The organism is Nonomuraea sp. NPDC049421 (assembly GCF_040677005.1).
In the GTDB taxonomy this organism is placed as follows: Bacteria; Actinomycetota; Actinomycetes; order Streptosporangiales; family Streptosporangiaceae; genus Nonomuraea; species Nonomuraea salmonea.
This window is the reverse complement of record NZ_JBFAQA010000044.1, coordinates 1-82,527: the sequence shown is the minus strand read 5'-3', so window position 1 is coordinate 82,527 and position 82,527 is coordinate 1. Positions and strand designations below refer to the sequence as shown.

81 protein-coding genes, 4 tRNA genes, 1 pseudogene and 1 riboswitch are annotated in these 82,527 nt (G+C 70.1%); of the genes and pseudogenes, 49 read left to right on the top strand and 37 right to left on the bottom strand.

Translation table 11 applies throughout. The features are described 5' to 3' along the window. Nucleotides 1-555: 555 nt before the first annotated feature. Nucleotides 556-2,646: a S9 family peptidase gene (locus AB0K18_RS46290; RefSeq protein ID WP_364928304.1), complete on the top strand. Its 2,091-nt coding sequence runs from the start codon at nt 556-558 to the stop codon at nt 2,644-2,646. Continuing rightward, on the top strand, nt 2,643-3,629 hold the full coding sequence (gene mgrA / locus AB0K18_RS46285) for an L-glyceraldehyde 3-phosphate reductase (protein WP_364928301.1): 987 nt from the start codon (nt 2,643-2,645) through the stop codon (nt 3,627-3,629). The genes AB0K18_RS46290 and mgrA overlap by 4 nt, the downstream gene beginning before the upstream one ends. A gap of 8 nt (nt 3,630-3,637) precedes the next feature. Here the strand turns inward: mgrA and AB0K18_RS46280 are convergent, their stop codons facing one another. Beyond that, complete coding sequence (locus tag AB0K18_RS46280) at nt 3,638-6,013, bottom strand: lysylphosphatidylglycerol synthase transmembrane domain-containing protein (protein ID WP_364928298.1); 2,376 nt, start codon at nt 6,011-6,013, stop codon at nt 3,638-3,640. A gap of 218 nt (nt 6,014-6,231) precedes the next feature. Between AB0K18_RS46280 and AB0K18_RS46275 the strand changes: the two genes are divergently transcribed. Then, nucleotides 6,232-8,238 carry a molybdopterin-dependent oxidoreductase gene (locus tag AB0K18_RS46275; RefSeq protein WP_364928295.1) on the top strand — a complete coding sequence of 669 codons (2,007 nt, stop codon included), beginning with the start codon at nt 6,232-6,234 and terminating at the stop codon, nt 8,236-8,238. Here AB0K18_RS46275 and AB0K18_RS46270 read toward each other — a convergent pair. After that, nucleotides 8,225-8,695 carry a GNAT family N-acetyltransferase gene (locus AB0K18_RS46270; protein ID WP_364928310.1) on the bottom strand — a complete coding sequence of 157 codons (471 nt, stop codon included), beginning with the start codon at nt 8,693-8,695 and terminating at the stop codon, nt 8,225-8,227. The genes AB0K18_RS46275 and AB0K18_RS46270 overlap by 14 nt on opposite strands. A gap of 42 nt (nt 8,696-8,737) precedes the next feature. Then, nucleotides 8,738-9,154 (bottom strand): annotated as a pseudogene (locus tag AB0K18_RS46265) (GNAT family N-acetyltransferase); the annotation flags it as partial. A gap of 76 nt (nt 9,155-9,230) precedes the next feature. On the opposite strand from AB0K18_RS46265, the gene AB0K18_RS46260 reads away from it, so the two are divergent. Then, the gene (locus AB0K18_RS46260) at nt 9,231-9,680 is read left to right on the top strand and encodes a hypothetical protein (protein ID WP_364928293.1); all 450 of its coding nucleotides are present in this window, start codon (nt 9,231-9,233) and stop codon (nt 9,678-9,680) included. A 9-nt stretch (nt 9,681-9,689) separates the two neighbouring features. On the opposite strand, the gene AB0K18_RS46255 is transcribed toward AB0K18_RS46260, so the two are convergent. The 3 genes from AB0K18_RS46255 to AB0K18_RS46245 all read right to left on the bottom strand — a co-directional run bounded on the left by AB0K18_RS46255 (nt 9,690) and on the right by AB0K18_RS46245 (nt 11,342). Continuing rightward, nucleotides 9,690-10,079, bottom strand: coding sequence for a VOC family protein (locus tag AB0K18_RS46255; RefSeq protein ID WP_345391335.1), 390 nt, complete (start codon nt 10,077-10,079; stop codon nt 9,690-9,692). Between the two features lie 31 nt (nt 10,080-10,110). Then, on the bottom strand, nt 10,111-10,425 hold the full coding sequence (locus AB0K18_RS46250; RefSeq protein ID WP_364928288.1) for a multidrug efflux SMR transporter: 315 nt from the start codon (nt 10,423-10,425) through the stop codon (nt 10,111-10,113). A 34-nt stretch (nt 10,426-10,459) separates the two neighbouring features. Next, a riboswitch (guanidine-III (ykkC-III) riboswitch) is annotated at nt 10,460-10,522 on the bottom strand. A 22-nt stretch (nt 10,523-10,544) separates the two neighbouring features. Then, on the bottom strand, nt 10,545-11,342 hold the full coding sequence (locus tag AB0K18_RS46245; RefSeq protein WP_364928285.1) for a methyltransferase domain-containing protein: 798 nt from the start codon (nt 11,340-11,342) through the stop codon (nt 10,545-10,547). Between the two features lie 102 nt (nt 11,343-11,444). Here AB0K18_RS46245 and AB0K18_RS46240 point away from each other — a divergent pair, with 102 nt between their 5' ends. From AB0K18_RS46240 to AB0K18_RS46230, 3 genes are all read left to right on the top strand, one after another. Beyond that, entirely contained in the window at nt 11,445-13,250 is a 1,806-nt protein-coding gene (locus tag AB0K18_RS46240; protein WP_364928283.1) for an acyl-CoA dehydrogenase, read from the top strand. Nucleotides 13,251-13,323: 73 nt separating this feature from the next. Then, nucleotides 13,324-14,250, top strand: coding sequence for an MBL fold metallo-hydrolase (locus AB0K18_RS46235; protein WP_364928281.1), 927 nt, complete (start codon nt 13,324-13,326; stop codon nt 14,248-14,250). Between the two features lie 58 nt (nt 14,251-14,308). Then, entirely contained in the window at nt 14,309-14,533 is a 225-nt protein-coding gene (locus AB0K18_RS46230; protein ID WP_355412054.1) for a hypothetical protein, read from the top strand. Nucleotides 14,534-14,536: 3 nt separating this feature from the next. Here AB0K18_RS46230 and AB0K18_RS46225 read toward each other — a convergent pair whose 3' ends face one another. From AB0K18_RS46225 to pdhA, 4 genes are all read right to left on the bottom strand, one after another. After that, nucleotides 14,537-14,830, bottom strand: a complete 294-nt coding sequence (locus tag AB0K18_RS46225) for a Dabb family protein (RefSeq protein WP_364928278.1) — start codon at nt 14,828-14,830, stop codon at nt 14,537-14,539. A 125-nt stretch (nt 14,831-14,955) separates the two neighbouring features. Continuing rightward, entirely contained in the window at nt 14,956-16,524 is a 1,569-nt protein-coding gene (locus AB0K18_RS46220; RefSeq protein ID WP_364928275.1) for a dihydrolipoamide acetyltransferase family protein, read from the bottom strand. An 11-nt stretch (nt 16,525-16,535) separates the two neighbouring features. Further along, nucleotides 16,536-17,516, bottom strand: a complete 981-nt coding sequence (locus AB0K18_RS46215; protein WP_364928272.1) for an alpha-ketoacid dehydrogenase subunit beta — start codon at nt 17,514-17,516, stop codon at nt 16,536-16,538. A 42-nt stretch (nt 17,517-17,558) separates the two neighbouring features. Continuing rightward, complete coding sequence (gene pdhA / locus AB0K18_RS46210) at nt 17,559-18,650, bottom strand: pyruvate dehydrogenase (acetyl-transferring) E1 component subunit alpha (protein ID WP_345391359.1); 1,092 nt, start codon at nt 18,648-18,650, stop codon at nt 17,559-17,561. A gap of 225 nt (nt 18,651-18,875) precedes the next feature. Between pdhA and purS the strand changes: the two genes are divergently transcribed. The 4 genes from purS to purL all read left to right on the top strand — a co-directional run bounded on the left by purS (nt 18,876) and on the right by purL (nt 22,867). After that, nucleotides 18,876-19,121, top strand: coding sequence for a phosphoribosylformylglycinamidine synthase subunit PurS (purS, locus tag AB0K18_RS46205; RefSeq protein WP_364928269.1), 246 nt, complete (start codon nt 18,876-18,878; stop codon nt 19,119-19,121). Nucleotides 19,122-19,342: 221 nt separating this feature from the next. Then, nucleotides 19,343-19,732 (top strand): ATP-binding protein, encoded by a 390-nt coding sequence (locus AB0K18_RS46200; protein WP_364928266.1) that lies wholly within the window; start codon nt 19,343-19,345, stop codon nt 19,730-19,732. A 208-nt stretch (nt 19,733-19,940) separates the two neighbouring features. Beyond that, nucleotides 19,941-20,621 carry a phosphoribosylformylglycinamidine synthase subunit PurQ gene (gene purQ / locus AB0K18_RS46195; RefSeq protein WP_364575055.1) on the top strand — a complete coding sequence of 227 codons (681 nt, stop codon included), beginning with the start codon at nt 19,941-19,943 and terminating at the stop codon, nt 20,619-20,621. Next, on the top strand, nt 20,618-22,867 hold the full coding sequence (purL, locus tag AB0K18_RS46190) for a phosphoribosylformylglycinamidine synthase subunit PurL (RefSeq protein WP_364928264.1): 2,250 nt from the start codon (nt 20,618-20,620) through the stop codon (nt 22,865-22,867). The genes purQ and purL overlap by 4 nt, the downstream gene beginning before the upstream one ends. 270 nt (nt 22,868-23,137) lie before the next feature. Here the strand turns inward: purL and AB0K18_RS46185 are convergent, their stop codons facing one another. Continuing rightward, the gene (locus AB0K18_RS46185) at nt 23,138-23,986 is read right to left on the bottom strand and encodes a hypothetical protein (RefSeq protein WP_364928262.1); all 849 of its coding nucleotides are present in this window, start codon (nt 23,984-23,986) and stop codon (nt 23,138-23,140) included. 223 nt (nt 23,987-24,209) lie between these two features. On the opposite strand from AB0K18_RS46185, the gene AB0K18_RS46180 reads away from it, so the two are divergent. Genes AB0K18_RS46180 through AB0K18_RS46170 form a run of 3 tightly spaced genes read left to right on the top strand, consistent with a single transcriptional unit; the run spans nt 24,210 to nt 28,431 of the window. Next, entirely contained in the window at nt 24,210-26,231 is a 2,022-nt protein-coding gene (locus AB0K18_RS46180; RefSeq protein WP_364928259.1) for an adenylate/guanylate cyclase domain-containing protein, read from the top strand. 33 nt (nt 26,232-26,264) lie between these two features. Next, on the top strand, nt 26,265-26,927 hold the full coding sequence (locus AB0K18_RS46175; RefSeq protein ID WP_364928256.1) for a Crp/Fnr family transcriptional regulator: 663 nt from the start codon (nt 26,265-26,267) through the stop codon (nt 26,925-26,927). Nucleotides 26,928-26,967: 40 nt separating this feature from the next. Continuing rightward, on the top strand, nt 26,968-28,431 hold the full coding sequence (locus AB0K18_RS46170; RefSeq protein ID WP_364928254.1) for an MFS transporter: 1,464 nt from the start codon (nt 26,968-26,970) through the stop codon (nt 28,429-28,431). On the opposite strand, the gene AB0K18_RS46165 is transcribed toward AB0K18_RS46170, so the two are convergent. Next, the gene (locus AB0K18_RS46165; RefSeq protein ID WP_364928251.1) at nt 28,398-29,144 is read right to left on the bottom strand and encodes a methylenetetrahydrofolate reductase; all 747 of its coding nucleotides are present in this window, start codon (nt 29,142-29,144) and stop codon (nt 28,398-28,400) included. The genes AB0K18_RS46170 and AB0K18_RS46165 overlap by 34 nt on opposite strands. After that, on the bottom strand, nt 29,129-29,422 hold the full coding sequence (locus AB0K18_RS46160) for a TetR family transcriptional regulator (protein WP_364928249.1): 294 nt from the start codon (nt 29,420-29,422) through the stop codon (nt 29,129-29,131). Before AB0K18_RS46160 ends, AB0K18_RS46165 begins: the two co-directional genes overlap by 16 nt. Here AB0K18_RS46160 and AB0K18_RS46155 point away from each other — a divergent pair. Beyond that, the gene (locus AB0K18_RS46155; RefSeq protein WP_364928246.1) at nt 29,363-30,685 is read left to right on the top strand and encodes an MFS transporter; all 1,323 of its coding nucleotides are present in this window, start codon (nt 29,363-29,365) and stop codon (nt 30,683-30,685) included. The two genes, AB0K18_RS46160 and AB0K18_RS46155, sit on opposite strands and share 60 nt — an antisense overlap. Here AB0K18_RS46155 and AB0K18_RS46150 read toward each other — a convergent pair. Together AB0K18_RS46150 and AB0K18_RS46145 are read right to left on the bottom strand one after the other, a co-directional pair. Next, nucleotides 30,637-32,517 carry an ABC transporter ATP-binding protein gene (locus AB0K18_RS46150; RefSeq protein ID WP_364928244.1) on the bottom strand — a complete coding sequence of 627 codons (1,881 nt, stop codon included), beginning with the start codon at nt 32,515-32,517 and terminating at the stop codon, nt 30,637-30,639. The genes AB0K18_RS46155 and AB0K18_RS46150 overlap by 49 nt on opposite strands. Nucleotides 32,518-32,551: 34 nt before the next feature. Then, nucleotides 32,552-34,624 (bottom strand): PhoX family phosphatase, encoded by a 2,073-nt coding sequence (locus AB0K18_RS46145; RefSeq protein ID WP_364928242.1) that lies wholly within the window; start codon nt 34,622-34,624, stop codon nt 32,552-32,554. Between the two features lie 114 nt (nt 34,625-34,738). On the opposite strand from AB0K18_RS46145, the gene AB0K18_RS46140 reads away from it, so the two are divergent. After that, nucleotides 34,739-35,176 carry a sterol carrier family protein gene (locus AB0K18_RS46140; RefSeq protein WP_364928239.1) on the top strand — a complete coding sequence of 146 codons (438 nt, stop codon included), beginning with the start codon at nt 34,739-34,741 and terminating at the stop codon, nt 35,174-35,176. Nucleotides 35,177-35,179: 3 nt separating this feature from the next. Here AB0K18_RS46140 and AB0K18_RS46135 read toward each other — a convergent pair whose 3' ends face one another. Beyond that, nucleotides 35,180-36,322: a DUF4190 domain-containing protein gene (locus AB0K18_RS46135; RefSeq protein ID WP_364928236.1), complete on the bottom strand. Its 1,143-nt coding sequence runs from the start codon at nt 36,320-36,322 to the stop codon at nt 35,180-35,182. A gap of 259 nt (nt 36,323-36,581) precedes the next feature. On the opposite strand from AB0K18_RS46135, the gene purF reads away from it, so the two are divergent. Both purF and purM read left to right on the top strand, forming a co-directional pair. Continuing rightward, complete coding sequence (gene purF / locus AB0K18_RS46130) at nt 36,582-38,018, top strand: amidophosphoribosyltransferase (RefSeq protein ID WP_364384210.1); 1,437 nt, start codon at nt 36,582-36,584, stop codon at nt 38,016-38,018. After that, complete coding sequence (purM, locus tag AB0K18_RS46125; RefSeq protein ID WP_364928233.1) at nt 38,015-39,040, top strand: phosphoribosylformylglycinamidine cyclo-ligase; 1,026 nt, start codon at nt 38,015-38,017, stop codon at nt 39,038-39,040. The genes purF and purM overlap by 4 nt, the downstream gene beginning before the upstream one ends. A gap of 177 nt (nt 39,041-39,217) precedes the next feature. Here the strand turns inward: purM and AB0K18_RS46120 are convergent, their stop codons facing one another. Continuing rightward, nucleotides 39,218-39,448 (bottom strand): DUF3073 domain-containing protein, encoded by a 231-nt coding sequence (locus tag AB0K18_RS46120; RefSeq protein ID WP_080047438.1) that lies wholly within the window; start codon nt 39,446-39,448, stop codon nt 39,218-39,220. A gap of 151 nt (nt 39,449-39,599) precedes the next feature. Then, nucleotides 39,600-40,679 carry a Glu/Leu/Phe/Val dehydrogenase dimerization domain-containing protein gene (locus tag AB0K18_RS46115; RefSeq protein WP_364928230.1) on the bottom strand — a complete coding sequence of 360 codons (1,080 nt, stop codon included), beginning with the start codon at nt 40,677-40,679 and terminating at the stop codon, nt 39,600-39,602. A gap of 109 nt (nt 40,680-40,788) precedes the next feature. On the opposite strand from AB0K18_RS46115, the gene AB0K18_RS46110 reads away from it, so the two are divergent. Both AB0K18_RS46110 and bldC read left to right on the top strand, forming a co-directional pair. Continuing rightward, nucleotides 40,789-41,652: a hypothetical protein gene (locus tag AB0K18_RS46110; protein WP_364928227.1), complete on the top strand. Its 864-nt coding sequence runs from the start codon at nt 40,789-40,791 to the stop codon at nt 41,650-41,652. A gap of 321 nt (nt 41,653-41,973) precedes the next feature. After that, nucleotides 41,974-42,177 carry a developmental transcriptional regulator BldC gene (bldC, locus tag AB0K18_RS46105; RefSeq protein WP_013133571.1) on the top strand — a complete coding sequence of 68 codons (204 nt, stop codon included), beginning with the start codon at nt 41,974-41,976 and terminating at the stop codon, nt 42,175-42,177. Nucleotides 42,178-42,330: 153 nt separating this feature from the next. On the opposite strand, the gene AB0K18_RS46100 is transcribed toward bldC, so the two are convergent. After that, nucleotides 42,331-42,981 (bottom strand): TetR/AcrR family transcriptional regulator, encoded by a 651-nt coding sequence (locus tag AB0K18_RS46100; protein ID WP_364384203.1) that lies wholly within the window; start codon nt 42,979-42,981, stop codon nt 42,331-42,333. Between the two features lie 185 nt (nt 42,982-43,166). Between AB0K18_RS46100 and AB0K18_RS46095 the strand changes: the two genes are divergently transcribed. From AB0K18_RS46095 to AB0K18_RS46080, 4 genes are all read left to right on the top strand, one after another. Continuing rightward, entirely contained in the window at nt 43,167-44,186 is a 1,020-nt protein-coding gene (locus tag AB0K18_RS46095) for a LacI family DNA-binding transcriptional regulator (protein ID WP_364928307.1), read from the top strand. Nucleotides 44,187-44,306: 120 nt separating this feature from the next. Next, entirely contained in the window at nt 44,307-44,555 is a 249-nt protein-coding gene (locus AB0K18_RS46090) for a hypothetical protein (protein ID WP_355412099.1), read from the top strand. 78 nt (nt 44,556-44,633) lie between these two features. Continuing rightward, nucleotides 44,634-45,458, top strand: a complete 825-nt coding sequence (locus tag AB0K18_RS46085) for an N-acetylmuramoyl-L-alanine amidase (RefSeq protein ID WP_364928223.1) — start codon at nt 44,634-44,636, stop codon at nt 45,456-45,458. Beyond that, nucleotides 45,455-47,047, top strand: a complete 1,593-nt coding sequence (locus tag AB0K18_RS46080) for a beta-N-acetylhexosaminidase (protein ID WP_364928220.1) — start codon at nt 45,455-45,457, stop codon at nt 47,045-47,047. Before AB0K18_RS46085 ends, AB0K18_RS46080 begins: the two co-directional genes overlap by 4 nt. A 7-nt stretch (nt 47,048-47,054) precedes the next feature. Here the strand turns inward: AB0K18_RS46080 and AB0K18_RS46075 are convergent, their stop codons facing one another. From AB0K18_RS46075 to AB0K18_RS46065, 3 genes are read right to left on the bottom strand one after another with little or no spacing between them, the layout of a single operon-like run. Continuing rightward, complete coding sequence (locus AB0K18_RS46075) at nt 47,055-47,609, bottom strand: GNAT family N-acetyltransferase (protein WP_364928218.1); 555 nt, start codon at nt 47,607-47,609, stop codon at nt 47,055-47,057. A 15-nt stretch (nt 47,610-47,624) separates the two neighbouring features. Continuing rightward, nucleotides 47,625-48,677 carry a quinone-dependent dihydroorotate dehydrogenase gene (locus AB0K18_RS46070; protein WP_364928216.1) on the bottom strand — a complete coding sequence of 351 codons (1,053 nt, stop codon included), beginning with the start codon at nt 48,675-48,677 and terminating at the stop codon, nt 47,625-47,627. 6 nt (nt 48,678-48,683) lie between these two features. Further along, on the bottom strand, nt 48,684-49,334 hold the full coding sequence (locus AB0K18_RS46065) for a response regulator transcription factor (RefSeq protein WP_364928213.1): 651 nt from the start codon (nt 49,332-49,334) through the stop codon (nt 48,684-48,686). Nucleotides 49,335-49,352: 18 nt separating this feature from the next. Here AB0K18_RS46065 and AB0K18_RS46060 point away from each other — a divergent pair, with 18 nt between their 5' ends. Both AB0K18_RS46060 and lpdA read left to right on the top strand, forming a co-directional pair. Continuing rightward, entirely contained in the window at nt 49,353-49,727 is a 375-nt protein-coding gene (locus AB0K18_RS46060; protein ID WP_355412111.1) for a tautomerase family protein, read from the top strand. Between the two features lie 39 nt (nt 49,728-49,766). Next, a complete protein-coding gene (lpdA, locus tag AB0K18_RS46055; protein ID WP_364928209.1) occupies nt 49,767-51,146 on the top strand; it encodes a dihydrolipoyl dehydrogenase in 1,380 nt (459 codons plus the stop codon). Between the two features lie 25 nt (nt 51,147-51,171). Here the strand turns inward: lpdA and AB0K18_RS46050 are convergent, their stop codons facing one another. Then, nucleotides 51,172-51,861 (bottom strand): hypothetical protein, encoded by a 690-nt coding sequence (locus AB0K18_RS46050; protein WP_364928206.1) that lies wholly within the window; start codon nt 51,859-51,861, stop codon nt 51,172-51,174. Nucleotides 51,862-51,993: 132 nt separating this feature from the next. Here AB0K18_RS46050 and AB0K18_RS46045 point away from each other — a divergent pair, with 132 nt between their 5' ends. The 4 genes from AB0K18_RS46045 (at nt 51,994) to AB0K18_RS46030 (ending at nt 57,754) form a co-directional block, all read left to right on the top strand. Next, entirely contained in the window at nt 51,994-52,548 is a 555-nt protein-coding gene (locus AB0K18_RS46045) for a TetR family transcriptional regulator (protein ID WP_364928203.1), read from the top strand. A gap of 105 nt (nt 52,549-52,653) precedes the next feature. After that, nucleotides 52,654-53,148 carry a hypothetical protein gene (locus AB0K18_RS46040; protein WP_364928200.1) on the top strand — a complete coding sequence of 165 codons (495 nt, stop codon included), beginning with the start codon at nt 52,654-52,656 and terminating at the stop codon, nt 53,146-53,148. A gap of 139 nt (nt 53,149-53,287) precedes the next feature. Beyond that, the gene (locus AB0K18_RS46035) at nt 53,288-54,040 is read left to right on the top strand and encodes a hypothetical protein (protein WP_364928197.1); all 753 of its coding nucleotides are present in this window, start codon (nt 53,288-53,290) and stop codon (nt 54,038-54,040) included. Between the two features lie 123 nt (nt 54,041-54,163). After that, nucleotides 54,164-57,754: a S8 family peptidase gene (locus AB0K18_RS46030; protein ID WP_364928194.1), complete on the top strand. Its 3,591-nt coding sequence runs from the start codon at nt 54,164-54,166 to the stop codon at nt 57,752-57,754. 4 nt (nt 57,755-57,758) lie between these two features. Here AB0K18_RS46030 and AB0K18_RS46025 read toward each other — a convergent pair whose 3' ends face one another. Beyond that, nucleotides 57,759-58,736, bottom strand: coding sequence for a helix-turn-helix domain-containing protein (locus AB0K18_RS46025; RefSeq protein WP_364928191.1), 978 nt, complete (start codon nt 58,734-58,736; stop codon nt 57,759-57,761). Nucleotides 58,737-58,859: 123 nt separating this feature from the next. Here AB0K18_RS46025 and AB0K18_RS46020 point away from each other — a divergent pair, with 123 nt between their 5' ends. The 3 genes from AB0K18_RS46020 to AB0K18_RS46010 are packed head-to-tail and all read left to right on the top strand — an operon-like array spanning nt 58,860 to nt 62,245. Then, nucleotides 58,860-60,890 carry a cellulose binding domain-containing protein gene (locus AB0K18_RS46020; protein WP_364928188.1) on the top strand — a complete coding sequence of 677 codons (2,031 nt, stop codon included), beginning with the start codon at nt 58,860-58,862 and terminating at the stop codon, nt 60,888-60,890. Nucleotides 60,891-60,944: 54 nt separating this feature from the next. Further along, complete coding sequence (locus AB0K18_RS46015) at nt 60,945-61,718, top strand: MerR family transcriptional regulator (RefSeq protein ID WP_364928186.1); 774 nt, start codon at nt 60,945-60,947, stop codon at nt 61,716-61,718. Continuing rightward, nucleotides 61,715-62,245: a hypothetical protein gene (locus AB0K18_RS46010; RefSeq protein WP_364928183.1), complete on the top strand. Its 531-nt coding sequence runs from the start codon at nt 61,715-61,717 to the stop codon at nt 62,243-62,245. Before AB0K18_RS46015 ends, AB0K18_RS46010 begins: the two co-directional genes overlap by 4 nt. Here AB0K18_RS46010 and AB0K18_RS46005 read toward each other — a convergent pair. Beyond that, nucleotides 62,205-62,948 carry a phosphotransferase gene (locus AB0K18_RS46005; protein WP_364928181.1) on the bottom strand — a complete coding sequence of 248 codons (744 nt, stop codon included), beginning with the start codon at nt 62,946-62,948 and terminating at the stop codon, nt 62,205-62,207. The genes AB0K18_RS46010 and AB0K18_RS46005 overlap by 41 nt on opposite strands. A gap of 103 nt (nt 62,949-63,051) precedes the next feature. Between AB0K18_RS46005 and AB0K18_RS46000 the strand changes: the two genes are divergently transcribed. The 4 genes from AB0K18_RS46000 (at nt 63,052) to AB0K18_RS45985 (ending at nt 65,187) form a co-directional block, all read left to right on the top strand. Then, nucleotides 63,052-63,360 carry a hypothetical protein gene (locus tag AB0K18_RS46000; RefSeq protein WP_364928179.1) on the top strand — a complete coding sequence of 103 codons (309 nt, stop codon included), beginning with the start codon at nt 63,052-63,054 and terminating at the stop codon, nt 63,358-63,360. Nucleotides 63,361-63,579: 219 nt separating this feature from the next. Next, complete coding sequence (locus tag AB0K18_RS45995) at nt 63,580-63,792, top strand: hypothetical protein (RefSeq protein ID WP_364928176.1); 213 nt, start codon at nt 63,580-63,582, stop codon at nt 63,790-63,792. Between the two features lie 277 nt (nt 63,793-64,069). After that, nucleotides 64,070-64,354, top strand: a complete 285-nt coding sequence (locus AB0K18_RS45990) for a hypothetical protein (protein WP_364928173.1) — start codon at nt 64,070-64,072, stop codon at nt 64,352-64,354. 26 nt (nt 64,355-64,380) lie between these two features. Next, nucleotides 64,381-65,187: a hypothetical protein gene (locus AB0K18_RS45985; RefSeq protein WP_364928171.1), complete on the top strand. Its 807-nt coding sequence runs from the start codon at nt 64,381-64,383 to the stop codon at nt 65,185-65,187. Nucleotides 65,188-65,196: 9 nt separating this feature from the next. Here AB0K18_RS45985 and AB0K18_RS45980 read toward each other — a convergent pair whose 3' ends face one another. After that, a complete protein-coding gene (locus AB0K18_RS45980) occupies nt 65,197-65,547 on the bottom strand; it encodes a hypothetical protein (protein WP_364928168.1) in 351 nt (116 codons plus the stop codon). A gap of 33 nt (nt 65,548-65,580) precedes the next feature. Then, nucleotides 65,581-66,459 carry an alpha/beta hydrolase gene (locus AB0K18_RS45975; RefSeq protein ID WP_364928165.1) on the bottom strand — a complete coding sequence of 293 codons (879 nt, stop codon included), beginning with the start codon at nt 66,457-66,459 and terminating at the stop codon, nt 65,581-65,583. Between the two features lie 86 nt (nt 66,460-66,545). On the opposite strand from AB0K18_RS45975, the gene AB0K18_RS45970 reads away from it, so the two are divergent. Then, nucleotides 66,546-67,019: a MarR family transcriptional regulator gene (locus tag AB0K18_RS45970; protein ID WP_364928161.1), complete on the top strand. Its 474-nt coding sequence runs from the start codon at nt 66,546-66,548 to the stop codon at nt 67,017-67,019. A 158-nt stretch (nt 67,020-67,177) separates the two neighbouring features. On the opposite strand, the gene AB0K18_RS45965 is transcribed toward AB0K18_RS45970, so the two are convergent. Then, nucleotides 67,178-67,840 (bottom strand): TetR family transcriptional regulator, encoded by a 663-nt coding sequence (locus tag AB0K18_RS45965; protein WP_364928157.1) that lies wholly within the window; start codon nt 67,838-67,840, stop codon nt 67,178-67,180. Nucleotides 67,841-67,967: 127 nt separating this feature from the next. Between AB0K18_RS45965 and AB0K18_RS45960 the strand changes: the two genes are divergently transcribed. From AB0K18_RS45960 to AB0K18_RS45950, 3 genes are read left to right on the top strand one after another with little or no spacing between them, the layout of a single operon-like run. Further along, complete coding sequence (locus AB0K18_RS45960; RefSeq protein ID WP_364928154.1) at nt 67,968-69,404, top strand: aldehyde dehydrogenase; 1,437 nt, start codon at nt 67,968-67,970, stop codon at nt 69,402-69,404. A gap of 41 nt (nt 69,405-69,445) precedes the next feature. After that, nucleotides 69,446-70,468, top strand: a complete 1,023-nt coding sequence (locus tag AB0K18_RS45955) for an aldo/keto reductase (protein ID WP_364928151.1) — start codon at nt 69,446-69,448, stop codon at nt 70,466-70,468. 16 nt (nt 70,469-70,484) lie between these two features. Further along, a complete protein-coding gene (locus tag AB0K18_RS45950) occupies nt 70,485-70,886 on the top strand; it encodes a carboxymuconolactone decarboxylase family protein (RefSeq protein WP_364928148.1) in 402 nt (133 codons plus the stop codon). A gap of 737 nt (nt 70,887-71,623) precedes the next feature. On the opposite strand, the gene AB0K18_RS45945 is transcribed toward AB0K18_RS45950, so the two are convergent. From AB0K18_RS45945 to AB0K18_RS45930, 4 genes are all read right to left on the bottom strand, one after another. Beyond that, nucleotides 71,624-71,697: transfer RNA gene (locus tag AB0K18_RS45945), tRNA-Phe, on the bottom strand. A gap of 5 nt (nt 71,698-71,702) precedes the next feature. Beyond that, nucleotides 71,703-71,777, bottom strand: a tRNA-Asp gene (locus AB0K18_RS45940). A gap of 90 nt (nt 71,778-71,867) precedes the next feature. Then, nucleotides 71,868-71,940: transfer RNA gene (locus AB0K18_RS45935), tRNA-Glu, on the bottom strand. Continuing rightward, entirely contained in the window at nt 71,941-73,446 is a 1,506-nt protein-coding gene (locus AB0K18_RS45930) for a metallophosphoesterase (RefSeq protein ID WP_364928146.1), read from the bottom strand. It abuts the tRNA gene before it with no gap. 96 nt (nt 73,447-73,542) lie between these two features. Between AB0K18_RS45930 and AB0K18_RS45925 the strand changes: the two genes are divergently transcribed. Then, nucleotides 73,543-73,884, top strand: a complete 342-nt coding sequence (locus AB0K18_RS45925) for a metallopeptidase family protein (protein ID WP_364928142.1) — start codon at nt 73,543-73,545, stop codon at nt 73,882-73,884. A gap of 110 nt (nt 73,885-73,994) precedes the next feature. Further along, nucleotides 73,995-75,275, top strand: a complete 1,281-nt coding sequence (locus AB0K18_RS45920) for an MFS transporter (RefSeq protein WP_364928140.1) — start codon at nt 73,995-73,997, stop codon at nt 75,273-75,275. On the opposite strand, the gene AB0K18_RS45915 is transcribed toward AB0K18_RS45920, so the two are convergent. Then, nucleotides 75,276-75,563 (bottom strand): PspC domain-containing protein, encoded by a 288-nt coding sequence (locus AB0K18_RS45915; protein ID WP_355412157.1) that lies wholly within the window; start codon nt 75,561-75,563, stop codon nt 75,276-75,278. A gap of 91 nt (nt 75,564-75,654) precedes the next feature. Here AB0K18_RS45915 and AB0K18_RS45910 point away from each other — a divergent pair, with 91 nt between their 5' ends. Further along, nucleotides 75,655-76,809, top strand: coding sequence for an acyl-CoA dehydrogenase family protein (locus AB0K18_RS45910; protein ID WP_364928137.1), 1,155 nt, complete (start codon nt 75,655-75,657; stop codon nt 76,807-76,809). Nucleotides 76,810-76,858: 49 nt separating this feature from the next. Next, nucleotides 76,859-76,934 (top strand) — tRNA-Lys (locus AB0K18_RS45905). Between the two features lie 72 nt (nt 76,935-77,006). On the opposite strand, the gene AB0K18_RS45900 is transcribed toward AB0K18_RS45905, so the two are convergent. After that, a complete protein-coding gene (locus AB0K18_RS45900; protein WP_364928135.1) occupies nt 77,007-78,287 on the bottom strand; it encodes a tyrosine-type recombinase/integrase in 1,281 nt (426 codons plus the stop codon). A gap of 196 nt (nt 78,288-78,483) precedes the next feature. Beyond that, complete coding sequence (locus AB0K18_RS45895; protein WP_364928132.1) at nt 78,484-79,032, bottom strand: hypothetical protein; 549 nt, start codon at nt 79,030-79,032, stop codon at nt 78,484-78,486. A 44-nt stretch (nt 79,033-79,076) separates the two neighbouring features. Between AB0K18_RS45895 and AB0K18_RS45890 the strand changes: the two genes are divergently transcribed. From AB0K18_RS45890 to AB0K18_RS45875, 4 genes are all read left to right on the top strand, one after another. Beyond that, on the top strand, nt 79,077-79,466 hold the full coding sequence (locus AB0K18_RS45890) for a type II toxin-antitoxin system VapC family toxin (protein ID WP_364928128.1): 390 nt from the start codon (nt 79,077-79,079) through the stop codon (nt 79,464-79,466). A 117-nt stretch (nt 79,467-79,583) separates the two neighbouring features. Continuing rightward, the gene (locus AB0K18_RS45885; RefSeq protein WP_364928125.1) at nt 79,584-79,793 is read left to right on the top strand and encodes a hypothetical protein; all 210 of its coding nucleotides are present in this window, start codon (nt 79,584-79,586) and stop codon (nt 79,791-79,793) included. Further along, complete coding sequence (locus AB0K18_RS45880; RefSeq protein ID WP_364928122.1) at nt 79,790-80,956, top strand: hypothetical protein; 1,167 nt, start codon at nt 79,790-79,792, stop codon at nt 80,954-80,956. Before AB0K18_RS45885 ends, AB0K18_RS45880 begins: the two co-directional genes overlap by 4 nt. Before the next feature lie 591 nt (nt 80,957-81,547). Beyond that, nucleotides 81,548-81,907 (top strand): hypothetical protein, encoded by a 360-nt coding sequence (locus tag AB0K18_RS45875; RefSeq protein WP_364928120.1) that lies wholly within the window; start codon nt 81,548-81,550, stop codon nt 81,905-81,907. 51 nt (nt 81,908-81,958) lie between these two features. Here AB0K18_RS45875 and AB0K18_RS45870 read toward each other — a convergent pair whose 3' ends face one another. Beyond that, complete coding sequence (locus tag AB0K18_RS45870; RefSeq protein ID WP_364445982.1) at nt 81,959-82,171, bottom strand: DUF397 domain-containing protein; 213 nt, start codon at nt 82,169-82,171, stop codon at nt 81,959-81,961. After that, nucleotides 82,162-82,527: DUF5753 domain-containing protein (locus AB0K18_RS45865; RefSeq protein ID WP_364928117.1), on the bottom strand; the 366-nt coding region annotated here is incomplete at its 5' end. The genes AB0K18_RS45870 and AB0K18_RS45865, both read right to left, overlap by 10 nt.

Sequence of the window (82,527 nt, the reverse complement as noted above, 5' to 3'; positions counted from 1 at the left end):
TGAGCCAGGATCAAACTCTCCAAACAATGCTTGAAAAGAAGTCCTGGCCAACACCCACCAACCGATGGATGTCAACCAAAGGAATCCGTCAAAAAATGACGGGGTTGTGCATCATGCACTGGCTTTTAACACACTGTTGAGTTCTCAAGAAACGGACGCGTACATCCGCACCGAAACCACAATTCCTTGTGATTCCCGCTCGGAGGCGTTCACTCCGTTCGTTCTGTTGTGTCTTAATCTTTTCAGCCGCCCAAGTCCCTGTCAAATTGACCGGACCGGCTCGACTTTCCAAGAATTAAGCCGCGCCCCCTTTCGGGGACAACCCCTCTAACTTACCAGCCCGTCGAGCGATCTGCGAATCAATCTGCGAACCGGCGCGTCACAAGGGATTGCCGACGATCAGTGACACAACACATCACAGTCACCTGAGTGAAGGATGTGGGTTGTGCCGCTCCGCGTCGGCTCTTAAAGATTAGCAGCGCCCTTCCACCGCTCGTGCCGGTTCTCCTGCTTCGACGGCAACGGAACGATCACAACCGAACATAGACTCCCCACGTGAGCAGCAACACGCCGCCAGTGGCGAAGAAGATCCCTACGGAGCGCACCCACCACGGCGACACCGTCATCGACGAGTACGCCTGGCTGAGCAACAAGGACGATCCCGACACCACCGCCTATCTGGAGGCGGAGAACGACTTTCTGAAGAAGGAGACCGCTCACCTCGCCGACCTCCAGGAGCAGGTGTTCCAGGAGATCAAGGGCCGCACCCAGGAGACCGACCTGTCGGTGCCGAGCCGCAAGGGCTCGTGGTGGTACTTCTCGCGTACGGAGGAGGGCAAGCAGTATCCGGTGTCGTGCCGGGTGCCCGCCGACAGCGAGACCCCACCTGAGATCACCACCGGCGAACGGCTCGACCAGGAGCAGGTCGTCCTCGACGGCAACGAGCTGGCCGGCGACAGCCCGTTCTTCTCGGTGGGCACCAGCTCGATCTCCCCCGACGGGAAGATGCTGGCCTTCTCGACCGACTTCACGGGCAACGAGCGGTTCACGCTCAAGTTCAAGAACCTCGAGACGGGCGAGATCCTGCCCGACGAGGTCACCGACATCTTCTACGGCGGCGCCTGGTCTGCCGACGCCTCCGCGTTCTTCTACACGCGCGTGGACGACGCCTGGCGGCCCTACCAGGTCTACCGGCACACCCTCGGCACCCAGGAGGACGTGCTCGTCTATGAGGAGAGCGACGAGCGCTACTGGGTGGGCATCGGGCTGACCCGCAGCGAGCAGTACCTCGTGCTGGGCGCGGGCAGCAAGATCACCAGCGAGGTCCGCATCCTCGACGCGAACGACCCCGGCGGCGAGTTCAAGCTCGTCCGGCCCAGGAAGACCGGCGTCGAGTACGGCGTCGAGCACGCGGGCGACTTCTTCTACGTCCTGCACAACGAGAACGCCGCGAACTTCGAGCTGTCCACGTCCCCCCTCGACGACCCCGGCACGTGGACCCCGCTCATTCCCCACCGCACCGACACCAGGCTGCTGGAGATCGACGCGTTCTCCGACCATGCCGTGGTGCACTTCCGCCGCGACGGCCTGACCGGCCTGCGGGTGCTCCCCTACCCGGCCGCCGGGGGCGACTGGCGCGAGCGGGTGGAGGCGGCGGAGCGCAACGCGTACGAGATCGACTTCCCCGAGCCGCTGTACGACGTCGGCCCGGCCGGCAACGCGCAGTTCACCACGCGGCGGCTCCGTCTGGGCTACACGAGCATGGTCACCCCGGCCAGCGTGTACGACTACGACCTGGACACCCACGACCTGATCCTGCTCAAGCAGCGCCCTGTGCTCGGCGGCTTCGACGCGGCCGACTACGAGCAGGTGCGCGAGTGGGCCACGGCCGAGGACGGCACGAAGATCCCCATCTCCCTCGTCAAGCGCAAGGACACCGAGACCCCGGCCCCCACCGTCCTGTACGGCTACGGCAGCTACGAGACCTCGATCGACCCGGGCTTCTCGGTGCCCAGGCTGTCGCTGCTCGACCGCGGGTTCGTGTTCGCGATCGCCCACGTGCGGGGCGGCGGCGAGATGGGCAGGCACTGGTACGAGCAGGGCAAGCTGACCAGCAAGCGCAACACGTTCACCGACTTCGTGGCGGTGGCCAGGCACATGAGGGCGGCGGGCTGGAGCAGCAGGATCGTGGCCAGGGGCGGCTCGGCGGGCGGGCTGCTGATGGGCGCGGCGACGAACCTCGCCCCCGAGGAGTTCGCCGGGATCGTGGCCGAGGTGCCGTTCGTGGACGCGCTCAACACCATCCTCGATCCGTCGCTTCCGCTGACCGTGATCGAATGGGACGAGTGGGGCGACCCGCTGCACAACCCTGACGTATACGCCTACATGAAGAGCTACTCGCCGTACGAGAACGTGGACGGCAGGCCGTACCCGCCGATTCTGGCGATCACCAGCCTGAACGACACGCGCGTGCTCTACCACGAGCCGGCGAAGTGGATCGCGAGGCTGCGCGCCACGGCGAGCGGCGGGCCGTTCCTGCTGAAGACGGAGATGGGTGCGGGGCACGGCGGGCGCAGCGGACGTTACGACGCCTGGCGGGAAGAGGCGTTCGCACTGTCCTGGATCATTGAGAAAGGCACGTCATGAAATATCAGGCCGACGAGCAGCGCTACGAGCGGCAGCCGTACAACCGCAGCGGGCGCAGCGGGCTCAGGCTGCCGGTGGTGTCGCTGGGGCTGTGGCACAACTTCGGCGACAACCGGCCGATCGAGAACTCCCGGGCGATCCTGCGGCGGGCGTTCGACCTCGGGGTGACGCACTTCGACCTGGCCAACAACTACGGGGTGCCGTACGGGTCGGCGGAGAGCAACTTCGGCCGCATCCTGCGCGAGGACTTCCTGCCGTACCGGGACGAGCTGGTCATCTCGACGAAGGCGGGCTACGACATGTGGCCGGGCCCGTACGGCGAGTGGGGTTCCCGCAAGTACGTGCTGGCCAGCCTCGACCAGTCGCTCAGGCGCATGGGCCTCGACTACGTCGACATCTTCTACAGCCACCGTCCCGACCCGGAGACGCCGCTGGAGGAGACGATGGGCGCGCTCGACCGCGCGGTGCGCTCGGGCAAGGCGCTGTACGCGGGCATCTCCAACTACTCGGCGGAGCAGACGGCCCAGGCCGCGCGGATCATGCGCGAGCTGGGCACGCCGCTGCTCATCCACCAGCCGTCCTACTCGATGATCAACCGGTGGATCGAGGACGGCCTGCTGGACACGCTGGAGGAGGCGGGCATGGGCTGCATCGTCTACTCGCCGCTGGCGCAGGGTCTGCTGACCGACCGCTACCTCGACGGGGTGCCGGCCGACTCGCGGGCGGCGACCAGCCGGTTCCTCAGCGCCGACAGGATCGACCGCGACCTCGCCCGCGACCTCAACGAGATCGCGCGCACGCGCGGGCAGACGCTGGCGCAGATGGCGCTGTCGTGGACGCTGCGCGACTCACGGGTGACGAGCGTGCTGATCGGCGCCAGCAGCGTCAAGCAGCTGGAGGACAACGTGGCGTGCGTGGACGGCCCCGCGTTCACGCAGGACGAGCTGGAGGCGATCGACAAGATCACCGCCGGGCGCCGCTGAGCCGGCCGTCAAAGGGCCTCGTGGCGCTGCAGGTAGGTGAACGAGGCCCAGCCGGGCAGCACCGGCAGCCAGAACGTGAGCAGCCGGTAGAGCAGCACGGCCGAGGTGGCCAGCTCCTTCGGCACCCCGGCCAGCACGAGCCCGCCGACCAGCGCCAGCTCGACCGCGCCCAGGCCGCCGGGGGTGGGCGCGGCCGAGCCGATCGCGTTGGCGGTGAGGTAGACGACGGCGACGGCGGTGAAGCTGATGTCGTGGCCGAACGCGGCGATGCAGGCGTCGAGGCAGAGCACGAACATGAGGGTGATCATGAGCGTGCCGACGGCCGCCTCGATCATCTTGCGCGGCGACTGGAGCACGTCGAGCAGCCGCGGCAGCACGTTCGAGAAGAGCTTGGATAGCCGGCCGGTGATCAGGCGGCGCAGCGGCGGCACGCCGAGCACGGCGACGACCAGCACCGCGACGGCGAGCAGCGCGAGCACGAGCCCGCGTGACGGCGTGAACGAGGTGCCGGTGTTGGAGCCGGTGATGTAGGCGAACAGCGCCAGCAGCCCGATGTGGAAGATCAGCATGATGAGCTGCGACGCGCCCACGCTGGCGACCGCGCTGGCCGGGGGGATGCCGCGCTTTTGCAGGTAGCGGGTGTTGATCGCGACCCCGCCCACCGCGGCGGGCGCGACGAGCTTGACGAACGAGGACGCGAACTGCACGAGCACCGTGCGCCAGAGCGGCAGGTGCTCGGGCACGAACCCGCGCAGCATGAGCGCGGCGGCCACGAAGCTCGCGAACGAGGCCACCAGCGCCAGCCCCGACCAGGCCCAGTTGGCGGTGGTGATGACGTGGTAGACGTCGACCTGGCTGAGCTGGGAGAGCACGATGTAGGCGGCGATCGTGCTGGCGATGATCGTGATGAGCGTGCGGGGGCGGAAGCGCTCTAGGCGGATCTCCTCGACCTTGCTCTGCGGCTTGAGCGCGACGATCTGGTCGCGGATGCCGGGCAGCACGTGTTTGGCCTTGGCGAGCGCGGCGCGGGTCTCTCTGGTCAGCGCGATCTGCTGGAGCAGCGGCATGGCGGCGGCCAGCGCGTCGGGGCCCATGACGGCGGCCGCGGTGCGCACTGAGCGCTCGGGGCCGACGCGCAGCGCGAGGTAGGTGAGGAGCTGGGCGACGTCGAGCCGGAGCAGCAGGTCGCCGGCGGCGACCTCGCCGCTGCGGGCGTCGGTGAGCACGACCCGGCCGGCGCCGTCGACGTGGATGCTGTCGCCGGTGAGCCTGCGGTGGGCCAGGCGCTGGATCTGCAGCAGCTCGACCTGCTCCCAGATCTGGGCGAGCAGCTCGTCGTCGATCTCGTCGTCGGACAGCTCGTCGAGTGAGCGGGTGTCGATGTGCTCGTAGGCGAGCAGGGCGGCCTCGGTGCCGATCTCGCTGGTGCCGAGCAGGCGAGGGGTGCTGGCGCCGGCGGCCTGGGCGGCGTACGCCATGAGGGCCTCGCGTTCGAGCTCGGCGCGCAGCGACCTGATGGCGCGGCGCCTGGTCTCGGAGTTGAGCCTGATGCGCCGCCACAGGCGGTAGGGCAGGCCGGCCACCTGCCGGTCGCGGTCGAGGACGGTGACGTCGAGGCTGCTGCCGTCTTTGAGCCCGACGGCGTAGCGGCGGCTGCCCTGGTGGTCGTCCTCGACGCGGCGGGCGGAGACCGGGGAGAACGAGAGCTTGCGCAGGGCGGCCACGACGGCGCTGCCCGGCGGGCGGGTGTTGGGGCTGCCGACGCCGTAGAGGGTGGCGTAGCCGATGGCCATGCCGACCAGGACGGTGACGATGGCGCTCGGGATGGTGATCTGGCGGCCGGAGAAGAAGGCCAGGATGTAGAGGGCGATGGTGGTCCACATCAGCATCCGCCAGGTGGGGCGGCGGGAGATGCGGACGGCGGTCGCGTACGCGACGACCGAGGTCAGCAGCGTGTTGAGCGGCTCCATCTCGCGGCCGCCGGTGAGCAGCACGCGCAGGTCGTTCATGTTGCCCGCGACCAGCCACTGGCCGAGCAGGAACGAGCCGGCCATGCCGACGATGGCGGCGATCAGCCCCTCGGCGACGCGCAGGCCGTCGCGGTGGAAGACGCGCTCGACCGCGAACGCGACGGGCACGATGAGCACGGCCGCGCCGCCGAGGAAGGCGGCGATCCTGCTCAGCAGCGGCACCAGCTCGGCGCCCTCCTTGACGTCGGCCTCCAGCCCGATGAGGGTCTGCTTGGCGACGAGGGCGAGCAGGATGACCGCGCCGAGCACGAGCAGCGTGGCGATGAAGCGCAGCAGGTCGGAGGGGCGGCGCAAGCGCTGGGGCAGCAGCGGCTCTACGACGTAGACGTCGGTCTCCGCGCGTGACTCAACCACGGCCGGATCCCCCTCCGCGAGGTCCTCCGTGTCATCTCGTTCCCTGATATCGGCCACCGACAGCGATTCTGCACCTTCCCGTGGCGGACTGTACGATCTCCAGGCGTTCAATGTGCCCGACCGTCCCCCCGCAGTCGTCGCAGGGGGCAGGCTACACGGTGGGCTTCCCCGGGTTCACCTTTGAATTCCTGTCCACGTGGCGACATAGGCTGTGTCGCATGTCGGGTGCATTGAGAGTTTTGGGGGCTTGTCCGCTTGACTGCCCGGACACCTGCTCGTGGGTGGTCGGTGTGGAGAACGGTCAGGCCGTCTCGTTGCGCGGCAATCCCGATCAGCCCTACACCAGGGGCGCGCTGTGCGTGAAGGTCAACCGTTACCTGGAGCACACGCGGGCCGCCGACCGCATCCTGCACCCGCTGCGCCGGGTCGGGCCGAAGGGGTCCGGTCAGTTCGAGCGGATCACGTGGGACGAGGCGCTCGACGAGATCGCCGTACGGCTGCGCGCCATCGTGGACGAGCACGGCGGCGAGGCCATCTGGCCGTACGTGGGCACCGGCACGCTCGGCTACCTCCAGGGCTGCGAGGGCGTGGCGGGCCGGCGGTTCTGGAACGTGCTGGGCGCCGGCAAGCATTGGCTGAACATCTGCTCGGGGGCGGGCAACAGCGGCCTGCGGCGTACGAACGGCACGGCGGCCGGCATGGACCCCGAGGACTTCGCGCTGTCGAAGCTCATCCTGCTCTGGGGCACGAACACGCTGACCAGCGGCCACCACCTGTGGAAGTTCATCCAGGAGGCGCGGGCGAACGGCGCGCACGTCGTCGCGATCGACCCCATCCGCACCAGGACGGCGGACCAGGCGGACGAGTGGCTGGCGATCACGCCGGGCACGGACGCGGCGCTGGCGCTGGGCCTGCTCAACGTCGTGCTGGCGGAGAACGCCCAGGACGAGGAGTATCTCGCCGCGCACACCGAGGGCTGGGCCGGCTTCCGCGAGGAGATCATGAGCCACCCGGTGGAGAAGGTGGCGGAGATCACGGGGATTCCGGCCGAGGCCGTCCACAGGCTGGGGATGAGGCTCGCGCACACGCGCCCGACGGGGCTGCGCGCCACGCACGGGCTGCAGCGGCACGCGGGCGGCGGCACGGCGCTGCGGACGATCTCCGCGATCCCGGCGGTGACCGGCGACTGGCGGCACCCCGGCGGCGGCATGGCCTTCTCGACCAGCGATCACGTGCACCTCGACATCGACACCCGGGAGGACCTGCTGCCCGGCCCGGTGCGCACGCGGGTGATGACCAAGCTGGCCTCGCAGCTGGACGAGTCGGTGAAGTGCCTGTTCGTGTACGCGGCCAACCCGGTGGGCTCCTCCCCCGACTCCAACGCGATCAGGCGCGGCCTCATGCGCGAGGACCTGTTCACGGTCGTCATGGAGCACTTCCCCACCGACACGGCCGACTACGCCGACATCGTGCTGCCCGCGACCATGCAGACCGAACATCACGATCTGCACGCCGGCTACGGGCACCTCTACCTGATGTGGAACGAGCAGGCCGTGCGGCCGCCCGGCGAGTGCCTGTCGACGACCGAGACGTTCCGCCGGCTGGCGGCCCACATGGGGCTGAGCGAGCCCTCGCTGTACGACTCCGACCTGGAGCTGGCCGAGCAGCTGCTGAACAGCGGGCATCCGTCGCTGGAGGGCGTCACCCTCGACCGGCTGCGCAAGGAGGGCTGGGTGCGGATGAACTACCCCAAGCCCTTCACGCCGTTCGCCGACGGCTTCCCGACGCGGACGGGCCGGCTGCGCTTCCCGCCGAAGGGCCAGGCGTACGTACCGCCGCACACGGCCGTCGCGGACGGCTCGCCGTACCGGCTGCGGCTGGTGACGCCGGCCGCGCACACGTTCCTCAACACCACGTTCGGCAACAACCCCGAGCTGCGGCGGCGGGCCAAGGACCCGGTGGTGCTGGTCAGCAGGGCCGACGCCGAGGCCAGGGGGCTGACGAACGGGGAGCGCGTACGGGTGCACAACGACGGCGGCGCGTTCGTCGCGGACGTGGAGATCAGCGACCGGGTCTCGCCCGGCGTGGTCGCCTCGACGAAGGGCCGCTGGCCCAAGCTCACCCCGGGCGGCGCGAACCCGAACGCCGTCGTGGCCGAGCGGGACGCCGACATGGGCCGCGGCGCGGGGTTCCACGACAACTGGGTGGAGATCAGTCCAGCTTGAGCTTGTAGCCGACGTGGGAGTCGGTGAAGCCGAGCGCGTCGTAGAAGCGGTGCGCGTCCGTACGGGTCTTGTCGGAGGTGAGCTGCACCATGGCGCAGCCGCGGGCCCTGGCCCGGTCGATCGCCCAGGTGATCATCTTGCGGCCGAGGCCCTGGCCGCGGACGGCGGCGGAGACCCTGACGGCCTCGATCTGGCAGCGCTCGGCGCCCAGGCGGGACAGACCGGCGAGGTAGCTGAGCTGCATCGTGCCCACGACCTTGCCCTCCTGCTCAGCCACGATCAGTTCGTCGTGCGGGTCGGCGTCGATGCGCTCGAAGGCGGCGAGGTAGCGCTCGTCGGCGGGGTCGCCCTCGCGCCGCGCGCCGAGCGGGTCGTCGGCCAGCATCGCGACGATGGCGGGCACGTCGTCCCTGCGGGCGGTGCGGAAGATCAAGGACAGCACGTAGTGGGACTCCATGAGCGCGGGGTTGGAGGGCAGGGCCATGACCTTGCCGCTCGGGGTGAAGCCCTTGCGAGCGTACAGGGCGCGGGCGGCCTGGTTGGCGTCCACCGCCCACAGGCCCATCTCCTCGGCGCCGGTGCTCCTCGCCCACTCCACGGCCGCGTCCACCAGGCGGGACGCCGCGCCGTGCCGTCTGGCCTCGGGGGCGACCCACATGGACAGCAGGTGGGCGTGCCTGCCCTCGTCCTCCAGCAGCACGCACACCAGGCCGGCGTCCGCCGCTCCTGACGTCGCCACCCAGTAGCGGGCATCGGGGTTGGCCAGCCGCTCGGCCCACTGCTGCGGGGTGAACGCGACCTCACGCTCGTACGAGGAGCCGAACGCGTCGGGCGCGTCCTGGAGTGCGCGCAGGCGCAGCGCGCGCAGCCGCTCGCCGTCATCGGGGCCAAGGGTCACAAGCTGGATGTCCGTCATGGCGGCATCATGTCAGGGACAGCTCAGGGTCCGCCCCCGATGCCCCCAGGGACGGACAAAGGGCAGCATTGGTGACATGAACGAAATAACTCGACGCGACGAGGTCTCGCTGTCGGCCGCCGCGCTGCGCGGCGCCCCTTGGAAGACCGCCGCCATCACCGGCGGCGCCGTGGCCGCCGGCGGTTTCGGCCTGAGCGTGCTCACCGGCGGCGGCGACCTGGTGTGGGCGCTGGGGCTGGGCACCGCCCTGTTCGCCCTGATCGCCGCCATCGGCGCGGTGTCCAAGCCCGACGTGGGCGACCGGGTGACCCGGCAGGCCAGGCTCTGGTCGCTGCGGCACCCGTGGCGGTTCTCGCTGCTGCCCGCCGGCATCGCCGCCGTGCTGAACTACCCCGTGCAGCTCGTGCTCGACGGCGAGGGCGTCTTCGGGGCCGGCTGGGACGCCCTGTGGCACGGCGCGCTGGTCTACCTGGTCTCCGGTGTCCTGACGCTCGCGATGCGGGGGCGTGCCCGATCTGCCCGTTGACCTCCTCGATCAGCTCTGAGCGGCTGCCGCCCGCTCGGCGTCCGACCTGCACACGCAGAACTCGTTGCCCTCGGGGTCGAGCATGGTGACCCAGCCGACGCCGTTGGCGTCGCGCAGGTCCTGGTAGATGGTGGCGCCCATCCCCAGCAGCCGCTCGACCTCCTGGTCACGGGTCCTGCCCTCGGTGCCGTTGACGTCGAGGTGCAGCCGGTTCTTCACCGTCTTGCCCTCGGGCACGCGGATGAACAGCACGTACGGGTCCTGCTTGGTGCGCAGCATCACCTCGTCGTCGCCCGGCTTGTCGCCCTCGCCCAGGGGCAGCCCGGTGGCCTTGCTCCACCAGCTCGCGATCTCGTACGGGTCGGCCGCGTCGAACGTGACGGCGTGGATCTCGATCATGATGCCACCCAACCCGACACCACCAAAGACGTCAAGCCAGTGTTCGCAGCCCGATGACGCCGGCCAGGATCAGGGCGATGGAGATCAGCCGCGCGGGTGACACCTCGTCCCCCATGGCGATCATGCCGAGGATGGCCGTGCCGGCCGCGCCGACGCCGGTCCAGACGGCGTACGCGGTGCCCACTTCCAGGCTTTTGAGCGCGTACGCGAGCAGCCCGAAACTGAGCACGGCGGTGACGGCGAACGACAGCGTCCACCACAGATTGCCGAACCCGTTGCTGAGCTTGAGCGACAGGGCCATGACGACCTCGAACAGGCCCGCGAGCACCAGGACGATCCACGCCACGATGACGACTCCCTCGATGACGATGACTGATTCGGGTGCGTCGTCTTGGCGTACCGGGTACGGCGCGTCTCGTCCGGGAGCCTCATGGGCTCATTGACGACAACGTGCCCGCAACCCCGTTATTCCCACCAGATGGTGACCCAGCGGTCGCGCGGCATCGGCCACATGCCCAGCTCCATCACGGTCGCGGCGACCTCCTCGGCCCGCGAAGGGTCGAGGCACACGCGGCGGCAGGCGCTCTGGGCCAGCTCCTCCAGCGAGGTGAAACGTTCCAGGGGGGACTCCCGCTCCTCCACCTGCACGGGGAAGCCCATCGCCGCCGCCAGCGCCACGCAGTCCTCCGCGATCGGGCGCACCGGGCGGTCGACGCCGTGGAAGTGCTGCCACAGCGGGGTCAGCCAGCTCATGGGGTGGCGGTGCGGCAGCTCGATCACCACCCTGCCCAGCGTGTGGTCGTCGAGCGCGCGCAGGAAAGGGGCCAGGTCCGGCACGTTGTAGACCACGTGGGCGGACACGGTGACGTCGGCGACCGGCACCCGCCCCGCCACGTCGGGCCAGCGGCCCTCGACCGTGGTGACCGGTACGCCGAGCTTGTCCGCCCTGGACGTCAGCCCTTCGAGCATGGAGGCCGAGGTGTCGACGGCGTAGAGGTGGCCGATCCGCTCGTGCAGCGGCAGCGAGGAGGCCCCGGGACCTGAGCCGACGTCGAGCAGCGTGCCCTTGTCGGGCAGCGCCTCGGCCAGGCGGGTCATGGTGGGGCCGTCGTCCGGCTCGGCCAGCGCCCGGTCCGTACGGGTGCCGAACCGCTCGGGCGAATGACTCCACGGGTCCGCGACGGCCTTGGCCAGGATCTCGTCCGGTATCGCCCAGGATTCGAGTCGCTCTCGCCAGCGTGCGGCGAGTTCTTCGGCGTCCATGGAGACGAGCATGCCATGCATGGCGTGGGTTACCCGCGGGTAGCATTTCAGAGTAAGGTTACTCACCAGTACAGCCACCTCGGTTCAAGGAGATCGACGCCCATGGGCCACTACAAGAGCAACGTGCGTGACCTGGAATTCAACCTCTTCGAGGTCTTCGGGAGACGCGAGATCCTCGGCACCGGGCCCTTCGCGGAGATCGACGAGGACGTCGCCCGCTCCGTCCTGGACGAGATGAACCGCCTTGCGACCGGCGTGCTCGCCGACTCCTTCGAAGAGGGCGACAGGACCCCGCCCGTGTTCGACGCGGCCACCGCCTCCGTGACGGTCCCCGAGGGGTTCAAGAAGTCGTACAAGGCGTTGGTCGAGGGCGGCTGGGCGCACCTCGACCTGCCCTCCGACCTGGGCGGCCCCGGCATCCCGCGCAGCCTCGCGTGGGCCACCGCCGAGATGGTGCTGGGCGCCAACCCGGCGCTCTACATGTACGCCGCGGGGCCGAACTTCGCGTACACGCTGTGGCGGCTCGGCACCCCGGAGCAGAAGCGCTTCGCCGAGCTGGCCATCGAGCGCAACTGGGGCGCCACCATGGTGCTCACCGAGCCGGACGCCGGCTCCGACGTGGGCGCCGGGCGCACGAAGGCGGTGCGGCAGCCCGACGGCACCTGGCACATCGAGGGCGTCAAGCGCTTCATCACCAGCGCCGAGCACGACATGTCGGAGAACATCTTCCACCTCGTGCTGGCCCGCCCCGAGGGCCACGGCCCCGGCACCAAGGGCCTGTCGATGTTCCTGGTGCCGAAGTACCACGTGGACCTCGACAGCGGCGAGCTCGGCGAGCGCAACGGCGTCTACGTCACCAACGTCGAGAAGAAGATGGGCCTGAAGGTCTCCACGACCTGCGAGCTGACCTTCGGCGACAGGCACCCGGCGATCGGCTTCCTGGTCGGCGAGGTGCACGAGGGCATCAAGCAGATGTTCATGGTCATCGAGCACGCCCGCATGATGGTCGGCACCAAGGCCATCGCGACGCTGTCCACCGGCTACCTCAACGCCCTCGAGTACGCCAAGGCCCGCCTCCAGGGCGCCGACCTCACCAGGTCGGGCGACAAGACCGCGCCCCGCGTCACCATCACCCACCACCCCGACGTGCGGCGCGAGCTGATGCTGCAGAAGGCGTACGTCGAGGGCATGCGCGCCCTGGTGCTCTACACCGCGACCTTCCAGGACGCCCTGCTCATCGACCCCGACGACCGGCGCGCCTCCGAGATGAACGACCTGCTGCTGCCGGTCGTCAAGGGCGTCGGGTCGGAGCGGTCGTACGAGCTGCTGTCGCGCTCGCTGCAGACCCTCGGCGGCTCCGGCTACCTGCAGGACTACCCGATCGAGCAGTACATCCGCGACGCCAAGATCGACTCCCTGTACGAGGGCACCACCGCGATCCAGGGCCAGGACCTGTTCTTCAGGAAGATCCTGCGCAACCAGGGCTCGGCCGTCGGCTCGCTGCTGGCCGAGATCAACGCGTTCGCCGCCTCCGAGGCGGGCAACGGCCGGCTCAAGGAGGAGCGCAAGCTGCTCGCCGAGGCCGCAGCCGAGGTCAAGGCGATGGGCGACACCCTGGCGGGCTGGGCGCTCGGCTCGCTGGAGAAGCCGGAGGAGGTCTACAAGGTCGGCCTGAACACCACCAGGTTCCTCCTCGCGCTGGGCGACCTGGTCATCGGCTGGCTGCTGCAGCGCCAGGCCGAGGTGGCGCTGGCCCGGCTGGCCGAGGGCGAGGACCCGTTCTACCTCGGCAAGGTCGCGGCGGCCTCGTTCTTCGCCAAGACCGTGCTGCCCCGCCTCGCCGCCGAACGCCGCACGCTGGAGTCCACCGGCCAGGAGCTCATGGAGCTGCCGGAGGACGCCTTCTAGGACGACCGCGCCCCTGGTCGAAGTGTCGTGAACGGCACAGACCGGGGGCGCCGCCGGGAGTACCTTGCCCGGCATGAGCTCCGCACCGCACGACCACCCGCTGCCGCCGCCTCGTGTCGAAGAGGTGTCGGACGGTGTGTACGCCTACGTCCAGCCCGACGGAAGCTGGTGGATCAACAACACCGGCTTCCTCGCCGGACGGCGCGGCGTCGTCGTCATCGACGCCTGCTCGACCGAGCGCCGCACCCGCGCCTTCCGCGCGGCCATCGGCAAGGTCACCGACCGGCCGATCACCACGCTGGTCAACACCCACCACCACGGCGACCACACGTTCGGCAACTGGTTGTTCCCCGAGGCCACGATCGTCGGGCACGAGGGCGTGCGCGAGCAGATCATCGCCGACGGCGTGCCCGCGTACCGGGCGGCCTGGTCGCCCGAGGTCGAGTGGGGGCGGATGGAGCCGGCACCGCCGTTCCTGACCTTCACCGACCGCGTCACGCTCCACTCCGACGAGCTGCGCTGCGAGGTCAGGCACGTCGGCTACGCCGCCCACACCGCCAACGACTCCTATGTGTGGATCCCGGAGCGGCGGCTGCTGTTCGCCGGTGACCTGGTCTTCAACGGGGGCACGCCGTTCGTGCTGATGGGCTCGGTCGTGGGGGCGCTGCGGGCACTGGAGCAGCTCAGGGAGCTGGGCGCGCAGACCGTCGTGCCGGGGCACGGCGAGGTGTGCGGGCCTGAGGCGTACGAGCCGGTCGAAGGCTATCTGCGGTTCGTGCAGGCGACCGCCGAGAAGGGGCTGGCGGCCGGGCTGACGCCGCTGGAGGCGGCCAGGGAGACCGATCTCGGCGAGTGGGCCGGGCTGCTCGACGCCGAGCGCATCGTGGGCAACCTGCATCGCGCGTACGCCGATCTCGGCGGGCCGCCGATGGACCTGGTGGCGGCGATCCTCGACATGATCACGTACAACGGCGGGGAGCCGCTGTCCTGTCTGGCGTGATGATCAGCTATAGCCGGGTATGACGGTGCCTGTACGCGTTCTTTGCCGGGAGGTCGCCATGGGTGTCGGGGTCAGCATCTTCTTCCTCACGCTTGGCGCCATCCTCAGGTTCGCGATCGAGCCCGACGTCTTCGGCAAGAGCGTGCACATGGACATCATCGGCCTGATCTTCATGATCGTCGGCGGCGTGGGGATCGTGCTGAGCATCGTGCTGGCCCCTCGGCGGGGCCAGACGTCGGAGGGCCGGCTGATGCACCGGGAGAACCGTCCGCCCGAGGTCTGAGACCTACAGGCTCAGCTGGACGGCGGCGCGCGAGGCCACGATCGGCTTGATGCGCTCGGCGATGATCGCCTGGTGCTCGGGGTGGTCGCGGTAGACCAGGTAGTCGTCCACGCCGTCGAAGTCCGCCACCACCGCGAAGTCGTGGTTGCCCTGGTTGATGCCCGCGTCCTGGCCGAACGTGTACGACCGCAGCTGCGGGATCAGGCCGGGCAGCGTGCCCAGCGCCTCGGCCACGGCGGCCTTCTGCTCGTCGGTGGCGTCGTCGGTCCAGGTGAACAGCACGATGTGGCGAATCATGCAAGCCACTTTATCCATGTATCAAAGGAACATCCTGGAGGCTCTGACGTCGTGGGTGCGGGTGTCCCCCGCCGTACGGCGGTCGCCGGGAGAGGGGTCCTCCCGGCGGCCGTCGTACCGGTGCGTCAGCTCCAGGCGAGCATCCTGATGGGGTCCTCCAGCATCGCGCCCACGTCACGCAGGAACAGCGAGCCCAGCTCGCCGTCCACGATGCGGTGGTCGAACGACAGCGACAGCGTCGCCACCTTGCGCACCGCGAGCGCGCCGTCCACCACCCACGGCATGTCCCTGATCTGACCGAAGGCGAGGATCGCCGCCTCACCCGGGTTGATGATCGGGGTGCCGCCGTCGACGCCGAAGACGCCGACGTTCGTGATCGTGAACGTGCCGCCGGCCATCTGCGCCGGCTGCGTACGGCCCGCCCTGGCGACCTCCGTCAGCTCCGCCAGCCGCACGGCCAGCGCGGGCAGCGACAGGTCCTGGGCGTCCTTGACGTTCGGCACCACCAGGCCGCGCGGGGTGGCGGCGGCGATGCCCAGGTTCACGTAGTGCTTGACCACGATCTCCTGGGCGGCCTCGTCCCACGAGGAGTTGATCATCGGGTGCCTGGCGACCGCCGTCAGCACCGCCTTCGCCACCAGGAGCAGCGGCGAGACCTTGACCTCGGCGAACTCCGGGAGCGTGCGCAGGCCGCGCACGGCGTCCATGGTGGCCGTCATGTCCACCTGGAGGAACTCGGTGGCGTGGGGGGCGGTGAAGGCGCTGGTCACCATGGCCTGGGCGGTCATCTTGCGTACGCCCTTGACCGGGACGCGCTCCTCCCTCTCCCGCCGCTCACCCGTCGTGGCGGGCTGCTCCTGCGTCCTCGCCGCCGCCGCGTGGACGTCGTCGCGGGTGATCGAGCCCTGGGGGCCCGTGCCCGTGAGCGTGGTGAGGTCCACGCCCAGGTCCTTGGCGAGCTTGCGTACGGGGGGCTTGGCCAGCGCCCGCGCCGCCCCAGGACCCTGCGCTCCGGCCGGAGCCGCAGGCGCCGGGGCCGGGGCAGGAGCTGGGGCTGGGGCTGGGGCTGGGGCTGGGGTCTGCGGCGGCGCGTCCAGGCCGACGCGGGCCGGGTTCGCCACCGGGTTGGTCGGGTGGCCGGGCGCGGCCTGGCGGCGCGGGCGGCGCTTGGTGGCGCCGGTCTTGACGCCGTAACCGACCAGGACCGCCTGGCGTTCCTCCTTGGGGGCCGGGCTGCCGTGCGCGCCCGGCTCCACCGCGCCCTCGGCGGGCGGCTTCGGCACCATGTCGTCGGCCAGCGCCTCGATCCCGGGCGCCGGCGCCGTCCCGCCATTGGCGGGCGCGGTCGCGGCGGGAGCGGGCGCCTCCGCGGCCGCCGCAGCGGGAGCGGGCGCCTCCGCAGCCGCCGCCCCGGCCGCCGCGCCGGTCGCGCCCGGTGAAGGGGCGCCGCCCTCGCCGTCGGTGTCCACCGCGATGATCGGGACCCCCACGTCGACCGTCTCGCCCTCGCCGGCCATCAGCCCGGCCACCACGCCGTCCCACGGGATCGGCAGCTCGACGATCGACTTGGCGGTCTCGATCTCCACCACGATCTGGTTGACCTTGACGTCGTCGCCCGGCTTGACGTGCCAGCGGACGATCTCCGCCTCGGTCAGCCCCTCGCCGACGTCGGGCAGCTTGAACTCGCGTCGCATCGTCTGCCCCCTCAGTATCCGAAGGTCCGGTCGACGGCGTCGAGCACGCGGTCAAGGTCGGGCAGGTAGTGCTCCTCCAGCTTCGACGGCGGGTAGGGGGTGGAGAAACCGCCGACGCGCAGCACGGGCGACTCCAGGTGGTAGAAGCACTGCTCGGTGATCCTGGCCGCGAGCTCCGCGCCAAAGCCGCTGTTGACGGGCGCCTCGTGCACGACCACGGCCCGGCCCGTACGGCGTACCGACTCCATGACCAGCGGCTCGTCCAGCGGGTTGAGCGAGCGCAGGTCCACGACCTCCAGCGAGCGCCCGTCCTCCTCGGCCGCCGCGGCGGCCTCCAGGCAGGTCTTGACCATGGGGCCGTAGGCCAGCAGGGTCACGTCGGCGCCGGGACGTACGACCTTGGCGGTGTGCAGCGGCGGCCACCAGTCGGTGGAGCCGGTGTCGATCTCGGCCTTCTCCCAGTAGCGCCGCTTGGGCTCGAAGAAGATCACCGGGTCGTCGCTGCGGATGGCCTGCTGGATCATCGTGTACGCGTCCGCCGGGTTGGAGCAGGCCACCACCCGCAGCCCCGCGGTGTGCGTGAAGTACGCCTCCGGCGACTCGCTGTGGTGCTCGACCGCGCCGATGCCGCCGCCGCACGGGATGCGGACGACGACCGGCAGCTTGATCGCGCCGAGCGAGCGCATCGGCATCTTGGCGAGCTGGGTGATGATCTGGTCGGCCGCCGGGAAGACGAACCCGTCGAACTGGATCTCGCACACCGGCCGGTAGCCGCGCAGCGCCAGCCCGATCGCGGTGCCGATGATGCCCGACTCGGCGAGCGGCGTGTCGATGACGCGGTCCTCGCCGAAGTCCTTCTGGAGCCCGTCGGTGACCCGGAAGACCCCGCCCAGCTTGCCGACGTCCTCACCCATGATGAGGACCTTGGGGTCGTCCTCCATGGCCTTGCGCATGCCCTCGTTGAGCGCCTTGGACAGGCTGAGTACGGTCACGACGCCTCCTTCGCCCCGAACCGGCCGCTGCGGTCGCCTCGCTCAGTCACGGAACCCCTCCAAGTAAGCGGCGAACTGGGCGCGCTCCTGGTCGATCAGGGCGTGGGGCTCGCTGTAGACGTGGTCGAAGATGTCGAGCGGCTCGGGGTCCGGCATGGCCAGACAGCGTCTGCGCAGGTCGGCGCCGAGCTGGTCGGCCTCGGCCTCGATCGCGTCGAAGAACGCCTGGTCGGCGTGCTCGTTCTTGAACAGGTACGACTTGACCCGCTCGATCGGGTCCTTCAGCTTCCAGGCCTCCAGCTCGCTGGCCACCCGGTAGCGGGTCGGGTCGTCGGTGGTGGTGTGGGCGCCCATCCGGTACGTGAACGCCTCGATCAGCGTGGGCCCCTGGCCCGTACGCGCGGCCTCCAGCGCCTTGCGCGTGACGGCGAGGCAGGCGAAGACGTCGTTGCCGTCGACTCTGATGCCGGGGAAGCCGAACCCGGAGGCGCGCCGGTAGAGCGGGATGCGGGTCTGCTTCTCCAGCGGCTCGGAGATCGCCCACTGGTTGTTCTGGCAGAAGAACACGATCGGCGCGTTGAACACGCTGGCCCAGATGAACGACTCGTTGACGTCGCCCTGCGAGGTGGCGCCGTCGCCGAAGTAGACGATGGTGGCCGCGTTGGCGTCGTCGCGCTGGATGCCCATGGCGTAGCCGACCGCGTGGAGCGTCTGGCTGCCGATGACGATCGTGTAGAGGTGGAAGTTGTGCTCCTTGGGGTCCCACCCGCCGTGGTTGACCCCTCTGAACAGGCCGAGCAGCTTCACCGGGTCGACGTCGCGGCACCACGCCACGCCGTGCTCGCGGTAGGTGGGGAAGGCCATGTCGGAGTCGGTCAGCGCGCGCCCCGAACCGATCTGGGCGGCCTCCTGGCCGAGCAGCGAGGCCCAGATGCCCAGCTCGCCCTGGCGCTGCAGCGCGACGGCCTCGAGGTCGACGCGCCGGACGAGCACCAGATCGCGGTAGAGCGACCGGACGTCCTCCGGGGTCAGATCGATGTCGTAGTCGGGATGCTCGACCCGCTCTCCCTCGGGGGTGAGCAGCTGGACGAGCTCAGGAGGTGCGTCAGCACCACGAGAGGCGTCTTGTGTCACGTGCCACTCCTGTGGTCGGGGCCGGTCCGAGATGGGGTTGCCACCTTAGGCCAGCCTTCGTAGCGCCGAACCGGGAGGTGGAGGTTCGTACGCTTTTGGGGCCATCGTGGCAGACGTCACAGCCCTGTGCGCAAGCCCCATGTCCTCCCCGTTCCCGTTGTGTCGGCGGCCACACGCGCCGGTAGGCTGTGCTTCCCACCACCCACCGCACCCAGGAGGAACGCAGTGGCCCGCGTCATCGTGGACGTCATGTTGAAGCCCGAGATCCTCGATCCGCAGGGCCAGGCCATCGCCAGGGCGCTGCCCAGGCTCGGCTTCTCCGGCGTCGCCGCCGTGCGCCAGGGAAAGCGTTTCGAGCTGGAGATCGAGGGCGAGGCCGACGAGGCCGCGCTCGCCGAGGTGCGCAAGATGGCCGAGACGCTGCTGGCGAACACGGTGATCGAGGACTACGTCGTCCGGGTTGATGGGTAGAAGGCACTTTTGGGGGCTGGATTTCCCCTCGGGTGGTTAAAGCCGGGTTCGGACATGCCACAATGCCACGGGCTTGCCAACACTAAATAACAACAACGTGATTTTGCGGTTAGCCCCGTTTTCTCAGGGAAACCTACTCCAGGTGACATTCCGGAGCCCGGAGGAGTCCGGTGGATATTGAGTTCTCGTTGGCACTGCCTCGGGATGCGATCGGCATACCGATGGTCAGGCGAGTGCTGGGCGATGCCATGCGTTCACTCAACGTGAGCGAGACGTGCATCGCCGACATGCTGCTCGCCGTGTCCGAGGCGTGCTCCAACGCGGTCCGGCACGGAGGGCCGGCCAACCGCTACGAGGTGACGGCGGCCATCGGGGCCGGCCAGTGCGACGTCCGCGTGGCCGACAACGGCGACGGCGTGCCGACCATGCCTCCGCACTTTCCTCCTCCCGACACCGAGAACGGCCGCGGCCTGCTGATCATGCGATCCGTCGTCGACGAGATCTCGTTCGGCGTCACGCCGGGCCGGGGCACCACGGTTCACCTGCGCAAGCTGCTCGACTGGGACGACGACGCCGCCGAGGCCCGTCCCCGCGAGCTCGCCACCGTGTAAGCCGCCGTGTAAGCCGCCCTGTGAGCAGCCCCGTGAGCAGCCGTGTGAGCAGCCCCGTGAGCAGCCGTGTGAGCCGCCGTGTGAGCCCGCGCCAGTCCCGCGTCCCGAGCCGATGCGGACCACCGGAGCGCACCCGATAACCTGGTGATACCGCCGTCCACCCCGATGGGACGGTGGCGCGCGCATTCACCCGGAGGGGACGACTGTCATGAGCGCTGCCCGTGTGGGCGTTGTCACGTTTCCAGGAACTCTCGACGACCAGGACGCAGCCAGAGCCGTGCGCCTCGTGGGCGCGGAGGCGGTCCCGCTGTGGCACGCCGACCACGACCTGAAGGGAGTCGACGCCGTCTTCCTGCCCGGCGGCTTCTCCTACGGCGACTACCTGCGCTGCGGCGCCATCTCCCGCTTCGCGCCGATCATGGACGAGCTGGTCCCCGCCGCGAAGGCGGGCCTGCCGGTCATCGGCACCTGCAACGGGTTCCAGATCCTCTGCGAGGCGCACCTGCTGCCCGGTGCGCTCACCCGCAACGCCTCGCTCCACTACGTCTGCCGTGACCAGCGGCTCAAGGTCGAGCAGACCGCGACGGCGTGGACCAACGGCTTCACCGCCGGCCAGGAGATCGTGCTGCCGATCAAGCACGGCGAGGGCCGCTACGTCGCCTCCGACGACACGCTCGCGGCGCTGGAGTCGGGCGGCCACGTGGTCTTCCGCTACGTCGGCAACCCCAACGGCTCGCTCAACGACATCGCCGGCATCCGCAACGAGGCCGGCAACGTCGTCGGCCTCATGCCGCACCCCGAGCACGCCGTCGAGGAGCTGGTCGGCGCCCCGAGCACCGACGGCCTCGGCATCTTCACCTCCATCCTGAAGAACCTGGTGAACGCATGACAGACAGTGTCCAGCGGGCGGCGGAGACTCCCGACGAGCCGATGCCCTTCGCCGAGCTGGGGATGAAGCAGGACGAGTACGACCGGGTCAAGGAGATCCTGGGCCGCCGTCCGACCGGCTCCGAGCTGGCCATCTACAGCGTCATGTGGTCCGAGCACTGCTCGTACAAGTCGTCCAAGGTGCACCTGCGGCAGTTCGCCACCAAGGCACCCAAGTCCGAGGCGCTGCTGGTGGGCATGGGCGAGAACGCCGGCGTGGTCGACATCGGCGACGGGTGGGCGGCCACGTTCAAGATCGAGTCGCACAACCACCCCTCCTACGTCGAGCCGCACCAGGGCGCGGCCACCGGCGTCGGCGGCATCGTGCGCGACATCATGTCGATGGGCGCCCGCCCGATCGCGGTCATGGACGCGCTGCGCTTCGGCGCCGCCGACGCGGTCGACACCCGGCGGGTGCTGCCCGGCGTGGTCGAGGGCATCAGCAGCTACGGCAACTGCCTCGGCCTGCCCAACATCGGCGGCGAGGTCTCCTTCGACCCCTGCTACCTCGGCAACCCGCTGGTCAACGCCCTGTGCGTGGGCCTGCTGCGGAAAGACCAGATCAAGCTGGCCACCGCGCCAGGGCCGGGCAACAAGGTCGTGCTGTTCGGCGCCTCCACCGGCCCCGACGGCATCGGCGGCGCGTCGGTGCTGGCCAGCGCCACGTTCGAGGACGAGTCGCAGGCCAAGCGGCCCGCCGTGCAGGTCGGCGACCCGTTCATGGAGAAGCTGCTCATCGAGTGCTGCCTGGAGCTGTACGCCGCCGACGTCGTCGTCGGCATCCAGGACCTCGGCGCGGCCGGCGTCTCCTGCGCCACCACCGAGCTGGCCGCCAAGGGCACCGGCGGCATGACCGTCGACCTCAACCTCGTCCCGCTCCGCGACCCCTCGCTCAGGCCCGAGGAGATCCTGATGAGCGAGTCGCAGGAACGCATGATGGCCGTGGTCCGGCCCGACGACATCCCCGCGTTCATGGCGATCTGCCAGAAGTGGGACGTCCCCGCCACCGTCATCGGTGAGGTCACCGACTCCGGCCGCCTCGTGATGACGTGGGACGGCGAGGTCATCGTGGACATCCCGCCGGGCACCGCCGCCGATGACGGGCCGGTCTACGAGCGGCCCTACCACGAGCCCGCCGGGCAGGCCGCGCTCAACGCCGACACCCCCGATCGCCTGGAGCGGCCCGCCGACCTGCGGCAGACACTGCTCAAGCTGCTCGGCTCGCCCAACCTCGCCTCCAAGGAGTGGGTGACCGGCCAGTACGACCGCTACGTGCGCTCCAACACCGTGCTGGCCCAGCCGGCCGACGCGGGCATGCTGCGCATCTCCGAGGCCATCGCGGGCGCCGAGCCGACCACCCGGGGCATCGCGCTGTCCACCGACGGCAACGGCCGCTACGCCAAGCTCGACCCCTACGCCGGGGCGCAGCTCGCGCTGGCCGAGGCGTACCGCAACGTCGCCGTCACCGGCGCGAAGCCGCTGGCCGTCACCAACTGCCTCAACTTCGGCTCCCCCGAGGACCCCGAGGTGATGTGGCAGTTCGCCGAGGCCACGCGCGGGCTCGCCGACGCCTGCAGGACCCTCGGCGTGCCGGTGACCGGCGGCAACGTCTCCTTCTACAACCAGACCGGCTCCACCGCGATCCACCCGACGCCGGTGGTGGGCGTGCTGGGCGTCATCGACGACGTCGCCCAGCGGGTGCCGACCGGGTTCGTCGCCGAGGGCCTGCGCGTTGTGCTGCTCGGTGACACCCGCGAGGAGTTCGGCGGCTCGGAGTGGGCGCACGTCGTCCACGGTCACCTGGGCGGGCTGCCGCCGCAGGCCGACCTGGAGGCGGAGCAGGCGCTCGGCACCGTCCTCGTCGAGGCGGCTCGGCGCGGGCTGCTCGCCGGCTCCCACGATCTGTCCGACGGCGGGCTCGCCATCGCGCTCGCCGAGTCGTGCCTGGCCAAGGGCGTCGGGGCGACCGTCGAGCTGACCGGCGACGCCTTCACCGACCTGTTCAGCGAGTCGGCGGCGCGGGCGCTCGTGGTGGTGAGCCCCGAGGCGTACGACGAGCTGGCCTCCCTGTGCGGCCGCCACGACGTCCCCTGCTACGGCCTGGGCACGACCGGCGGCTCGTCCCTGGTCGTCAAGGACGTCTTCGAGGTCCCGGTGGAAGAACTCCGCACCACCCACACGGCGGCCCTGCCGGCGCTGTTCGGCTGACGCGAAATTCAGGGCCGGTACGGGATTCCCCCGTACCGGCCCTTTCCGCACAATCACCTCACCGAACGGCCGGCACGTGCCTTTCAGAACGGCCGGATAGGCCGCCTCCGGCCCTTCCAAAGCGCCCGCCCCTTCTCTGGGGCGGAGGCGTTGGCCGCCGGCTTGGGTGCGCCCTGGATTGCCGTGACCGTTAACCGGCACGTGGCCTGCACGTGGCGGCCCCTTCCTTCCGGCCTCGGTTATCCGGGCGCTCGGCGTTGTGCGGAAGCCTTACTTCTTCAGGCAGACGGCGTAGACCGTGCCGCCGCTGCCGCTGCCGCCGCCGAGGCCCTGGCTGGAGACCTCGGCGGTCTTCATGTCGTTCTTGGTGACGCTGACCGACCAACCGTTGCCGGACGGCATGCTGCTCGTCACCTGGGAGCGGGAGTCCACCTGGAAGCCGCCGCCGGTCACCAGGTCGCCCGCCTTGCACTTCGCGGTGCCGCTCGACCCGTTGATGCGCTCGTTGACGACATAGGTGCTCAGGTTCGCGCCGGTGCCGGGCTCGCCCTTCGGGCCCTGGGGGCCCGCCGGGCCGCGCGGGCCGGTGTCGCCCTTCGGGCCCTTGGGGCCGGGGGTGCCGGGTTTGCCGGGGGTGCCGGGGGTGCCCGGAGCGCCCTGCTCGCCCTTGGGGCCCTGCTCGCCCTTGGGGCCCTGCTCGCCCTTGGGGCCCTGCTCGCCCTTCGGGCCCTGCTCCCCCTGCTCGCCCTTCGGGCCCTGGGGGCCGGCGGGGCCGGTCGCGCCCTGCTTGCCCTGGATGCCGTGGCGGCCCTGCGGACCGCGGTCGCCCTTCGGGCCCTGGGGACCGGCAGGGCCGGCCGGACCCGCGGGCCCCTGGGGGCCGGTCTCGACGGTGGTGGTGGACGTGCCGCCGCCGATGACCATCCGCTGCTCGGTCTTACGGCACTTGGCCGTGACGTTGACGATGCGGACGTACCGCGACTTCTTGTGGACGCAGGCGTGCACCGTTCCCGCAGCGGCGCCGGCCGAGACGGCGGAGGCCGCGGACGATGCGGTGGCGACGCCGCCCGCGGCCAGGAGCGAGGCGGCCAGCGCCCCGACGGTGGCGAGTGTCAGCATGCCCCCACGACGAACCTTGATAGCCACGATGCCCCTCCAGAGGGTCGGGTGTTGCGCGTGTGATGCAAGAGATTCACGCCTCAAACGTTCCAAAGGATGACCGTGATTACGTAACGCATTTATCACGAAACAGAGGGTTACTGACGGCGCTGACGGATTGTCGATGACGTGGGTGAGTAAAACGACGCAGTCGCGACAGCGATCGCCCGTGGATAATCGGTCTGTGTCAACCCCTGGTCCCACGTACCTCCCACCGGCCACCCAGCCCGTTCGCGGCGTGGTCTGGGGGATCCACCTGGCGCTGCCCATGCTGGGCCTCTGGCTGCTGCTGGCCAACGACCACATCAACATCCCGTGGCAGCACAACCCGAGCCACTTCTGGCTGATCATCCTGGTCGCCGGCGTCAACCTCGTGCTCGGCGTGCTCATCAGCGAGGCGTCGCGGCGGCGCGCCGACGCCCGCCTGTTCCTCGTCTCCATGGTCTTCGTGACCAACGCCGGCTTCTTCTTCCTGCACGGCCTGGCCACCCCGAAGGTCATCCTGCCCGGCGGCTCGGTGGGCTTCGACGCGGGCCAGCAGGTCGGGCTGTCGATCGCGGCGGTGTTCGCCTTCGTCTCGGCGCTGCCGCTGGGCGAGCGGGTGGCGAAGGTCGTGCTGTCGTGGCAGCACTTCATCAGGGGCGCGCTGCTCGGCGCCATGGTGCTGTGGGGCGCGGTGTCGCTGGTGCCCGGCCTGACCGCGCTGAGCGAGCCGCCCGAGGTCTCCCCGATCGACTGGCTGGTCTGGGCGTCGATCCCGGGCCTGCTGCTGTACGGCGCGGCCGGCGTGATGATGTTCCTGCTGCACAGGCGCCGCCCGTCGGCGATGCTGATCAGCCTGCTCACCGCGTACGCGCTGCTGGCCGAGTCGATGGTGGCCGGCATGTCGCAGCTCAACTGGCACCTGTCGTGGTGGGAGTGGCACCTGCTGCTGACGCTGGCCTTCGTGTTCGTCGCCTACAGCGCCTACCTGCAGTTCAGGCGCGAGGGGTCGAGCGCGGGGCTGTTCGACTCGGTGGCGCTGTCGGCGACCGTGGCCCGCATCAGGCGCGACTACGACCAGGCGCTGGAGGAGCTGGTCGAGCACGTACGCAAGGGCGAGCCGCTGGCCGCGACCCGGATGTCGGGCAAGTTCCGGCTCAACGAGGGCCAGGCGGCGGTGCTCGACCGGGCAGGCCGGGCGCTGGCCGAGGAGCGCGAGCTGTCGGAGCGGCTGTCGGCGCTGGTGGCGGTGAGCGTGCAGACGCGGGTGGGCCTGCCGGAGGACCAGCTGCTGACGACGTCGCTGGAGCGGGTGCGGCAGGCGTACGGGGATGTGAAGATCGCGCTGGTGTCCGAGGGCAAGACGCAGGTGGGCTCGCGCGACTACGCGTTCGTGGGTGACGACCCGATCAGACGTGAGGGGCTGCTGGCCTTCCCGCTGACGGTCAAGGGCAACCTGGCGGGCGTGCTGGAGGTGCCGATCGGGCGGACGAGCCAGGACGAGGCGCTGGCCGCGACGCTGGCCGGGCAGCTGTCGATCTCGCTGGAGAACGCCCGGCTCTACCAGGAGCTGCACACGCTCTTCCACCAGTACATGTCGCCGGACGTGGCGCACGCGCTGCTCGCCGACCCCGGGCAGGCGGCGCTGGGCGGCGAGGTGAAGGAGCTGACCGCGCTCTTCGCCGACCTCAAGGGCTTCACGACGTTCTCGGAGAAGGTGACGCCGGGCGAGATCGTCGAGATGCTCAACCGCTACCACACGGCGGCCGTCCCCTGCATCCTGAACAACGGCGGCACTATCGTGCAGTTCGTGGGCGACGCGCTGCTGGCGCTGTTCAACGCGCCCGCCACGCAGACGGGGCACGCGCGGGCGGCCTGCAAGGCGGCGCTGGAGATGCAGCAGGCCGCCGCCGAGGTGGCCGAGGAGATGGCCTGGCGGCGCTCCGACGAGGTGGAGTGGCCGACGTTCCGGGTGGGCGTCAACACCGGGCCCGCGCTGGTGGGCAACATCGGCAGCCCCGAGCTGCGCGGCTTCAACGCGATGGGCGACTGCGTCAACGTGGCCGCCCGCCTCCAGGCGATCGCGGAGCCCGGCACGGTGGTCATCGGTGAGACGACGTACCGGCAGCTCGGTGATGACGTGACGGTGAATTCCCTGGGGGCGCTCAGCCTCAAGGGCAAGGAGGAGCCGGTCACCGCGTACGTTCTGACGGCTTTGGAATAGAACCAGGGTTCCGTTGCCGCCATAATCGGGCGCATGGCCCCAGAACCTGGCGAGTTTCTCACCCTGCTGACCAACGAGGAGGTCGAGTCGCTGAAAGCGGCCGGCCGCCCGCGGCGGTGGGATCGCGGCACGACCATCATGACCGAGGGCGACACGTCCGACTGGGTCCTGGTGCTGCTGGACGGCCGGGTCAAGTGCTCGTCCCACACGAGCGCGGGCACCGAGGTGGTGCTGGCCGTACGCGGCCCCGGCGCGCTCATCGGCGAGCTGTCGGCCATCGACGGCTCGTCCCGCTCGACCACGGTCACCGCGCTGGAGCCCATCTCCGGCATCGTGGTCCGCGACTTCGCCACGTTCCTGGAGTCGCACGGCCGCATCGCGGTGCTGCTCATGCAGCAGGTCAGCGCCAAGCTGCGCGACTCCGACAGGAAGCGCATCGAGTACGGCGCCTTCGACACCACGGGCCGGGTCGCCACCCGGCTGCTGGAGCTGGCCGAGCGCTACGGCGAGAAGACCACCACGGGCGTCCGGGTGGCGCTGCCGCTCTCGCAGGACGAGCTGGCCGGCTGGACCGGCGCCTCCCGCGAGGCCGTCAGCAAGGCGCTGCGCACGCTGCGCGACCGCGGGCTCATCGAGACCGGCCGGCGGCGCGTGGTCATTCACGACCTGGAGGGACTGCGCAAGCGCGCCAGGTGACCACATTCCGTGACGTACGTCGTACGTCATGATGGAGGTCATGGTCGCGGTCACCCCCCACGACGCCACCCGCCTGCGCTACGCCTGGCGGGTCTGCGCGGTCACCAGCCTGGGCCTGGTCCTCATCGGCATCGCCGGCAGCACCCTGAACGTGGCGCTGCCCGCGGTCGTGCGGCACTTCCAGGCGGGCCCGCTGGAGTCGGGCTGGATCCTGCTGGCGTTCCTGCTGGTCAACACCGCGAGCCTGGTGTTCTTCGGCCGGGTGGCCGACCTGCTGGGCCGGCGCGAGGTCTATCTGGCCGGGTTCGCGCTGTTCACGCTGGCCTCGCTGCTGGCGGGGCTGTCGCCGAGCGTCGGGTTCCTGATCGCGATGCGGGTGTTACAGGCGGCCGGCGCGGCCATGATCCTGGCGAACGGCACGGTGATCATCACTGACGCGTTCCCGCCAGAGCGGCTCAGCCAGGGCATGGGCGTCTACATCGGCACGATGTCGGTCGCCCAGCTCGCCGGGCCGACCGTGGGCGGCCTCATCGCTGAGACGGCCGGCTGGCAGTGGATCTTCTGGGTGAACGTGCCCGCCGGGCTGCTCGCGCTCGGCGTCGGGGCGGCGATCTTGCGCAAGATGCCGCGGCGGCCCAGGCAGCCGGTGGACGCGCTGGGCAACGTGCTGGTGTTCGCCGCCCTGTCGGCGCTGCTGCTGGCGCTGTCGGAGGCCGGGTCGCGGGGGCCGGGCAGCCCTGTCGTGATCGTCGGGGTGGCCGTGTTCGTCGTGGCGGTGCCGCTGATCGTGGTGGCCGAGCGGCGCTCCGCGAACCCGGTGCTGGACCTGCGGTTGTTCGGCGGGCGGCTGCTGGCGTGCGCGAACCTGGCCTCGTTCTGCAACGCGCTGGCGCGCTCCGCGCTGATCCTGGTCGTGGCGCTGTACTTCCAGGCGGCGCGCGGCGTGGGCGCGTTCGAGGCGGGGCTGAGCGTGCTGCCCGTGCCGGTGGGGATCGGGCTGGCCTCGCCGATCGTGGGCATGCTGGGGCGGCGGGTGTCGCCGTACGCGCTGTCCATCGGGGGCGCACTGCTCAGCGCGGCCGGGCTCGGCACGCTGATGGTGACGGCGGGGGCGGGCACGCCGTACTGGGTGATCGGCATCGGGCTGTTCGTGGCCGGCTGCGGCAGCGGAACGTTCCTCACCGGCAACACCACGCAGGTGATGACCGCGCTGCCGGCCGGGAGCCTGGGCGTGGTCAACGGGCTGCGGGTGATGGTGATGAACGTCGGCATCGTGATCAGCGTCGGCCTGTCGCTCACCGTGCTGACCGCCTCGGTGGGGCCGGAGCTGCGTGCCCAGGTCTACGCGGGCACGCTCTCCACGCTCTCACCGGTGGCCGTGGGGCAGCTCATGGACGGCTTCCAGCGGGCGTACGCGGTGCTCTTCGCCGTGGCCCTGGCGGGCGCGGTGCTGGCGGCTCTGGCGCGGCCTCAGAGCGCGCCGGCCAGCCGCGCCTCGACCTGACGGTAACGGGCGACCGGGATGAGGTGCACCCCGGCGAACGCCCCGCTGTCGCGCAGCGCCAGCACCTGCTCGCACGCGGCCTCGACGCCCGCCGCCCGGTCGGCGGCCACCGCGGCCACGAGCTCGTCGGGGATCGCGATGTCGGGGATGGCGGCGGCCAGCGTGCGGGCGTGCCGCTCGCCGGCCAGCACCATCACGCCGGCATAGACCGGCACGTCGGCCGGATGCTCCTCGCGCCAGCGCAACTGGGCCTCCACCGAGAAGCTGACCTGGGAGAACAGGAAGTCGGCCGTACGCTTCCAGGCCGGCAGCGGGCGCAGCGCGGCGGCGGCGCCCACGTGGAAGCCGGGCGAGAACGCCCGCGCCTCCTCGATCATCGAGCGCACGGTCAGGTCGCTGGTGCGGTTGCCGCTGGTTGGCTTGTCACCGTAGACGAACAGGAACCGCTCGACCCCGTACGCGGCGGCCGTCAGCAGGTCGCGGCGGAAGCCGAGCAGGTTGCGGTCGCGCGAGTTGAGGCACGCGATGCCCCGCCCGCCCATCGCCTCGACCTCGTGCGCCACGGCCACGCTCGACACGGTGGCCCGGCCGATGTGGTTGTCGGGGATGAGGAAGGCGCTCGCGATGGTGCTCAACGTGCCGATCTGGTGCCTGACGCGCTTCAGATCGGGCCGGGTGGGTGGTTCGATCTCGCAGATCAGCTCGAAGGCCATGATCGAGACTCTAACGCCTGGCCGCGAGCGCCTCTATGCCGCTGAGTACGAGGTCGACGCACGGTCTTCGCGCAGGGGTAGGCGCGCAGGGTGCCGACCAGGCCCTGGGTGAGGTCGCGCAACTGCTCCTGCCACGGCCGATCGTCGGCCTCCTTGGGCGCGAACGGGCTGATCAGGTGGTCGGCCATGCCGATGATCAGTTGTTCCTTGTTCTTGTAGTGCCAGTAGAGGGCCATCGGGGTGACACCCAGGTCGGCGGCCAGGCGCCGGATGGTCACCGCCTCGAGCCCTTCTGCGTCACCGACCTCCAGGGGGTCTTCCTCGGCGGGCTGGCGGTCTTCACGCTGGCCTCGCTGGCGGCCGGACTCGCGACCTCCGGCGGCATGCTGATCGCCGCCCGCGCCGTGCAGGGCGTCGGCGCGGCCCTGCTCACGCCGACCACGCTGGCGCTGATCCGGCAGATCTTCACCGACCCCCGCGAGCGCGGCCGGGCCGTGGGCATCTGGAGCGCGTCGGGGCCGCTCGCGATGGCGCTCGGGCCCGTCACGGGCGGCTTCATCAGCGAGCACCTGCCCACCTGGGGCTGGATCTACCTCATCAACGTGCCCATCGGCGTGGTGACGGCCGGGCTCGCGCTGTGGGCCGTCAAGCCGGCCGGCGCGCGCGTGCGGCGCGACCTCGACCTGCCGGGCCTGGTCACGTCGGCGCTGGCCCTGTTCGCGCTGACGTACGGGCTCATCGAGGGCGAGAGCGCCGGCTGGACCTCGGCCCCGATCCTCGCCTCCCTCGGGGTGGCCGTGGTGGCGGGGGTGGCGTTCCTGCTGGCCGAGCGGCGGGCGGCGGAGCCGATGATCTCGATGTCGCTGTTCCGCTCCCGGGTGTTCTCCGGTGGCCTGCTGACGACCGGCGTCTGGACGTTCGGCGTGTTCGGCATCTACTTCTTCAGCGCCCTGTGGCTGCAGAACGTGCTCGGGCTCTCCCCCACCGCGGCCGGCGCCTCGTTCGTGCCGATGGCGCTGGTCATGGGTGTGCTGTCGGTGCTGTCACAGCGGATCGCGGCGCGGCTCGGCGTCGGCCGCACGGTCGCGCTCGGCATGGCGCTCATGAGCGCCGCGATCTTCCTGCTCTCCCGCGTCGGCGCCGACGGCACCTACGCCGACGTGGCCCCCTGGTTCATCCTGTACGGCCTCGGCGGCGGCCTCCTCGTCCCCCTGACGGCGGCCGTCCTCGACGGCATGCCGGGCGAACGCGCCGGCGTCGCCTCAGGCGCACTGAACATCTCCCGCCAGGTGTTCGGCCTGCTCGGCGTCACCGTCCTGGGGGCGATACTGAACGCCAGGCAGAGCGCGAGCGGCCTGCCGCCGGTGGCCGGCTTCCTCGACGGCTACCGGTTCACGCTGGTCATCGCGGCCGTGGTGGTGCTGGCCGGGGTGCCGATCGCCCTGTTGTCGCTGCGGCGCGACCGGCAGGCCCCGGTGGACCCCCAGCGGCCTCAGGCGGCCGCCTCCGCCGCCGTCGGGTCCTCGAACTGGGTGCGGTAGAGCTCCTCGTAGCGGCCGCCCGCCGCGAGCAGCTCGGCGTGCGTGCCGCGCTCGACCACCCGGCCGTCCTCGATCACCAGGATCAGGTCGGCCGCCCGCACGGTGGACAGCCGGTGCGCGATCACCACGGCGGTCCTGCCCTCAAGCGCCTCGCCCAGGGCCGCCTGCACCGCCGCCTCCGAGGTCGAGTCGAGCGCCGCGGTCGCCTCGTCCAGGATCACCACGCGCGGCCTGGCCAGCAGCAGCCTGGCGATCGTGAGCCGCTGGCGCTCGCCGCCCGACAGACGGTAGCCGCGCTCGCCCACCACCGTGTCGAGCCCGTCGGGCAGCGACTGGATGAGCGTGGCCAGGCGGGCGCGGGTCAGCGCGTCCCACAGGTCGTTCTCACTCGCCTCCGGCCTGGCCAGCAGCAGGTTGGCGCGGATGGTCTCGTGGAAGAGGTGGCCGTCCTGGGTGACCATGCCGAGCGTGTCGCGGATCGTGTCGGCGGTCAGGTCGCGCACGTCCACCCCGCCGAGCCGTACGGCGCCCGCGTCGACGTCGTACAGGCGGGGCAGCAGCTGCGCGATCGTGGACTTGCCCGCGCCCGACGAGCCGACCAGCGCCACCATCTGCCCTGGCTCGGCACGGAACGACACCCCGTGCAGCACCTCCTCGCCGCCACGCGAGTCGAGCACGGCCACCTCCTCAAGCGAGGCCAGCGAGACCTTGTCGGCCGAGGGGTAGGAGAAGCGCACGTCGTCGAACTCCACCGAGACCGGCCCTTCCGGCACCTCGCCGGCGCCGGGGCGCTCCTGGATGAGCGGCTTCAGGTCGAGCACCTCGAAGACGCGCTCGAAGCTGACGACCGCGCTCATGACGTCCACGCGGGCGCTGGCCAGCGCGGTCAGGGGGGCGTACAGGCGGGTGAGGAGCATGGCCATCGCCACGACCGCGCCGGGGGCGAGCTGGCCGCGCAGGGCGTAGAAGCCGCCGAGGCCGTACACGAGGGCCAGGGCCAGCGCCGAGACCAGGGTCAGCGCCGTGACGAACGCCGTCTGTGTCATGGCGGTGCGCACGCCGATGTCGCGCACCCTGCGGGCCCTGCCCGCGAACTCGGCCGACTCGTGCGCGGGCCGGCCGAACAGCTTGATCAGCGTCGCGCCCGGCGCCGAGAACCGCTCGGTCATCTGCGTGCCCATGGCGGCGTTGTGGTCGGCCGCCTCGCGCCGCAGCCGGGCGATCCTGCCGCCCATCCGCCGGGCCGGCAGCATGAAGACGGGCAGGAGCACCAGCGCGAGCAGCGTGATCTGCCACGAGATGCCGATCATCGCGACCAGTGTCAGCACCAGCGTGACCAGGTTGCCCACCACGCCGGACAGCGTGTCGGTGAAGGCCCGCTGCGCGCCGATCACGTCGTTGTTCAGGCGGCTGACCAGGGCGCCGGTGCGGGTCCTCGTGAAGAACGCGATCGGCATCTTCTGGACGTGGTCGAAGACGGCCGTACGCAGGTCGAGGATGAGGTCCTCGCCGAGCCCCGCGGAGAACCACCGGTTCAGCAGCCCCAGCCCGGCCTCGGCGATGGCCAGCCCCGCGATCAGCAGCGCCACGCTCACCACCACGCCGAGCGGCTCGCCGTTGAAGATGGCGTCCACCACCCGGCCCGCGAGCAGCGGAGAGCCCACGGCGAGGCCCGCGAGCAACACGCTGAGCAGCAGGAACAGCGTGATCTTGGTGCGGTGGGGACGGGCGAACCCGGCGATGCGGCGGAGCGTCGCCCGCGACAGCGGACGACGCTCCTGCTGGTTGTTCATCGAGTAAAGCTGGTGCCAGGCGGTCATCTCCATGCTCATGGCATGGACAGTACGACCTCTACTTAAGTTGAGGTCAACCGCCGATCTTCCTGCCCTTGCCGTGCCAGACCACCGCCACCGCGGGGCGCGGCTGGTCGCCGTCGGGCCAGCGGCTGCCGGGGTTGTCCGGCGTGGCGCCGTCGATCTCGCCCGGGTGCTGCACCGCCACGAACACGCTGCGCTGGTCGCTCGTCACCAGCGGGCCGCAGGTCTCCGCGCCCACCGGGACCGTCAGGAACTGGCGCAGGTGACCCCGCTCCTTACCCTCGACCGGCATCACGAACAGGCCGTCGTTGGAGCCCAGCTCGTTGCCGTCCGTGGAGATCCACAGGTTGCCGTCCTTGTCGAACGTCACGTTGTCCGGGCAGGAGATCGGCGAGACCTTGCTCTTGTCGTACCCGGCGAAGTAGGTCGTGGCGTCCTTCGGGTCGCCGCAGACCAGCACCAGCGACCAGGCGAAGCGCCGCGCGCCCGCGTCGTCGCGGCGCTCGGTGATCTCCAGCACGTGGCCGTGCTTGTTCGAAGGGCGCGGGTTGGCCTCGTCCACCTGGGCGGGGGTGCGGTTGGTGTTGTTGGTCAGCGCCACGAACACGCCGCCGGTGACCGGGTTGCGCTCGATGTCCTCGGGCCTGTCCATCTTCGTGGCGCCGACCTTGTCGGCCGCGACCCGCGTGTAGACCAGCACCTCGGCCGCCGACATGCCCTTCACGTACGACCGGTCGCCCGACACCAGCGGGATCCACTCGCCCGAGCCGTCGAACTCCTTGTCCTTCGGCAGCTTGCCCGACCCGTCGATCTCCTTCTCGGGGCTGTCGCCGGTGAACTTGGCGACGTACAGGGTGCCCTCGTCCAGCAGCGAGCGGTTGTGCCGGTCGTTGCCCGGCCGGTAGCGATCCTTGGAGACGAACTTGTAGATGTACTCGAACCGCGAGTCGTCCCCCATGTAGACGACCAGGTGGCCGTCGCGGGACAGCGTGGTCGTCGCCGCCTCGTGCTTGAACCGGCCGAGCGCGGTGCGCTTGACCGGCGTGGAGTCGGGGTCGAACGGGTCGATCTCCACGATCCACCCGAAGCGGTTGGCCTCGTGCGGATGCTTGGCCAGGTCGAAGCGCTCCTCCACCCGGTCGAAGCGGCGGCTCTCCTCGGGCACGCCCGTCGTGATCGTGTAGCGCTCGATGTACGGCTTCTGCGCCGCGGGCACCTTGTCGCCGTTGACGAAGTACTGGTCGACGTTCTCCTCGGCGGTCAGCACCGTCTTCCACGGCGTGGTGCCGCCCGAGCAGTTGTTCAGCATGCCGATGGGCGTGCGGCCCTTCGGGTCGGCGGCCGTGCGCAGCAGTTCGTGCCCGGCCGCGGGGCCGGTGAAGCGCATCTTGGTCTGCGCCGTGATGCGCCGGTTGTAGCGGCGGCGCCCCTTGGTCACCAGCTTCCACTGGCCGCTGCCGCCGGCCCGCTCGATCTCCACGACCGAGCCGCCGTGCGCGGCCAGCCCGATCCTGATCTGCTCCTCGGTCGCCTCAGCGCCGCCGGTGTAGCCGCGGAACATGAGGCTCTCGTCGGTGTACTCATGGTTGACCCACATCAGCGCCCGATCGTCGCCCATGGGGAACAGCGTCACGTAGTCGCAGTTGTAGCCGAACTGCTTGCCCTGCGCCTCAGGCGTCTGGCCGTCGAAGTCGAACTCCGGCGCGTCGGGCAGCACCGGGTCGCCCCAGCGCACCACCACCGAGGACTTGTAGCCGTCGGGGACGCGCAGCGCGTCCTCCTTGTTCGGCGGCACCGGGGTGAAGCGCAGGTCGGAACGGCCGCCGCCCGGCCTGCCAGGACGGGCCGCCGCCGGCTCCGCCTGCCCGTCCGCGAGCGCCGGCACCGCCCCCGCGAGGCCCGCACCCGCGACCAGCGCGCCGAGCGCGCCCGCCCGCAGCACGCCGCGGCGCGACAGGGCCTCCTTAACCACGTCGCCGAAGTAGGCGTTGTCCGTGGTGTTGGCCACGTCGTGAGCGCACGCGTTGCCGCAGCGGAACTGACAGGTCAGCGCGGAACGGCCACCTTTGTGCGGGGTGGAAAGCAGCGGTAGCAGCCGGCCTCCCGCGTTGGGGTTCGCCACAGGTCCTCCAGGAAAAAGCGCAGTTGTACGGCGGGGAGGCTACGGGCGCCGTCGAAACCGCGGGTGAACGACGACCTCCATCCCGATGAACGCTGACAGGGAGACAATGGTGAGGTGCCTCCACGCAAGCTGGACCAGGAAAAGCTGAGAGCCGCGCTCGACGGCCAGCTCGTCGCCCTCGACGAGCCCCCCTACGACGGCCCCGCCTCCGCGCTCCCCGACGCGCTCGTCGCCGCCGTGCTCGCCGCCTACGACCGCGGGCTGCGGCCGGAACGCGACGCCGCCAGGCAGGCCGTGCGCCACCTGCTCGACAAGCTCGCCACCGCCGCGCCGGGCCGCACCGTCGAGGTGCGCGTGCCGCCGTACGCCGCCGTCCAGGCCGTCGCGGGGCCCCGCCACACGCGCGGCACCCCGCCCAACGTCGTCGAGATGGACGGCCGCACCTGGATCGAGCTCGCGCTCGGGCACCTCACCTGGGACGAAGCGGTCGCCAAGGGCGCCGTCTCCGCCAGCGGCTCCCGCGCCGACCTCTCGGCCCACCTGCCGCTCTAGCCCCTACCTGGTGCCGCTCATCCACGGGAACTTCGACTCGAAGCACCGGTCCGCCATCGGGCTCGGCAACTGGGCGCACTCCTGCACGACGTTCCAGAACCAGATCGCCACGATCGCGAACAGGACCAGCGACAGCGCGCTGATCACGATGCCGGCGATCGCGCGGCCCTTGCCCACCCGCTTGGCCAGGGCCACGCAGCCGAAGATGATCGACAGGATGGCGGTGATCAGGCCCGTGAAGCAGACGAACACCAGGAACGGGCTCGCCACGCCCAGCACGAGCGAGGCCGTCGCCAGGCCGCTGCCAGGGCGGGGCTGCTGGTAGGGGCCGTACTGGCCGTACTGGCCGCCTGAGGGGCCGTAGGGCGTGCCTGGGGGCGGGGGCGGCGGGTAGCCGGGCGGGCCGCCGTACGGGCTGGAGGGCGTCGTCCCCGGGATCGTCTGGTCCTCGTCCTGCCGATACGCCTGGTCGCGTCGCTCCTGCTCCTCGCCAGGATGCGCCTGGTCGCCGCGGTACTCCCCCGCCCCGTGCGGCGGCGTGCCTGCCGGTCCTCCGCCGGGCGGCGGCGTGCCCGCCTGGCCGCCCTCCCAGCGCGAGCTCTCGCCCGGCGGCGCGAAGTGCGGCTGGTCGCCCTGCTCGTAGCGTGAGGGCTGCTGCCTGCCCGGCGGCTCACCCTCCTCCTGCTCCCGCCCCCACCCCGGATAGGTGGGCGTCGCCCCGGGGATCGGGAACACCTGCGTCTCCTCCACGTCCCGCCGCACGGGCTGCACGGGCTGTGAGGTCTCGGACGGACCCGCGCCGGTCGGCTGCGGCGTCTCGGGGGCCGTCGGCAGGTCGGGATGGGAGGGTTGCCCGGATGGTCTGGGCTCGTGGGTCGGCGGCACATCGGGCGGCGGCACCACGGGCGGCGCGGGCGCGATCGGCTCGTCCGCCGGCTCCCTGGGCTCCGCACCGGGCCGCGGCTCCTCACCCGGCCGCCTGGGCTCCTCACCGGGCCGCCTGGGCTCCTCGCCCGGGCGCTCAGGCTCCTCGTCGGACCGGTCGTCCGGCAGGGTGCCCTCGCTCCACCACTCTGATTCCTGCTGGTGCTCTGGACGCCGGTCCTGCCCCGGGCGGGGCTCGTTGGGGTCCCCAGGTGTGGTCACGTCTGCGTCTCCCGACGGGTCTGCATGCCGGATAGTTCACCCTTTCGCGGAGAGCGCCCGCTAAACCGCACGACACGGTAAGAGCATCCTCATCTCTGGGTCACCGTGTGACAAAACGTCAGGGAACGAGTAAGGAACGGCCGGGCGACGAGCGCGTGACCGAACCGGAGCACGGTACGAATGCGGCCAGGTCAACGCATGCCCGCAGATTCACCCCCAGGTGTGCGAGCACGGAAGCGCCCAACCTAGACTGAGGCATGTGCTGAAGGGCGACGGCCGGCTCGGCCATGACCTGGACCCCCACGACCGCGCACCTAAAGACGCCTGTGGCGTCTTCGGCGTCTGGGCTCCGGGCGAGGAAGTTTCCAAACTCACCTACTACGGGCTGTACGCGTTGCAGCACCGCGGACAGGAGTCCGCGGGCATCGCGGTCAGCGAGGGCAGCCGCATTCTCGTCTACAAGGACATGGGCCTGGTGGCCCAGGTCTTCGACGAGTCGGTGCTCAGCACCCTGCGCGGCCACCTGGCCATCGGACACTGCCGCTACTCCACGACCGGCTCCAGCGTGTGGGAGAACGCGCAACCCACGCTGAGCTCCACCGAGGAGGGCGGCCTCGCGCTGGCCCACAACGGCAACCTGATCAACACCCCTGAGCTGGCGCAGCGCCTGGCTCCCGGCTCCACGCGCGCCACCACCGACACCGAGGTCCTGACGACCCTGCTCGCGCAGGACCGCAGCAGGTCCGTCGAGGACGCGGCGGCCGAGCTGCTCCCGCAGGTCAAGGGCGCCTACTCGCTGGTCTTCATGGACGAGCGCACGCTGTACGCGGCCCGCGACCCGCAGGGCATCCGCCCGATGGTGCTCGGCCGCCTGGAGCGCGGCTGGGTGGTGGCCTCGGAGACGGCGGCCCTCGACATCGTGGGCGCGACGTTCGTCCGCGAGATCGAGCCGGGCGAGCTGCTGACGATCGACGAGCGCGGGGTCAGGTCCCGCCGCTTCGCGCTCGCCGAGCCGAAGGGCTGCCTGTTCGAGTACGTCTACCTCGCCCGCCCCGACACCACCATCGCCGGTCGCGGCGTGCAGGTCACCCGGGTCGAGGTGGGCCGCGTGCTGGCCAGGGAGCACCCGGTGGAGGCCGACCTGGTCATCCCGACCCCCGAGTCGGGCACGCCGGCGGCGGTCGGCTACGCCGAGGAGAGCGGCATCCCCTACGGCCAGGGCCTGGTGAAGAACTCCTACGTGGGCCGTACGTTCATCCAGCCCTCGCAGACCATCCGCCAGCTCGGCATCAGGCTCAAGCTCAACCCGCTGCGCGAGGTCGTGGAGGGCAAGCGGCTGGTCGTCGTGGACGACTCGATCGTGCGCGGCAACACGCAGCGGGCCATCGTCAGGATGCTGCGGGAGGCGGGGGCACGCGAGGTGCACGTCCGCATCTCGTCGCCGCCGGTGGCCTGGCCGTGCTTCTACGGCATCGACTTCGCCACCAGGGCGGAGCTGATCGCGGGCTCGCTGACGGTGGAGGAGATCAGGGCCTCGCTGGGCGCCGACTCGCTCGGCTACATCTCCCTCGAGGGGCTGACCAAGGCCACCACCATCCCGTCCGACCGGCTCTGCCGGGCCTGCTTCACGGGCGAGTACCCGATCCCGATCGACCAGGACAACGTGGGCAAGTTCGTGTTGGAGAGCAAGGCGTGAGTACGTACGAGGCGGCGGGCGTCGACATCGAGGCGGGCGAGCGGGCCGTCGCGCTGATGAAGGACAAGGTGGCGCGCTCGCGGCGGCCCGAGGTGGTCGACGACGCGAGCGGCTTCGCCGGTCTCTTCGACGCCTCGGCGCTGCTGCGCTACAAGCGGCCGCTGCTGGCGTCGTCCACCGACGGCGTCGGCACCAAGGTGATGCTCGCCCAGCGTTACGGCAAGCACGACACGATCGGCATCGACCTGGTCGGCATGGTCCTCGACGACCTGGTGGTGTGCGGGGCCGAGCCGCTGTTCATGACCGACTACGTGGCCTGCGGCAAGGTGGTGCCCGAGCGCATCGCCGAGATCGTCGGCGGCGTGGCGGAGGGCTGCCGGCTCGCCGGGGCGGCGCTGGTGGGCGGCGAGACGGCCGAGCACCCCGGCGCGATGGGCCCCGACGAATACGACCTCGCGGGCGCCGGCACCGGCGTCGTCGAGGCCGACGCGCTGCTCGGCCCCGACCGGGTCGAGGCGGGCGACGTGGTGCTGGGGCTGGCGTCGTCGGGGGTGCACTCCAACGGCTACTCGCTCGTACGCCACGTGCTGCGCGAGGCTGACCTGTCGCTCGACGCGGTCCTGCCCGAGCTGGGCCGGCCGCTCGGCGAGGAGCTGCTGGAGCCGACGCGCATCTACGCGCTCGACTGCCTGGAGCTGGCCAGGCAGGTGGAGGTGCACGCGTACGCGCACATCACCGGCGGCGGCATCGAGGGCAACCTGGCCCGCTCGCTGCCCGGACACCTCGACGCGGTGCTCGACCGCTCGTCGTGGACGCCTCCGGCGATCTTCGGCGTGCTGGCGGGCCACGGCCGCATCGCCCAGCAGGACATGGACAAGACGTTCAACCTCGGCGTCGGCATGGCCGCGATCGTCCCGGCCGGCGCGGCCGACGCGGCGATCAGGCTGCTGGCCGGGCGCGGTCTCGACGCCTGGGTGCTGGGCGAGGTCGTGCCGGGCGGCGGGCAGGCCCGCTACCGCTGACCACGCACAGATGGCCCGGCCGTGGAACGGCCGGGCCATTGTGCTGAAGAACGTGACGAAAGCCCCACGGTCACCCGTGGGGCCCGACGAGCGTGAACGAGGTTCCGGCGTGCCCACGCCGAGTCCTCGATCACATCAACCGGTCAGTGCAACCGGTCGCAGCAACCAGGAGAACGGCTATCGGCGGCCGGACGTACGGCCATCGTCGTCGTCTCCGGCGCCATAGTCATCGGCGTAATCGGCATAGCGATCAGCCAGCTCATCGTTGAGGTCGTCGGCGTCGTCATTGCGGCTGGAGTCTCCGACCCCGAGTTCGTCGCGAAGACGGTCAAGATCCGTGCCACCGCTGTTGTACTTCAGCTGGCGAGCAACCTTGACCTGCTTGGCCTTTGCTCGGCCGCGCCCCATTGGCTCGACCCCCTCGTGTGGGGTCGTCCCCGACCCCTCGTCGCTAACGCACCACTCACTGACGCCGCCTGACTTTGGGCGTCAGCCTATCGTTCGCCTATTACCGTACCTGTTTTGTGCCCAGCTCGGTACGTCGTATGGGCGCGGGGCGTCAGTGGCCCAGCCAAATGGCCCGAATACGCCCGACTTCCGACATTCTGCGCTCGGCCAGCCTATCCGCTGCCACGGCGGGAGGAACGCCCTCCTCTGCCGCGATCGCGAAGATCTTCAGAGTCGTGTCGTAGATCTGGGCCGCCTTCGACCTGGCGCGTTCCATGTCGAAGCCGCCGATCTCGTCGGCGACCTGGATCACGCCGCCGGAGTTGACGACGTAGTCGGGCGCGTAGAGGATGCCGCGTTCGGCGAGTTGCTTCTCGACGCCGGGATGGGCGAGCTGGTTGTTGGCCGCACCACAGACGATCTTGGCGCGCAGCCCCGCCACCGAGTCGTCGTCGAGCGCGCCGCCCAGCGCGCAGGGCGCGAACACGTCGATGTCGGAGGTCATGAGCGCCCGCGCGTCGGCCACCACGCCGACCTCGGGATGACGCAGCCGCACCCGCTCGATCGCCTGGGGCGAGACGTCGCAGATCACGACCTCGGCGCCGTCCTCGCGCAGCAGCTCGACCAGGCGGTGGCCCACCTTGCCGACCCCCTCGACGCCGACCCGCCTGCCGCGCAGCGACGGCGTGCCGTAGACGCGCTCGGCGGAGGCGCGCATGCCCTGGAACACGCCGAAGGCGGTGAGGATCGAGGAGTCGCCGGCGCCGCCGTGGGCCACCGTGCGTCCGGTGACGAAGCGGCACTCGCGGGCGACGATGTCCATGTCCTCGCTGTAGGTGCCCACGTCGCAGGCGGTGATGTAGCGCCCGCCGAGCGACTGGACGAACCTGCCGTACGCGCGCAGCAGCGCCTCGCTCTTGTCACGGGCCGGGTCGCCGATGATGACGGCCTTGCCCCCGCCCAGGTCGAGGCCGGCCAGCGCGTTCTTGTAGGCCATGCCCTTGGCGAGGTTGAGCACGTCGGTCAGGGCCTCCTGCTCGCTGCCGTACGGGTAGAACCGCGTGCCCCCGAGGGCAGGGCCGAGGGCCGTGTTGTGGATGGCGATGATGGCACGCAGGCCGCTCTGCTCGTCGGCGCAGAAGACGACCTGCTCGTGGACGTCCTTGTGGGACGCTCCGAAGACGTCGGTCACGGTAGTGACTCCCTGTCCGGTCCACCGCTCCTTTGCGGCGGAGATCACCTCACAGAGTAGTAAGAGACACGACGGTGCACGCAGGTTCGCTTCGTGACACGATGCCTCCGTGCTGCCCTATGCCGCCTACCTCCGTGTCTATGAGCCACTGACCGCGTTCGCCGAGTCCGAGCGCAAGGTGTGGGCCGACTACGCCGACTCACGTGACCGCCCGCGCCGCGCGAACGCGCTCAATGCGGAGCATGGCGAGTCGGTCATGCGTCTGCTCGGCACGCCCCCTCAACCCGTTCCCGCCCAGGAGAGCCCCAACGCCTATCTCCGGCGCGTTGAGGACCGTCTCTATGTCTGTCCTTGGCAGACGCGTTTGCGCTCGTGGCTGGCGTTCTCACGGCTTCGTGGCACCACACCGCAGAAAGTCATGGACCACCTCGTGCCGAAGGCGATCGCCGACCAGACGGCCGACGACTTCGACCGGTACAAGAGGAAGGCCGGTTCGGCCGCGTTGCGCACCCACATCCGCACCACGGCGTGGCATGTGCCGCCGTCGTGGTTCGTGCCGTTTGATGGAAACGAGCGCTGGCTGGTGCTCGGCTCCGCCAACCCGGGACAGGACGTGACGACCGCTACGGGCCGTAACCTCATCTACGTCACCTCCATGGCACAGGCCAGGAGGCGGGCGGCCCGCGCACTCAACGTGCTGCGCCGGCATCTGGGCGACGCGGCGGCCAATCTTGAGGTCGAGGACATCGCCAGGTGGCTGGAGGAGTTCCACCCGCACTCCCTCGTCGAGCTCGACTACGGCGGTCTCGTCCACCTGATGAACGACGACGCGCTGCAGGCCGACCAGTCGGTTGCGGAGCTTTCTGCCGCTTTGACGGGACTGGACACGGGTCAAGAAGAACTTGCCTACGCCATGTACCAGAGGGTCATCCTGCGGTGGAAGTCAATGCAACTGCTGGAATCTGCCAACTGAGCCCCAATACGGCCGTCTGACCTGCATGAGTAGGTCACGTCTCGCGGCTGCTCTCTTCTGCGAACTGAGTAGTTTGCCGTTTTCACTGCGATACCACGAACCGTGTCGCTAGAATCACCGAGCGTGACATGGCCACGGGGGCGGGCAGCTGGGTCAAAGAAGGGCTCGCCAATCGCTCTGAGTGGCGGTATGGTCACATCGGGTGATGCCGCATATGGCTCAGAAAAGCCGCACGCTCTGCGCCATAGGGGGACATCCGTGACACGCGCAAAGGCAGTCACAGGATCGCAAGCCGGTCCACACGGAGGAGAGGCCGCACAAATGTCAGCTCGTACACCCGAGGCCGAGCCACTGCTCACGCCCGCTGAGGTCGCGACCATGTTCAGGGTCGACCCCAAGACCGTTACGCGGTGGGCCAAGGCGGGCAAGTTGACGTCGATTCGTACCCTGGGCGGTCATCGGCGTTACCGGGAGACCGAGGTTCGGGCGCTGCTCGCGGGCATTCCGCAGCAGCGCTCCGAGTAGCGGGAAGGTCGTCACGGACCTCAGGGGGGTTTGATGGGGGTGGACCGGGTCGCCATTTGGGCCGGGTCCACCGCTGTGACGACGAGACGTCGGATGGAAGTTGGCGCCGCCCGCCCGGCGCCACTCTTCCGTGACGTGTCACGCCCTCCGCCGCTACGCCGGCCGGTCGAGTAGACCGGCGACGCCGCCGTCATGCGACGCGGCGACGCCGAGCAGCGCGACCATCTGGTCGACCAGCAGCTTCTCCAGGGTGGGCCGGTCGATGTCGCGATGCTCCAGCCAGTCGAGGCCGGCGGTCTCGACGGAGGCGATCCACGACCGCAGGGTCGTGCGCAGCACCGGGCTCGGTTCTTCGACGCCCATCTGCTTCTGGATGAGGAGGAAGAGCCGGCGGCGCACGCCGTCGACGATCTCCCCCACCTCGCCCGTCCTGTTGGCGGGGCCGCCGCGCAGCAGCGCCGCGAAGCCCGCCGCGTGCTCCTCGACGAAGTCGAAATAGCGCCTCAGCCCGGAGGCCAGCTCGTCGAGCGGACTGCCGCCCTCCTGCGGCCGCAACCGCGACTCCAACTGCTCCGCCGCGCTTCTCAGCGCCGCCACGTAGAGCTCCTGCTTGCCACCGAAGTAGTGGTAGACCAGGGCCCGCGAAGCCCCCGCCGCCGATGCGACGTCGTCGATCGACACGTCTTCCGCGTCGCGGGTGGAGAACAACTCCAGCGCCGCCGCCATGAGCTCTTCCCGGCGGCGGTCCACACTGAGCCTGCGCCGAGCCGGCCGTGCCGTCTCGGCTGACTTCCCGGGTGTCACACCAGCACAGTATCCGACCGGTCCCCGCCGGGATCCCGCACGTCCCGCGCCCCTTACGCGACAGGTTGCGGCAATCCGTGACGTAGGCCGTACCCTGCGGTCAACTCGATCGTTTGGTGAGACAGGTGCCCATATCCGCATCGCGGGGGAGACACATGTCAGGACCGCCCGTCAACACATCCACCATCCCTGAGCTAAGAGAGGTAGACGCGCTGCCTCGGCCCAGACCGACCATCCGTAACGTCGCCGAACGAGCCGGCGTGTCCAAATCGCTGGTCTCACTCGTGCTGCGCGGATCCCCGCACGTGAGCGAGCACCGGCGCCAGGCCGTGCTGCAGGCGGCCCGCGAACTCGGCTACCGGCCCAACGCGGTCGCGCGGAGCCTGGTCGAAGGACGTACCCATCTGGTGGGCGCACTGGTCGCCGACCTGCACAACCCGTTCTACGCGGAGTTCCTCGACGGCCTGCAGGAGAGCCTGCACGGCGACGGGCTGCGCATGCTGATCGGGAACAGCCAATGGGACCCCGCGTTCGAGGACGAGGCCGTGGAGGCCTTCCTTGAGCTGAGGGTCGACGGGCTGGTCCTGCTCGGCATCGCCCCGACCAGCGAGACGCTGATCGAGGCGACCGCGTACACCCCCACGGTCGTCGTAGGGGAACGTGACATCGAGCTCGACGGCGTCGACATCGTGGTCGACGACGACCAGCTCGGCGCGCGGCTGGCCATCGACCACCTGGTCGAGCTGGGCCACAAGCGCATCGCCCACATCGAAGGCCGGCGGGCGTCGCGCTGCGAGGGCTACCTCGTGGCGATGCGCAGGCACTCGCTGGCGCCGTACATCATGGTCGAGGCCGCTGACTCGACGGAAGAGGGCGGCAGGGAGGCGGCGCTCGCGCTGCTCACCCGCGACCCCAGGCCCACGGCGATCTTCGCCGCCAACGACGTGACCGCGCTCGGCGTGCTGTCGGCCGCGAGCGAGCTGGGCCTGAGCGTCCCCGAGGACCTCTCGGTCATCGGCTACGACAACACCCACCTGTCGGCCTCCCGGCACATCTCGCTCACCTCCGTCGACCAGCCTCGCCGCACCATGGGCAGGTCGGCGGCCGCGCTGCTGAGCGACAGGATCGGCGATCCCGGCAAGGTCGCACGCCTGCGGGAGGTACGCCCTGAACTGATCGTCCGGCGGAGCACGGGACCCGCCTAAGAGAGCATCAAACCTGGGTCAAGCCGTGTGGCGGCGGCGCCACACGGCGGTTTACTCGGTAGGGTCATGCTAGGTGTGGCCGGATCCGATCCGGCCACGATCTGATCCGGGGGAACAGCTATGCGTGATCCGGAACTGGTGTCCTGCGCCCAGCGCGCCGCCGCCGAGCTAGAGCGCGCCTGGGGGCACTGGCGGGCGGGCAGGGGACGGGGCACCGACGGCGCCGCGGAGTCGGTCGCCAGCTACGTCGCCCACTCGCTCGACCACCCGTGGGGCCGTCCCCGCGTCGTCCTCGGCCTCGACGCCGAGGACGCGCGGGAGCTCGCCGCCCTGCTCGAACGTCAGGAGGCCGGCGAGCGCGTCTGGTGAGGACGTAGGGCGTGCCGAGGCACGCCGCGCTTGGCATAAGTCGAGTTCGCATGCGTGGATTGCCGTAAGTTGGACGGCATGCGTGCTCTACCAGCCACAGTCCTCGCCGTCTGCGGCCTGATCGCCTCCGCGTGTGGCGGCACCGGCACCGGTGGCGCCGCGGCAGGTCAGGCCGCCCCAGCGACCACGGCAGGGCAGGCACCCGCCGCCGCTCAGGCCAAGGACGCACCGCCCGAGGCCAAGCCGCTCGACGGCAAGGTGGTCGTCATCGACCCCGGCCACAACGGCGGCAACTACCGGGCGCCCAAAGAGATCAACCGCAAGGTCAACGTGCTGACGCAGATGAAGGCCTGCGACACGACCGGCACCTCCACCAACGACGGCTACAGCGAGGCCGCCTTCACCTGGGACGTCTCCAAGCGCCTGCAGAAGATCCTGAAGAAGCGCGGCGCGACGGTGAAGCTGACCCGCTCGAGCAACGACGGCGTCGGGCCGTGCATCACCGAGCGGGCCGCGATCGGCAACAAGGCCGAGGCGGACGCCGCGATCTCGGTGCACGCCGACGGCTCGGCCCCGGCCAACAGGGGCTTCCACGTGATCATGCCCAAGAAGATCAACGGTCCCGTCGACAAGGTCGTCAACGACTCCAGCAGTCTGGGCGTGGCCGTACGCGACGCCTTCCGCAGGGGCACCGGGCTGCCCTACTCCACCTACATCGGGCGCAGGGCCCTCGATTACCGCAGCGACCTGGGCGGGCTCAACCTGTCGACGGTGCCGAAGATCTTCGTGGAGGCCGGCAACATGCGCAACGCCACCGAGGCGGCCAAGTTCCGTGACCCGAAGTTCCGGCAGAAGATCGCTGTGGCGCTGGCGAACGGATTGCAGCACTATCTGCAAGCATGATTCCTCGCCCAGAGCTGCTTCGTGACCTTTCCTCCTCCTTCGAGCTGACGGCCTCTCCCACGGTCTCCGGTGACCTGGTCGCCTCCGTACGCACGGCGCTGGCCGGGCTCGACCCGCTGCCCGGCGACTCCGGTGAGATCGACGTGCGCCGTGACCCCGGGCTGGGTGAGGAGGCGTACCGGCTGACGGTCGGGTCGCGGGGTGTGGAGATCGTGGCGGGCGGGCCGGCGGGTGCGTTCTACGCGGCGCAGTCGCTGCGCCAGCTCCTGCCGCCGGCCGCCTACCGGTTCTCCTCCGGCGCGGCGTGGCCGGTGCGCGGGGTGCGGATCGAGGACGCGCCGCGCTTCGCCTGGCGCGGCCTGCACCTCGACGTGGCCAGGCACTTCTTCCCCAAGCGTGAGGTGCTGCGGCTGATCGACCTGATGGCGGTGCACAAGCTCAACCGGCTGCACCTGCACCTCGTGGACGACCAGGGCTGGCGGGTGGAGAGCCGGGCCTATCCGCTGCTGCACGAGGTCTCCTCGCACCGGCCGCGTACGGCGGTCAACCACTACCGCGAGCCCGACGCGTACGACGAGGTGCCGCACGGCGGCTACTACACCCTCGACGACCTCGCCGAGCTGGGCGCGTACGCGCGCTCGCGGCACGTGACGATCGTGCCGGAGATCGACGTGCCGGGCCACGCGTCGGCGATCCTGGCGGCCTATCCGGAGTTCGGGGCCACGGGTGAGCCCCATGACGTGCTGGAGCGGTGGGGCATCTCCCCCGCGATCCTGTCGCCGCTGCCGAAGACCGTGGAGTTCCTGACCGCGATCTTCGACGAGCTGATCGGCGCGCTGGGCGAGACCCCCTACGTGCACATCGGCGGCGACGAGGTGGTGCTGGACCGGTGGGCGGCCTCCGGCGAGATCACCGCGTACCGGGAGTCGCTCGGCCTCCGCGGCGTGGTGGAGCTGCAGGCGTGGTTCCTGCGCCGGCTGGCCGACGTGCTGGCCCAGCGGGGCGCGCGGGCCGTGGTGTGGGACGAGGCGTTCGTGAGCGGCGGGCTGCGGCAGGACACGATCGTCATGCCGTGGCGCGGCATGAACGTGGGCCGCAGGGCCGCCGCGGCCGGTCACGACGTGGTGGCCACGCCGGTGTTCCCGCTCTACTTCGACTACGCCGAGGCCGGCTCGCCGGACGAGCCGATGGCGATCGGCGACGCGATCACCGTGGCGGACGTCGCCGCGTTCGACCCCGCGCCGGCCGGGTGGAGCGACGAGGAGCGGGCGCGGGTCATCGGCGTGCAGGCGCAGCTGTGGACCGAGCGGGTGCCCGACCCGCGGACCGTCGACTACCGGATGTGGCCCAGGGCCTGCGCGCTGGCCGAGGTGGCCTGGGCGGGCGCGGCGGGCGACGACTTCGACGGGCGCCTGGGCGAGCACCTGGGACGGCTGGACGCGCTCGGCGTGGAGTATCGACCTGCGGCGGGGCCGCACCCGTGGCAGCGCCGCCGCCCGCACCGGCCCTCCACCGTGCGGGTGACCGAGGTGATGGAGCGCATCGACGCCATGACCCACGACGCCGAATCCACCAGGCCCAGCCTCTAGCGAAGGGTCAGAAGGCCGGGCGGTCGTTGAGTATGCGCTGCCAGAGCAGGTGGTGCTGCCAGCGGCCGTCGATCTCCAGGTAGTCGGGCGCGGTGCCGTACGGCTCGAAGCCGCACTTGCGCAGCACGCTCTGCGAGGCGGCGTTGTCGAGCAGCGTGCTCGCCGCGACGCGGTGCAGGCCGATCTCCTGGTCGGCCTGCCTGCACACCTCGTGCACGGCCGCGGTCGCGAGGCCGCGGCCGTTGTACTCGGCGTCGATCCAGTAGCCGACGTCGGCGCTGAGCCAGGGGCCGCGGACGATGTTGCTGAGCGTCATGCGGCCGACCACCCGCTCGCCGTCACAGAGCAGCCACGGCACCACCTGGCCCCTGTCGTGCGCCCGGAGCTGGCCCTTGAGGCCCTCGGCCTGCCCCGTGAAGGTGAAGAACCCCTCGGAGCGGCGCGGCTCCCACCGTTTGAGATGGTCGCGGTTTCGGAGGTAGGCGGCGGCGAGCGCCTCGGCGTCCTGCTCGGTCGCCAGGCGCATGACCACGCCGCCGGTGAGAGTCACGGGTCTGATCATTCGGCCCACCTTAGATCACGCCGTACGGCCGACGGCTTCCATGACCGAGCTGAGGCCGTGGCGGCGGACCCGGCGCAGCAGCTGCCGGTGGATGCGGGCGGCCCACAGCGGACCGCCGTAGATCCAGCCGGTGTAGCCCTGGACGAGGGTGGCGCCGGCGAGGATGCGCTCCCACACGTCGTCGACGTCCTCGACGCCGCCGACCGAGACCAGCGTGAGCCGGTCGCCGACCTTGGCGCGCAGTCGGCGCAGCACCTCCAGCGAGCGGGCCTTGAGCGGGCGGCCCGACAGCCCGCCGCGCTCGCCCTCGTGCTCGATCGTGGTGTTGGTGGCGATGATGCCGTCGAGGCCCAGCTCCACGGCCAGCTCGGCGACGGCGTCGACGTCCTCGTCGGCCAGGTCGGGCGCGATCTTGACGAGCAGCGGGGTGCGGCGCGGGGTGGCGTCGCAGACCTCCTTGACCGCGGTGAGCAGCGGCCGCAGCAGCGAGACGGCCTGGAGGTCGCGCAGCCCAGGGGTGTTGGGCGAGCTGACGTTGACCACGAGGTAGTCGGCCAGCGGGGCGAGCTTCTTCGCGCCGGCGACGTAGTCGGCGGTGGCCCCGGACTCGGGGACCACCTTGGTCTTGCCGATGTTCACCCCGACCACGACGGGCACGCCGCGTGGCCTGCGCAGTCTGCGGGCCGCGGCGTGGGCGCCGGCGTTGTTGAAGCCCATCCGGTTGATCACCGCGCGCTCGCGTACGAGACGGAACAGGCGGGGGCGCGGGTTGCCCGGCTGGCCGTGGGCCGTGATGGTGCCCACCTCGACGTGGCTGAAGCCGAGCGCGGCGGCCGCCTCGGCGCAGGCGGCGTCCTTGTCGAAGCCGGCGGCCAGGCCGAGCGGGCCGGGGAAGTGCACGCCGAACGCGCTCACGCGCAGGGCCGGGTCGTGCGGCGCGTACGCCCGGTGCAGCAGCCGCTTGAGCAGCGGCAGCCGGGCGAGGAGCGCGAGGGCGCTCACGGTGAGTCGGTGCACGGCCTCGGCGTCGAAACGCCGCAAGACCTGCGAGAACACGAGGCGATACATCACGCGTCAGGCTACCAAGCCGGCCTCGTGGGCGATGATCGCGGCCTGCACGCGGTTGCGCACGTCGAGCCGGGTGAGGATGGCGCTCACGTACGCCTTCACCGTGCCCTCCACGATGTGCAGCTCGCGCGCGATCTCCGCGTTGGACAGGCCCGCGCCGAGCAGCGCGAGCACCTCGCGCTCCCGCTCGGTGAGCACCTCGATGCGGTCGCGCGCCTGCGCCCCCTTCGACATGCGTCCGCCGGACAGCTGCGCGATCACCCGCTGGGCGACCTTCGGCGACAGGTACGCCGCCCCCTCGGCGACCGCGTGGATGCCGGCCAGCAGCTCGCGCGGGTCGCCCGACTTGAGCAGGAAGCCGCTCGCGCCCACGTCGAGCGCCTTGGCGATGTAGTCGTCCTCGCCGAACGTGGTCAGCATCACCACCGCCGTGCCGGGCGCCGCCCTGCGGATCTCGGCGGCGGCGGCCAGGCCGTCGAGGCGCGGCATGCGGATGTCGAGGAGCGCGACGTCGGGGTGGTGGCTGATGGCGAGGTCGACCGCCTGCCTGCCGTCGCCGGCCTCGGCCACGACGTCCAGCTCGGGGTCGGATTCGAGGATCGCCCTGACCCCCGCTCTGATCATGGCCTCGTCGTCGGCCAGGAGTATGCGGATCACGCCCTCTATAGTGGCGGCATGGCGCAGGTGAAGGTGTACGGCCGCAGGGACGTGTGGGCCGGCCGGCAGCGTGAGGTCTCCGATCTCATCCAGGCGTGCCTGGTGAAGGCGTGGGGGCTGCCTGAGGACAAGCGGTTCCACCGGTTCCTGCTGCTCGACGCCGACGACTTCGTCTGCCCGCAGCGGAGTGAGCGTTATCTCATCATCGAGATCGTCTGCTTCACCGGGCGCAGCGCCGAGGCCAAGAAGGCGCTGATTCGCGAGATCTACGCCAGGTCGGGGTACGATCCCGAGGACGTCGAGATCACGATCATCGAGATGCCCACGCACAACTGGGGCATCCGGGGCGTTCCCGCAGATGAGCTCAGCCTGCCGTACAAGGTGGAGGTCTGAGGTCAGGGGCAGGTACGCCCGGGCGGTATGGTCCGACTCATGAGCACTCACTATGACGTCGTCGTCCTCGGCGCGGGTCCTGGAGGTTATACGGCCGCGGTCCGCGCCGCCCAGCTCGGCCTGCGCACCGCGGTCGTCGAGGAGAAGTACTGGGGTGGCGTCTGCCTGAACGTGGGCTGCATCCCGTCCAAGGCGCTGCTGCGCAACGCCGAGCTCGCCCACATCTTCCACCACGAGGCCAAGACCTTCGGCATCAGCGGCGAGGTCACCTTCGACTACGGCGCGGCCTTCCAGCGCAGCCGCAAGGTGGCCGACGGGCGGGTCAAGGGCGTTCACTACCTGATGAAGAAGAACGCCATCACGGAGTACGACGGGCGCGGCACGTTCCTCGACGCCAACACGCTCCAGGTCAACGGCGAGACCATCACGTTCTCCCACTGCATCATCGCGGCCGGCGCGACCACCCGGCTCATCCCCGGCACGCAGCTGTCGGAGCGCGTGGTGACGTACGAGGAGCAGATCCTCGCCGAGGAGCTGCCGAGCAGCATCATCATCGCGGGCGCGGGCGCGATCGGCGTCGAGTTCGCGTACGTGCTGCACAACTACGGCGTCAAGGTGACGATCGTCGAGTTCCTCGACCGCATCGTGCCGCTGGAGGACGAAGAGGTCTCGGCCGAGCTGGCCAAGCGCTACAAGCGGCTCGGCATCGAGGTGCTGACCTCCACCCGCGTCGACTCCATCGAGGACAACGGCTCCTCCGTCAAGGTCACCGTCACGCGCGGCGACCAGACGCAGGTGCTGGAGGCCGACAAGGTCATGCAGGCCATCGGGTTCCAGCCGCGGGTCGAGGGCTACGGCCTGGAGAAGACCGGCGTCGAGCTGACCGAGCGCGGCGCGATCGCGGTCGACGGCCGTTGCCGCACCAACGTGCCGCACATCTTCGCGATCGGCGACGTCACGGCCAAGCTGATGCTGGCCCACGCTGCCGAGTCGATGGGCATCATCGCCGCCGAGACCATCGCGGACGCCGAGACGATGGAGCTCGACTACGTGATGATCCCGCGGGCGACCTACTGCCAGCCGCAGGTGGCGAGCTTCGGCTACACCGAGGCGCAGGCCCGCGAGCTGGGCTACGACGTGAAGGTGTCGAAGTTCCCGTTCACCGCCAACGGCAAGTCCCACGGTCTCGGCGAGACGGCCGGCTTCGTGAAGATCATCAGTGACGACACCCACGGCGAGCTGCTCGGCGCCCACCTGATCGGGCCCGAGGTCACCGAGCTGCTGCCCGAGCTGACGCTGGCGCAGCAGTGGGACCTCACCGTGCACGAGGTGGCGCGCAACGTCCACGCCCACCCGACGCTCGGCGAGGCCGTCAAGGAGGCCGTCCACGGGCTCGCGGGTCACATGATCAACATGTGAGCCACCGATCTCCGGCCGCGGCGCGTCAGGCCCCCTGTACGCGTATGCGCTCCATGGCCTCAAGGGCCGCGGCGGGGTCTCGGTGCAGCGCCGGATTGTCGCGCAGGTAGGCCGCCTGCCGCGGGGTCAGCTCCATGCCGACGGTCGTCCCGTCGATCTTCATGGCCAGCAGGTTGCCGACGAAGACCAGGCCGATGGTGGCGTCCCCCAGCGAGTCCAGCAGCGTGGCGATCGCCTCCGCGTTGGTCTTGGTGATCGCCGCCTGGGTCTCGAAGTACAGCTTGTTCTCCCCCGCCGAGACGGCCAGCCCGACCGCCGACTCGACGCGCCCGGCGCCGGCCTGCCGCTTGAAGACGGTCAGGACCGCCTGCCACAGGCTGCCGGTGAAGATCACGCTGCCTCTGACGACGTCGCCGCCCAGCTCGCGCAGCGCCTGATGCACGCGGCGCAGGGTGAGCTCCTCGTCGCCGCCCGTCACGTACACGACGGCGACCGCCGGCGCGGCGCCCGCGTCGCCGCGCGCGAGCCTGCGGGCGGCGAAGGCGAGTCCGGCGAGCTGCCGCCGCGCGGCCGGCGTTCCTCGGTACGGCGCCCGCTCGGCCGTGGCCGGGTCGGCCCTGGTCACGGGGCCTGCGGGGGCGTCGGGGTCGCCCACGAGGGCGCCCGTGTACGTGCCCGGCTCGTGGGTGGCTTGCGGGGGCGTGGATTTGGCCATTGGGGGGGTCTCTCCGGGAGTCTCCGGTGCGGCGCGTACCAGGGTAGGCGCATCGGCGGCGTGAACCAGAGAAATCCGCGCTTTAAGCGTCCCTGGGGATGTCCCGAGCCGCGGCGTGGAACGTGTGCAGGCATGGGAGTCCCCGCGAGGCGCCTGCCGGTGTCCGAGGTGCGCCGGGCGCAGATCACGTCGGCCACGATCGCCGTGCTGGCGCGGCGGGGGTTCGCGGGCACCAGCTACGACGCCATCTGCCGGCAGGCGGGGCTCAGCAGCAAGCGGCTGATCTCCTACCACTTCGCCGACAAGGAGGAGCTGCTGGCGACCGTGGCTCGGGTGGTGCGGGAGGAGGAGGCGGCGTTCGTCCGGCGGGCGGCCTCGGGCGTCTCTGGGGTGCGGGAGCGGCTGTCGGCGTACATCAGGGGGCGGCTCGACTTCGCCGCCGCCCGGCCCGAGCGCGTACGGGCGCTGCGGCAGATCGTCTGCAACACCTCCGAGACGGGCTCCGACGGGTGGCCCGCCGAGCTCTTCGCGGAGGGGCAGCGGGAGGGGGCCTTCCGTGCGTTCGACGCCGAGGTGATGAGCGCGGCGCTGCGGGGCTCGATCGAGGCGCTCGCCCTGTCGGACGATCCGCGGGCCGGGGCCGACGAGCTCGTACGCGCCTTCGACCTGGCCACCCGGCCCTTCTGACTGCACTTCTCACCAGATCTTCACATTTCACTGAGAAATATCTGAGGATGCCCGGCGACCTTGGAGGGGACGAAGACCCCTCGTACCGGACGGTGGTCCCCGCACATGACCTCAACCTCCTCACGAACGACCGCGCGGCCCAGCCGCCGCCGCGGACCCGCAGGCACCGCGATGCTGCGGCTCGGGCTGCTCGCCCTGGTCGCGATCGGCATCGTGGGCGCCGCTCTCGAGCTGGCCTTCGAGCGCCACTGGCAGACGCCGCCCCAGCTGATCCCGTGGGTGGCCATCGCGCTGCTCGCGGTCGCGCTGCTCATGCTCGCCCTGCGCGACGCCGGGTCCGTGCTCACCGTGGTGCGCGTGCTCGCCGTGATCGTGCTGCTGGCCTCGGCGTACGGCGTCCTCATGCACGTGGTGGCCAACCACGGCATGGGTGCGATGGACCCCGACTGGGACTCGCTGTCGCCGTTGTCGCAGTGGTGGTCGGCGCTGACGAAGTCGGTCGGCGGCGCGCCGCCGCTCGCGCCCGGCATGCTCGCCCAGGCCGCGCTGCTCCTGCTGCTGGCCAGCGTGACTCCCAAGCGGCGGGAGCTGCCGGCCTGACCAGGCAGGCGTCGCGATGACCGGCCCGACGGGTGGGGGCCGGCCACCGCCATCCGCGCTTGTCCGGAACCTTCCCCCGATATTTCGCGTCACATCCAGGCATGGCAGGAAGTGACACGAGAGGTTGGTGGGTTCGGTGATGTTACGTCGTACCATCCTGGCGGCGGTCGTACTGACGGCCACCGCGTCGAGCGCCGACGGGGCGGTGGCGGCCGTACCGTCGGTGACGGTTTCTCCCACGCCGGTGGCCGTCTCCACGGACAGCACGGACGACGAGCCGGTGTGCGCGCGTCTCAAGGGCGTGGAGGCGTGCGTGGGCCCCGACGGGAGCGCCCGCCCCGGCATCACCGTCGAGGACACCCGTGACGACGGATACCACCCGGCCGTCGAGTACTACCTGAACGGCTACCTCGGCACCAAGTACGTCATCCACAACCTGGCCCGCAACGGCGAGGTGCGCGGCAGCAGGGAGATCGGCAAGACGGTCACGTTCCGCGCCGCGCTGTACCGCGGCGGCAAGCGCGTCAGGTACGGCCGCTGGAAGACCGTCAGGAACGTCGCCAAATACCCCGTCAAGCGCGAGACCCGCACCACCCCGGCCGCCGCCCGCGCCAAGTCGAAGATCTGCACGTCGACCAAGGGCGGCGCGACCCTCTGCTTCGGCGAGCGTCCCACCTTCGTCTACGCCTGCGACACCCGCGCCGACCGCTTCCAGGCCCGCGCCGAGTACTTCATCGCCGGCGACCCCACCGCCCGCTTCGAGATCCACCAGCTCGCCGGCACCGGCACCTGCGGCAAGGCGGAACACGGCGACCTGGCGATCAGCATGTATCGCGCCTCGCTCTTCGACGGCGGCCGGCGCCAGGCCACCCGCCTCTACAAGTACAACTGAGCCCCAGCCCTGCTGTCATGTTCGCGACATGTCGTCATTTGACCAGGCTGTTCGACTGCTTCTGACCGGCAGGATCCCCCATTCTCTTGAACGGGTAAAGCCGCACGAAAGATCGGTTCGTTCATGAGATGGATCCCCCTCTTCGCCGCCACCGGCGTGGGCCTGGCGCTGCTCGCGGCTCCGGCCCAGGCCGCGGAGCCAGGCCAGCCGGGCGGCGGGGAGCAGCACCGGGTGACGTTGATCACCGGTGACGTGGTCACCGTACAGGAGTTCGCCGGCGGGAAGCGGGCCGCGACCGTGAAACCGGCCGAGGGCCGTGAGGACGTCAGGTTCTTCACCCGCGAGGAGAACGGCGACCTGGTCGTCACGCCCGCCGACATGGTGCCGTACCTGTCGCGCGGCCTCGTGGACGAGCGGCTGTTCTCGGTCGGCGAGCTGATCGAGCAGGGCTACGACGACGAGAGCAGCGACGTGCTGCCGCTCATCCTGTCCTACCGCGACGGCGCCGCGAAGGGCGTCACGCTGCGCAGCGTCAACGCCGCCACGATGCGCGCCGAGAAGGACGACCTGCCCACGCTGTGGAGCGCGTCGGGCGAGCCGAGGCTGCGCGACGGGCTGGCCAAGGTGTGGCTCGACGGCAAGGTGCACGCGACGCTGGAGCACAGCGTCCCGCAGGTGGGCGCGCCGCAGGCGTGGCAGGACGGGTACGACGGCACGGGCGTCAAGGTCGCCGTGCTGGACACCGGCATCGACGAGAACCACCCCGACGTCACGGGCAAGATCACCGAGACCAGGAACTTCACCGACGACGAGTCGGTGAAGGACGAGCACGGCCACGGCACCCACGTCGCCGCGACAGTGGCGGGCACCGGCAACGGCGCCGGCGGGCAGCGCAAGGGCGTGGCCCCTGGCGCGCAGCTGGCCATCGGCAAGGTGCTCGACAAGCTCGGCAGCGGCTCAGAGTCGCAGGTGCTGGCCGGCATGGAGTGGGCGGCGCGCGAGAGCGGCGCCGACATCGTCAGCATGAGCCTCGGCGGCGGCGCGACCGACGGCACCGACCCGCTCAGCGTCGCGGTGGACCGGCTGACCGAGGAGACCGGCAGCCTGTTCGTGATCGCGGCGGGCAACGAGGGCGACGACTACACGGTCGGCTCCCCCGGCGCGGCCAGTTCGGCGCTGACCGTCGGCGCCGTGGACGGCGACGACGCGCTCGCCTCCTTCTCCAGCCGTGGCCCGCGCCTGGACGAGGCGATCAAGCCGGACATCACCGCGCCCGGCGTGAACATCACCGCCGCCAGGGCCTCGGGCACCACCCTGGGCACCCCGGTCGACGACCTCTACACCCGGCTCAACGGCACGTCCATGGCCACGCCGCACGTGGCGGGCGCGGCGGCGATCCTCGCCCAGCGCCACCCGGACTGGAAGGCGGGCCGGCTCAAGGACGCCCTGGTGTCCACGGCGAAGACGATCGACGGGCAGACCCCGTTCGAGCAGGGCGGCGGCCGCCTCGACGTGACGCGCGCCCTGCGCCAGACCGTCACCGCCACCTCCTCGCTGAGCCTCGGCGTGTTCGAGGACGGCGGCACCGCCGTCCCGTCCGGGACGATCACCTACAGCAACGCCGGCGACTCCCCCGCCACGCTGACGCTCACCCCCGCGCTGTCCAACCTGGACGGCACCGCCCCCGGCGACGGCGCGCTGACCCTGTCGGCCACCACCGTCACGATCGAGCCGGGCGCGAGCGCCACCGTGGACCTCCAGGTGGACCTCGCCAAGCTCCAGCACGGCAGGCACGCCGGCTACGTCACCGCGACCACCGCGGACGGCTCCGCGCTCGCGCACACCACGCTGGCGCTGACCAGGCGCGGCAAGATGCACAAGGTCCACTTCACCGCGATCGGCCGCGACGGCCGGCCGTCCCGCGTCCCGGTGATCATGATGTACGGCGCCTCCAGCAGGGACGACGCCTACGGCTACATTCTCGACGAGGCCGAGGGCTGGACGGTCGAGATGCCCGAGGGCACCTACCACACCCAGGCCATCATGGGCGAGACCAGCGACGAGCTGCCCATGGACACCCTGATGGTCTTCCCCGAGCTGGAGCTGCAGCAGGACATGGAGGTCGTGCTCGACGCCAGGACCGCCGTGCCGATCGAGATCAGGACCTCGCAGCCGGTGATCCAGGACGGCATCGCCACCTACTTCACCTACCGCACGTACGGGAACAGGAAGATCGCGCTCGGCGCGATGAACTTCCCGTCCGTCGAGGGCCTGGCCGTCACCCCGACGGCGCCGGTCAAGAACGGCACGTTCGAGTTCGCCTCCCGCTGGCAGCTCGCCGCGCCCCGGGTGAGCGCCCGGCTCGGCCGCGACGACCTGGTGGTCAGGCCGACGATCAGGTCTCCTGAGATCTCCGGCACCCAGCACTGGAAGCTCGCCGACGGCGACGCGGGCGGCAAGCTCAAGGGCAGGGCCGCGGTCATCACCAGCAGCTCGTTCGGCGACTGGTCGAGCAAGATCGACGACCTCAAGGCGGCCGGCGCGGTGGCGGTGATCGTCGTCGGCCCCGACGGCCGCGCGATGTGGCAGCCGTGGAACCCCACCGGCGCCCGCGATCCGCTGCCCACCCTGATGATCACGCACGACCGCGGCCAGGTGCTGCTCGACCGGGTGCGCGAGGGCGGCGGCACGCTGCAGGTGACGGGCCGCTTCCAGACCCCGTACCTGTACGAGGTCATGCAGGTCTCCCAGGGCCACGTGCCCCAGAAGATCGTCCATGACGTGAACTGGCGCAACACCGCCCTCGTCGACTCCCACTACCAGGAGTCGGGCGGCGAGCGGTACGGCAAGGACCAGCGCTTCGGCTGGCGGCCCTGGCAGCAGTACAGCCTCGACAGCCAGATGGAGACCCAGCGCTACCTGCCGACCGGCAACCGCAGGGCCGAGTACGTCAGCTCGGGCGACACCCAGTGGCAGCACATCGTGCAGCACATGCTCACGTGGGAGTCCAACTCGCGGCTGCGCGGCGGGCTGACCGACGTGCCGCGGACGTACCGGGCGGGCGAGACGGTCAGGGAGACCTGGTTCGCGCCGGTCGTCCGGCCGGTCGCGCGGAGCGCCAGCCGTACGGGTGACGTGCTGAGCGTCGAGGTGCCCGAGTTCGTGGACGCCGCCGGGCACATCGGGTACGCCGGCGGCAGCGGCGACAAGGACACCACCGCCGCCCGCTTCTACCGCGACGGCGAGCCGGCGGAGGAGCGCAAGACGCTGAGCGGCACCTACCCGGCCGCCGAGCAGGACGCCGAGTACCGCTTGGAGCTGTCCACCACCCGCACCTCCGAGAACTGGCGCTACGCCACGGCGACCGAGTCCGCGTGGACGTTCAGGTCGGGCCGCGCCGAGGGCACCAAGGAGCTGCCGCTGCTCGGCGTGGACTACACGATCCCCGCCGACCTCGAAGGCAGGGTGCCGAGGACGCTCCCGGTCCCGCTCGGCTTCACCGCGAAGGGGGCCAGGACGCTGAGCGCGGAACTGTCATACGACGACGGCAAGACCTGGAAGCGCATCCCGGTGCTGCCGCTCGGCCAGGGCCGCTACTCCGGCCTCGTCGCGCACAAGCGCACCGACACCGGCGTCTCGCTGCGGGTCACCGTGACGGGCGACCGGGGCAGCCGGTTCGAGCAGACCGTGACCAGGGCGTACGGCGTGCGCTGACCGATCACAACCAGTGCTCGCGGGCCGCATGCCAGGCAAGTTGCATCCTGGTCTGCGCGCCCGCGAGCCGCATGAGGTGGTAGACGCGGCGCTGCACCGTCCGCAGGCTGAGCCCGAGCTGGCTCGCGATCGTCTTCTCCGGCACGCCGGCCACCAGCAGTGACAGCAGATAGAGCTCGTCGGCGTCCAGGGGGCACGACCCGGTGTCGGCCACCTGGCCGTCCTCCGAGAACCTGATGGGCGTCGCCCGCTCCCACTGCGCCTCGAACAGCGCGATCAGCGCCTCCAGCAGGCTGCTGTCGCGCACCAGCGCGGCCGTCAGCTCCGTCATCCCGCCGACGTGCTGGACCAGCGGCAGCAGCGCGGTCTCCCGGTCCGCGATCATCATCCGGACCGGCAGCGTCCGTACGGCCCGGGCCTGCTCGCCCAGCTTGATCCCGTACGCCACGTTGGCGACCATGCCCGGCTCCTCCAGCAGGGCCCGCTCGTAGATGACCCGGTAGCCGACGCCCCTGCCGAGCGCCTGCAGCTCCTCGTCGTTGTCCTGCGACGGCATCACCACGTGGCCGGCGCGGCAGAAGTACAGGACCTCCTCGCGCGCGCTGTCCTGGAGGTGGCGTACCTGCTCGCGCAGCGCGGCCCGGCTCGGCAGCACCTCGATCAGGCGGTGGGCGTCGCGCCTGCGGACGCTCGCGCGGTACTCCTCCGAGAGCCGCTCGACGGCCTGGCGGGCCCAGTCGATGGCCTCCTGGCCGCGTACCAGCCGGGGTCCCAGCGCCACCTCGGGCGCCACGGGCGCGAACCTGCCCGGCGCCACCTCTCTGACCAGCCCCGATTCGCGCATCCCGGCCAGCGCGCGGGCCGTCTCCGCCTCCCCTGCGCCCAGCTCGGCGGCCAGGCCCGCGGTGTCGGCCTCGCCTGCTCGTACGAGTGCCCGGTAGACCCGTTCCTCCAGTTCGTCCAGCCCCGCAGCCTTCAACATGCCGTCCATCATGGCATCCGGGACATTTCATGAAAGTTTCAGCCGCGATTGACGGGCGCGCGGCGAGCCGCTGATGATCGCACTGCTTTCCCGGTGTCCCCTTCCCAGCATGAGGTGCGCCCGATGCCGAAAGTCCCGTTACGAGCCGCGCTGGCCGTCCTGCTGACGCTGACCGCGCTCAACGCCCCTGCGACCGCGTACGCGGCCGATGACGAACCCGTGGCCGTGACCGTCAACGCCCGCGCCGGCCTGGCCGCCGTCCCCGAGACGGGCATCGGCACCAACCACGCCATCTGGGACACGAACCTGGGCACGAACGCCACCGCCGACCTGCTCAAGGACGCCGGCGTGAAGCTGCTGCGCTACCCCGGCGGCTCCTACTCCGACATCTACCACTGGGCCGACCACACCGCCCCCGGCGGCTACGTGGCGCCGAACACCGACTTCGACACGTTCATGGCCGGCGTACGCAGGACCGGCGCGCAGCCCATGGTCACCGCCAACTACGGCACCGGCACCGCCGAGGAGGCCGCCGCCTGGGTCCGCTACGCCAACGTCACCAAGCGCTACGGCGTCAAGCTGTGGGAGATCGGCAACGAGAACTACGGCAACGGTCACTACGGCGCCGCATGGGAGGCCGACGACCACGAGGACAAGAGCCCGCACGAGTACGCCAGGCACGTCGTCGCCTACTCCGACGCGATGAAGGCCGTGGACCCGGCCATCAAGATCGGCGCGGTACTGACCACCCCCGCCAACTGGCCGGACGCCATCGTGGCCGAGGGTGACAGCGGCTCGTGGAACCAGGTCGTCCTGTCCACCGCCGGCTCAAAGATCGACTTCGTGATCCTGCACTGGTACCCGGGCGCCCTCGACAAGACCGGCCACGTCCCCGACATCATCCAGCTCACCCGCGAGCAGATCGCCAGTTACGCCGGTCCTGGCGCCGAGCGCATCGGCATCGCGATGACCGAGTTCAACACGGGGTCGAGCAGCAACGGCACCAACACCCAGCCGGGCGCGCTGGCCGCCGCCGACGCGTACGCGACGCTGCTGGCCGGCGGCGTGTTCACGGTGGACTGGTGGAACGTGCACAACGGCATCGGCGAGGTCACCGAGGTCGCGGGACACACCGACTACGGCGACTTCGGCCTGCTGTCCAGCGCCACCTGCACCGCCGACGGCAGCGTCTGCGAGCCGCCGCTCAACACGCCCTTCGCGCCCTATTACGCGCTGCAGATGGTCGGCAAGTTCGCCCGGCCGGGCGACCAGTTCATCCGCGCCGCCGCCTCCCGGCCCGACGTCCAAGCCCACGCCGCCAGGCGGCCCAACGGCGACCTGGCCGTCCTGCTGATCAATACCTCGGCCGGCACGTCGTATCCGGTCGAACTCGACTACACCGGCTTCTCCCCCGCGGCCGGCGCCCCCACCGTGCTGAGCCACACCAACGGCGCCACCGCCATCACCACCGGCTCGACTGGCAGCGCGACCACGCAGACGCTTCCTCCGCTCTCGATGACCACCGTCATCCTGCGGCCCGCGAAGCCGCAGGCCGCCCGCCCCGGCGCGCCTGGCCTGCCGAAGCTCACCGCCGTCACGGACACCACCGCCACGATCACCTGGCCCGCCGTTCCCGGCGTCGCCAAGTACGAGCTGGTCCGCCAGCACGGCGCCGTCACCGAGCAGCTCGGCGAGACCTCCGGCACCAAGCTGACCGTACGCAACCTTGAGCCCGGCACCCGCTACACCGTGAACGTGCTCGCCCGCACCCACGCCGGCGCCCAGTCCTCTCCGTCCCTCCCGCTCACCTTCACCACCGGCACGCCGGCGACCAGCACGTGCAGCGTGAAGCTGACCGTCCAGTCCGACTGGGCCAGCGGCTACGTCGGCGCCCTCGACATCACCAACAACGGCGCCCCGCTCGACGGCTGGACTCTGTCCTTCGCCTGGCCCCGCTCCTGGCAGAGCTTCGGGAGCGGCTGGAGCGCCGTGTGGACGGAGGACGACCGCGAGGTCCGCGCCGTCAACGAGCCCGCCAACCCGACGCTCGGGACGGGAGCGACGGCCTCGATCGGCTTCGTCGGCAACTACACCGGCCCGAACGTCCTGCCCCGCGTCTTCACCCTGAACGGCACCACCTGCACCCTCCGCTGACCCTGGCCCCTGCCGCTGGACTCTCCCACGGCGGGAGAGTCCATCCTGGGAGCCATGGACGAGGACCTGCTGCCCATCGGCGGTTTCGCCAGGATCGGGCGTCTGAGCGTCAAGCAGCTGCGGCATTACGCCGACCTCGGCCTGCTGGTGCCCGCGTACGTGGACGAGCACACCGGCTACCGCTACTACCGGCCCGAGCAGGCGAAGGACGCGCTGGCGATAGGGCTGCTGCGCTCGCTCGACGTACCACTCGCCGTCATCGCGCAGGTGCTCGCCGACCGGCCGGGCGCTCTGCGGGGCGTGCACGAGCGCCTGGAGGCCGAGCTGGCCAGGAGGCGTTCGACGCTGGTGGCGCTTGAACGCGTCATGGCGGACGGCCTGCCGTCCGCTTCCGTGACGGTGGTCACGGAGCCGGCGCGGCGGGTGGCCGTGACGACGGCGACGGCCTCGGACCCGTCGGACGTCGGGCGAGCCACCTCGGCCGCCGCCACCCGCCTGCGCACCGCATCACCGGCCGCCGTCCGCGAGCTCATCGGCCTGTTCCCGCTCGATCTGGGAGAGCCCGTAACCGTCACCGTCGCCCTCGTCAGCGAGGAGCCGGTGGCGGGCGCCGACCTCGACGTGCTCCCGGGCGGCCGCTTCGCCACCGCCACCCACGTCGGCCCGTACACCCAGGTCGGCCTGACCGCCCACGCGCTGCTGACCTGGTGCGCCGAACGCCGCCACCCGGTCCGCGGTCCGCTCCGCGAGGCGTACGTGTCCGACCCGGCCACCACGCCACCCGACCGCCTGATCACCCATCTGCTGATCCCTCTGGAGGAGCAATGACACCCCGGCTGGTCCACTACGGCCCCGTCACCTGCCTCAACGTCACCGGCATGGGTGAACCCGGCGGCACCGAACACCTTTCCGCCATCCACGCCCTGTCCACCGTGGCGTCCGCCATGGACGTGCGGACCGGCCCGCTGGAAGGCCGCTGGTGGGTGGAGGACGCCTCCGGGTCACCGCTGGACGTACCACGCGACCAGTGGCGCTGGCACCTGCTGATGTCGCTGCCCGACGTACCGGCGCCAGGGGCGGTCGATGAGGCCCGCGAGCGGTCCCGCCCGTCCGGCGCGCCCGTCGACCGCGTCCAGGTGGTCACCTTCACCGAGGGCGAGTGCGTGGAGCTGCTGCACGTGGGCCCGTACAGCGAGGAGAAGTCATCGCTCGAGCTGATGGACGCCTTCATGGCGGAGCACGGCCTGATCCCTTACGGCCTCCACCACGAGATCTACCTGACCCCGTTCACCGCGGCCACCCCCGAGACCCTCCTCAGACAACCGGTGACGCCCGTACCTCGGCGAGCCGTTTGACCGAGTAGTCGTCATCCCAGCAGACCGCGGCCTCCCAGGCCGCCGACGCCTGATAGGCGACGTCGTACGCATCCTCATCGAGCCCAGCGGCGTTGTCAGGCAGCACCAGATCAAGCTCAGGCACATCGACATGCGCCTCATCCCAGTCGATCAAGGTGACCCGATCCCCACTGATGAGCACATTGCCCACGTTGTTGGGATCACCATGCACCACACACGTGGCCCGCCCGGCCAACCGCGCCCAGGCCGCCCGGCACCGAGCAACGGCCTCCGCCGGCATCTCCCGCAGATCGACCTTCGTCCCGGTCTCGACGTGCAGCAGATCTGTGGATGACCGCCACCCCGGCCGCTGCGGCCACTCAGCCGTCAACCGATGCACCTCCCGAAGCACCTCAGCCACCCGCCGCCAGTCATCCGTCGTCTCAGGCGCCCTGCCCTCCACGTAGGACATCACCACGAGCCCGTCCACGAACAACCGCCCATCCACGGTCGGGATGGGCACCGGCACACTCAACCCCGCCCGATCGAGATGAACCAGCAGCTCAGTCTCCCAGGCAAGATCATCATCACTCCGGCCACCGAGCCGCCCCACCGCGAGCCGCCCATCGACGCGCACACTCCACACGTCATTGGCGACGCCTCGCGTGAACGGCTCAACCCGGCGAACGTCCGTACCCCACTGCTTGAGCGCTTCCCACCCCATCGCTGAATCCTAGCCAGCCCCGGTACGTTCGCCGTCGTCCACGGCATCGGCCGCTCGCCGCGGATCCAACCACCAGGGCGGCTGGATCTGCTCGGCGGCCGTCGTGGCCCTGCCGTACCTCGTCGAGCTGGCGTGCGCCCCGGAGGCACTCCACCGAGCGGAACTGATCGAGTTGCTGGGCGATCTCGGCTCGACCGCCCGCGACTGTGCCGAGCACCAGCGGGCCGACGGGCGGGATCCGGCCTGGCGTGACGCACTGCCCGCGCTCGCGGGGCTGCTGGACGATCCGGATCCGCGACTGCGGCAGATGGCCACCTACGCGCTGTCCACCGGGCAGGCGGATCAGGTCATCCGGCAGTTGCGTGACCGCTGGGACCGGGAAGACGACGTCGCCGTACAGGTGAGAGTCTGATGGTGTGCGCGGCGAGGGTCGCGCCCCACCTTGCACGGGACTGGTCCGCTGAGGCGCAGGACCACCCGCGCGCGGAGGTACGGCTGGCCGCGCGCCCGCACCTCCGGCGGATGGCCGTCGAAGCCGACCCCAGGCTTCGCAGTACGGCCGCGTGGGCTCTGTGGAAGACCGGCGGCGATCCACGGGTCGCTGCCCGTCCTGTTGGAGATCATCCAGCCGTTGGGCGAGGGCCGGACGCTGCCGGTCATGCGGGCCGTCGTACGCTCGCTCGGGGAGATCGGTCCCGCCGCCGCCTCCGTCGTTCCCCTCCTTGAAGCGGCATCGGCCACGGACCGGCGGCTCAGCCACGAATCGGGCTGGCGGGCCATTGACGCGGACGAGGCGTTCCGCAGCGAGATCATCGACGCCCTGGCCCGGATCGGCGAACGCTGAGCCGGCGTTGCGGCCAAGGGCAGGGAACGGCTTTCCGATTCGCCAGAGGTGATCACGGAAAGCGTCCTCAGGTCCGCCGTTTCGCTATTACCGCAGCTCAGCACCCCTGCAAACCGACGGTTGACAGACGTGAAGACTTATTGCCAAGATCGACATCAACTTCGGGCCGGAGTGCCCGCCCCCCATGTGAAGAGGGTCGATGAGGAAACTCGCGATTGCCGGCATCACTCTGATCACGTCATTCTCCGTACTCACCGTCAGTCCCGCGGAAGCGCAGATGGTCGACAGGAACCTCATCACGCTCTGGGAGCACGACGACTACAAAGGCGCACGCAAAGACGTCACCTGCGTCACCCAGATCCGTGACGACCTGGGCGCCCTGGAAAACCAGGCCAGCTCGATGGCCAACGCCTCCTACTCGGGCATCGACCTCTACAGCGGCGACAACCTGACCGGCGTCAGGTATTACGCGGCCCCGCGCAGCAACGACAGCGACTTCACCAACAACGGGTTCGACAACACCGTCGAATCTCTGCGCTTCAGGACCGTTCCCTGCGCCTGAGCACCGGACGATGGGCGCGGGGTTGCGTGCTGCTGGCGCTGATGTCCGCCGCCGCGTGCGCGACCCCCGCCCCTCAGGCGCCCGCGCCGCCCATCATCGATCCGTCCGACGAAGCACGGGCACTCCGCCTCCCCTTCGACGCCTACAAGCGCACCGAGGCCGACATCGAACGCGCCGAACGCGCCGTGGACGTCCTGACCAGCACCTGTCTGAAGCAGAAGGGGTACGACCGGGCGTCCCTGCCCCCGATCCCCGTGGTCGAGGCCCCCAACCGCCGCCGCTACGGCGTCATCGAGCCCGTCGTGGCCGAGCAGGCGGGCTACCAGGCCCCGTACACCACCGCCGAGAAGGAACGCGAACGTGCGGACCGCGCCCGCGGCGGCCCCCGCACCAGGAAGGAGCAGTCGGCGGCCAACGACTGCATCCAGCGGAGCACGGCCCGCGTCTACGTCACCGCCGCCGACTCCCCTCTCCTGACCCGCCTGGAACGGGAGATCTTCGAACAGACCCGGGCGAAGGACGCCCGCGTCAGGTCGGCGTTCGAGGCTTGGCGATCGTGCCTGCGCACCCGCGGTCAGAAGGACTACCCCGACCCGCTCGCCGCGGCCGCCGACGAGCGCTGGCAGGACCCGAGCACGGCCGAGGCCGAGACCGCCGCCGCGGTGGCCGACGTCGCCTGCAAGAAACAGACGAATCTCGTCACCATCTGGTCCGACGCGGAACGAAAACTGCAGACCGCCGCCCTGAAAGAGCACGCCACCGAATTCACCGCCATCCGCCAGGCCCTCGAAAGAGAACGCACCGAGGCCGCCCGCATCGCCCAGGACGCGTGACGCCCTGTTTCACCGGAGGTGCTTCCATCTGGTCCGCTCCCGGAGCACTGGGCAGGACACCGCGATCCGCGTCTTTCGCCAAGGGGCTGTGATCCAGGCATTGACCTGGTCGAAGCGCCAGCTCGCCAGACGGTGAACGCTCGCCCTCGCTCCTTCGTCGAAAGTCGTCGCCACCCGGCCGGACTCGAGTTTCGCGCGGAGCCCGCCGAGGTCGCCCCATTCCCAGGAGTAGATGGCGCCGTCGGCGAAGACCTTGAGTTCGCTCAGGTGGTAGGTGGCGCCGTTCCGAATGAAGATCGGCAGGAAGGCTCCCTCGATGCGCTCACCATCGACGACGCGACAGGGCCGATTCCCCATCATCCGCGTCATCCTAGGCCCGCCGCACTTCTACGGTCACACGCCTTCGATGAAGTCGAGGAACGCCTTCGCCAGCGCCTCGGGAGCCTCCATCGCGACGTAGTGGCCCACGCCGTCGAGGTGCACGGACGTGATCTCGCTCGACGCGGCCTGGGACATGGTGTCCGCCGTGAAGGGCCCGCCGCCGGCCCCGACCGCCAGCACGGGCGTGCGCAGCCCGGGAGCCTCCGCGAGAGCCCTGATCTCGGAGCCTTCCCGCAGCATCGACCGGTAGAGGCCGATCGCGCCGCGCCAGCCGTCCGGGCGGGCGTAGGCGCGGACGAACTCGTCGAGGTCGGCGTCGGTGAAAGCGTCCGGGGTCGCGGTCATGGCGGGGAACGCGTACCGGCCGAGGAACTCGCGCTCGCGGCCGGCCAGCAGCAGCTCGGGGATGCCGGGCGTGGTGAGTGCCCCGATGTGCCAGGCGCCGCCGCGGGTGACGTCGGCCAGCGTTTCCAGGCCGAACCCGGCCAGACCCATCTCGATGGCGGTGAGGCTGAGCACGTCGTCGGGGTGCGTGGCGGCCAGCCGGAAGACGGTCGCGCCGCTGATGTCCTGTCCCGTGAGGTGGACCGGGCCGACGCCGACGTGCTCGATCAGCAGGTGGAGGTCTTCGGCCGCGGTCGCGCTGTCGTACTCGCCCGGCCCGTTGTCCGAGTCACCGAACCCGCGCAGATCGACGGCGAAGACGCGGTGACCGGCCGCGAGCAGGGGGATGAGCTTGTGAAAGGTCCACCAGGTCTCGGGGAACCCGTGGACCAGCAGGATCGGTGAGCCGCTGGTGCCGGCGGCGACGTAGTGCAGCGTGGTCCCGTTGACCGCGACGCGGTGATGGGTGACGTCCGGCAGCGTGGCGCCGGCTGGCGTGACGGTCATGGCTCTCCTCAAATAGACAGGCAAGGTGTCGAATATTAGACACCCAGGCTGTCCTTTGTCCAAAGGGGTGCCGTAAGCTTCTCCCCATGTCTCGCTCTGGCGCCGATCTCGCGTTGCTGCTGCTGGGAGGTTTCCGCACGCTGGTGGACGCCGCGACCGCCGAGCTGGCCCGGCGCGGCCACGAGGACGTGCGCCCCGTCCACGACTTCGCCATGCGAGCCATCGCCGCCGGCGCCGACAGCGCCTCAGAGCTGGGCCGCCGCCTGTCCATCTCCAAGCAGTCGGCCGCGCGGACCATCGCGGTCCTGCAGGAGCGCGGCTACGTCGCCCGCGACACCGACCCGAACGACGCCCGCCGCAAACGCCTCCAGGTGACCCCGCTGGGCTTCGAGGTCCTGCACCAGGGAGAAGCGATCTTCGACGAGCTACGCGACCAGTGGGCCCGCCAGATCGGCCCCGCCGAACTCGAAGCCATCGAGAAGCACCTGAGAGCACTGGTCGACCGGCAGCCGGTGCGCTTCGACACCCCAGGCTGGATCACCCGCGACCTCGGCGAGTGACGGGGCGACAAGCCACCGGGCCATCAGAAAGCCCCGAACGAAAATACGGTTCGTATCACCTCGGCATGGCCGCCCAGTGCCGGTTCCCCACGAGGGGCCCGCGTACCGCCGAGACCCTCGCCGAGTACGTCCGGCCGGTCCGCTGAACCGGGGGCGGCTCACGCTCGGGCGAGCAGACCGGAGAGGGTGGTCTGCAGGATCTCGCCGTACATGGTGGCGAAGTCCACCCGGGAGCCCGCGAGCCGGGGGTCGGACGTGGCCTCGACGATGGTCGGGGTCGGGTTGCTGAACGACCACAGGCCCACCAGCGCGACGACGGCGTACTCCGTCAGCGTGAGAGCGTCACCCGCGCCGAGGGCCGGCACCCGCTCCCTGATCAGCCCCGCCAGCCGGGTGCGGTGCTCCAGGTCGATGAACTTGTAGGCGCGCACGGTGCCGACGGAGACGTTCCGCTCCAGGACGGTCGGCAGCAGGCTCCACAGCTGGCACAGGACCGGCCGGGCGGCGAGCGAATCGGCCCAGGCCCGCATCACCTGGTCGGGCTCGCACGGCGCGGCCGGCCACTCGTCCGCCAGCGCGTCGAGCCAGGCCAGCCGGAGCCTGGCGAGCAGCCCTAGGAAGACGCCCTCCCGGCTCTCGAAATAGCGCACCACATGCGTCTTGGACACCCCGAGCCGGCGCCCCAGCTCCCGGAGGCTGATCTCGTCGGCGGGCATCTCGGCCAGCAGCGCCTCGGCGGCGTCCAGGATCTCCTGCTTGCGGAGCTCCCGGTGCTCGGGCCGCCTGGCCCGCTGGAAGGACGGCGCCTCCACCTCGCCCATCGAACCTCCTCGCGCACCGTGGATCACGACAGCTCCCACATTAGCGGTCCATCGGACACTTGATATGTGTCCACTGGACCGCTATGGTCATAAAGGTCCGCTGGACACCTATATGAGGAGCATCTCCGTGATCGCTTACCCGGACCTGTACGTCGGCGGCCAGTGGGTCGCCCCGGCCACCGCGGACGTCCTGGAGGTGCGTTCCCCGCACGACCGCTCGCTGGTCGGGACCGCGCCGCACGCCACCCCCGCCGACGTCGACCGGGCGGTCGCCGCCGCCCGCCGGGCGTTCGACGAGGGCCCCTGGCCCCGGATGAGCCCGCAGGAACGGAGCGCCGTCGTGGAGCGGTTCTCGAAGCTCTACGCGGTCCGCGCCGAGGAGTTCGCGGCCCTGGTCACCGCTGAGAACGGCTCGCCGCTGTGGTTCACCCGCTGGACGCACCTGCAGTCCCTCCCGGAGATGACGGAGGCGTACGTGCGCGCCGCCGCCGCTCTCGGCTGGGAGGAGGAGGTGGGCGCCGTCGGCGACGCCACGACGCGGCTGCGCCGGGAACCCGTCGGCGTGGTGGCGGCGGTGATCCCGTGGAACGCTCCACACCAGTCGGCCCTGGTCAAGCTGGTTCCCGCGCTGCTCGCCGGCTGCACGGTCGTCCTGAAGGCCTCCCCGGAGACGGCGCTGGACGCCCTGGCGCTCGCCGAGGTCTTCGACGAGGCCGGGCTTCCCGAAGGCGTGGTGAGCATCCTGCCCGCGGGCCGCGAGACCAGCGAGTACCTGGTCGCCCACCCCGGCGTCGACAAGATCGCCTTCACCGGCTCCACCGCGGCCGGCCGGCGCATCGCCTCCGTCGCCGGGGAGCAGCTCAAGCGGGTCAGCCTGGAGCTGGGCGGCAAGTCCGCCTCGATCATCCTTGAGGACGCCGACCTGACGGCGGTCGTGGCAGGCCTTCGGGCCCTGTCGCTGGGCAACAACGCCGAGAACTGCGTGGCCCACACCCGCATCCTCGCCCCGCGCAGCCGCTACGAGGAGGTCGTCGCGGCGCTGGCCGCCATGATGGAGGACGTCCGGGTCGGCGACCCCTCCGACCCCGAGACCTTCATCGGGCCCATGGTCCGCGCCGACCAGCTGGAGCGGGTGCGCTCCTACATCGAGCTCGGCATCGCCGAAGGCGCCCGGATGGTGACCGGCGGACTCGAAACCCCTGACGGGCTGGAGGGCGGGTACTACGTCCGCCCGACGCTGTTCGCCGACGTCGACGGCGGCATGCGGATCGCCCGTGAGGAGATCTTCGGCCCGGTCCTGGTCGTCATCCCGTTCGACGACGAGGACGACGCGGTCCGCATCGCCAACGACTCCGAATACGGCCTCGGCGGCGGCGTCTGGGCCGCCGACCGCGAGCACGGCATCGAGGTCGCCCGCAGGGTCCGTACCGGGTGGATGACCGTCAACGGCGCCGCGCCGACCTTCGACGGCGCCTTCGGCGGCTACAAGAGCAGCGGCATCGGCCGGGAGTTCGGCGTCGCCGGCCTCGCCCAGTACGTCGAGTACAAGACCATCGCAGCCTGACACCGCAGCCTGACACCGCAGCCTGACGAGGAGGAACCATCATGCGGGAAGCCCGTGTCACCCTTGGACACACCGACATCTCCGTCCGGCCGATCGGCCTGGGCTGCATGGGGATGTCCCAGTTCTACGGCGACGCCGACGAGGCGGAGTCTGTCGCCACGATCCACGCCGCCATCGAGGCCGGTATCGACTTCTTCGACACCTCCGACATCTACGGCGCGGCCGGCGCGGCCACCGGACAGTCCCAGAAGGGCTTCGGCCACAACGAGGAGCTGCTCGGCCGCGCCGTGCGCGGCCTGCGAGACCGGGTGGTCCTGGCCACCAAGTTCGGGGCGCGGCCCTCGGAGGAGGGCGGGGTGGTCTACGACGGCCGCCCCGAGTACGTGGCCGCCGCCTGCGAGGCCAGCCTGCGCCGCCTCGGCGTCGACCACATCGACCTCTACTACGTCCACCGCCACGACACCACCGTGCCGATCGAGGACACCGTCGGCGCGATGGCCGAGCTGGTGACCGCGGGCAAGGTGCGCGCGATCGGGCTCAGCGCGGTCGGTCCGGACATCCTGCACCGGGCGTCCGCCGTGGCGCCGATCTCGGCCCTCCAGAGCGAGTACTCGCTCTGGGCTCGCGAGGTGGAGCAGGAGGTGCTGCCCGCCTGCCGCGAGCTGGGCATCACCTTCGTCCCGTACAGCCCGCTGGGGCGGGCCGCGCTCGCCGGGCGCTTCACCCGCGAGACCGCGTTCACCAGTGACGACTTCCGCTCGACCCTGCCCAAGTTCCAGATGGAGAACTTCGCGGACAACCTCAGCCTCGTCGAAGGGCTGAAGGTGTTCGCCGACGAGCGGGGACACGCCCCGGGCCAGGTCGCCCTGGCCTGGCTGCTCGCCCAGCCGTACGACATCGCGCCCATCCCCGGCACGAAACGGGCGGAGTACGCGCGCCAGAACGCCGCCGCGACCGCCGTGCCGCTGAGCGCGGACGACGTCGCCCACCTGTCGGGCCTGTTCGACCCCGCGCGGGTACGCGGCGGGCAGTACGGCGAGCTCATCGCGCGCCCCCAGCACTGATCCGGAAGGCATCACCATGACCGACACCGTGCGGGAACCCGGCTACGAGGCAGCGCTCGACACCGCCGCGCGCCTGCTCGGCAGGAGACTGGAGCCGATCCTGGAACCCGACCCCGGCGAGCCCGCCAACGCCGCCGACTTCATGCGCCTGGCCACCCTGCACACCTTCGGCGACGCGTGGCCGCGTACCGACGTCCTCGACACCCGCACCCGCGCCCTCGTCTCCGTGACGATCGCCGCGACCCTGGGCACGCTCGAACCGCTGCGCGGGCAGCTGCGCATCGCGCTCAACAACGGCGTCACCCCGGAGGAGATCGTGGAGGCGTTCGTGCACATCGAGGCGTACGCGGGCGCGGCCCGGGCGTTCGACAGCTATCGCGTCGCCCGTGAGGTCTTCCAGGAGGCCGGCGGAGCGTGAGCCCGTTGACGGGGGCGCCTCATGGCACGCTGTTCGAGTTTTCGTAAGGATCAGGCGCGTTCAAGCCGAGATCCCAGCGGCACACGTCCCGTAGCTTCGTAGCCGAGGGCTCTGCTAGCGAGGTCAGCTCCCTGGCTCTGTCCCAGTCTCCTGCCTCGATAGCATCTTGAACCGCTTGACCTTCTTGTAGGAACTGCCGCAACCTGTCGCCGACAAGGGGGTGCTGAGCATGAACATCAACCTCGAAGACGAGATCTTCAAGCTCTGCCCTGGCGGTGCTGAGTTCCTCCTTGCGGGCACGCGGAGCATGCTCAACGTCAGCTGACATCGCAACCCGTTCGCTGATTGCTTCGAGGTATGCCGAGACCCGCCGTAACAAGGTGGCATAGATCTGTCGCCGGGCGTCCAGTCCCTGAAGTGTGATGTCCCAGCGGCGATCGCGCGCCCTAAGAGCCTGTTCCCTCCTATGCTGGCGCGCCTCGGCAGCGGCCTCCTGACGCGCGCGGAGAAGGACTGAGCCGATTGCTACCAGACTGCCGATCGCGGCACCGAGAGCAGTCCCGATCACACCGATCCACTGAGGGGTCACAACTTTCGGAAGTTAGCCATGCGTCCTCAGGCCGGTCAACGATCGCCAGCGCCACAGTGGCGGACGTTGCTGTCAGCGTTGCTGTCACAGACACGAAAACGCCCCGAAGCCATGTTCGCTTCGAGGCGTTCTTGCTGGTGAAGTCTTGTGGTCAGGGGCAGGGTCGAACTGCCGACCTTCCGCTTTTCAGGCGGACGCTCGTACCAACTGAGCTACCTGACCCAGAGCGGTCCTGACGGGACTTGAACCCGCGACCTCCACCTTGACAGGGTGGCGAGCACTCCAAACTGCTCTACAGGACCTTGCGTTTCTTGCTGTTTGCGCTCGCTTAGCTTACCAGCTCTTCGGTGGTCTTGAGACCAGCCGTTTCGCGGTGCGCTAGGCGCTCGCAGTGCCCCCAACGGGATTCGAACCCGTGCCGCCGCCTTGAAAGGGCGGTGTCCTAGGCCGCTAGACGATGGGGGCTCAGGATTCCCTGTCGCCTTCCGTCGGAGACCTCTGAAGCATAGGGGACGATTGCCCCTGATGCCAAAGTGGCGGACCGGCGGTCGATGACCCGGTGCCTGTGATCGTTCCCGTTGGCGACGGGGCGTTCGTTGGCTCCTGGGAAATCATACGTTGCGGGTCGGGCTCCACGTGACGCTGGATGTACACCGACTGCTCCCCCAGGCCGCCGAGCGTGATGTCGTCCCAGGCCCGCAGGCGTCTGGTCTCCTTGTCGAAGTACAGGACGGACGCCTGGACGGGGGTGGGCTGGGGGTGTTCGAGCGCGCGCAGGCCGGCGCCGCCGGTGGATCCCTGGATGAGGATGCGGGTGCCGGTCGGGAGCATGTTCGTGCGGCGGGTGTGGGTGTGACCGGACAGGATCATGGGGGTGAGGCCGGTGAAGCCGCGGGCGACGTCGGGGTCGTGTACGGCGATCAGGTCGGGTTTGCCCACCTTGCCGAGGTGGGCACGGGCGAATTCGCCGAGCGCCTGGGGGTTCGAGTAGGCGTCGGTGGTCTTGTCCGGGGTGAAGCGGGGGTCGCCGAGGCCGTAGATGGTCAGGCCGGCGACCTTCTTGCTGCTGTCGTCGAGGACGATGGCGTTCTTCTGCTTGGCCACGGCCTTCTGGGTCGTCATCGAGTCGTGGTTGCCCCGGACGTACACGTACGGGACCTTCAGCCCGCTGATCTCGTCCACGAACTTGTTCTCCGCCTTGGTGCCGTGGTCCGAGATGTCGCCGGTGTCGATGATCATGTCGACGGCGAACTGGTCCTTGAGCGAGCGGATGACGTTCCAGGCGATGGGGTTGATGTGGATGTCGCTGACGTGCAGGACCCTGATGGTCTTGGGGTCGGCCTCGTACAGGGGCAGGGTGGAGACCGTTTCGTAGAGCTTCGAGACGTTCGTCACGAGTTTGGTGAGCTGCGACCGGTACGACTCGAAACGCGTCACGATCGACTCCGCGCTGCCGACCAGCGACGGCGCCGCGGCCACCAGACCCGAGTAGCGCGGCTCCACGAGCGAGTTGGGGCGGAACGTGAGGACCGCCAGCGCTCCCGTGGCGGAAAGGGCCACGGAGGCCGCCAGAAGGCCCATCAGGGCCACTCTGGGGCGCCGGTGGACGAGCAGGACGGCGACGAGGGCCCCGGCCCCCGCACACAGCAGCGAGCGGACGAGGAGGGCGCGCACGCCGCCGAGGAGGTCCTCCTCGATGATCCCGGGCAGGCGGTCGGCCAGCCGCGGGTCCTCGATGAGGGCCTTGGCGCGTTCCTGGTCGATGTTCTCTAGCGTGATGCGCAGCCGCAGGGGTGCGCTGTGGGTGCGGAAGGTGAGGGTGCCGAGCGGGCTGGCGTCCACGACGGTCTCGCCGTGCCAGGCGGGACGCAGGGACATCCCGGTCTCCACCGGGCCCACCTGCGTGGTGACGGTACCGCTGAGGAAGATCCCGAGCCACGCGCCCACCGCGGCCACGAAGAGGACGGCCACGGCCTTTGCGGCTCGTGACCGGAGAATGGCCTTTGACCTCTGCACGAACTTCATACAGATTCTTGCTTACCTGAACGACGGGGCAGAATGGCAAGTGTGATCGAGGTATCGCGGCAGAGATTCGAGGAACTCGTGGCCGAGGCATTGGACACGATTCCCACCGACCTCACCCGTGCCATGAGCAACGTCGTCGTCACCGTCGTCGATGATGCGCCTGAGCCTGATCTGCTCGGCCTGTACACCGGGATCCCCCTCACCGAACGCGGCGACTGGTACTCAGCGGTTCTGCCCGACCGGATAGAGATCTACCGCAACCAGATATGTGAGATTTGCGACTCGGAACAGGACGTGATCGACGAGGTCCGCATCACGGTCATCCATGAAGTGGGGCATCACTTCGGCATCGATGACGCCCGCCTTCACGAATTGGGCTGGTAACCCTTTGCTTTTGGTTGGCTGCTTCCGGTTGCGGCCGACGGGCTCGGTCGGGCACCTTAGGTGACATAGCGAACACCCTGAGTCAGGCACAGCGGAGTCCAATGGGGGCCATGCGGGCGCGACGGCACCCGGGACGGCATCGCCGTGCCGGAGAAGCAGCACAAGTCACATATCGGGAAGTCATCGCCATCCGGGAGTTCCGCTCCCTCTGGTACGGCCAGGGCCTGTCGCTCCTCGGCGACCAGCTCGCCCAGGTCGCGCTCGCCGTACTCGTCTTCGACCGCACCGGCTCGCCGCTCGCCACCGCCGCCGTCTACGCGCTGACCTACCTGCCCTCCATCGTCGGCGGGCCACTGCTGGCCGGGCTGGCCGACCGGTTCGCGCGCCGCGGCGTCATGCTGACCTGCGACCTCATCAGGGCGGCGCTGGTGGCCGTGATGGCGATCCCCGGCGTGCCGTTCTGGGCGCTGTGCGCGCTGGTGTTCCTGGTGGTGCTGCTCAGCGCCCCCTTCTCGGCCGCGCGGGCGGCGCTGCTGCCCGAGGTGCTCGAAGGCGACGCGTACGTCATCGGCTCGGCGTTGCAGAACATGACGAACCAGGCCGTACAGATGCTCGGTTTCGCGGCCGGCGGAGCGCTCATCGCCGGCATGGGCCCCTACCGCGCGCTGGCCCTCGACGCGGCCACCTTCCTCGGCTCCGCGCTGATCATCGTCGCCGGCGTCCGCCGCCGTCCCGCCCCCCACACCGACGGCGCCAAGCCGTCCATGTGGCACATGACCGCGAGCGGCGCCCGGCTGGTGTTCGGCTCGCGGAAGTTGCGGACGCTCGTCCTGTTCGCCTGGTTGTGCGGCTTCTACATCCTGCCCGAGGGCATCGCCGCCCCCTACGCGGCCCGGCTCGCCACCGACGACCTGCCCGCGCCCGTGATCACCGGGCTGCTCATGGCCGCCATGCCCGCGGGGACGGTCGTGGGGGCGTTCCTGTTCAGCAGGTTCGTCTCACCTGCGCGGCGGCTGCGGCTCATGGGGTGGATGGCCATCCTGAGCTGCGCGCCGCTCATCATCACCGCGATCAAGCCGCCGCTGGCCGTCGTGCTCGTCGCGTGGGTTCTGTCAGGGATCGGCGGGGCGTACCAGCTCGCCGCCAATGCCGCCTTCGTGCAGCACGTACCGGCCGAACGTCGCGGCCAGGCGTTCGGCCTCGTGCAGTCGGGGCTGATGGCCGTCCAGGGGGTGGGGATCCTGGTGGGCGGGTTCGCCGCTGAGAGACTCGGCCCTGAGCCTGTGGTCGCCATGGCGGGGGTCGCCGGGGTGGTCAGCGCCGCCGCGCTCTCCCTGGTGTGGGCCGAGTCCCGTGGCAAGGGCCGGGTACGCGCCCAGGCCACCGCCTGATCACGGCTGCGGCTTGTGCTCGCCGCTCCAGTCGGTCGTCGTTCTGCTCTGCTGCTGCTTGGCGATGAGGTCCTGGACGATCGAGGTGTCGTGCTCCTCGTCCGGCATGAGCAGCCAGCCGATCGCGTAGACGCCGACGCCGAGCCCGCCGAACAGCGTCGCGATCGCGAGGCCGATCCGCACGAGGTTCGCATCGATCCCGACGTACTCGCCGATGCCCGAGCAGACGCCCGCGATGATCCGGCCCTTGTGAGTCCTGCGCAGCTTCTTGACGTTGTATTCGCTCATGCCTCAAGACTGCCCGGCGCCCTGGTGTTCGCACATCAGGATTGCCCCTGGTAGAACCCTGGTAGTCCCCTATGCGAGGAGAGGACCCGCGATGGACGACCTGCTGCGCCTGGACGACCAACTCGACGCCGACCAGCGGCTGATCCGCGACACCGTCAGGTCCTTCGTGGCCGACCGCGTCCTTCCGCACGTCGGAGACTGGTTCGAGGAGGCCGTCTTCCCCGCGCGCGAGCTCGCGCCGGAGCTCGGCGCGCTCGGCCTGCTCGGCATGCACCTCCAGGGGTACGGCTGCGCCGGCACCGACGCCACCTCCTACGGCGTCGCCTGCCGCGAGCTCGAAGCCGGCGACTCAGGGCTGCGCTCGTTCGTGTCCGTGCAGGGCTCGCTCGCCATGTACCCCATCTGGAAGTACGGTTCCGAGGAGCAGAAGGAGGAATGGCTGCCGCGCATGGCCGCCGGTCAGGCCATCGGCTGCTTCGGCCTGACCGAGCCCGACCACGGCTCCGACCCGGCCGGCATGCGCACGTACGCGAAGAAGGACGGCTCCGACTGGATACTCAACGGCTCCAAGATGTGGATCACCAACGGCTCCATCGCGGACGTGGCGGTCGTCTGGGCGCAGACCGACGACGGCGTACGCGGCTTCGTCGTCCCCGCCGGCACCCCCGGCTTCAGCGCCCCTGAGATCCACAAGAAGATGTCCCTGAGGGCGTCCGTCACCTCCTCCCTCTACTTCGACGACGTACGCCTGCCCGCGACCGCCGTCCTGCCCGGCGTCACCGGCCTGCGCGGCCCGCTCTCCTGCCTGTCGGAGGCCCGCTACGGCATCGTCTGGGGCGTCACCGGCGCCGCCCGCGCCTGCCTCGAGGCCGCCACCGACTACGCGAAGACCCGCGTCCAGTTCGGCAAGCCGATCGGCGCGTTCCAGCTCACCCAGGAGAAACTCGCCTGGATGTACGTCGGGCTCGCCCAGGCCGGCCTCACCGCGCTCCACCTCGGCCGCCTCAAGGACGCCGGCACTCTGGAGCCCCGGCAGATCAGCTTCGGCAAGCTGTCGAACGTACGCGCCGCCCTCGACATCGCCCGCCAGGCCCGCTCCATCCTGGGCGGCAACGGGATCACCCTGGAGTACCCTGTGATCAGGCACATGAACAACCTGGAAAGCGTGCTGACCTACGAAGGCACCCAGGAGGTCCACACCCTGGTGCTGGGAGAGGCGCTGACCGGGCTGGCGGCTTACCGGTGATGGTGGCGTCGCGGACAGCGCGGTAATCTCTGTACCCTTGCTGTTGCTAGGGGCGTTAGCTCAATTGGCAGAGCTGCGGACTTTTAATCCGTAGGTTCCGGGTTCGAGCCCCGGGCGCCCTACCACTCCGACCTGGGGTTTCCCGCGATCCTGTAGTCGAGTCGTCTCATCGTGGGTCACGGTGGGACACATGTGAGTCACGTACCAGGGCGAGCGTTGTTGACCTTCCGCGTCGTCTTACGAGCCGCCTTGAGGACCAGCCAGGCAGTGGCCCGGGCACTCTCGTGATACAGCCGCGGCAGCACCGACGTGTACGTGTCGGCGGTGAGCACGATGCTGGCATGTCCGAGTAAGCCCTGCACCACCCGCAAATCCGCTCCTGCGGCCAAAGCCAGCGTCGCGGCTCCATGTCTCAGGTCATGCAGCCGCACCGGGGGAAGCCCGCTGGCCAGAACCAGTTTGTGGAAGCGGTAGCTGAGGTAGTCGGGATCGATCGCCTCGCCGTTCTCGCGCATGAACATCGGGACTGACGGCGACCAATCGGTGCCCAGTTCATCGCGCTGGGCTCGTTCGTGGCGATGCAGCAACCGGAGGATGTCGAGGTCCAATGCGATCCCACGCTGGCTGGAGGCGCTCTTCGGCGGGCATGGGAACAGGCCGTGGTCGGTGTGGACGAGCTGGCAGGTGATGGTGAGTTCGTGCCGGTCGGTGTCGAGGTCGATCCAGCGCAGGCCGGCTACCTCGGCGCGCCGCAGACCGCGCAGAGCGATCAGCCACCACAGCGCGAACAGCCGGTCAGCGCGGACGAAGGCGAGGAACTCGGTCAGTTGCTCGACCGTCCACACGGCCACAGCGGGGCGCTCGCCAGTCCGCCTCCACGCGGCCACGCGACGCGGCGTCCATACCACCGGGTGGACATGGCGCGGTGACGGTAGCCGTAGCCCGCGTGCCGGGTTGTCACGGATCAGGTCTTCTCTGACGGCTTCGTTCAGCGCAGCCCGCAGCGTCGCGCGAATTCTTTCCAGGGTGGCCGCACTGATCGGCTTGCCGTACCGGGTACGGCGCTGGGCCACAGTCGAGAACATCCTCACGACGTGCCGCCTCGACAGCCCGCGGAGTGGGATCAGGCCGAGATACGGGATCAGGAACAGCCGGACGTGATCGCAGTAGGCCTTGTAGGTGGTCGGCCGAAGCCGCTGCTCAACCAGCGACAACCAGTAGCGCAGCCATTGAGCGACCGTGCAGTACCCGGTCACCGGCGCTCCCTCCAGCGCCTCAGCGAGATCGCGGGCGGCCTGCCGCGCTGCCCCGGCCGTCGGGAAGCCGCCACGGCGCAGTCGCTGCCGCCGTCCGGACACGTCCGTCACCTGGACGGCGAAGTACCAGCTGCCATGGGCAGGATCGGCCAGCCGGGCGCAGCGGTTGCCCAGCCGCTTGCCTGTCACCGTGTCGGCACAGCCACAACGCCGATACACCACATGGCGATCTTGAACGCATGTCATCGTCACTCACTCCCCCGTTCGGGTCACGTGAGATGACCGCAACAACAGCATCTACATGCAGCGAAGATTAGACAGATCCTCTAGCTCCATCAGTCCGCCTGCTGATGAGAAGCCCGCCAGAATGACCTCAACAGCGACCGATGAGAACCCGCCGCCGGTCGCGGTCTTCGGATCACTTGTCCCCGAGCAGACTGACAACACGGGCCAGGACAGTGAGCTGTTCCTTCGCAAGTGCTGTGGCTTCCGGGGCGTTGAGGGCTCCCTCCGCACCAGGATGCAGTTCGAGTAGTGCGCCCCGGACCGGGACGGCTAGTTGCGGCAGATCCTGGATACGCCCCCGCAGGTGATCCTCCGCCGCGGTCAGGATATCCGTGCCCCACCGCTCGACCACCTGCTCGCTGGTGTCTACGGTCACTTCCGCGAAAACCGCAGAAGGACCATGGCCATCGGCCAAAGTGAAACTCGGCCACCGGTTACGCTGGAGGTGCAACTCAGGCACCGCGACGGAGGGGGTCGAGCGACGGTGAGCGTGGATCTCGAACACGAGCCCATTCATGACCTCGCCCGCCGGGTCATCCGGCTGGCCGAGGAAACCCAGCATGCCGCTCAAGTGCTCGAACGCCGCCTGGATGCGCTGGAACGCCGCTCCGAAGCCACCGGCAGGGCCGAACGCATTCTGAGCGTTGCCGCCGGCATGCGGACCCACCTCGGTCGGGACCAACTGTCCGTTGAAGATCTGTACGACCCGGACACCGGCCTCCCCGCATGATCATCGACTCCAGCGCCATCATCGCCGTCATCAACGGCGAGCCAGAGGCCATCCCATTCGCTCACACCATCGCCGCACACGTGTGTCGCATCTCGGCCGTCAACTACGCCGAAGCGGCCATCGTGGCGGACAACCGTGGTGAGGCCATGCGCAACGCCTTCGACACGCTCGTTAACGAGATGGGCCTCATCATCGAGCCGGTAACACCCCATCAGGCCAGGATCGCGCGCCGGGCGTACCAGACCTACGGCAGGGGCAACAACTCCAAGGCCAAACTCAACATGGGCGACTGCTTCGCCTACGCTCTCGCCAAAGACCTCGACCAGCCCCTGCTCTTCAAGGGCGAGGACTTCCCGCACACCGACATCACCCCCGCACAACCCTGACGGTCCGGCATGCTCTGCCGAAGCGTGATCGGCCGGGTTTTCGCGGGAGTATCGTGTGCTGCTGCGACTCCCTGCCTCCCTGACGACCATCTGGATGAGCTGATCGGGCAGGCGATCGTGGACGCCTACGACGATGACGAGCAGCTCTCCAGCAGCCATGTGATGATCGGCGACAACCTGGCGACGCCGTTCAGGACGACCGTGCTCGGTCTGCAGGTCACCGTGACCGCGATCGACTTCCTGGCCGGGAGCGGCATCGTGGCGATCTGCCGCAATGACAGAGGAATGGATGCACGCGTTCCGCCGCTGGACCGGGTGAGAGCATGAGCGAATATCAGTACTACGAGTTCCTGGCCATCGACCGGCCGCTCACCGACCAGCAGCAGGCCGAGGTGCATGCCCTGTCCACCCGGGCCCACATCACCGCCACCAGCTTCACCAACGAGTACCACTGGGGCGACTTCCGCGGCGACCCGGCCCGGATGATGGAGCGTTACTACGACGCCCACCTGTATCTGGCCAACTGGGGCACCCACCGCATCATGCTGCGCCTGCCCAAGGCCGTGCTCGACCCCAAGCAGGCTGAACGCTACTGCGTGGGCGAGCAGGTCAGCGCCTGGACCAGCGGCGGGCACCTCGTCCTCGACTTCACCAGCGAGGCAGAGGAGGAGTCCTGGGAAGACGACGTCGAACGCTCGCTGTCGGCGATCGTCGGCATCCGCGCCGAACTGGCCGCCGGCGACCTGCGGCCGCTCTATCTGGCCTCGTTGTCGGCGTACGGGACATGGGAGCGTGACGAGGACGCCTTCGACTACGAGGACGAGGACGCGCTGGAGCCGCCCGTCCCGCCGGGGCTGGGTTCGCTCAGCGCGCCGCAACGGGCCCTGGCCGACTTCCTGCGCCTGGACCACGACCTGCTCGCGGCCGCCGCCGAAGCCAGCCCACCGGCGCAACCAGTACAGCACGACCGCAATGCCCTGGCCTCCTGGATCGGCGCTCTGCCCGCCAAGCGCAAGGACGCGCTGCTGCTGCGGGTGATCGACGAAGACGGCGCGAAGGTCCGGTGGGAGTTGCTGCGCGAGTTCGGCGGCGAAACCACCGGCCAGAAGACGCAGACGGGGCGCACGGTCGCCGAACTGCTGGACAACGCCGCCACCCGCCGCCACGTACGCGAGCAGCAGGAGGCCGCCCAGCGCGCCGAAGAGCAGGCCCGCAGGGAACAGGAGCGACGACAAGCCAGGGAACTGCGCCTGAACCGGCTCGCCCAGAATCTCGACGCCGCATGGGAGGTGGTGGAGACCTCCATCGGCACCAGGAAGCCCCGCGAATACGACCTGGCCATCGAACTCCTTGGCGACCTGCACGCCCTGGCCCTCCGCGACGAGCATGCCGCCACCTTCACCCGGCGCCTCACCCACCTGCGGGAACGACACCAGGGCAAGCCCAGCCTCATCACGCGGCTCAACGCCGCCGGCCTCACAGCCGAGTAACCGGCGATTCCATGCCTAGTGGCCGGCGTCCGCACCAGCGGATTCACCCAGCCACACTGCCCGGCCCAGCCGAGAAGTGCACATGACCAAGGGATGCCAGCCGTCGCATGGTTGCTCATCGGATGCTCATCGGCACCTGATACGGCATGACACCGGGCGGCGTTCCCGGACACATTGAGCGCTGACAATGCATAACATCGCGACACAAAAGGACACGATTCGATAGTGGGCGGCATTGAGAACTGCGGCTTTTAATCCGTAGGTTCCGGGTTCGAGCCCCGGGCGCCCTACCACTCCACACCCTATCTGACCTGGGATTTCTCGGTTCTTGTACGCCTGGTGCGAGGCGAATATGGCCGAGGTCATGCTCGTCTGATGCTCTTCGGCACGCGTCCGGCACGCGGGTAGGCCGATAGCAACCGGCCGGTGCGCCAGGAGATCGACGGACAGCCACCGAGCGACGCTTCTCGCGAAGTATCGACCAAAGGCTGATCAAGACACATCGTCGACGACGCCGTGCTGCGGGCTCTCGACGGGCGTGAGGGTCACAGTGGCTCCCGTTCTGATCTCCTCGCCGGAACGGACGGCTGAATGTTCCCTCGCCTCGCCCTGGTCGCCGCTGCTTTCATGGTCATGCTGGCTCCCTCGCCAGCCGTGGCCCAGCCCGCGGACGGCTGGCACGAACAAAACCACTGGGGCTCGGTCACCGTCTCAGCCGACCGCAGATACATCACGGTCTGCGACTTGAGCAACGACGGCCTCTCCGTCCGCGCCGAGTACGCCACCACGTACCTGCAGACTTGGACGGTCGAGGACATCAACGGCCCGCGCCCGGGCTGCGGAACCGGCTCCACCTTCTTCAGCCGGATCACCGCCTTCAAGCTGTGCCGCTTCCGCCCGTTTGAAACGTGCCTCTCCTCGGTGAGGATCTCACGATCCACACTCAGTTGACGTTGCCGGCGGTCGTGGTTCTGCGTAGGACGCTGCTCACTTCAGGAGGCGTCAGAAGTCGAACTCGCCCTTCTTGGCGCCGTCGATGAAGGCGTTCCATACGGACCGGCTGACCACGTAGGGCGGCTTTTCCGGGTGTTCGGAGTCCCTGATGCCTACCCATCCTCCTGCAAGGGGCGCCACCTCGAGGCAGTCGCCGCTGTCTCCAGAGCGGGTCGCCTTGCGCCAGGCGGCGTTGTCGAGTTGTTCCTTGGTCACTTCCATTGGGTGGTGATCTCCTCAATCAACTGCAGTGACGCCCGGCGCGACAGGGCGTCGCCGTGCAACATCTCGTACCTGGCCTTGGTCTCCAGGACCCGATCCGCGTCCGCGGTGATCTGGCTCAACGTCACCGACTCCAGGTAGGCCATGTCGGGCATGCGTGGCCCGCTGAGAAGGATGAACGCGCCTTGCAGGCCGGTGGTGAGCCACGAATCGCGGGGAAGGATCCGGACGTGGACCCGGGGGTGGTCGTCCAGGGCGAGTAGATGGGCCATCTGTTCGGCCATCACCGCCTTCGCGCCGATGGGTCGGGTCAGGACACCTTCGTCTATTACCGCCCATAGCGTAGGCCCGTTCTC

Coding starts and splice junctions, on each gene's coding strand:
- mgrA (WP_364928301.1), top strand. CDS start 2,643: ATGAAATATCAGGCCGACGAGCAGCGCTACGAGCGGCAGCCGTACAAC.
- AB0K18_RS46275 (WP_364928295.1), top strand. CDS start 6,232: ATGTCGGGTGCATTGAGAGTTTTGGGGGCTTGTCCGCTTGACTGCCCG.
- AB0K18_RS46270 (WP_364928310.1), bottom strand. CDS start 8,695: ATGGAGTCCCACTACGTGCTGTCCTTGATCTTCCGCACCGCCCGCAGG.
- AB0K18_RS46260 (WP_364928293.1), top strand. CDS start 9,231: ATGAACGAAATAACTCGACGCGACGAGGTCTCGCTGTCGGCCGCCGCG.
- AB0K18_RS46255 (WP_345391335.1), bottom strand. CDS start 10,079: ATGATCGAGATCCACGCCGTCACGTTCGACGCGGCCGACCCGTACGAG.
- AB0K18_RS46245 (WP_364928285.1), bottom strand. CDS start 11,342: ATGGACGCCGAAGAACTCGCCGCACGCTGGCGAGAGCGACTCGAATCC.
- AB0K18_RS46240 (WP_364928283.1), top strand. CDS start 11,445: ATGGGCCACTACAAGAGCAACGTGCGTGACCTGGAATTCAACCTCTTC.
- AB0K18_RS46235 (WP_364928281.1), top strand. CDS start 13,324: ATGAGCTCCGCACCGCACGACCACCCGCTGCCGCCGCCTCGTGTCGAA.
- AB0K18_RS46230 (WP_355412054.1), top strand. CDS start 14,309: ATGGGTGTCGGGGTCAGCATCTTCTTCCTCACGCTTGGCGCCATCCTC.
- AB0K18_RS46225 (WP_364928278.1), bottom strand. CDS start 14,830: ATGATTCGCCACATCGTGCTGTTCACCTGGACCGACGACGCCACCGAC.
- AB0K18_RS46220 (WP_364928275.1), bottom strand. CDS start 16,524: ATGCGACGCGAGTTCAAGCTGCCCGACGTCGGCGAGGGGCTGACCGAG.
- AB0K18_RS46200 (WP_364928266.1), top strand. CDS start 19,343: ATGGTCAGGCGAGTGCTGGGCGATGCCATGCGTTCACTCAACGTGAGC.
- purQ (WP_364575055.1), top strand. CDS start 19,941: ATGAGCGCTGCCCGTGTGGGCGTTGTCACGTTTCCAGGAACTCTCGAC.
- purL (WP_364928264.1), top strand. CDS start 20,618: ATGACAGACAGTGTCCAGCGGGCGGCGGAGACTCCCGACGAGCCGATG.
- AB0K18_RS46185 (WP_364928262.1), bottom strand. CDS start 23,986: ATGCTGACACTCGCCACCGTCGGGGCGCTGGCCGCCTCGCTCCTGGCC.
- AB0K18_RS46175 (WP_364928256.1), top strand. CDS start 26,265: ATGGCCCCAGAACCTGGCGAGTTTCTCACCCTGCTGACCAACGAGGAG.
- AB0K18_RS46170 (WP_364928254.1), top strand. CDS start 26,968: ATGGTCGCGGTCACCCCCCACGACGCCACCCGCCTGCGCTACGCCTGG.
- AB0K18_RS46165 (WP_364928251.1), bottom strand. CDS start 29,144: ATGGCCTTCGAGCTGATCTGCGAGATCGAACCACCCACCCGGCCCGAT.
- AB0K18_RS46150 (WP_364928244.1), bottom strand. CDS start 32,517: ATGAGCATGGAGATGACCGCCTGGCACCAGCTTTACTCGATGAACAAC.
- AB0K18_RS46120 (WP_080047438.1), bottom strand. CDS start 39,448: ATGGGGCGCGGCCGAGCAAAGGCCAAGCAGGTCAAGGTTGCTCGCCAG.
- bldC (WP_013133571.1), top strand. CDS start 41,974: ATGTCAGCTCGTACACCCGAGGCCGAGCCACTGCTCACGCCCGCTGAG.
- AB0K18_RS46090 (WP_355412099.1), top strand. CDS start 44,307: ATGCGTGATCCGGAACTGGTGTCCTGCGCCCAGCGCGCCGCCGCCGAG.
- AB0K18_RS46085 (WP_364928223.1), top strand. CDS start 44,634: ATGCGTGCTCTACCAGCCACAGTCCTCGCCGTCTGCGGCCTGATCGCC.
- AB0K18_RS46080 (WP_364928220.1), top strand. CDS start 45,455: ATGATTCCTCGCCCAGAGCTGCTTCGTGACCTTTCCTCCTCCTTCGAG.
- AB0K18_RS46075 (WP_364928218.1), bottom strand. CDS start 47,609: ATGATCAGACCCGTGACTCTCACCGGCGGCGTGGTCATGCGCCTGGCG.
- AB0K18_RS46070 (WP_364928216.1), bottom strand. CDS start 48,677: ATGTATCGCCTCGTGTTCTCGCAGGTCTTGCGGCGTTTCGACGCCGAG.
- AB0K18_RS46060 (WP_355412111.1), top strand. CDS start 49,353: ATGGCGCAGGTGAAGGTGTACGGCCGCAGGGACGTGTGGGCCGGCCGG.
- lpdA (WP_364928209.1), top strand. CDS start 49,767: ATGAGCACTCACTATGACGTCGTCGTCCTCGGCGCGGGTCCTGGAGGT.
- AB0K18_RS46050 (WP_364928206.1), bottom strand. CDS start 51,861: ATGGCCAAATCCACGCCCCCGCAAGCCACCCACGAGCCGGGCACGTAC.
- AB0K18_RS46045 (WP_364928203.1), top strand. CDS start 51,994: ATGGGAGTCCCCGCGAGGCGCCTGCCGGTGTCCGAGGTGCGCCGGGCG.
- AB0K18_RS46040 (WP_364928200.1), top strand. CDS start 52,654: ATGACCTCAACCTCCTCACGAACGACCGCGCGGCCCAGCCGCCGCCGC.
- AB0K18_RS46035 (WP_364928197.1), top strand. CDS start 53,288: ATGTTACGTCGTACCATCCTGGCGGCGGTCGTACTGACGGCCACCGCG.
- AB0K18_RS46030 (WP_364928194.1), top strand. CDS start 54,164: ATGAGATGGATCCCCCTCTTCGCCGCCACCGGCGTGGGCCTGGCGCTG.
- AB0K18_RS46025 (WP_364928191.1), bottom strand. CDS start 58,736: ATGTTGAAGGCTGCGGGGCTGGACGAACTGGAGGAACGGGTCTACCGG.
- AB0K18_RS46020 (WP_364928188.1), top strand. CDS start 58,860: ATGCCGAAAGTCCCGTTACGAGCCGCGCTGGCCGTCCTGCTGACGCTG.
- AB0K18_RS46015 (WP_364928186.1), top strand. CDS start 60,945: ATGGACGAGGACCTGCTGCCCATCGGCGGTTTCGCCAGGATCGGGCGT.
- AB0K18_RS46010 (WP_364928183.1), top strand. CDS start 61,715: ATGACACCCCGGCTGGTCCACTACGGCCCCGTCACCTGCCTCAACGTC.
- AB0K18_RS46005 (WP_364928181.1), bottom strand. CDS start 62,948: ATGGGGTGGGAAGCGCTCAAGCAGTGGGGTACGGACGTTCGCCGGGTT.
- AB0K18_RS45990 (WP_364928173.1), top strand. CDS start 64,070: ATGGTCGACAGGAACCTCATCACGCTCTGGGAGCACGACGACTACAAA.
- AB0K18_RS45980 (WP_364928168.1), bottom strand. CDS start 65,547: ATGATGGGGAATCGGCCCTGTCGCGTCGTCGATGGTGAGCGCATCGAG.
- AB0K18_RS45975 (WP_364928165.1), bottom strand. CDS start 66,459: ATGACCGTCACGCCAGCCGGCGCCACGCTGCCGGACGTCACCCATCAC.
- AB0K18_RS45970 (WP_364928161.1), top strand. CDS start 66,546: ATGTCTCGCTCTGGCGCCGATCTCGCGTTGCTGCTGCTGGGAGGTTTC.
- AB0K18_RS45965 (WP_364928157.1), bottom strand. CDS start 67,840: ATGGGCGAGGTGGAGGCGCCGTCCTTCCAGCGGGCCAGGCGGCCCGAG.
- AB0K18_RS45955 (WP_364928151.1), top strand. CDS start 69,446: ATGCGGGAAGCCCGTGTCACCCTTGGACACACCGACATCTCCGTCCGG.
- AB0K18_RS45950 (WP_364928148.1), top strand. CDS start 70,485: ATGACCGACACCGTGCGGGAACCCGGCTACGAGGCAGCGCTCGACACC.
- AB0K18_RS45920 (WP_364928140.1), top strand. CDS start 73,995: ATGCGGGCGCGACGGCACCCGGGACGGCATCGCCGTGCCGGAGAAGCA.
- AB0K18_RS45915 (WP_355412157.1), bottom strand. CDS start 75,563: ATGAGCGAATACAACGTCAAGAAGCTGCGCAGGACTCACAAGGGCCGG.
- AB0K18_RS45910 (WP_364928137.1), top strand. CDS start 75,655: ATGGACGACCTGCTGCGCCTGGACGACCAACTCGACGCCGACCAGCGG.
- AB0K18_RS45890 (WP_364928128.1), top strand. CDS start 79,077: ATGATCATCGACTCCAGCGCCATCATCGCCGTCATCAACGGCGAGCCA.
- AB0K18_RS45880 (WP_364928122.1), top strand. CDS start 79,790: ATGAGCGAATATCAGTACTACGAGTTCCTGGCCATCGACCGGCCGCTC.
- AB0K18_RS45875 (WP_364928120.1), top strand. CDS start 81,548: ATGTTCCCTCGCCTCGCCCTGGTCGCCGCTGCTTTCATGGTCATGCTG.
- AB0K18_RS45870 (WP_364445982.1), bottom strand. CDS start 82,171: ATGGAAGTGACCAAGGAACAACTCGACAACGCCGCCTGGCGCAAGGCG.